This is a genomic window from Roseobacter sp. HKCCA0434, assembly GCF_032464675.1.
Classification (GTDB): domain Bacteria; phylum Pseudomonadota; class Alphaproteobacteria; order Rhodobacterales; family Rhodobacteraceae; genus Pontivivens.
In genome coordinates this window covers 1-112,992 of sequence record NZ_JAWDKL010000009.1, presented here as the reverse complement: position 1 = coordinate 112,992, position 112,992 = coordinate 1, and the positions used below count along the sequence as shown (strand labels likewise).

Here is a 112,992-nt window from a genome sequence, read left to right as displayed (position 1 = left end):
GGGGCTGGGCGGATCTGGCGGCGGTTCACGCCGCCGCCCGCCGACGGGCGGACGCGGCCCGCGCGGAAGAACTCGCCGCACGACGGCGCGAGATGCATGCGCCCGACGGGCTCGATGCACTGCGCGAGGCGCTGGCCGGATATGCCGAGGCCGGAGCCACGGAGGACGCGCCGCCCCCGCGTGAGGAGGCGGAACGGGCCCTCGCCACCGCGCGCGCGACCCTCGCCGAGGCGGAGAACGCCCTGGCGAAGGCGCAGGAGCGGGCGGAGATCGTCCTGCCCGACGAGGGCCGGGCCGAGGCGGCGCTCGCCGCCGCGCGCGGTCAGGTCCAGAAATCCGAGGCAGCCGTGGCAGGCCTGGATGCGGAAGACGAGGCCGCGACGCAGGAGAGGCTGGACGCGCTCGACAAGGCGGCCCGCGAGGCGCTGGCCGAGCTCGACCGGCTGCGCGCGCAGGTGCCGGATCTGGGCAGCCTTCAGGCCCGTCGCGACCGGCTGAAGGCGGTCGTCGACCGGGCGGCCGCGGATGCCGAGCAACTGCAGACCGAGAACGCCAAGATCGACGGCCGCATCGAGACGCGGGCCGAGGAGGGCATCGAGGAGGAGCTGGCAGCGGTTCGGGACCAGCTGCGCGAGGCGGTCGAGACCCGCGATCGCATCGCCTTCGAGGTCAAGGTGCTGCGCCGTCTTCGCGACGCGCTCGACGCGGCCAAGACCGCCGCGCGCGAGACCTATTTCGAGCCGATCCGGGCCGAGATGCAGCCGCTCTTGCGCGACCTGTGGGAGGATGTGGAGATCGAGTGGTCCGACGACACGCTGTTGCCGGTCACGCTGGTGCGCCGCGGGACGGCGGAGCCGATCGACGTGCTGTCGGGCGGCACGCAGGAGCAGATCGCCTTTTTCGTGCGGCTCGCCTTCGCGCGGTTGCTGGCCAAGGCGGGACGCCCGGCACCGCTGATCCTCGACGACGCGCTGGTCTATTCGGATGACGACCGCATCGAGCGGATGTTCGACGCGCTGCACCGCGCGGCGGGCGATCTGCAGATCATCGTCCTGTCCTGCCGCCAGCGGGCCTTTCGCGATCTGGGGGCCGTCACGCTCGGCTTCGAGCGGGTGGAGCCGGTCTGATGCAGCGCTTGGGAGACGATCTTCGACTGTCCGCCACCGATCTGATGCGGTTCGCGGTCTGCCCGCATGCGACGCGACTCGACCTCGCGCGGCTTCACGGCGAGGGGCCGGAGCCCGCCGATGACAGCGCGGATGCGCGGCTGCTGCAACGGCGCGGCGACCTGCACGAGGAGGCGCATCTCGACCATCTCAAGGCGGATGGCGGGGTCGTCGAGATCGCCCGCGACCAGGGGTTCGGCGCGGCGGTCGAGGCGACGCAGGAGGCCCTTCGCGGTGGGGCGCGGCATGTCTTCCAGGGTGCGCTCGAGGGCGGGATGTGGGGCGGCTGGTCCGACTTCCTGGAGCGGGTCGAGCGGCCATCGCAGCTCGGCGACTGGTCCTACGAGGTCGCGGATACGAAGCTGAAGCGCAAGCCCGCACCGGGCCATGTCCTGCAACTGGTGCTCTATTCCGACCTGTTGGCGCGGGTGCAGGGCACGGTGCCGGAGCGGGCGCATGTCGTGCTGGGCGACGGGGCGCGCTTCACCTTCCGGCTCGACGAGGTCTCCGACTACGCGCGCGCGATGCGGGATCGGCTGGAAAATTTCGTCGCGGCGCCGCCGGACACCCGGGCCGTACCCTGCGCGGCCTGTCCGCTATGTAGGTGGCGCGAGCATTGCGCCGCGGTGTGGGAGGCGGAGGACAGCCTGTTCCGCATCGCGGGCATCGCACGCGGCCAGGTGGCGAAGATCGAGGCCGCGGGCGTGACCTCGATGGCGGAGCTGTCACGCCACGAGGGCGAGGTCCCGAGGCTCGCCGCGCCGACGCTCGACCGGCTGAGGATGCAGGCCAGCTTGCAGACCGCGCGGCCCGAGCGGGGGCCGCATCACGCGTTGCGCCCGGCCCAGCCGGGCAAGGGCTTCGACCTGCTGCCGCCGCCGCACCCGGAGGACCTTTTCTACGACATCGAGGGCGATCCCCATTACGAGGAGGGTGGCACGGACGGTCTGGAATATCTGCACGGGATCTGGGCGAAGGCTGCGTTCACGGCGGTCTGGGCGCATGACCGGGCCGAGGAGAAGGCGGCGCTGTCGCGGCTGATGGACCTGTTTGCGCAGGTACTCGAAGCGCATCCGGGCGCGCATGTCTATCACTACGCGCCCTACGAGATCACGGCGCTGAAGCGGCTGACGATGCAGCACGGGCTGGGCGAGGCGCGGCTCGACCGCTGGCTGCGGGCGGGGCGGTTCGTCGATCTCTATGCCGTGGTGCGCAACGGCATCTTCGCGTCCGAGCCGTCCTATTCGATCAAGGACATGGAAGCGCTCTACGGGTTCGCGCGGACCGGAGAGGTCACGACCGCGGGCGGCTCCGTCGTCGCCTACGAGGCGTGGCGCGAGGAGGGGGACGGCGCGATCCTCGACGAGATCGAGCACTACAACCGGCTCGACTGCGTCTCGACGGAAGAGCTGCGCGACTGGCTCCTGTCGATCCGCCCCGAGGGAACGGGCGAGACCGTCGCGCGACCCGCGACAGATACCGACGACGAGAAGGAGCTTGCGGCGCAGGCGTTGCATGACAGCCTGATGAATGCGGACCTGCCCGAGGGGCGCGGACAGTTGCTCTACGATCTGGCGCAGTACCATCCGCGCGAGAAGAAGCCGGTGGCGTGGGCGGTCTTCGACGCCGCCGCGAAGGATGTGGGCGATCTGTGCGAGGATCTCGATTGCCTCGGCGGGCTGACGGCGACCGGCGCGGCCGAGGCCATGACGGCGAAATCGCGCGAGCGGACCTATCGCTGGCCCGCGCAGGAGACGAAATTGCGCGCGGGTGCGGACGCTGCCATCTCCGTGCCGGGGGAGCCCTTCCCTGTCGCCGTCACGGTCCGCGCGCTCGACCGCGCCGCGCGGAGCGTGACCGTGCGGACGACGCATGAAGGCGCGCTGGCAGATCGGATCGACCTGCTGCCGTCCTGGTCGCTCCGCACCCAGTCGATCGAGACGGCGATCGCGAACGTGATCGAGGACCAGCTCGGTCCGTGCACAAACGGTGCGGCGGAGGCGTTGCTGTCGCGCGCGCTGCCGACCCTGAGCGGCAACCTCGACATGGCCGATCTGGCACAGGTCGATCCGGTCGAGGCTATGATCCGCGCGACGCGGGCGCTCGACGGGGGCGTTCTGCCGGTGCAGGGGCCGCCGGGCACCGGGAAGACCTACGTGACCGCACGGGCGATCCTCGCACTGGTCCGGCAGGGCAGGCGGGTGGGGGTCTGCTCCAATTCCCATGACGCGATCCGCAACGTGCTGATGGGATGCATCGACGCGCTCGAAGATGACGACACCGACCTGACGGTCGCGGATCTGTCCGTCGGGCACAAGCAGCGGGACGGCATGGACGCGCTCGACCCGCCCTACGATGCCATCGTGAAGGTTCCGAATGCCGGTGCGGCGGAGGGGATCGACGTGGTGGGCGGCACGGCGTGGCTGTTCTCCTCGCCCGACCTCGCCGATGCGTTCGACACGATCTTCGTGGACGAGGCGGGGCAGGTGCCGCTTGCCAACGCGCTCGCTCTGACGCAGGCGACGCGCAACCTTGTCCTGGTGGGCGACCCCGCGCAGTTGCCACAGGTGGTGCAGGGGGCGCACCCGCACCCGGCGGGGCTGTCCTGCCTCGACTGGATGCTGGGCGGGGCGACCACGATCCCGGCGGAGCGCGGCCTGTTCCTGCCGGTCACGCGGCGGATGCAGCCCGAGCTTGCCACCTACATCTCGCGCCAGTTCTACGAGGGTCGGCTCAGCGCGCATCCCGACACCGCGCGGCAATCGGTCGAGGCGGATGGGCTCCCCTCCACCGGCGCGTGGCGCGTTCCGGTGGCGCATGACGGGCGGGTGCAGCATGCGCCGGAGGAGGTCGCGGCGATCGAGGCCACGATCGACCGCCTGCTGAATGGCCGGATGACCGACCGCGAGGGCAGGGCGCGCGCCTTGCGGCCTTCGGACATCATCGTCGTCGCGCCCTACAACCTACAGGTCAACGCGCTGACGGACGCGCTGCACGGCATCCGCTGCGGCACGGTGGACCGGTTCCAGGGGCAGGAGGCGCAGGTGGTGCTGGTCTCGATGACCGCCTCCTCGGCCGAGGCGACGGCGCGCGGGCTCGACTTCCTGCTGTCGCGCCAGCGGATGAACGTCGCCATCTCGCGCGGGAAGGCGCTGTCGCTGGTCTTCGCCGCGCCCCGCCTGACCGAGACGGCCTGCACGAGCGTCGAGCACATGCGGCTGGTCAATGCGCTCTGCGCGCTGCCGGCCTGGACCCTGGGGAGGGACGGGGATGGCTAATCGTCACGACTTCCGCCATGCCGAACTGAAGCGGCGCCAGCGCGCGATGCGGGAGGGCTTTCCCCCGAATTTCGGCCTGCGCATCCACCGCATGATCTCCTGGATCGGCCGGGCCGAGGCGGAGCCCTACGATCCTGCCGCGTCGTTCATCTTCCTTTGGATCGCCTTCAACGCGGCCTATTCCGATGGGAGCGACATCGATGGGCCCCCCGCGTCGGAGCGGGACCGGTTCCGCGCCTTCTTCCGCCGGGCGCTGGACTGCGATCCCGAGCATCGGCTCTACCGGACTGCATGGCGGGACGGCGGGCAGCCGATCCGGGCGTTCATCGACAACCGCTACGTCTTTTCCCCTTTCTGGACGCATCATCACGGGCTGGGCTGCGACGATTGGGAGGACCGATTTCGCAAGGCGTCCGCGCTGTTCGAGGCGGCCTTGCGCGACGGGGAGACCGATCTCGTCCTGTCGTTCATGTTCGACCGGCTCTACATGCTGCGCAACCAGTTGATACATGGCGGCGCGACATGGGATTCCTCGATCAATCGCGATCAGCTTCGCTCGGGCGTGGACCTGCTGGGCGCGCTGCTGCCGGTGGTGGCGGACCTGATGATGTCCTGCCCTTCCGAGGGCTGGGGACACCCCTTCTTTCCTGTGGTGGACCCCTCGTCGTGACGGGCCTGTTGCAGCATCGGTTAGGCACGGTGCACGGCAGACGCGAGCAAGCTTGAGGTTGAGATCCTGAGACTGGACTCCAGGCCAACTCGCGATAGAACATATGCAGAACATTTGTGCTTGGTGAAGTTCTGTGTATGGCTGGCATCGTCCCGTTTCCAATTTCGAAGGCGACCCCGAGAAGGCATTATACTATTGCATCAAAGGGATTTTCCGATGAGCAGATCCCTACGCCCGAGGGTTCGGGAGCGATTGGGATCTTCATGGCGAAGGCCCCGTTCCAGCGGGAGCCGATTCTCCGGGTGCGCGATCGGAAAACGGCGCGGGAGATGTCTCTCGCACAGCAGGTGTCGCACTGCGCGCCGAAGCGGCCCGAGGGGGTATTTCAGGCGACGGAGGATGGGCTTGCGTGCTGGGATGTCGGCTCGGTTGTGGGCGAGCTTTGGGAATCTCCGCGCGACCCTACCTTCACCGCGACCAAGCGGCTGGCGATGCGGGCGGAGGCTCAGCGGGATGCCCTGAGTGTTGATCCGGCATGGAGCGCAGGCGGACCTGAGTGCCGCGCACAACCGCTTCCGCATCGGCAAGCTGTCCTCCTCGCCCAGTTCGGAAGATCCCGGATCGCCGAGCGATCCGCGCTGGCGGCTGAAGCTGTTTCGGTCCCGGACACAGGCGCTTTGGGCCTGGGTGGTGCGCCATGAGCGGGCGGCGGATCGTCTCGATTTCCCTTCCCTGCCTGCCGATGGAGCGGTGGATGCGGATCGCGCAGGACATGGGCAGACCGGTTCCTGAGGGGCCGATGGTGCTGGCAGTGGAGGGCACGCATGGTCCGGTCGTTCATGGCGCGAACCGGTCGGCGACGATGCTCGGCATCCGCGTAGGCGAGCGGATCGTGGATATGCGCGCGCTCTGTCCGGAGTTGCGGGTGGAGTATGGCGACCTTTCCGGGGACAATGCGCTAATGGAGCGGCTGGTGCTCTGGATCCGGCGCTGGGGGCCGTGGTCGGCACGGGACGGGGCGCATGGACTGATCCTCGACTGTACGGGGGTTCCGCATCTGTTCGGCGGTGAGGCGGCGCTGTTGGAGGAGATAGAGGCGCGGCTTTCGACCCTCGGACTGAGCGCGCGGGTCGCCATGGCCACGACCTGGGGGGCGGCCTGGGCATTGGCGCGGTTCGGCGCGGTGCGCGCGATCTGCGAAGGGAACGAGGCGGAGGCACTGCGCCCCCTGCCGGTGCGGGCCTTGCGTCTGAGCAGTGAGGCGGAGCAGTTGCTGCACCGGCTGGGGCTGAAGACCATCGGCGATCTCGCCGCGATCCCGCGCCTGTCGCTGGCGCGGCGGTTCAATCGGGCGGAGTTGGTGGCGAACCCGCTCCTGCGACTGGATCAGGCGATGGGACGGATGGCGGAGCCGATCTCGGCCGAGGATGCGCCGGAGCCGACCCGCTCGATACTGCGGCTGGCCGAGCCGATCCAGGACCCGACCGCGCATCTGCCCGACCTCTGCGCCGAGCTTTGCGCTCAACTTGCAGAGCGCGGCGCAGGCTGTCGCCGCCTGCATCTCACCGTCTATCGCACGGATGGGGAGGTGGCGTGTGTCACCGTCGCGACCTCTCAGCCGAGCCGAGACCCGGCGCATCTAGCCCGTCTCTTCGACGGGCGTTTGGAGCGGATCGACCCGGGGTTTGGGTTCGATCTCGTAACCTTGGACGCGGATGGCGTAGAGCCGTTTGACGAGGTTCAATCGGACCTCGGCGGTAGGCGTGCCGCTGGAATGTCGCTGCCTCAACTGATCGACCGGCTTTCCGCCCGCTTCGGCGCGGAAGCCGTGACGCGCCCCGTCACCTGCGAAAGTCATGTGCCGGAGCGGGCTGAGCGACGGGTTCCCGCCCTGCACGATGCGCCTCAAGGGGAGGTGACGACACGCGAACGACCCTTGCGCATATTACCCAGCCCCGAAGAGGTGCGCGTGATCTACGCTGTGCCCGAAGGACCACCCGCCCAGTTCATCTGGCGCAAACAGACGCTAAGGGTGGCACGCCATGCGGGACCTGAACGGATTGCGCCCGAATGGTGGCGGGATAAGCCCGGCACTCGTCTGCGCGACTACTACAAAGTGGAGGATGAGAAGGGCCTTCGCCTCTGGCTCTATCGCGAGGGGCTGGACGGGGACGGGCGCGGCGGGCAGCCACGCTGGTTCGTGCACGGGATCTTCGCCTGATGCCGCTCAAGGACCACGAACACCCGCGCCGCACCATCGAGGAAGATGATTTCGCGCTCAATCCGCCCACGGAATTCGTGGAATTGGGAATGACGAGCTGCTTTTCCTTCCTGCATGGCGCGTCGGATGCGGTGGACCTCATCACGACGGCATGGTCGCAGGGGCATCACGCGCTCGGCATCGCGGACATAAACACGATGGCGGGCGTGGTGCGACACCACAAGGAAGCGCTGACAGTCAATATCCGCCCCGTGATCGGATGCAGGATCGTGCTGATGGGCGGGGAAGAGTTCCTCGCCTATCCACGAGACCGCGCCGCCTATGGCAGGCTCTGCGCCCTGCTGACCAAGGGCAAGACGGCGACGCTGGACGGCGCCTGGCAGGAGAAGGGGGCATGTCATCTGACCCTCGATGACCTCGCCGCCCATGCGGAGGGCGTACAGCTGATCGCACTGCCCAAGGAGGATCTTGCGGTGTTCGAGGCAGAGCTGCCACGCCTTTCCGCCGCCCTGCCGACGCTGCGCCATATCGCGGTCAGCCATCTCTATCGCGGCGACGATCGGGCGCGGATCAACCGGCTCGACCGGTTGGCGCAGGCGCATGGGCTTTCGATCCTCGCCACAAACGACGTGCATTACCACGCGCCCGCGCGGCGGCCCTTGCAGGACGTGATGACCTGTATACGACACAAGACCACCATCGCGAAGGCGGGCTTCCTGCTGCATGCCAATGCGGAGCGGCATCTCAAGCCGCCGGCCGAAATGATCCGTCTCTTCGCCGAATGGCCTCACGCGATCCGTGCGACGCGGGAGGTCGCGGACGCCTGCACCTTCGACCTGCGGGAGCTGCGATACGACTACCCTGAAGAGACCGTGCCGCAGGGTCGCACGGCGGATTCGTATCTCGCCGAACTCACCTGGCAGGGTGCTGCCGATCGCTATCCGGACGGCATCTCGCGCAAGGTGCGGGCCGTTCTGGCCAAGGAGCTCGCCCTGATCGCGAAGCTGAAGATCTCGCCCTATTTCCTGACGATCCGCGACATCGTCCACTATGCTCGCTCTCTCGGCATCCTATGCCAGGGGCGCGGTTCCGCCGCGAATTCCGCCGTCTGCTACTGCCTCGGCATCACATCCGTCGATCCCGACCAGCACGAGGTACTGTTCGAGCGCTTCATCTCGGAGGAGCGCCGCGAGCCGCCCGACATTGACGTGGATTTCGAGCATGAGCGGCGCGAGGAGGTCATCCAGCACATCTACGCCAAATACGGCCGCGACCGCGCAGGCCTCTGCGCCACCGTGATCCATTACCGCCCGCGCATGGCGATCCGCGAGGTCGGCAAGGTCATGGGGTTGAGCGAGGACATCACCTCCGCCCTTGCCAAGACCGTCTGGGGAAGCTTCGGCACCGACATGGGGGAGCGGGAGGCGAAGCAGGCCGGCCTCAACCTCTCCGATCCGCACCTGTCTCGGACCATCAGGATCGCGCAGCAGCTGATCGGGATGCCGCGTCACCTCGGCCAGCATGTCGGCGGCTTCATCCTGACACAGGACAGGCTCAGCGAAACCGTCCCCATCGGCAACGGCGCGATGCCCGAGCGCAGCTTCATCGAATGGGACAAGGACGACATCGAGGAGCTGGGTATCTTCAAGGTCGATGTGCTGGCGCTGGGAATGCTGACCTGCATCCGCAAATCGTTCGACCTGATCGAAGCGCATTACGGGGAACGCTGGACGCTGGCGACCGTCCCGCAGGAGGACGCGGCGGTCTATGACATGCTGTGCAAGGGAGACAGCCTGGGTGTGTTCCAGGTCGAGAGCCGGGCGCAAATGAACATGCTGCCGCGCCTGCGCCCCCGCACTTTCTACGATCTCGTGATCGAGGTCGCCATCGTCCGCCCCGGCCCGATCCAAGGCGACATGGTGCATCCCTATCTGCGGCGTCGCGACGGGAAGGAGGCGATCGAGTATCCCTCTCCCGCGCCGGACCACGGCCCACCGGATGAACTGAGGCGTATTCTCAGCCGGACACTGGGCGTTCCGATCTTCCAGGAGCAAGCCATGCAGCTCGCCATGGTCGCGGCGCGCTTTTCCCCGGCCGAGGCCAACAAGCTGCGCAAGGCTATGGCTACCTTTCGTAATCGGGGAGAGAAGGTCAAGAACCACAAGGCGAAGATGGTCGAGCGCATGATCGCCCGCGGCTACGATCCCGTCTTCGCCGAACGTTGCTTTTCCCAGATCGAAGGCTTCGGCGAATATGGCTTTCCCGAAAGCCATGCGGCGAGCTTCGCGCATCTCGTCTACATCTCCAGCTGGATCAAGTGCCACTATCCGGACGTGTTCTGCGCGGCATTGCTCAATTCCCAGCCGATGGGCTTCTACGCCCCAGCCCAGATCGTGCGCGATGCGCGCGAGCACGGTGTGGAGGTGCGCCCGCCGGATGCGAACCTCAGCGATTGGGATAACACGCTGGAGCCGGTGGGGCCGGGCCGCTTTGCCGTTCGGCTGGGGCTGCGACAGGTGGATGGCGCGAAGGAAAACGCGATCGCGCGGTTGCTGGCCGCACGCGACGCGCCCTATCGCGATCTCACCGAGCTCAAGGCGCGCGCCCGTCTCGATACCGGCACGATGAAGCGGCTGGCAGCAGCGGATGTGTTCGGCTCCCTCGGCCTCGACCGGCGCGCGGCGCTCTGGGACAGTGTGGCCCTCCGCAACGCCCCCGACCTGCCGTTGTTTCGCGAGGTGCAGGACGAGGGCGCGGAGGTTCGCATCCCGCTGCCCACAATGCCGAATTGCGAGCAGGTCGTCGCCGACTACCAGACGCTGCGCCTCTCGCTGAAGGCGCATCCCCTGGCATTCATGCGCCGTTCCATGGCCGCACAAGGTCTGATCTCGACCGAAACCCTTTCTCGAACGGTTAGCGGCGAGCGGGTTCGCCTGGCAGGTCTCGTACTCGTGCGCCAAAGGCCCGGCAGCGCAAAGGGGGTTTGCTTCATCACGGTGGAGGACGAACACGGCGTCGCCAACCTCGTCATCTGGCCAAAGATCATGGAGCGATACCGCGCGGCGGTAATGGCCTCCCGCCTGATCTACGTGGAGGGCCGCGTCCAGCGCGACCGCGACATCATCCACGTCGTCGCCGACCATCTAGAGAACCGCAGCGACGCCCTCGACGGGCTGACGGGCACGGTTGTGCCGACGCCGATCGCCCGCGCCGACGAGGTGCTGCGCCCTGTGCCCGATCACGGCTCCCGGCATCCAAGAAACGTGCGCGTGATCCCCAAGTCGCGCGATTTTCATTGAGCCCTGTTGGCTGCAATAGCTGGAAGCTTGTTGCAGATGATAACAGGTTCGCACAATGGACGGTCGGCTGTCCTGATACTCGTAAGTGGTCTCAGGGGTTCTCTGTCGGCGACCTCTCGATTTTGCGTAGCCGGTTCGTTTCGGTCGCCGACGCCGGGATAGACCTCGTGACCTGCCCCCTGCAAACTCTCGCCGTGAATGAGGGAGCCTCAAGGGGCCAGGTCAGGCGCCTCACCCCTCTGCCCGGAGCCGCGCCTCGTCGTCGGCCAACAGGGCTGCCGCCGTTCCGCGAGCGGACGCGATCTCAGCCGCCGCGCGCCGCGCCCGTTCGGTCGACACTCGATCCAGCCACTCTGACGCGGACCGGTCGAGCGGCTTCTCGTACCGCTCCGCTTCGAGGCGTGCGATCTCCTCGGCGACGATCGCCGACAGGAAGCGCTGAGCTTCGGTATGAGACAGGCGTCCATTCGTCACCTGCCTGAGATACGGCTCACTTCCGAAAGCGAGAAGCGTCGCGAGCGAACGAGATGTGGAAAACCTCTTCAGGCGTAGGCTGACCTGCATGAACCGTTGACGATTTTCCCCGGCTTTCCGGGGTACTCGGCGGCGCCAGACATAGCTGCCCCCGCGGCGCTGCACGTGGGTCGGAGAACGTATCTGCCGGATCCTCTGTTGGAAGCTCCGAGAGCCGCGCCACGTCCGGTAATTTAGGAAGATTGGCGTCCACGTATCGCAGATGGATGGACTGGGATCGCTTTGGTCCGCAATTCCGGGTCAGATCAATACGTTACAGGATATGGCTGGGGTGGTAGGATTCGAACCTACGGTACACGGTACCAAAAACCGCTGCCTTACCACTTGGCTACACCCCATCAGGTGGGCAGTTTCTTAGTGCCGCTCCGAAGGGGCTGCAAGAGGAAAATCGGCCGAAGCCGTGCCGAATATGCAGGAGGTCCGATGACGCCGTTCCAGTTCACCACCACGCCCACCATCCGCTGTGCCGAGGGGGCGAGCGGCGAGCTTGCCGATCTGTTCGCGGGCGCCGCGCATGTCGGGGTCGTGACCGATGCCACGATCCGACGGCTGGGGCTCGACGTGCCCGCGATGGATGCGTTGCGCGGGGCGGGCCTCGCCGTCACGGTGTTCGACGGCGTGCTGCCGGACCCGACCGAGGCGATGCTGTCGGAGGCCTGCGCCGCGCTGGCGGGCTGCGACGCGGTTCTGGGGCTGGGCGGAGGCTCCCCGCTCGACATTGCGAAGATGGTGGCGGTGCGGCTCGCCTCGGATCAGCCGTTGGGCGAGATGTACGGCGTCGGCAACGTGACGGGCGGGCGGCTGCCGCTGGTTCTGGTGCCGACCACGGCGGGGACGGGGTCGGAGGTGACGCCGATCTCGATCCTGACGACGGCGACAAACGAGAAGATGGGCGTCGTCAGCACGGTGTTGCTGCCCGATGCGGCGGTGCTCGACCCGCTGTTGACGCTGGGGCTGCCGCGCTCGGAGACGGCGGCGACCGGCATCGACGCGATGGTCCACGCGATCGAGGCGTTCACCTCGCGCCTCCGCAAGAACCCGCTTTCGGACATGCTGGCCGAGCAGGCGCTGCGGCTTCTGGGCGCGAACATCCTGACCGTGTGCGAGCGACCCGAGGACGCGGACGCGCGCGGTGCGATGCTGCTGGGGTCGTGCCTTGCCGGGCAGGCCTTCTCAAATGCGCCGGTGGCGGCGGTGCATGCGCTCGCCTATCCGCTGGGCGGGCAGTTCAAGGTGACGCATGGGCTCTCGAACTGCCTCGTCCTGCCGGAGGTGGTGGCCTTCAACATGCCCGAGGCGGAGGCGCATTACGCGCATCTGTCCGGCATACTGTTCGACGGGAAACCGCTGCCGCAAGGCTTTCGCGATCTCGCGCGTCAGACCGGCCTGCCCACGACGCTGCGCGAGGTGGGGGTGAGCGAAGGCGACCTCGACGCGCTGGCGACGGATGCGATGAAGCAGACGCGGCTGTTGGTGAACAACCCGCGCGAGATGACATACGAAGCCGCGCGCGCGATCTACGAGGCGGTGCTCTGAGCCTTCGCCGCGTCGGTATAGGGGCAGGCGACCCGGTGGCCGGGTAGCCGTTCCTCCAGCGGTGGGCGCGCCTCGGCACAGTCCGCCCGTGCGATCGGACAGCGGGTGCGGAACACGCAGCCCGAGGGTGGCGCGATGGGGGAGGGCAATTCGCCTTCCAGCACCGGGCGGTCGCGGGCGCGCTCCTTGGCCGGGTCGGGGATCGGGACGGAGGAGATGAGCGCGCGGGTATAGGGATGCAGCGGCTGCTCCACCAAGGGCGCGGCGTCCGCCACCTCGACCAGCCTGCCGAGATACATCACCGCGATCCGGGTCGAGATATGGCGCACGATGCTGAGGTCGTGCGCGATGAACAGGAGGCTCAGCCCCATGTCGCGCTGCAGCTCGCCCAAGAGATTCACCACCTGCGCCTGGACCGACACGTCGAGCGCGCTGACCGGCTCGTCGCAGACCACCAGCTCCGGCTCGGTGATGAGCGCGCGGGCGATGCCGATGCGCTGGCACTGGCCGCCGGAGAACTCGTGCGGGTAGCGGTTCTGGAGGTTCGGCAGCAGGCCCACCCGCTCCATCATCTCGCCCACGCGGCGGCGGCGCTCCTCGCGCCCGATCTCGGGGCGGTGGGTCATCAGCGGCTCGGCCACGATCTGCCCGACGGTCATGCGCGGATTGAGGGCGGCGAGCGGGTCCTGGAACACCATCTGGACCTCACGCCCGAACTTGCGCCGGGCGGAGGGGGACAGCTTCGTGAGGTCCTCGCCCTTCCACAGCACGCGCCCCGCGGTGGCGGGAACGGTCCCGACGATGGCGCGCGCGAGCGTGGACTTGCCCGAGCCGCTCTCGCCGACGAGGCCCAGGGTCTCACCCCGCTCGATAATCAGGTCGGCCTGGCTGACGGCCTGAAGCTGGTCCGGCTTGGTCCACGGCCAGGCGCCGCGCTTGGGGACCGGGAAGGTGACGTCGAGACCTTCGACGCGCAGCAGCGGTTCGGTCATTTCACCTCCTCCCGCGGGGCATGGCAGGCGCGCAGGCGGTTGTCCCCGAAGGGTTGGAGGGGCGGCATGACCTCGCGACACGGCTCGTGCGCCAGCGGGCAGCGCGGCGCGAACGGGCAGCCGGGACCGAGGCGGGTGAGGTCCGGCGGCTCCCCCGGAATGGTACTGAGGTGATCCTGCGGAATGTCGAGGCGCGGCACGGCGGCCAAGAGGCCCAGGGTGTAGGGATGCGACGGGTTGGCGAAGACGGCGTCGGTCGGCCCCGTCTCCATCACCCGGCCGCCATACATGACCATCGTGCGCTCGCACGCGCCCGCCACGATGCCGAGGTCGTGGGTGATGAGCACGATGGCGGTGCCGAACTCCGCCCGGATCTCCGACAGCAGCTCCATGATCTGCGCCTGCACGGTCACGTCGAGCGCGGTGGTCGGCTCGTCCGCGATCAGCACCTTCGGACGGCACAGCAACGACATGGCGATCATGATGCGCTGGCGCATGCCGCCCGAGAACTCGTGCGGAAACATGCGCAGCCGCGCCTTGGCGTCCGGGATGCGCACGGCGTCGAGCATCTGTGCGCTCTCGTCCAGCGCCTGCCGCTTGCCCATGCCCCGGTGCAGCGTCAGCACCTCGGCCATCTGGTCGCCGATGCGCATGTAGGGGTTCAGCGAGGTCATCGGATCCTGGAAGATCATCGACACCTGCTCGGCCCGCAGGCGGTTCAGCTTGCGCTCGGGCAGGTTGAGGATGTCCTCCCCGGCAAGGCGCACGCGTCCCTCGGCGCGGCCGTTGCGGGCGAGCAGGCCCAGCGTGGCGAAGGCGAGCTGGGTCTTGCCCGATCCGCTCTCGCCCACGATGGCAAGCGTCTCGCCCGCGTCGAGCTGGAAGGAGATGCCGTTGACGGCGCGCACGGTGCCGTCGGGCGTATCGAAGGCGACGGACAGGTTTTCGACGTCGAGAAGCATCAGCGATCCTTGGGGTCGAGCGCGTCGCGCAGACCGTCCCCGATGAAGAAGAAGGCGAAGAGACCCGCGACGAAGAAGCCGAGCGGGAAGAGAAGCTGCCACAGCGTGCCGTTCTGCATCTCGTCCGCGCCCTCGTTGATCAGCGCGCCCCAGCTCGTCAGCGGCTCCTGCACGCCGAGGCCGAGGAAGCTGATGAAGCTTTCGTAGATGATCATCGACGGCACCAGCAGCGTGGCATAGACGATCACGACGCCCAGCAGGTTCGGCACGATATGGCGCAGGATGATGCGCAGCGGGCTGACACCGGTGGCGATGGCGGCCTCCACGAACTCCTTGCCGCGCAGCGCCAGCGTCTGCCCGCGCGCGATCCGCGCCATGTCGAGCCAGGAGATGAGGCCGATCCCCACGAACAGCATCAGGACGGAGCGGCCGAACACGACTAGCAGCAGGATCAGCACGAACATGTAGGGAATGGACATCAGCACATCGACGACGCGCATCATGATGTTGTCGAGCCGCCCGCCGAAATAGCCCGCGATGGCGCCGTAGAGCGTGCCGACCACCACCGCGATCAGCGCGCCGACGATGCCGACCATCAGGCTGATCTGCGTGCCCTGCACCGTGCGCGCGAAGAGGTCGCGCCCCAGCGGATCGGTGCCGAACCAGTGGCCGCTCTCCAGCGAGGGTCGGCCCTTGGTGCTGACCGATCCCAGCACGTTCCAGTCGATATCCTCGTAGTTCCAAGGCGACACGAAGGGCCCGATGATGGCGAAGAGGGCGATGGCGGTCAGGACGACCAGCCCTGCGACGGCGGCGCGGTTGCGAAAGAAGCGCCGCCGCGCGTCGGCCCAGAGCGAACGGCCCTTGGTGGGCGGGGCGGAGGCGAGCGCGTCCGCGACGTTTTTCGTGGCGAACATGCGATCAGTACCGGATCTTGGGGTCGATCCAGGCGTAGAGCACGTCGACCAGGAGGTTGAAGAGGACCGTCAGCGTCCCCAGCAGCACCGTGATGCCCATCATCACGCCGTAATCGCGGTTCAGCGCGCTCGCCACGAAAAACTGGCCGATGCCGCCGGTGGAGAAGTAGATGTCGATGACGACCGAGCCGGTGATCATGCCCACGAAGGCCGGGCCGAGATAGGAGATCACCGGCAGCAGGGCCGGTTTCAGCGCGTGGCGCAGCACGATGCGCCGCATCGGCAGGCCCTTGGCGCGCGCGGTGCGGATGAAGTTGGAGCTCATCACCTCCAGCATCGAGGCGCGCGCGATGCGCGCGATGGAGGCCATGAAGCTGGTCGACAGCGCGATGACCGGCAGGATCACGTATTGCCACTGTCCGCCCTGCCAGCCGCCGCCGGGCAGCCAGCCGAGCCACAGCGTGAAGATCAGCACGAGGATCGGGGCCAGCACGAAGTTCGGCAGCACCTGCGCACCGATCGAGATACCGACCGCGAGGTAGTCGAGCCAGGAATTGTGCCGGATCGCGGCCACGATACCGAGCGTGCCGCCCACCAGCACGGCGACAACGAAGCTCCAGAATCCGTAGGTCAGCGTGACGGGGAAGCCCTGTTCTATGAGGTCGTTCACGTCCTGGTCGCGATAGACGAAGGACGGGCCGAAATCGAACTGGGTGACGACCTTCCACACATAGGTGCCGATCTGGGCGAGGAAGGATTTGTCGAGCCCGTATTCCCGTTCGAGATTGGCCAGCACCGCCGGCGGCACGCCGCGTTCGGACGCGAAGGGAGAGCCGGGCGCCGCGTACATCATCACGAAGGTCGCGACGATCAGGATCAGCAGGACCGGGATCGCGACGGCGAGGCGTCGCAGGACGAAGGCGAACATCGTGGAACCACCTGACGAGGGTGGGACGGGCCTCGCGCGAGGCCCGCCCCTTGGAAGATTACTCGGACGCGGTGCGGGTCAGGTCACGCACGTACCAGTTGTTTTCCACGTTCTCCATCGGCCAGCCCTGGATCTCCTCGTTCAGAACGAAGTTCTGCGTGTAGTGGTAGATCGGGATGATCGCCATGTCCTCGGCCAGGATCTGCTCCACCGCCGTGTAGTTCGGCTGCGGGTCGGCGAGGTCCACGCTCTCGGTCATCAGACGATCGACTTCCTCGTTGGAGTACTTGCCGTCATTGTTGCTGTTGCGGGTGGTCAGAAGGTCGAGGAAGGTCGACGCCTCGTTATAGTCGCCGCACCAGGCCGAGCGGGCCACGTCGAAGTTCTGGTTGCCCCGGATTTCCAGATAGGACTGCCATTCGTAGTTGTTGAGCGTCGTCGTCACGCCCAGCGGCCGCCACATCTGGCTGATCACCGTCGCCACCTGCTGGTGGGTGTCGGAGTTGTTGTAGATCAGGTTGAACTCGATGGGATTGTCGGGACCGTAGCCCGCATCCGTCATCAGCTGCATGGCTTCTTCCATGCGCTCGTCCTGGCTCATCGAGGCGTACTCGATCTCCGGCAGCTCGAACCCGGCGGTCGCCCAGTGGGTGAAGCTGTAGGCCGGGGCCTGCCCGCCCTGCAGGATCTGGTCGACGATCACGTCGCGGTTGACCGCGAGGCTGAGCGCGCGGCGCACGTTCGGGTCCTGCAGCGCTTCGTGCCCACTCTCGGACTGGTTGAGCGTGTAGTAGTAGGAGCACAGGCGCGGCGTGGAGTGCGTGGTGTCGGGCGACTCGGCCTCGAGACGCGGATAGGCACCGGGCGGCAGATCGTCCATCATGTCGAATTCGCCCGCCTGAAAGCGGCTGAGCGCCTGGTTGCCATCGTTGATGACGTAGCCGGTGACCTCGGTGATCGCGACGTCGTCGGCGCCCCAGTATTCGGGGTTCTTCTCGAGCCGGAAGAACTCGTTTACCGCGATTTCCTCCAGCGTATACGCGCCGTTCGAGACGATGTTCTCGGGCGAGGTCCAGTCCGAGCCGAACTCCTCGATCGTCGGCTGGTGCGTCGGCATGAAGGTGTAATGCACCACCATCTGCGGGAAGTAGGGCAGGGGCCGGGTCAGCGAGACCTCCAGCGTCCGGTCGTCGACGGCGCGCACGCCCAGCTCGGACGGCTCCATGTCACCGGCGATGATCTCGGCCGCGTTCTGGATCTGGCTCAGCTCGACGTACCAGGCGTATTCGGACGCGGTCGCGGGATCGGCGGCGCGCTGCCAGGCATAGACAAAATCGCCCGCCGTGACCGGGTCGCCATTGGACCAGCGCGCGTCCTCGCGCAGGGTGAAGGTCCAGGTCTGGTTGTCGTCGGAGGACCACTCGGTCGCCACACCCTCGCGCAGCTCGCCCTGTGCGTCCTGGGTCAGAAGCCCCTCGAAGAGCTGGCGCGCGACGTGGCCGCCCGCCGTTTCCTCGATCAGCTGGGGATCGAGCGTCGGGAACTGGTCGAGCAGGCGGTAGGAGAAGGTCTGGTCGCCCGCCATCTCGGCGCCGCTGTCCTGAGCGGTCGCGATGGTGGCGGCGAGCGCGGCGGTCATCACGCCGGCGCTGGTGGTCTTGAGCAATCGTGTCAGAGTCATGGAAATACCTCCTTGTCTGGGCGGGGCGGGCGTTGACCGTCATTCGGCGCGGTCCGTCGCGCGTCCCTGTTGGATCGCTCGAGTGTTCGGAGGATCGTGGGGATTTGCAAGCGCAGCCCCGGGTGACGCGAGGGAAAGCGCGCGATGCGCAGGATAGTTGCGAGCGCGGCGACCTCGGCTTTGCCTTAATTTCGCCATTAAGCGGGTGCGCGGCGGTCGCGTCGAGTGCCGAAACGGCTGCTCGCGCAGGCCCACGGGGATTTTGTAACCATCAAGTCCCCGTTTCAGCCGCATTTTTGCGATCGAAGCGCCGAATCATCCGCAGGTTGATCGGCGAAGCAGGCTTGTGCGGATGGTTGTGCCGCGACGGGAAAGTCCGGACGCTTGATCGCCACCATCCGCCGGTTCGTGCGGCGTGATCCCGGCAGCATGGAGCAAGGTCGATAGGCGGGACCCGCGCTTGACCGGCTAAATGTTATATAATAACAGTCGGCGACCCTAACGGAGAATTGCCATGAAGCCCGTATCTCTCGCGCTCGCTCTGGGTGCTGGAACCGCGACCGCGTCCCTCGCCGAAGTTCCGCGCGTGATGACCGATATTCCGCCGGTCCACTCGCTCGTCGCGCAGGTCATGGCGGGTGTCGGCACGCCGGACCTGCTGATCCCCGGCACAGCCTCGCCGCACGATTTCGCGTTGCGCCCGTCCGATGCGCGCGCGATGCAGGATGCCGGACTGATCGTCGAGATCGGCCCGGACCTGACGCCGTGGATGGCCGACATGATCGCCTCCGTCGCTGGGGATGCCGACCATCTGGTCCTGATGGACCTCGCCGAGACGCAAGTGCGAAGCTATGGTGAGCACGAGGATCACGGCGACCACGACGATCATGCGGAGCATCACGACCATGACCACGATGGGGATCACGGGTACCACGCCGACGACGATCACGACGACCATGAGCATGGCGATGAGCACGCGCATGATGCGGAGCACGAGCATGAGCATGGTCACGCGAATGAGCACGAGCACGAGGATGAACATGGGCACGACCTTGACGGCGACGACCCGCATGTCTGGCTCGATCCCGACAACGCCATCGCCTGGATGCCCATGATCGCCGAACGCCTTTCCGCACTCGACCCGGATAATTCCGGAACCTACCGCGCGAATGCCGACGACGGCGTCGCGGCGATCGAGGCCGCGGTCGCGGATGTCACGGCCACGCTCGGCGAAGTCTCCCCCCGGTTCCTCGTCTCCCATGACGCGTTCGGCTATTTCGAGGAGCGGTTCGACGTCGAGGCCGCGGGCGAGATCGCCATCGGCGATGCCAGCGATCCGGGCCCCGCGCGGCTCGCCGCACTGCGCGACATGGCGGGCGAGCAGGGCATTACCTGCGTGCTCGTCGAGCCGCAGCAATCCGACGCGCTGGCCGGGGTCGTGGTGCCCGAGGGGCTGCAACTGGGCACCATCGACGCGCTCGGAGCCGAGATCGAGCCGGGGCCCGCTCTCTACCCCACGATGCTGCGTAATCTCGCGGCCTCCATTGCCGGATGCGCGGATGGCTGAGGGGGTTCCCACCGGGCTCAGCCCGCACGACCACGCCGCCTGCCGGGCCGACGGTCTCTCGCGGGTGGAGGCGATCTGCGAGGATCGTGGCCTGCGCCTGACGAAGGCGCGGCGCCGCACGCTCGAGATCCTGCTGGAATCGCATGTGGCGCTTGGTGCTTACGAGGTCCTGGAACGACTGGCGGCGGAGGGGCTGGGCGCCCAGCCGCCCGTCGTCTACCGCGCGCTGAATTTCCTCGTCGATAACGGCTTCGCGCACAAGATCGAGGGGCGCAATGGCTTCGTGGCCTGCGTCTCTCCCGGCGCGGAGCATGACCCGGCCTTCCTGATCTGCCGCGCCTGCGGGCGGGTGGGCGAGGCGACCATCGCGACGCGGGAGCTCGACCGCTCCGCCGATCTGTCGGATTTCGCGGTCGAGCGTACCGTCGTCGAGGCGGAGGGCGTCTGCGCCCGCTGTCGCAAGGAGCCGTGATGCTGATCGAGACCGAGAACCTGAGCGCGCGGGCGGGCGGGCGCACGATCCTGTCGGGCGTCGACATGTGCATCGAGCCCGGTGAGATCGTCACCATCGTCGGCCCCAACGGTTCGGGCAAGTCGACCCTGCTGCGGCTGCTCGCGGGCGCGATGAAGCCCGCCTCGGGCCATATCCGGCGCAAGCGCGGCCTGCGCATCGGCTACGTCCCGCAGAAGCTGGCGCTCGACCCGACCCTGCCGATGACGGTGCGCCGCTTCCTCGACCTGCCGCACCGGCGCCGCGGAGCGGAGGTCGCCGAGGCGCTGGAGCAGGCGGAGGTGCCCCATGTCGCCGATCAGCAGATGGCAAGCCTGTCGGGCGGGCAGTTCCAGCGCGTGCTGCTGGCGCGCGCGCTGCTGGGTCGGCCGGACCTTCTGATGCTCGACGAGGCGACGCAGGGGCTCGACCAGCCCGGCTCGGCCGCGTTCTACCGCCGGATCGAGGCGGTGCGGGACGAGCTGGGCTGCGCGGTGCTGATGGTCAGCCACGAGCTGCACGTGGTGATGAGCGCCTCCGACCGGGTCATCTGCCTCAACGGCCATGTCTGTTGCGAGGGCACGCCCGAGGTGGTCTCCTCCGCCCCTGCCTATCGGGAACTGTTCGGAACGGGCACGGGCGGGGCGCTGGCGCTCTATCGGCACGAGCATGACCACGCGCATGACCATGCGGATCACGACCACGACCATGCGGGGCACGCGCACTGATGTTCGACGACTTCCTGATCCGCGCGACGCTGGCGGCGGTCGGCGTGGCGATCGCGGCGGCATTGCTGGGCTGCTTCGTCGTCTGGCGGCGCATGGCGTATTTCGGCGACGCGACGGCCCATGCCGCGATTCTCGGCGTGGCGCTGTCGCTCGCCCTGTCCATCTCCGTCTTCGCGGGGGCGCTTGCCGTGGCGGTGGTGATGGCGACCATCGTGGCCGGGGTCGCGGGCCGCAGTTACGGCGAGGATACCTTGTTAGGCGTGTTGTCCCATGCCTCCCTCGCGCTGGGGCTGGTGGCGGTGTCGCTGCTGCCTGGCGTGCGCGTGGACCTGTCGGCCTATCTCTTCGGAGACATCCTGGCGGTGGGCAAGCGCGACCTCGCGATCATCTGGGTCGGCGTCGTGCTGGTCGCGGCGCTGATCTTCGCCCGCTGGTCGCGGCTGTTGACCGCGACGCTGGACCGCGACCTCGCCCATGCCAGCGGCATCGACCCGCGGCGCGAGCAACTGGTGCTGATGCTGGCCCTCGCGGTCGTCGTCGCGGTGGCGATCAAGGTCGTGGGCGCGCTGCTGATCACGGCGCTGCTGATCATTCCGGCGGCTGCGGCGCGCCCGTTTGGACGCACGCCCGAGGGGATGGCGACCGGCGCGGTGCTGCTGGGCGTCGTCTCGGCGATCGGAGGCATGGGCGCGGCCTATCGCTTCGACACGCCGACGGGGCCGACCATCGTGACCGTGGCGGCGGGGCTCTTCGTCCTGTCCAACCTGGCGCGGCTGCGTTCGGGCGCCGGGGCATGACCGGCCACGTTCCCGAGCGGGAGGCGGCGCTGGCGCATCTGGCAGGTTTCGTGCCGCGAATGGGGGAGCGATACGCCCGGCGGCGCAACTATGTCGAGCACGGTGCCGACGGCCCCACCTCCGCCCTGTCGCCGTGGCTGTCGACCGGCCTTCTGACCGAGCGGGAGGTGCTGGCCACAGCGCTGGAGGCCCACGGCGCCGAGGCCGCCGCCTCCTTCGTGCGGGAGGTGTTCTGGCGCCTCTACTTCCGCGGCTGGCTGGAACACCGGCCGGAGGTCTGGACGCGGTACCGCGAGGATGTCACCCGGCTCGCGTCCCTCCATGCCGGGACGGAGGGCTGGCGACGGGCGGTGAGCGGCGAGACGGGCATCGAATGCTACGACACCTGGCTCGCCGAGCTGGTCGAGACGGGCTGGCTGCACAACCACGTCCGCCTGTGGTTCGCGAGCATCTGGATCTTCACGCTCGGCCTGCCCTGGCAGTTGGGGGCGGACCTGTTCCTGCGGCATCTGAAGGACGCGGACGCGGCGTCGAACACTCTCAGCTGGCGATGGGTCGCCGGACTGCACAGCCGGGGCAAGCACTACGTCGCGCACGCGGACAACATCGCGACCTTCACCGAAGGACGCTTCACCCCGACAGGGCTGGCCGACGATCCCGAACCGCTCGCCTGGGACGATCCGCCCGACCCCGTCTGGCCCGAGGCTGCGCCCGTGCGCGACGGCGATCTCCATGTGGCGACGCAGGAGAACCTTGCCCCCGTTCGGGACGGCACGGCTGCGCTGGTCCTCGCCCCGGTGCCGCTGTCACCCGAGGGAGGGACCGTGGGCGAGCGGTTCCGCACCGATGCCGTGGCGCGCTGCGGCGCGCGGGTCGTCGCACCCGAGGATCTGCCGCCGGGGCGCATCGTCGTTCACGCCCATCCAACCGGCCCGGTCGCCGACCGGCTGGCCCGGCTCGACCGCGAGATCGTCTTTGCCCGGCGGACGATCGACGAGGTGGTCTGGCCGCATGCCACGAAGGGCTATTTCCGGCTGGGCAAGCAGATCCCTCAGCTGCTATCGGCGCTCTCGCTGTCCTGATCGCGCTCCCGCAAGGGCAGGGGCACGGGGCTGTTTTCCTTGAAGGTGAGGGTCCGGTAGGGGTACGGGATCTCGATCCCGGCCTCGTCGAGCGCGCGCTTGACGGCAGCGACGACCTGGTCGCGGCTGGCGCGGATGTCGACGGGGCGCGAGCCGGTCCACCAGGTCACCTCGAAATCGATCGACGACGCGCCGAAGGCCTGGGCGAAGACCTGCACGTCCTTCACGTCGTCGCGGACGCTGTCGACCGTCTTGACCGCTTCGAGGATCACGGCGCGGCTCTCGTCCACGTCCTCGTCATAGGCGACGCCGCAGATGATGGTCGTGCGGCGCAGCTCGTTATCGGTGCGGACGACCACAGGGTTTTGAAAAAGCTCAGCATTCGGGACGACGGCGAGCTGGCCGTCGGTCTGGCGGATATGGGTGTCGCGGATGGTGATCTCTTCGATGAAGCCCTCGATGCCCGATTCCTCGGTCCAGATGTGGTCGCCGATCTTGAAGGGTTCGCGCAGCAGGATCAGCAGTCCGGCGAGGAAATTCTCGAACACGTCCTTGAAGGCGAAGCCGATGGCGACGGAGCCGAGGCCCAGCGTCGTCAGCGCGCTGCCGGGCGTCACGGAGGGGAATACGATGGTGCAGGCGATCAGAAGACCCGCCAGCCAGATCACGATTCCCGTAATCATCATAAGGACTTCGCGCAGCGAGCGGCGCATCCGCGCCCGCTTGGTCACGCGACTGACGATGAAGCGGGCGATCTTTACCAGACCCCAGGTCAGCAGGATCACGAGGAGGGCCGCCGCGATGCGGGGCAGGGCCTCGACGAAGCCGGTCCAGTAGCCCTGGACCTCGCCCATCAGCAGTCGCGTGAAACCTTCTTCGCCCATTCGGCCCTCCCTCGTTGGGGGAGGGAGCTAGGGCACGGGCGCACCCGAACCAGTGTTGGGGCCAGAAAGGTTAACCGCGAAAACGGGGGGCTGCGATGCGTATGGCATGCGTATGGCATGCGTATGGCACCCTGCCAGCCCCCCGTCATTCGTTAACGCGGGGCTCAGTCCTCGACCAGCGCGTCGATCAGCTCGTCCTTCGACATGTCGGAGCGGCCCTCGATCTCGCGATCCTGCGCCATGTCGTAGAGCTCGTCCTTCGTCTTGGCGTCGAGCGAGGCGCGCGATCCCTTCCCGCGGCCATTCTCGTCCGTCGCGTCCTCGATCGCGTCGAGCAACTCGTCCTTGGTCATGTCCGAGCGGCCCTCGATGTCGAGATCCTGCGCGCGCTCCATCAGCATGTCCTTGGTCGGGCCGTTCTCCTTGATATGGGCGACCTTCTCCTTCACGTCGTCGGGCTGATCGACGAACTGGTCGTCGCCCTGCTTTTTCTTCTGGGTGGAGCGGGCGTATTCGTCCTCGGTCAGCAACATGCGGACCTTCTTGGGCAGGTAGCGCTCGCCGGTCTCGTTCGACTCGCCGCCGGACTTGGTGCCCCAGTCCTCCTCGGTCCATTCGTGCAGGTCCGTGTCGTCCTGATCGGGGCCGTCATCCTCGTAGCCGCCGCCGCGCTTCTTGTATTCCTGTACGGCCATCTGCGCCTTGCGCGCGGACCACTGGCCGGGCTCGCCGCCCTTGTCGGATTCGGTGATCTCCTCCTTCACCTCTTCCCAAAGCTCGGGGTCGGTCTTCTTCGCGGATGACATGGCTTCTCCTTTCGCACTCGTTGCCGGGACAACGGGCGCGGCGGGAGGGGCGTTCCTGCGTTCAAACCGCGCAGCGGAGGCTTATACGTTCAACAGGAGGTGTTGGCGTTCCCAGGGGGAGATGACCTGCATGAACTGTTCGTATTCGGAGCGTTTGACGGCGGTGAACGTATCCACGAAGCCGTCGCCGAGGACGGAGCGGAGGGGCTCGCTCTCCCCAAGCGCGGTGGCCGCGTCGAGCAGGGAGAAGGGCAGGTCGCGGTCGCGGCTGTAGCTGTTGCCCTTAACCAGCACGCGCGGTTTCAGCCCTTCGGTCAGGCCCAGATAGCCGCAGGCGAGGGTGGCCGCGAGCGCGAGGTAGGGGTTGGCATCGGCGCCCGCCACGCGGTTCTCGACGCGGCGCGCGGCGGGGGTGGCGCGGGGCGAGCGCAGGCCGGTGGTGCGGTTGTCCTCGCCCCAGTCGAGATTGATCGGGGCGGACCAGCCGGGGATCAGGCGGCGGTAGGAGTTGACGTAAGGCGCGACCAGCGCGGTCGCGGCCCCGAAATATTCCTGCTGCCCGCCGACGAAGGCGTCATGCGCCTCGGTCGCGCGGCCCTCGGCGTCGGAGAAGATGTTGCCGCCCTGCGCGTCGGTCACGCTCATGTGGATGTGCATGGCCGAGCCGACCTGCTGGCCGTAGGGCTTGGCCATGAAGGTGGCGTAGGTGCCGCAGCGCAGCGCGGCCTCGCGGATCATGCGCTTGAAGAGGAACACCTCGTCGGCGAGCTTGACCGGGTCGCCGTGCAGCAGGTTGATCTCCAGCTGGGCCGGGCCGCTTTCCTGGATGATCGTGTCGATGGCGAGGTTCTGGGCGTCGGCGTAATCGTAGATCAGCTCGATCACCTCGTCATATTCGTCCACCGCCGAGAGGGAGAAGGCCTGGTTGCCGACGCTCTGCCGGCCGGAGCGGCCGACGGGCGGCTCCAGCGGGTAGTCGGGATCGGTGTTGGGCTTGACGAGGTAGAATTCCAGCTCGGGCGCCACGATCGGGAACCAGCCACGCTCGGCATAGAGGTCGACGACCCGCTTGAGCACCTGACGGGGCGCGATGCCGAAGGCGCTGCCGTCCTCGGTCTGCGCGTCGTGCATGACCTGCAGCGAGCGGTCGTTGGCCCAGGGCACCGCGCGGATCGCGCCGTAGTCCGGCGTCAGTACCAGATCGGGATCGGTGTAGAGCTGGGGGCCGACCTCCTCGGTGTAGTCGCCGTTGATCGTGGCGAAGAAGGTGGACATCGGCAGGCGCAGGCCCGGCTCGCGCAGGAACTTGGCCGCGGGCATGACCTTGCCGCGCGCGATGCCGGCGAGGTCGGGGATCACGCACTCGATCTCCTCCACCCCGTTCTCGGCCACCCACTGGCGCAGCTGGTCGAGCGCGTCCGGCGCCGCTCCGTCGATCTGCGGCGACTTGGTGAGGCTGAGCGGATTGCGGGCGGTCATGGGAAGCTCCGTGCGGTTGCGTCGCCCGTCGATCTAGCATGGGGGCGGGCCGCCCGACAGGGGGGCACACGATCCCCCTTCACAATCGGGCGGCGCGCTGCATATGCTCGGGGCGAACGATCTGCCCATCGAAAGGGGATTTCCCATGCGCAAGATGACCGCCATCGCCGTCCTTCTCGCCTCCACGCCGCTGGCCGCGGGCGCGCAGGACCGGGTCCTGAACATCTACAACTGGTCCGACTACATCGCCGAGGACACGATCGAGAAGTTCGAGGAGGAGTTCGACGCGACCGTCAACTACGACGTCTACGATTCCAACGAGGTGCTGGAGGCGCGGCTGTTCGCGGGCAATTCCGGCTTCGACATCGTGGTGCCGACCTCCGACTTCCTGCGCCGCCAGGTGGATGCGGGGATCTACCAGGAGCTGGACTACGACCTGCTGCCGAATGCCGAGAACATGGACGCGGACCTGATGGAGGCGGCGTCGGTCTATGATGCGGACAACGCCCATTCGGTGATCTACATGTGGGGCACCACCGGCATCGGCTACAACACCGCGATGGTCGAGGAGCGGCTGGGCGCGGACGCGCCGACCGACAGCTGGGCGCTGGTCTTCGACCCGGAGATCGCGGCGCAGCTCGCCGATTGCGGGATCACCATGCTCGACGCGCCAACCGAGATGATCCCGGCGGCGATGAACTATCTGGGCCTCGACCCGCGCTCCACCGATCAGGCGGACATGGAAGCGGGGGCCGAGCTGATCGAGAGCGTGCGCGAGCATGTCCGCTACTTCCACTCCTCGCAGTACATCTCGGACCTCGCGAACGGCGATGTCTGCGTCAGCGTCGGCTGGTCGGGCGACGTGTTCCAGGCGCTCTACCGTGCCGAGGAAGCGGAGAATGGCGTCGAGATCGCCTACGTGATCCCCGAGGAAGGCGCGCTGCAGTGGTTCGACCTGATGGCGATCCCGGCCGATGCCCCGAATCCGGAGCTGGCGCACGAGTTCATCAATTTCGTGATGCGGCCGGAGATCACCGCCGACATCACCAACTACGTCTGGTACGCCAACGCCAACGAAGCATCGCTGGAGCTGGTGGACGAGGAGATCACCTCCGATCCCGGCATCTTCCCCACCGAGGCCGCGTCCGAGCGGTTGTGGGCGGCGCAGGTCTACGACGCGCGGGTCGACCGCACGATCAACCGTCTGTGGACGCAGGTGAAGACCGGACAGTGATGGGCGCGCCTGCCCAGGACGCGGATGCGCCCTTCCTGCGCATCCGCAATGTCACCAAAGAGTTCGACGGCGTCACCGCCGTCGAGGACCTGTCGCTCGATATCGGGCGCAAGGAGCTGTTCTGCCTGCTGGGCGGATCGGGCTCGGGCAAGTCGACCCTGCTCAGGATGCTGGCGGGGTTCGAGACGCCCACCTCTGGCTCGATCGAGATCGAGGGGCGCGACATGGTCGGCGTCGATCCCGCCGACCGGCCCGTGAACATGATGTTCCAGAGCTACGCGCTGTTCCCGCACATGAACGTCGCCAACAACATTGCCTACGGCCTGCGCCGCGCGGGCATGGGCCGGTCCGAGCGCGAGGACCGGGTGCGCGAGATGCTGCGATTGGTGCGCATGGAGGACTATGCGAGCCGCAAGCCACACCAGATGTCGGGCGGCCAGCGGCAGCGGGTCGCGCTGGCCCGCAGCCTCGCGCGCGGGCCGAAGCTGCTGCTGCTCGACGAGCCGCTCTCGGCGCTCGACCGCAAGCTGCGCGAGGAGACGCAGTTCGAGCTGATGGATATCTTCGACCGGACCGGCACCACCTTCGTCGTCGTGACCCACGACCAGGAGGAGGCCATGACGCTCGCCACCCGGATCGGAGTGATGGATCGCGGGCGGCTGGTGCAGGTCGACACGCCACGGCGGATCTACGAGTACCCCAAGAACCGGCTGATCGCCGATTTCGTGGGCGACGTGAACCTGCTCGATGCCAGCGTCGCGGGCGAGGCGGGCCCTTGGGTCACGCTCGACTGCCCGGCCATCGGCGGCGAGGTCCATGCGCAATGCGAGGGCGCGGCGCCGCCCGTGGGCACGCCCGTCACGCTCGCCATCCGGCCCGAGAAGATCACGCTGGGTCAGGGCCATCCGGCGGTGGTCGAGGACTATGCCTATCGCGGCGGCGTCACCCGCTACCGGCTGAAGCTGCCGGGCGGCGGCACGCTCGACGTGACCCGCGCCAACCGCACCCGTGTCGGCGAGGCGGACCTGACCTGGGGCAGCCCGGTGCAGTACGACTTCGCCGCCGAGGGCGCGCTGATGCTGCGGGAGTGAGGCGCTTGGCTTTCGGATTGGCGGAAATACTCGTGTCGGACCCGTGGCAAAGGGCGCGCCATGAGTATTTGGGCCAATCCGAAGGAGCGCGCATATGAGCGTGCAGGAGACCACCGACGCCGCGGTGCGCGATCTGGCGGATGTGAGCCCGCGCCGGGGCCGCGCGCGAAGCTGGGGGGCGCGGGCTGTCATCGGGGTGCCGTTCGGCTGGCTCTTGTTGTTCTTCCTGATCCCGTTCGGGATCGTGTTCCTGATCTCGCTGGGGACCTACGCTTTCGGGCAGCCGCCCTATGAGCCCGCGTTCCGGTGGGAGGGCTGGCGGCCGGTCTGGCAGGGCAGTTTCGACAATTACGTCTTCCTGACCACCGACAGCCTCTACGTGAACGCCTATCTCGGCTCGGTGCTGATCGCAGGCGGGGCGACGGTGCTGTGCCTGCTGGTCGCCTGGCCGATGGCCTGGGTTATCGCGCGGGCGGAGCCGCGCTGGCGCAACATCCTGCTGATGCTGGTGATCCTGCCGTTCTGGACCTCGTCGCTGCTGCGCATCTACGCGTTGATGGGGATGCTGCGGCAGGGGGGCATCATCAACTCGGTGCTGCTCTGGTCCGGGATCATCGACAGCCCGATCCAGATGTTGCAGACCGATTTCGCGGTCTATCTGACCATCGTCTTCACCTACCTGCCGCTGATGGTGCTGCCGCTCTATTCCACGCTGGAAAAGCTCGACGGCGCGCTTCTGGAGGCGGCGGCGGATCTGGGGGCGCGGGGCTGGCAGACCTTCTGGACGGTGACGCTGCCCTTGAGCCTGCCGGGAATCGTGGCGGGGTGCCTGCTGGTCTTCATTCCGGCGGTCGGGGAGTTCGTGATCCCCAACCTCGTCGGCGCGCAGGACAGTCCGATGATCGGCGACGTACTGTGGCGGGAATATTTCAACAACCGCGACTGGCCGGTGGCGAGCGCCGTGGCCATCGTCATGCTGGTGCTGCTGGTCGTGCCGTTCATGCTCTTGCGAAACTCCTCGGCATTGAAGGGAGAGGCGTGATGCTGCGGGTGTTGGCGCTGGTGGGCTTCGCGCTGCTCTACGTGCCGCTCGCGGTGCTGGTGATCTATTCGTTCAACGCCTCCTCGCTGGTCAGCGTCTGGGGCGGCTGGTCGACGCGTTGGTATGGGGAGCTGTGGTCGAACGAGCAGGTGATCGGGGCGGCGCTGGTCTCGCTTCAGGTCGCGGTGCTGGCGGCGACGGTGGGCACCGCCTTCGGCACGGTGATCGGCTATGTGCTGAGCCGGTTCGGCGGCTTCCGGCTACGGACCATGTTCACGGCGATGGCGACCGCGCCGATCGTGATGCCGGAGGTGGTGACGGGGATCTCGCTGCTGTTCCTGTTCATCACGATGGAGCAGTGGTTCGGCTGGCCCGAGGGGCGGTCGGTGCTGACCATCGTGATCGCGCACGCGACCTTCGGCATGGCCTTCGTGGCGGTGGTGATCCAGGCGCGGCTTGCGGGGTTCGACCGCTCGATCGAGGAGGCGGCACGGGATCTGGGGGGGCGGCCGCTCGGCATCTTCTTCGGGATCACGCTGCCGGTGATCGCGCCTGCCGTGGTGTCGGGGTGGCTCTTGGCGTTCACGCTGAGCCTCGATGACCTGGTGATCGCGAGTTTCGTGAGCGGGCAGGGATCGTCCACGCTGCCGATGGTGATCTATTCCAAGGTGCGGCTGGGGGTGAGCCCGGATGTCAACGCGCTCGGCACCATCGTCATCGGCATCGTGGCGCTGTGCCTGATCGCGGTGGCGGCGCTGTCGGGGCGGAAGCGGTGACGGGCTGGACGCTGTCGTCCGATGCTCCGCCTGTGAATGAGGCGATGCGCCTGCGCGCGGTGACGGGTTGGGGTGCGCCGGATGCGGAGGTGCTGCGCCGGGCTCTCGATGGCTCGGACCTGCATGTGGTCGCGCGCGATGCCGAGGGCGCGCTGATCGGCATGGCGCGGGTCGTGGGGGACGGGGCGCTCTATTTCTACGTGCAGGACGTGATCGTCTCGGAGAGTTGGCGCGGTCGCGGTGTCGCGCGGGCGATGGTGGCCGATCTGGTCGCGCGGGTTCGCGAGGAGCCGGGGCGGTGCCTCGGCCTGCTTGCCGTGGCGGGGCTGGAGGGGTTCTACGAGAGTCTCGGCTTCCAGCGTCGGCCCGACGGGCGGTTCGGGGCCGGGATGATGCTGTTTACCTGAAGGAGACTTTTATGGATGTGTGCGTGTTCTGCGGGTCGCGGGATGGAGCCAGGCCCGAATACGGTGCGGCGGCGGATGCGGCGGGTCGGGCCATCGCCGCGCGGGGGCGGCTGGTCTATGGCGGAGGCAAGGTCGGGCTGATGGGGCGGGTCGCGGATGCGGCGCTCGATGCGGGGGGCGAGGTGCTGGGCATCATGCCGCGCGCGCTGGTCGAGGCGGAGATCGCGCATGACGGGCTGACCCGGCTGATGACGGTCGAGACCATGCATGAGCGCAAGGCGGCGATGGCCTCCGAATCCGATGCGTTCCTGACGCTGCCGGGCGGGATGGGGACCTTCGAGGAGATCTTCGAGCAGATCACCTGGGCGCAGCTCGGCATCCATGCGAAGCCCTGCGGGTTCCTGAATGTCGGGGGCTATTACGATCCGCTCAAGGCGATGATCGACCGTGTGGTCGAGGAGGGCTTCATGCGGGCGGAGTATCGCGACATGCTGGTCTTCGGTGAGGAGATCGAGGCGGTGCTGGACGCCTTCGCCGCGCATGAGCCGCCCGCGCCGAAATGGAGCGAGCGGCCGGTCAAGCCCTGATCGCTTGAACCGGTGCGGCGCGCGCGGTAAGCCTGCGCGCAGATTGCCGAAGGGATATGCGACATGGCGACGGGCGAGACGGGCGACCTGGTCAGCACGGAGTGGCTGGCGAAGCATCTGAACGCGCCGGATGTGCGCATTCTCGACGCGAGCTGGTATCTGCCCGCCGAGGGCCGCGATCCGAAGGCGGAGTATCTGGACGAGCACATCCCGGGCGCACGCTTCTTCGATATCGACGAGATCTCGGACAGCGCGTCGGACCTGCCGCACATGGCCCCGCCGGTGGAGAAATTCGTCAGCCGCATCCGCGCGATGGGCATCGGCGACGGGCACAAGGTCATCGTCTATGACAGCGCGGGGCTGTTCTCGGCGGCACGGGTCTGGTGGCTGTTCCGGCTGATGGGCAAGACGGACGTGGCCGTGCTCGACGGCGGGTTGCCGAAGTGGAAGGCGGAAGGTCACCCGGTCGAGGACGACGAGCCGGTGATGCGCGATCGCCACTTCACCGCGCGGCGCGATGCGAGCCGGGTGCGCGACGTCACGCAGGTGGCGGCGCAGGTGAAGCTGGGACAGGAACAGATCGTGGATGCGCGATCGCCCGCCCGGTTCCGGGGCGAGGAGGCGGAGGCGCGGGCCGGTCTGCGCTCGGGCCACATTCCCGGTTCGATGAACGTGCATTACGCGACGCTGTTGAACGAGGACGGCACGCTGAAGGAGGCGGATGCGCTGCGCGCGGCCTTCGAGGGGGCGGGGGTCGATCTGGACCGGCCGGTGATCACCACCTGCGGGTCGGGCATCACGGCGGCGGTGCTGGCGCTGGGCCTGTCGGTGCTGGGGCATCGGCAGGTAGCGCTCTACGATGGATCGTGGACCGAGTGGGGCATGTACCCGGACCTGAAGGTCGCGACCGGATGAGGTACGAGGCCGGGCAGGAGGCGCCCTATACCGTCACCTTCCTCGAAATGACCGAGCGCCCCGACTATCCGCGCCCGCCCGCGCCCGTCGGCGCGCCCGTCGCGCTGATGAAGGCGGAGAACCCGCCGGTGCGCTATTTCCTCGACCTCTATCGCGGTGTCGGGGAGGCCTATGAGTGGATGGACCGGGTCGAGCAGCGCCGCGAGGAGGTTGCCGAATATGTCGGCGATCCGAACGTGCATCTCTACACGTTGATGCGCGACGGGTGGCCCGCCGGGTTCTTCCAGCTCGATTTCCGCGAGGCGGGGGTCTGCGATCTGGCCTATTTCGGGTTGATGCCCGAGGTGGTGGGGCAGGGGCTGGGCGGCTGGCTGCTCAAGACCGCGATCCATGCCGGCTGGGACGGGCCGGGGGTCGCCCGCATGACCGTGAACACCTGCACGCTCGACCATCCGCGGGCCTTGCAGATGTACCAGAAGATGGGCTTCGTGCCCTATGACCAGCGCGAGGCGACCCGCATCCTGAGCGCGCCGCGCGACATTCCCTGAAGGACGAGAGAGATGTTCAACACGCTGCCCGAGCCCAAGCCCGATGCGATCATCGCGCTGATCCAGGCCCATGCGGAGGATCCCCGCGCGGACAAGATCGACCTCGGGGTCGGGGTCTACAAGGATGGCGAGGGCCGCACGCCGGTGATGCGGTCGGTCAAGGAGGCGGAGCGGCGGCTCTTGGAGCGGCAGGACACCAAGACCTACACCAAGCTGACAGGCAATCCCGACTTCGTGGAGGGCATGCAGACGCTGGTGCTGGGCGCGGATCGCGGCGGGCTGGCCGCGCGGCTGACCGGGGCGCAGGCGCCGGGCGGCACGGGGGCGCTGCGGGTGCTGTTCGATCTGACGTTGCGCGCGAATCCGCAAGCGCGGTTCTGGTATTCGGCCCCGAGCTGGCCGAACCATGCGGCCATGCTCGCCAATCTGGACGTTCCCGCCGACACCTATCCCTATTTCGACGCGGAGACGCGGGGCGTCGATTTCGACGCGATGATCGCGAAGCTCGACGGTTTGGGTGCGGGCGACGTGGTCATCCTGCATGGCTGCTGCCACAACCCGACCGGCGCGAACCTGACGCAGGAGCAGTGGGAGCGGGTTACGGAGAGTGCGGTCAGCAAGGGCTGGATGCCGCTGGTGGACTTCGCCTACCAGGGCCTCGGCGACGGGCTGGAGGAGGATGCCGAGGGCGTGCGGCACATGGCGTCCCGCATGTCGCGCATGATGATCGCGACCTCGTGTTCCAAGAATTTCGGCCTCTACCGCGACCGGGCGGGCTGCGCCATCGTGCTGTGCGAGGGCGCGGGCGAGGTGCCCAATGTCACCGCGACGCTGGCGAGCGTGAACCGGCTGCTCTATTCCTTCGCCCCCGATCATCCGGCCTCGGTGGTGGCGGAGATCCTGAACGACGCGGAGCTGCGCGCCGACTGGGAGGCGGAGCTGGGCGAGATGCGCGCGCGGATCAACGAGCTGCGCACCGGGCTGGCGGAGGCGCTGCGGCAGGAGACCAACTCTGACGAGTTCGACTTCGTGGCCGAGCATCGGGGCATGTTCTCCCGCCTCGGGGTGTCGGAGGAGGTCGTGAAGGCCATGCGCGCGGATGCGGGTATCTACATGGTCAACGACAGCCGTATGAACATCGCCGGGCTGAAGGCGGACCGGCTGCGCGATTTCGCCCGCGCGGTGGTGGCCGCGCGCGGCTGATGGGGGCGCTGCCCTATATCACGGCGGGCGATGCGGGGCCCGAGGACTGGGTCGCCATCGCCGACGCGCTGGAGGCAGGGCATCGCGGGCCGCAGCCCGAGGTCGGCGACACCTTCCTGCACCGGGGCGAGGACACGCTGCTCAGCCGGTCGGCCTGGATCGACGGGCTGGGTGTCGGCGTGAAGTCGGTCACGGTGATGCCGGGCAACGCCGCCGAGGGGCGGCCGACGGTGCAGGGGGCGATGCTGGTCTTCGACGATGCGAGCGGCGCGCCCGCCGCTTTGATCGACAACGCGCTGATCACCCGGTGGAAGACGGCGGGCGACTCGGTTCTGGGCGCGCGGTTGCTGGCGCGGGCGGATGCGCGGCATCTGCTGATCCTGGGCGCGGGCAACGTGGCAGAGAGCCTGATCGCGGCCTATCCGGCGGTGCTGCCGGGGATCGAGCGGATCACGGTGTGGAACCGCAGCCCCGAACGGGCCGAGGCGCTGGCCGCGCGGCATTCGCATATCCGCGTCGCGGACAGCCTCGACGCGGCGGTGGCGGAGGCGGATATCGTCGCGACCACCACGATGAGCCGGGAGCCGGTGCTGCCGGGGCAGGCGCTGACGCCGGGGACGCATGTGGATCTGATCGGCGCGTTCACCGACCGGATGCGCGAGGCGGACGACGCGACGCTGCGCCGGGGCCGGATCTTCGTCGACAGCTACGATACCACGATCGAGCATATCGGAGAGCTGACGATCCCGCTGGCCGAGGGCACCATCGCGCGCACGGACGTTCTGGGCGACATGCGCGCACTGGTGGCGGGCACGGCAGGCCGACGCTCGGACGACGAGATCACCGTCTTCAAGAACGGCGGCGGGGCACATCTGGACCTGATGGTCGCGCGATTGATTCTCGATCGCGTGAAACTTGCCGGGAACCTTTGATCCTCTGTCCCGTTGTTGGACTACATTGGAGGATGAAAGGAATATTCAATGCGCAGCATCATCTATCTCGTCGGCCTGGTCGTGGTCGTTCTCGCCGTTCTGGCCCTGCTCGGCATCGTCTGAGCCTGACATGACCGATTCCGGCGGTGTTGCGTAATGCCGGTTGAGAGTTACGAGGAAACTGGCGCCCGGACCCGTCCCTGAAGCGGAGGGTTCGAGCGTCAGATCGCCGCCGAGATTGCGCATGATCTCACGGCTGATCGGCAGGCCCAGCCCGGCACTGCCTGCAAGGGTCTGATGGCCCAGACGGGTGAACTTCTCGAAAATGCGATCCCGATCCGCCTCGGCCACGCCGGGGCCGGTATCCATTATGCGGACCGCGACCCGGTCGCTGTCGACCCGCGTGTCGAGCGCGAGGCGGGCGCGCTCTCCCCGTCCGTATTTCACCGCATTCGTCATCACATTGATGAAGACCTGCGCCAGCCGGTCGCGGTCGGCTGCGACGATCACGTCCTCGTCTCCGGTGCGGGTCAGCGCGAAACCCGCGCCGCGCAGTTGCGGCTCGACCGTCGCGAGGGCTGTGTCGAGCACCTCGCGCAGCGCCACGGGGCCGCGGGGCAAGGCGGCCTGGCCGGTTTCGAGGACGGAGAGGTCCAGGATCTCGTCGAGCAGGCGGGTCAGGCGCTGGCTTTCCTCGTGGATGATCGAGACGAAGCGGCGCGACTGTTCGGGCGCGAGGCCGTCATCCTCGCGCAGGATCTCGGCGAAGGAGCGCACGGAGGTCATCGGCGTGCGCAGCTCATGGCTGACCTGGCTGAGGAAGGCGTCCTTCTGCTCGGCCAGCGCATGCAGGCGCGCGTTGGCGTGGCGCAGCTGGGTGGCGGTCTCCTCCAGCTCGCGGCTCTTCTGTTCGAGCCGGTGGGAATATTCGACGATCTGCGCCGTCTCGTCGGCCATGCGCATCAGCTCGCGGATCGAGACGGTGCCGTGCCCGCCGATCTGGCTGACCATCGCGTGCGCCGATGCGGCGCCGATGGCCCCGGTCAGCGCGCGTTCGAGCCGCGCGGTCAGGTCGGGGGAGGGGTCGGGCAGGCCGCCTGGCTTGCCCTGCGCGCGGGCAGTCTCGTGGAACAGGGCCCAGGCGCGGTCGCGGCCAAGGATGCGTTGGGCGAGCTCGAACAGGTCCTCGGACTTGGCGCTGCCGCGCAGGCCGATATCGCCCCGATCACCGATCTGGAAGATGTCGGTGAAGAGCTTGGCCTGGAGCTGTTCGAGGTCGGAAGGCCGCGACAGCAGCGAGACGACGATGAGCGCGAGGCAATTGAGTCCCAGCGACCAGAATGTCGCGTGCACCAGGGGATCGGCGATGTTCGAGCCGAAGAGGTCGCGCGGGGCGAGCCAGGCCTGCCCGAACGGGCCATTCGCGATGACCGCGTCCGACAGCAGGACCGCGCCCTCGAAGCTGGGCAGGAACAGCGTGTAGGCCCAGAGCGCGAAGCCGGTGATGACGGCGGCGAGCGCCCCGGTCCGCGTGGCCCCGCGCCAGTAGAGACCGGCCAGCACGCTCGGCATGAATTGTGCCACGCCGAGGAAGGCGATCAGGCCGATGGAGGCCAGCGCCTCGGACCCGCCGGTGGCGCGGAAGTAGATGTAGCCGAGCGCCACGATCCCGACGATGGCCGCGCGGCGCGAGATCAGCAGCATCTGGCGCACGTCGCCGCTGCTGGCCGGAGCGGGCCGCGCGCGGCGCAGCCAGAGCGGCAGGACGATGTGGTTGGAGATCATCGTCGACAGCGCGATGGCCGCGACGATCACCATCGAGGTCGCCGCCGAGAAGCCGCCGAGAAAGGCGATCAGCGCAAGCGTGCCGTTGCCGGTGCTCAGTGGCACGGAGAGCACGTAGAGATCCGGGTTCGCGCCCGCGGGCAGCACCGTCATGCCCGCGATGGCGATGGGCAGCACGAAGAGCGAGATCAGCAGCAGATAGGCCGGGAACGCCCAGGAGGCGGTGGCGAGATAGCGCTCGTCCACGTTCTCCACCACCGCGACCTGGAACATGCGCGGCAGGCAGATGACGGCGGTGGCGGCGAGGAAGATCAGCGTGATCCAGCGCGGGCCGAAGATGTCGCGCTGCATCAGCTGGGCATCCGGCAGGCGGGCGAAGATATCGGCGGGGCCGTCGGCGATGCCAAAGACGACGAAGAGGCCGACCGAGGTGAGGGCCACGAGCTTGACGATCGCCTCCAGCGCGATGGCGGTCACGACGCCGTAATGCTGCTCGTTCGCGTCGACATGGCGGGTGCCGAACAGGATGGTGAAGGCGGCGAGCCCGCAGGCGATCCAGAAGGAGATGCGGGTGGGCTGCGCGGCCTCGTCCGCAAAGAGGGAAAAGCTCAGCGACAGCGATTGCAGTTGCAGCGCGATGTAAGGTGTCGAGGCGATGACGGCGATCAGGGTGACGACGACGCCGATCCCGGTGCTCTTGCCATAGCGGGCGGAGAGCATGTCGGCGATGGAGGTGGTGCGCTGTTCGCGCGCGATGCGCACCAGCTTGCGCAGCACGGTCCACCAGGCGAGGAAGGTCAGGGTGGGGCCGAGGTAGATCGCGGCGAATTCCAGCCCCGACCGCGCGGCGGAGCCGACCGCACCGTAATAGGTCCATGCCGTGCAGTAGACCGAGAGCGACAGCGTGTAGACCCACGGGTTGCGCAGCCAGCCGAAGCGGCCCGCCCGCGCCCGCCGCTCGGCCCAGAAGGCGACGAGGAACAAGAGCGCGGCGTAGGCGAAGCACGACAGGACGATGCTGTTCCAGCTGGGCATCTCAACGCTCCGGCGGCGGGGGGACGTCCAGCAGGCGCGACAGGCGCCAGATCGCGAGGATACCGACGAGCCAGCTGCCAAAGAGCCATAGTACGATCAGCGGCACGCCCGCGATGCGGATCGGCGCGGCGAAGAGACCGATGACGGGCGGCAGCATGGTGATCGCGCCCAAGAGCGGCAGCAGCACGGCCGCGTCGTAGCGGCGGCGGCGGGCGCGCTCAGCCATCCAGGCCCGCGAGGCGGCGCGCAGCGGCCACGATCTCGGCATTGGAGAAGGGCTTGGTCATGAAGAGATCGGCGCCGAGCTGCCCGGCCTCGTCCCGGTCGCGGGCCTGACCCTTGGCCGTCAGCATCAGGACGGGCGTCGCGCCGAGGCGGTCATGCGCGCGCAGGTCGCGCAGCACGTCGAAGCCGGACTGGTTGGGCAGCATCACGTCGAGGATCATCACGTCGGGGGTCGTCCGCTCGGCCTCGCGCAGGGCGCGCGCGCCGTCGGGCACGGTCGAGACGTCGAACCCGTCGCGGCGCAACAGGAAGGCGAGCGATTCGACGATATTCGTCTCATCCTCGACGATCAGGACACGTTTCGACATCTTTCCTCCCGGCCCCCCGCGGGCGCGCCTCTGCCGGGCGCTGTCCTTTGCAGGTTGCGAACGATCCTAGCGGGCGGGGTGGCGCGGGCGCAAGCGGCGCGTCAGCGCGCCAGCAATTGCGGCGCGATGCGGTCGGCGCAGTCGGTGCGTGCGCAGAGGCGACAGCCGGGACCGGCGGCAACCTCGCGGCGCTGATGGGTCAGATAGCGCGGTTCCGATCCCGGCGGGACCAGCAGCATCGTCGCCTCGACGCGCGGCGGCTCGTCCATCGCGCGGGGCGGGGCCTGCGTCGCCGTGACGATGGCCAGCGTCTCGCGCCGGCCCGGCTGCGCGATCGTGGCCGCGAAGGTGTCGCCCGGCATCCGCAGGGCGGCGAAGAGCGGCAGCCGCGCGCAGGGCGAGACCTGGCGCGGAATCGGCCAGTCGGGAAGCGGACGGCGCAGGAGAAGTTGACCCGCGCCGTTGACGCTCATCAATCCCGGAGCATCGGGCGCGGCGCGAAAGGCGAGGCGGCGCATCAGGGCCGGGACATCCACGTCCTGATCGGCGGCATGGCGGACGAGGTCGATGGGCGCGGTTTCGTCCGGCAGGGCAATGGCCGCATCGGCCTTCCAGCGATCGAGCCAGTCGCGCAGCAGCTCGGCAACCGCGCCGCGCGCACCCGATCGCGCGATGATCGCGGCGACCGCGACGCGATCCTCCGCGAGATCGGGAAAGTCGTATCGTGCCTCGTCGAGCAGACGGGCGACCTCCTCCTCGGGCGTCACGGTCGGGGTTTCGGATGTGACCGCACGATCGAAATAGTCGGTGAGCGCGCCCGCGACCTCGCTCAGGCGCTGACTTTCGTCATGGATGGCGCGGGTGAAACGGCGGCGCTGCGGCGGGTCGATATCGTCGACCGAAGCGAGAATCGACGCGGTGGAGCGGATGGCGGTGATCGAGGTCAGCATCTCGTGCAGGTCGCGTTGCAGCACGGGGTCGTGGGTCAGCCGGTCCGACAGGGCCTCGATCGCGCCGCGCTGGGCGTGGCCGGTGCGGTCGAGCGTGGCGATCACCTGCGCCCAGCCGGGATAGCGGCCGACGAATTCCTCGACGGCGTCGAGCTCGGGCGCGTGCACGGGAAGGTCGGCCGCGGCCTCACGCAGCGCAGAGACGAGGCCGAGCGCCGCGCCTTCCCCGAGATCGGCGGGCGCGAGGTCGAGCGCACGGGCGAGCGCGCTGAGCACCCGGCCCGCGACGGGGCGGCGATTGTGCTCGATGAGGTTGAGATAGGAGGGCGAGATGTCCGCAGCCTTGGCGAGTGCGGCCTGCGTCAGGCCGAGCGTGCGCCGTCTCTCGCGGATGCGGACGCCTGCAAAGGACCGGCTCATAAGGGAAATTTCCTTTCGTCTGGGGCGCCTGCTGCGCTGCAATGTAAGTTAATTTACAACTGAACCGATATAGTGTGTCAATAATTTACAAAAAAACACAGCGTCGTCAGACAGTTGTTGCTTTGTTGACATGGCGGGCCAAGAATGACGCCGGGTCATGTGATGGCGCGAAAGACGCCGCGATGCCCCGAACCGACACTTAGGGAGGAACCTCATGTCGAAGACGAACTTCAGCCGCCGTGGCGTGCTCAAGACCGGCGCGGTGGTCGGTGGCGCACTCGCCACCCCGACCATCTTCACCGGCTCCGCGCGGGCCTTCACCAACGAACCGGGCGACAGCACCGTCACCCTGGGCTTCAACGTGCCGCAGTCCGGCCCCTATGCGGACGAGGGCGCGGACGAGCTGCGCGCGTTCGAGCTCGCCGTCGAGCACCTCAACGGTGAGGGCGATGGCGGGATGATGCAGACCTTCTCCAGCCAGGCGCTGGAAGGCAACGGCATCCTGGGCCGTCGCGTCGAGTACGTGACCGGCGACACGCAGACCAAGTCCGACGCCGCGCGCGCATCCGCCCGCTCGATGATCGAGAAGGACGGCGCGATCATGGTCTCCGGCGGCTCGTCCTCCGGCGTGGCCGTGGCCGTGCAGGCGCTGTGCCAGGAGGCGGGCGTCATCTTCATGGCGGGTCTGACCCACTCCAACGACACGACCGGCAAGGACAAGAAGGCCAACGGCTTCCGCCACTTCTTCAACTCCTACATGTCGGGTGCCGCGCTGGCGCCGATCCTGGCCGAGCAGTACGGCACGGACCGCAAGGCCTATCACCTGACCGCCGACTACAACTGGGGCTACACGACCCAGGAGGCCGTCCAGTCCTCGACCGAGGCGCTGGGCTGGGAGACCGTGAACTCGGTGCTGACCCCGCTGACGCAGACGGACTTCTCGTCCTATATCGCGCCGGTCCTCAACTCGGGTGCGGACGTGCTGGTCCTGAACCACTACGGCGGCAACATGGTCAACTCGCTGACCAACGCCGTCCAGTTCGGCCTGCGCGAGGCCCAGGCCAACGGCAAGCAGTTCGAGATCGTCGTGCCGCTCTACTCGGAGCTGATGGCACGCGGTGCGGGCGCCAACATCAAGGGCATCCTCGGCTCCCAGAACTGGGACTGGAAGCTGGAGAACGAGCTGGGCGATCGCTATTCGGGCACCAATGCCTTCGTGCGGTCCTTCGGCGAGAAGTACGGCTTCCCGCCCAGCCAGGCGGCGCATACCTGCTACGTGCAGACGCTGCTCTATGCCGATGCGGTCACGCGGGCCAACAGCTTCAACCCGTGCGACGTGGTCGAGGCGCTGGAAGGGTTCGAGTTCGACGGTCTGGGCAACGGCCCGACCCTCTACCGTGCCGACGATCACCAGTGCTTCAAGGACGTGGTCGTGGTGCGGGGCAAGGAGAACCCCGAGAACGAGTACGACCTGGTTGAGATCGTCAAGGTCACGCCGACCGAAGAGGTCACCTACGAGCCGGATCACCCGCAGTTCGAGGGTGGCGAGCTGGGAACCTGCAACCCGGGCGCATAAGCGCTTCGCCGCATCCCACGGGACCGGGCGCCATGCGCGCCCGGCCCCTTTCCACGCTGGTCGCACAGTAGATTCGTCCGCAGTCCCGCCCGGCACCACACGGGCCACCGGAGAGTAGAGCCATGGACGCGATAATCCTTCAAATCCTCAACGGTCTGGACAAGGGGTCGGCCTATGCGCTGATCGCCCTGGGCCTGACCCTGATCTTCGGGACGCTGGGCGTCGTGAACTTCGCGCATGGCGCGCTGTTCATGATCGGCGCGTTCTGTGCCGTGACCTTCCAGCGGCTCTTGTCGTGGAGCACCAAGGTCGTCGACGAGACGCGGACCGACTTCCTCGGCAACCCGTTGCAGGTCGACGTCTACGTGATGCAGAGCTGGTTCGGCGACGAGGTCGGACAGGCGATCATCAACTGGTCCGTGCCGCTGGCCATCCTGTTCGCGATCCCCGTCATGGCGCTGATCGGCGTGGTGATGGAGCGCGGGCTGATAAAGCATTTCTACAAGCGCCCGCACGCGGACCAGATCCTCGTGACCTTCGGCCTGGCCATCGTGCTGCAGGAGATCGTCAAGGCATTCTACGGCGCGAACCCGATCCAGACGCCCGCGCCGCCCGCGCTGTCGGGCGTGTTCGATTTCGGCGTTCTGCTCGGCTTCGACCCGTTCACCATCACCTATCCCTACTGGCGCCTGATCTACTTCGTCTTCGCGGCCGTGCTGATCGGCGGGGTCTTCGCCTTCCTGCGCTACACCACCTTCGGGATGGTCGTGCGCGCAGGCATGGCGGACCGGGAGACGGTGGGCCTGCTCGGCATCAACATCGACAAGCGCTTCACCATCATGTTCGCGATCGCCGCCTGCGTGGCGGGTCTGGCGGGCGTGATGTACGCGCCGATCAACGCGCCGAACTACCACATGGGGATGGATTTCCTCGTGCTGAGCTTCGTCGTGGTGGTCGTCGGCGGGATGGGCAGCCTTCCGGGCGCGGTGCTGGCGGGGTTCCTGCTGGGCATCCTCGAAAGCTTCGCCTCGATCCCCGCCGTGATCGACGTCATTCCCGGCATCAACCAGATCATCATCTATCTGGTTGCCATCGCCATCCTTCTCACCCGACCGCGCGGCCTGATGGGACGTGCCGGTGTCATGGAGGACTGATCCCATGTTCGGTCTCGAAAAACGCGACGCGACGCTTCTGTTGGTCGTCATCGCCCTCACGATGCTCGCCCCGTTCCTGCTGAACCCGTTTCCGGTGGACGGAAGCCTCGCGCAGTTCAACGCGGGCTATCCCGACCTGATGCAGCGTTTCGTGATCTTCGGCATCTTCGCCATCGGCTTCAACATCCTGTTCGGGCTGACCGGATACCTGAGCTTCGGTCACGCGGCCTTCCTGGGGGTCGGCTCCTATGCGGGCATCTGGATGATGAAGCTGCTGACCATGAACGTGATCCCGGCGATCATCATGGCGACGATCGTGGGCGGGCTGTTCGCGGCACTTGTCGGCTTCATCTCGCTGCGCCGGTCGGGGATCTACTTCTCGATCCTGACGCTGGCCTTCGCGCAGATGAGCTATGCGCTCGCCTATTCGGTGCTGACGCCGATCACGGGCGGGGAGACGGGGCTGCAGCCGCAGCTGTCCGATCCGCGACTGCTCGACGGTGCGCTGGGCGCAGGCGAGCGGCCGCAGGCCAATCTCTTCGGGCTCGACATGGGATCGAGCTCGCAGCTGGTCATGGGCGACTGGGTCTTCACCTTCAACGCGGGCTACTACATCGCGGCGGTGATGATGATCCTGGCCTTCTACGTCTCGATCCGCATCTTCCGCTCGCCCTTCGGGCTGATGCTGGCCGCGATCAAGACCAACCAGAACCGGCTGAACTATACCGGCGTCAACACGCGTCCCTACACGCTCGCCGCCTTCATCGTGTCGGGCATGTATGCCGGGCTCGCCGGCGGGCTGATGGTCGCGATGGACACGCAAGTCGGGCCGGAGCGGATGTTCTGGACCGCGAGCGGCGAGGTCGTGCTGATGGCGATCCTGGGCGGTGTCGGCACGCTGATCGGGCCGGTGCTGGGCGCGGGGCTGATCAAGTACATGGAAAACATCGTTTCCAAGATCAACTCGAACATCCTGCACGAATGGTTCGCCTTCCTGCCCGACGGGCTGGAGGATGCGCTGGTGACGATCCTCTATCCCTTCATCGGGAAGGGGTGGCACCTGACGCTGGGCCTCGTCTTCATGCTGGTCGTCATCTTCCTGCCCGGCGGGCTGGTCGAGGGTGGGCGCCGCATCGGCATCCTGCTGGGACGGCGCGGCAAGAAGTCGGACATGGAAAAGCTCGGCTCGAATGTGCAGGGCGGTCAGCCCGACGCGGCCGAATAAGGGGAGGGGACGATGGGAATCCTCGAAGTCACCAACGTCAACAAGCGCTTCGGCGGGCTGCAGGCCCTCGACGACGTGAACCTCAACGTGGAGGAGAACACCGTCCACGCGATCATCGGGCCGAACGGGGCGGGCAAGTCGACGCTGCTCAACTGCTTCGTCGGGCGTCTGGTGCCGGATACGGGCACGGTAATGTTCGACGGGCAGGACCTGATCGGGCGCAAGCCGCACGAGATCAACCAGATGGGTGTCAGCCGCGTGTTCCAGACGCCGGAGATCTTCACCGATCTCACGATCCTGGAGAACGTGATGATCCCCAGCTTCGCCAAGCGGGACGGGGCGTTCAAGTTCTCCCCCTTCGCCGCCGTGCGGGCGGAGCGGGCGATCCGCGATCATGCCGAGCAGATGCTGGAGGACGTGGGCATGGCCGACAAGCGGCACATGGTCGCCTCGTCCATGTCGCGCGGCGACAAGCGGCGGCTGGAGATGGCGATGTGCCTCGCGCAGGACCCCAAGCTGCTGCTGCTCGACGAGCCGACGGCGGGCATGGCGCGCGCGGACACCAACAACACGATCGACCTTCTGAAGCAGATCGCCGAGACGCGCCCAATCACCTTCGTCGTGATCGAGCACGACATGCACGTGGTCTTCAGCCTCGCCGACCGGATCAGCGTTCTGGCGCAGGGCCACGTGATCGTCGAGGACCATCCGGGCAACATCAAGGGCAACCCGAAGGTACGCGAAGCGTATCTGGGCGATGCGCATGACTGAGGACAGCACCATGAACCAGCACTCCCCGATCCGCGCCCCCGGTCAGCGGGCGGAGCCGGCCTTCTTCTCGGTCTGGGACATGCAGGCCTATTACGGCGAGAGCTACATCGTCCAGGGCGTCAGCATGAACATCCACGAGGGCGAGATCCTCGCCTTGCTGGGCCGCAACGGGGCGGGCAAGACCTCGACCCTGCGGGCGATCGCGCGGGCGGGCTCGCCGATGGTGACGCATGGCGAGATCTGGCTCGACCATCAGCCGGTGCACCAGATGGGCGCGCACGAGGCCGCGCAGGCGGGCATCGCGCTGGTGCCCGAGGACCGGCGGATCATCCCCGGCCTGACGGTGGAGGAGAACCTGCAGCTGGCGCAGATCGCGCCGCCCAAGGGCTGGTCGATCGACCGGATCTACGACCTGTTCCCGCGGCTGGGTGAGCGGCGCAAGCAGATCGGCGTGACCCTGTCGGGCGGGGAGCAGCAGATGCTGGCCATCGGCCGGGCGCTGGCGCGTGACATCAAGCTGCTGCTGCTCGACGAGCCCTACGAGGGGCTGGCCCCCGTCATCGTGCACGAGATCGAGCGCACGCTGAAGGAGATCCGCAGCCTCGGCATCACCACGGTGATCGTCGAGCAGAACGCGGTCGCGGCGCTGAAGCTGGCGGACCGGGCGGTCATCCTCGACACCGGCACGGTGGTCTATGACGATACCGCGCAGCATCTGCTCGACAACAAGGAGATGCGCGAGGAATACCTCGCCATCTGACGACGGCGCGTATGGCCCCGGACCGTTCCGGGGCCAGATGCCACGCGGTTTCGGCGATGCGGCCGCTGCGTGCCCGGATGCGATGGCACGTAGACTGCGGATGCCGCCCCGAAATCGGGACTAAAGTGCGATTGACCGCGCGGGCGGGTCCGGACCAGTTTCGGGGCGACCGCGGGACCGGGCACCGCCGAACGGTGCCCGCTCAACAAGACGACCGGAGGATCAGATGACGACCTACCCCCCCAGCCCCGAACTCGCCGAGACCGCGCATATCGACGCGGACGGCTATGACGCGAAATACGCGGCCTCCGTCTCGGACCCCGAGGCGTTCTGGGCCGAGGAAGCCAAGCGCCTCGACTGGATCACCGCGCCCACGAAGATCAAGAACACGACATTCGCGTACCCGGATGTCTCGATCAAATGGTTCGAGGATGGCGAGCTGAACGTCGCGGCCAACTGCATCGACCGGCATCTGGAGACGCGCGGCACGCAGACCGCCATCATCTGGGAGCCGGACGACCCCGAAGCCGAGCCGCAGCACATCACCTATCAGCAGTTGCATGCGCATGTCTGCAAGATGGCGAACGTGCTGAAGGGCATGGGCGTGGGCAAGGGCGACCGGGTCGTGCTCTACATGCCGATGATCCCGCAGGCGGCCTACGCGATGCTCGCCTGCGCGCGGATCGGGGCGATTCACTCGGTCGTCTTCGCGGGCTTCTCCGCCGATGCGCTGGCCGACCGCGTGCGCGGGTCCGAGGCGAAGGTGGTCATCACCGCGGACGAGGCGCCGCGCGGCGGGCGGAACACACCGCTCAAAACCAACGTGGACAAGGCGCTCGACAAGGCGGGGACCGATACGAAGGTTCTGATGGTCAAGCGCACGGGCAACGACGTGCCGGTGAACGCGGATCGCGACACCTGGCTGCACGAGGCGGAGGCGGACGTTTCCGATCAGTGCGCGCCCGAGGCGATGAACGCGGAGGACCCGCTGTTCATCCTCTACACCTCCGGCTCCACGGGCATGCCCAAGGGCGTGGTGCACTCGACGGGGGGCTACCTGCTCTACGCCGCGATGACGCACCAATACACGTTCGACTACAAGGAGGGCGAGGTCTTCTGGTGCACCGCCGATGTCGGCTGGGTCACGGGCCACAGCTATATCGTCTACGGGCCGCTCGCCAACGGGGCGACGACGCTGATGTTCGAGGGCGTGCCGACCTATCCGGACGCGAGCCGCTTCTGGCAGGTCTGCGAGCGTCACAAGGTCAACCAGTTCTATACGGCCCCCACCGCGATCCGGGCGCTTATGGGGAAGGGAAAGCAATGGGTCGAGGGGTCGGACCTGTCCTCACTGCGCATCCTCGGCACGGTGGGCGAGCCCATCAACCCCGAGGCCTGGGACTGGTACAACGAGGTCGTGGGCAAGGGGCGCTGCCCCATCGTCGATACCTGGTGGCAGACCGAAACCGGCGGCCACCTCATCACCCCGCTGCCCGGCGCGACGCCGACCAAGCCCGGATCGGCCTGCAAGCCCTTCTTCGGCGTGCAGCCCGTCGTGCTCGACCCGCAGACGGGCGCTGTGCAGGAGGAGACGAAGGCCGAGGGCGTGCTCGCCATCGCCGACAGCTGGCCGGGGCAGATGCGTACGGTCTGGGGCGATCACGAGCGGTTCGTGAAGACCTATTTCTCGGACTACAAGGGCTATTACTTCTCGGGTGATGGCTGCCGCCGCGATGCGGACGGCTATTACTGGATCACCGGCCGGGTGGACGACGTGATCAACGTCTCGGGCCACCGGATGGGAACCGCCGAGGTCGAGAGCGCGCTGGTCGCGCACAAGGCGGTCAGCGAGGCGGCGGTTGTCGGCTTCCCCCACGAGGTGAAGGGGCAGGGCATCTATTGCTACGTCACGCTGATGGAGGGTGTCGAGCCGTCCGACGAGCTGCGCAAGGAGCTGGAGACGCATGTCCGCTCCGAGATCGGACCGATCGCCAAACCGGACGCGATCCAATGGGCGCCGGGCCTGCCCAAGACCCGTTCGGGCAAGATCATGCGCCGCATCCTGCGCAAGATCGCCGAGAACGACTTCGGCAGCCTGGGCGACACCTCGACGCTGGCCGATCCATCGGTGGTCGACGACCTGATCGAGAACCGGGCGAACCGGTGACGGGTTGATCGGGTACGCATGATGGGGATGATGGGCGCGGGCAACCGCAAACATCCGACCTTACGGGAGACCCCCATGCGCACCGCCACCCTGTCCATCCCCCTCGCCACCGCGATCCTGTCGGCGGCGAGCTTGCCTTCGTTCGCGCAAGGCACGATCTACGACGAGAACAGCCTCGACGCGATCTACGAAACCTTGCAGCGCGAGAACGAGAGCCTGCAATTGTTCCAGACCGAGGAGGGCGGCTTCTTCCTGGAGGGGACCTATCGCGACACGGCCTATTTCCTCGACTTCCTCGCCTGCTCGCAGCCGCATATCTGCTCCACGCTGCATTTCACCATGCCGATGCCGGCCGACCCGGAGGTGACGGGCGACGATCTCAACGCCTTCCACGTGGCGGATGTGTGGGGGCGGCTCGTGGTCTACGAGGACGAGACCATGTCGCTGGAGATGCCGGTGAATATCGAGGGCGGGGTGACGGAGGCGAACCTGATCGCCTCGCACGCGTTGTTCCTGCAGTTGATGGATGCGCTGCTCGACGGGTGAGACCGGCCGGGCAGACCGGAGCGAGGATTTCCCATGCACAAGTTCCTGATCGCCGCCCTGCCGCTGAGCCTGGCCCTGGCCGCCTGCACCCCGGTGGCGGAGCCCGATGGCCCCGCCGCACCCGGCCAGTGCCGCGAGGGCGGCTACGACCAGTTCATCGGGCAGAACGAGGAGATCTTCGCCCGCGCGACATTTCCCGCGCCGATGCGGATCATCCGGCCCGGCGATGCGGTAACGATGGATTTCAATCCCGACCGGCTGAACTTCCGACTCGATGCCAGCGGCACGATCGTCGAGGTGTTCTGCGGCTGACGCAGTCGTGCGGGGCGTAGGCGTTGACACCGCCGCCCCGCCGCGCACCATCGGCGGCGCACCAGAGAGGAGCGTCGCCATGCCCAATTCCGCCGACATCATCGCCGCTCGCCTCTACGAGGCGGGTGTGCGCCAGGCCTTCGGCGTGCCGGGCGGAGAGGTGCTGGAGATCATCGACGCGCTGACCCGCGCGGGGATCGAGTTCGTGCTGGCGCGCCACGAGAACGCCGCCGGGTTCATGGCGGAGGGCGCATGGCACGCGACGGGCGCGCCGGGCGTGCTGGTGGCGACGGTGGGTCCGGGCATGGCCAACACGGTCAACGTCACCGCCAATGCCGATCAGGACCGCGTGCCGCTGATCGTTCTGACCGGCAGCTATGACGATGCGACGACGCTGCGCTACACACACCAGATCTTCGACCATCGCGCGGTGCTGCGCCCGGTGGTCAAGGAGAGCTTCGAGGCGCGCATCGGTGCCTGCGACGTGATGATCGACAAGGCGGTGGCGCGCGCGTGCGATCCGCAATGCGGGCCGGTCCATGTCGATCTGCCGGTGAAGGTGGCGGTGGCCGATCATCCCGCGCCGCGCGGGGCGCGGATCGCGCCGCTATCGGCCTGCTGCCCCGCTGGTCTCGATGGTGCGCAGGCGCGCCTGGCCGAGGCCGAGCGGCCGCTGATCTTGGCCGGGCTCGACGCGTTGCCGGGGGCGCAGCGGATCGCGGACCTGGCCCGTGCGCATGCGATCCCCGTGATCACGACCTACAAGGCGAAGGGTGTGCTGCCCGAGGACGATCCGCTCAGCCTCGGCGGGCACGGGCTGAGCCCGAAATCGGACGCGATCGTGCTGCCCTTGCTGGCCGAGGCGGATTTCGTGATCTGCGTCGGCTACGACCCGATCGAGATGCGCCCCGGCTGGCAGGATCCCTGGGACCCGGCCCGCGCGGTGGAGTTCGTGGCTGCCCCCAACCGGCAGGCGATGCACGAGGTGGTAGAGAGCTGGGTCTGCGATCCGGCGGAGGGTCTGGCCGCGCTGCTGGAGGGGCAGGGCGCGGCGACGGGCTGGGGCGAGGGGGTCGCGCGGACCCGCGCGGCGCTGGCGGAGGCCTTCGCACCGGGGGCGGAGTGGGGGCCCGCTCAGGCGCTGGACGTGCTTGACCGCGACCGGCCCGACGACCTGATGGTCAGCGTCGACAGCGGGGCGCATCGCATCCTCCTGAGCCAGATGTGGCGCATGGCGCGCCCGCACCGGCTCATTCAGTCCACCGGCCTGTGCACGATGGGCTGCGCGCTGCCGCTGGCGATGGGCCACGCGCTCGCCTCGGGCGAGCGGACGATGGCGGTGATGGGGGACGGGTGCCTCGACATGATCCTGGGCGAGCTCGCCACGCTGCGCGACACCGGCGCGCCGGTGATCTGCACCGTGCTCAACGACAGCTCGCTCGCGCTGATCGAGCTGAAACAGCGGCGCGAGGGCAAGCGATCCGTCGGCGTCGATTTCGGCGCGACGGATTATGCCGCGGTGGCGGGGGCGCTGGGTCTCAGCGCCGCCCGAGTTGCCTCCGCCGGTGATCTGGCGGAGGCCTATGCCGAGGCGCTGGCGGCGGACGGGCCGTACCTTTTGGAAATCGTCATCCCGCCACGCGGCTATGACGGGCTGATCTGACCTTCGAATCGGCCCTGCATCCTCACTTGGGCGCCATGCGGATCGCGCCGTCGAGGCGGATGACCTCGCCGTTGAGCATCGGGTTCTCCGCCATGTGCCGCACCAGGGCTGCATATTCCGCCGGATCGCCCAGCCGAGCGGGAAAGGGGACCTGCGCGCCGAGGCTGTCCTGCGCCTCCTGCGGCAGGGATTGCAGCATCGGGGTGAGGAACAGGCCCGGCGCGATGGCGTTGACGCGGATGCCCGCGCGCGACAGGTCGCGGGCCATCGGCAGGGTCATGCCGACCACGCCGCCCTTGGAGGCGGAATAGGCGATCTGGCCGATCTGCCCGTCGAAGGCCGCGACGGAGGCGGTGTTGACGATCAGGCCACGCTCCCCATCCTCGCTCACCGGCTCGGCCGCGGACATGCCTGCGGCGGACTGGCTGGCGACGTTGAAGGTGCCGATCAGGTTGACGGTCACGGTCTTGGCGAAGGCGTCCGCATCGTGGGCCTTGCCCTCGCGGTCCACGGTCTTGATGGCCCAGGCGATGCCCGCGCAGTTGACGCAGATCCGCTCCTGCCCGTGGGCGTCGCGGGCCTTGGTCAGCGCGGAGGTGACGCTGGCGGGGTCGGCCACATCGACCTCGGCGAAGGTGCCGCCGATTTCGGAGGCCACGGCCGCGCCCCGTGCCGCGTCGCGGTCGAGAATGGCGACCTTGGCGCCTGTGGCGGCGAGCGCGCGGGCCGTCGCCTCGCCCAGTCCCGATGCGCCGCCGGTGACGATGGCGGCGATGTTGTCGTCGAGTTTCATGGATGATCCCTCCCCGGTCATGTTTGCCGGGGAGGGTGCGCCATGCAGTCCGCTCTGTCCAGATGTGAACGCGCGTTCAGTAAGCCTAGCTGGTGGCCGAGCGTGCCGTGCTTTCGGCCTTGTTCTTCATCCGCGTGGCGAGCGTGGTCAGATCGTCGCCCGCAAGGCGCGGCACGATGCGGTAGACCGCGTTGACGAAGCAGAACAGCGCGAAGCCCAGCAGGCCGAGGCAGACGAGGATCACCAGGATCCGGCCATAGGCCTGCTCGTGCAGCCAGGCGAAGGCCTCGCCGATGCCGCCGGCCTGGTCGGGGTTGTGGGTGATCGCGGCGTAAAGGATGAAGCCGCCGATCAGCAGCACGATCACGCCCTGCGCGGCGACGCCCGCGCGCAGCGCCGGGTCCCAGTTGCGGGTGAAGTGGTTGCCCATCAGCTTCTCACGGTATTTCCGCTTGTAGGCCTTGTGCAGGTAATAGATCCCCGCGCCGATCGTGGCGAGGCCCGCGAGACCGACGAGGACCTGCCCGCCGGGCCAGCCGAGGACCTTGCCCACCGCATCCGACACGCCCGAGCCGCCGCCCGACCCACCGCCGGAGCCTTCGCCGCCACCGCTGCCGCCCTTGAAGATCGTGACGAGGGCCACGAAGCCGATGAAGAGGTGCAGCGTGCCGGTGACGAACATGCCTGCGCGGGCGATCAGCCCTTTCGCGTCATCGCCGTACTCCTCCAGATCGTAGGTGCCGTCGACCACCCGCCAGACGGCATAGGCGAGCATCCCGAGCGCGATCAGGGCGAGGATGAACACGCCGAAGGCGCTCTGATTGAGGGTGCCGAAGGTCTCGGACGGGCCGCCCGCCTCGCCGCCGCCCATCAGGATCGACCAGAGCGAGACCCCCGCGACCACCACGTAGACTATACCCCGCCCGGCATAGCCCGCGCGCATGACGGGCAAAGCCCAGCTGAGATCCTGTTTCGACATGTTCCATCCCCTTCAAGAAACTGTGAGAAGGGAACACACTTGACGCGCCGGGGGTTCCCCCCCGGTTGGCATCAGGCCATTTGCCGCGCGATCAGCAGCTTCTGGATGTCGGAAGTGCCCTCGTAGATCTGGCACACCCGCGCGTCGCGCGCGATCTTCTCCAGCCCGTATTCGGACAGGTAGCCATAGCCGCCCAGCGTCTGGATCGCACCCGAGCAGACCCGCTCGGCCATGTCGGCGGCGAAGAGCTTGGCCATCGCGGCCTCGCGCAGGCAGGGGACGCCTGCATCCTTCATCCGCGCGGCGTTTAGGACGAGCTGGCGCGCGGCCTCCAGCTGCGTCTCCATCTCGGCGAGGCGGAACTGCACGGCCTGATGGTCGAAGATCGCCTGGCCGAAGCTCTGCCGGTCGCGGGCATAGGCGAGCGCGAGGTCGAAGGCGGCGCGGGCCATGCCCACGGCCTGCGCGGCGATGCCGATACGCCCCGTCTCCAGCGAGGAGAGGGCGATGCGGTAGCCGTCGCCCTCCGCCCCGATGCGGTTGCCTTCCGGCAGGCACATGTCTTCGAAGGCGAGCGCGCAGGTGTCGCTGGCCTTCTGACCCATCTTCTCCTCGACCTTGGCGACGTGGAAGCCGGGGGTGTCGTTGGGCGCGTAGAAGGCGCTGAGCCCGCGCTTGCCCGCCTCCGGGTCGGTCACGGCGAAGAGGATCGTGGCACCACCGATGCGGGCGGAGGAGATGAACTGCTTGGAGCCGTTGACGACATAGCCGTCGCCGTCGCGCACCGCGCGGGTGCGCAGGGCGCTGGCGTCGGAGCCTGCATGGGCTTCGGTCAGGGCGAAGCAGCCGATGAACTCGCCGCGCGCCGCCGGTTTCAGCCACGCCTCCTTCTGCGCGTCGGTGCAGAACTTGTCGAGGATGGCGAGGAAGGGCGCGTTGTGCACGCTGACGAGGGTGGAGACCGCGCCGTCGCCCGCCGCGATCTCCTCCAGCGCGAGGGCGTAGCTGACATAATCGGCGCCCGCGCCGTCCCAGTCGGGGTCGATGGTCATGCCGAGGAAGCCGAGCTGGCCCAGTTCCTTGCGAACCTCCGGCTCGATCTCTGCCGCCGCCTCCCGCGCCATCGCGCCGGGGGCAAGCCGGTCGCGCGCGAAATTGCGGGCCATGTCGCGGATCTGGATCTGGTCTTCGGTCAGCATCGGTCGCTCTTTTCGCGTATTTTCAGGAAGATGAAGGGTCGATCGGGCCGCCCGCGGCCTTCCATGCGGAAAAGCCGCCCTCGATCTGGGCCACGGGGGCGAGGCCCATATCCTGCAAGGCCTTGGTCGCCAGCGCCGAGCGCCAGGCGGAGGCGCAGAAGAACACGAAGCGGTCGCCGGACTGGAAGGCGGGCTTGGCGTAGGGGGAGGCGGGGTCGACCCAGAATTCCAGCATGCCGCGCGGTGCGTGGAGGGCACCGGGGATGGTGCCCTCCCGCTTCAGCTCGCGCACGTCGCGGATGTCGACGAAGGTCACGCCGGGCTGGCCGTGCAGCGCGATGGCCTCGGCCACCGGCAGGGTCTCGACCGCCGCGGTCGCCTCCGCCACCATGTCCGCGACGGGGCGGATCATTCGGTCGGCCCGCCCTGCTTGGCCCATTCGGGGTAGCCCGTGTCGATGGCGCGGGCGTCCTCGAAGCCCATCTCCTTCGCCCGTGCGGCGGCCATCGCGGCCCGGCCACCGGCGGCGCAGTAGAAGATGTAGGTGCGCGACTTGTCCGAAAGCGCCGGGTTCGGCTGCGGGCCGTCGACGGCGAATTCCAGCGTGCCGCGCGGGATGGCTTCGGCGCCCTCGATCTTGCCCTTCGCCGTCTCGGGCGGTTCGCGCACGTCGATGAACGTGACGTCGTCGCGCCCGTGCAGGCCGCGCGCGGCCTCGACCGTGATCGCTTCGACCGCCGCCTTGGCGTCGGAGACGTAGTCCTGAAGTTTCTTCATCGCTTGGCCTTTCGTGAGAATGTCATCACCTGCGCGGTCAGCTTGTCCTGCGGTCCCTCCCACGCGTAGCTGAGGAGCACCGGCTCCAGATCGCCCGTCGTGATCCGGTGGTGCCGGCCCGGCGGGTTGAAGATCATCGAGCCGGGGGCGAACACGCCGTCGTCGTTCTCGCTGACCCCGCCCGACAGCACATAGTAGCTTTCGGTCAATCCGTCATGCGCGTGGCTGGGATAGGTGGTGCCGGGCGCGAAGAGGACGATGCCGAGGATCAGCGCGTCCGAGCGGATCGGACCCTGCGGTCCCGCGAATTCGGCATAGGCGAACTTGCGCGACAGGCCGCGTGGCAGCTTCTCGTAGCCGTAGAGCCAGCTCAGCTCCGGCTCGATCGCGTCGATGGCGCGCACCATGCTTTCCAGCCGCTCCTGCCGCCCGCGGTCGAGCGCGCGGCGCAGGTGGCCGAGCACGGGCTTCTCCTCCCTCACGCGGGGCAGGATCGGCGGGTTCTCGGCGATCAGGGCCGACAGCTTCTCGCGCACGCGGCGCATGTGGGACCGGATCTTGACCGAGCCGCCCGCCGAGGAGCGGCGATACATCTCGCCATATTCGCGCAGCAGGTAGAGCCAGTCGGGCCGGTCCGACAGGCGCGGCGGCTCGCTTTCGGTCACGTCATGCGCTCGATGGCGAAGGCCGTGCCCTCGCCGCCGCCGATGCAGATGGCGGCGAGACCGCGGGTCGCGTCGCGCGTCTCCAGCGCGTTGAGCAGGGTGACGAGGATGCGCGCGCCCGAGGCGCCGATCGGGTGGCCGAGCGCGCAGGCCCCGCCATTGACGTTGACCTTCTCGTGCGGGGCTCCGGTCTCGGCCATGAAGGCCATCGGCACGACGGCGAAGGCCTCGTTCACCTCGAAGAGGTCTACATCCTCGACCGACCAGCCGATGCGCTGCATCAGCCGCTGCGCCGCCGGGACCGGGGCCGTGGTGAACCAGCCGGGGGCCTGCGCGTGGCTCTCATGCCCGAGGATGCGGGCGCGGGGCGTCAGGCCGCGCGCCTCCGCCTCGCTCTGCCGCATCAGGACCAGCGCCGCCGCCCCGTCCGAGATCGAGGAGGCGTTGGCCGCCGTCACCGTGCCGCCCTCGCGGAAGGCGGGCTTGAGCTGCGGGATCTTGTCGGGCCGCGCGCTTTGCGGCTGCTCGTCGGCGGCGACGACGCTCTCGCCCTTGCGGGTACGGACGGTGTAGGGCGCGATCTCGCCCTGGAAATCGGCGGCGAGCGCGCGTTCCAGCGAGGCGAGTGCGTAGGCGTCCTGCGCCTCGCGCGTGAACTGGTATTTCTCGGCGCAGTCCTCGGCGAAGGTGCCCATCAGGCGGCCCTTGTCATAGGCGTCCTCCAGCCCGTCGAGGAACATGTGGTCGACGACCTGCCCGTGGCCCAGCCGTGCGCCGCCGCGCATCTTGGGCAGGAGGTAGGGGGCGTTCGTCATGCTCTCCATCCCGCCGGCGACGACGATGCGACCGTTGCCGAGCGCGAGCTGGTCATGCGCCATCATCGCGGCCTTCATGCCCGAACCGCACATCTTGTTGAGCGTGGTGGCGGGCACGTCCTCGCCCAGACCGGCGGCGAAACCGGCCTGTCGCGCCGGGGCCTGGCCCTGGCCCGCGGGCAGGACGCAGCCCATCAGCAGCTCGTCCACATCCGAGGGCGCGACGCCCGCGCCGTCGAGTGCGGCGGCGATCGCGGCCCCGCCGAGATCGGATGCAGTGGCGCCCGAAAGCGCCCCCTGGAAGCCGCCCATGGGCGTGCGCGCGGCACCGACGATGACGATGGGGTCTTGCATGGATCCTCCCGGCGTGATTTGTGAACGCTCGTTCACATCGAGCCTGCCACGCGCGGGCGCGCCGATCAAGCCGGGTGCGAAACCTTGGCATTCGCGATCGCGATACCAGATGTGACGGGGGCGGATCGTTCCGCCCGGATCGAAACATGCGACGACCGGAGCCCGACGTCGAGGCTGACCGCCTGCCGCAGTGCAAGGAGGCGACGCATGGCCCATGTCACTCAATCCCACCCCGTCGAAGCGCCGGGCGGCGGGCGCCGCTGGCTCGACCGCACGACGCCGCCGCATATCGTCACGCTGGTGCTGATCGCGGGGATCGGCGCGCTGAACATGAATATCTTCCTGCCCTCGCTGCCGGGCATGGCCGAGTGGTTCCAGGCCGACTACGCGGTCGTGCAGCTCGCCATCTCGGCCTATCTGGGGGTGACGGCGCTGTTGCAGCTGGTGATCGGGCCGCTGTCGGATCGCTATGGCCGCCGGGTGGTGATGCTGTGGGCGATGGGGGTGTTCACGCTCGCGACGCTTGGGTGCCTGCTTTCTCCGACGATCGGCTGGTTCCTCGCCTTCCGCTTTGTGCAGGCGGTGGTGGCGAGCGGTATGGTGCTGAGCCGCGCCGTGGTGCGCGACATGGTGGGTCCGGACCGGGCCGCGAGCATGATCGGCTATGTCACCATGGGCATGGCGCTGGTCCCGATGATCGGCCCGCTGATCGGCGGCCAGCTGGAGGCGATGTTCGGCTGGCACGGCTCGGTCGCGTTGCTGGTGGTGGCGGGGCTTGCCGTCTGGTGGCTGGTCTGGGCCGATATGGGGGAGACCAATGCCGCGCAATCCTCCGGTTTCGCGGAGCAGTTCCGGGCCTATCCCGAGCTTCTGACCGCGCCGCGCTTCTGGGGCTACGCGCTGACGGCGGCCTTCGCGTCGGGGGCGTTCTTCGCGTTCCTCGGCGGAGGTCCGAACGTGGCGAGCGTGACGCTGGACCTCAGCCCGCGGGCGCTGGGGGCCTATTTCGGCTTCATCGCCGGGGGCTACATGCTGGGCAACTTCCTGTCGGGGCGGTTCTCGGCCCAGATGGGTCTGAACCGGATGATGCTGGCGGGGGCAGCGACGGCGAGCAGCGGGTTGATCGTGGCCGTGGCGCTGTTCGGCAGCGGGCTCGACCATCCGATGTCGCTGTTCGGTCCACTGTTTTTCGTGGGCGTCGGCAATGGGTTGACCCTGCCGTCGGCCAATGCGGGCATGGTCAGCGTGCGGCCGCATCTGGCGGGGTCGGCGTCCGGTTTGGGTGGGGCCTTGATGATCGGGGGCGGGGCGGCGCTCGCCGCGATCACGGGGGCCATGCCGGTGGAGCGGTTCGGGGTCTGGCCGCTCCTGATCGCGATGCTGAGCGCCGCGGTGCTGTCGGGGCTGTGCACGTTGTTCGTGATGTACCGCGTGCGCAAGACGCGGGTCGAGGCTTGAAAGAAGGCCGCTCCGGGTTCGGGGCGGCCTTCCAGTATCGTCAGGCTTTCTTCAGCTCGCTGCCGGACTTGAAGGCCTCGCCTCCATCTTCCTGTTCGATGCGGAAGGACGGCTCGTCTTCGCTGGCGTCGCGCGTGACTTCGCTGCCGTCGATCTTGAGCGTTCTTTTCTGGGTGTAGCGCTTCACCACCTTGCCGGTGGCGGTGCCGTTGCCCCATTCCCATTTCACCTTGTCGCCGACCTGAATGCCCATCTGGAAACTCCTTTTACCGGGTCAATGGGAGGTCAACGAGGTGCGGGGAGGGGGCGTTCCTGCGGCAAAAACGCAGTCTGCGATGCGTATGGAAAGCGTATGGCATGCGTATGGCAGTTTGTCGGGTGTGTTGATGGAAGGTTAACGGTGGGCCGTCCCCACCCCGGCCCTCCCCCGCTCGGCGGGGGAAGGGGCGATGGTTGGCGGGGACGGCGATCCGTTCGGCGAGGCCCCGGCTCGGGGGCCGGGGCGGGTGTCGCTTCGGAATTCGGTCAGTCGCCCAGTGCGACGCCCTCGCGGCGGGGATCGGCAGCGCCGGTCAGGGTGCCGTCGGGGGCGATCTCGATGACGTGCAGGCCGGAGTTGAGATTGCGGATGCCGGTCTCGTGGCCCAGCGCCTCCAGCGGCTCGGCGAGGGCAGGGGCCTCGGTCTCCTCCTCCAGATCGACGGTGCCGCCGCGGCTGACGACGTGACCGGCGGAGATCGCCTCGGCGGGCGACTGGTCGAGGTCGATCATCCGCACCAGGCTGGCCGCGACGTAGTTGATGATGCGGCTGCCACCCGGCGAGCCGATCAGGATCGAGGGCCGCCCGTCGGTCAGCACGATGGTCGGCGCCATCGAGGAGCGGGGGCGCTTGCCGCCCTCCACCCGGTTCGCGACGGGACCGTCCTCGCCTTCGGGTGCGAAGGAGAAATCGGTCAGCTCGTTGTTGAGCAGGAAGCCGTTCGTCATCACCCGGCTGCCGAAGCCGGTCTCGATGGTCGTGGTCATCGAGACCATGTCGCCGTGCCGGTCCACGATCACGAAATGCGAGGTGCCCGCGCGGTCGGGGGTGAGGTCGGGCGAGAGCCGCGTCTCCTGCCAGTCGGGGGTGCCGGGCTCCGCCTCCTCCATCGCCATGTCGGGCGAGATGAGCCCCGCGCGGTCGGCGAGGTAGTCGGAGGCGACGAGGCCTTCGGTCGGCATGTCCACGAAATCGCTGTCGGCCATGTAGAGACCGCGATCCGCATAGGCGAGGCGCGCGGCCTCGATATAGTGGTGCCAGATGTCGGCCTCGGCCATGCCGTCGAGATCGAAACTGTCGAGCATCCCCAGCATCTGCCCCACCGTCAGTGCGCCGGAGGAGGGCGGGCCCATGCCGCAGACCTCGTGCGCGCGGTAGAGCACGCAGACCGGGTCGCGCTCGATCACCTCGTATTCGGCGAGGTCCTGCATGGTCAGGATGCCGGGATTGGTGGGCGTGCGGACCGCCGCCACGATGTCACCCGCGATGGCGCCTTCGTAGAAGGGGGCGATGCCCTCGGCGGCGATCAGGCGCAGGGTGCGTGCATAGGCGGGGTTGGTGAGGGTCTCGCCCTCGGCGCGCGGATTGCCGTCCGCGTCGAAGAAATAGGCGGCGGTTTCGGGAAACAGGGCGAGGTCGCGGTCGGCGGCGCCTTCGATCGACGCGGCGAGACGCGGCGAAACCTCGAAGCCCGCCTCGGCCGTCTTGATGGCGGGGGCCAGAAGATCGGCCCAGGGGGTGCGGCCATGCAGGTGGTGCAGCCGGTCCAGGAGGGCGAGCGTGCCGGGCACCCCGACGGAGCGGCCGCCGGTCACGGCGTCCCAGTAACCCATCGTCTCGCCTGTCTCGTCCAGCCAGTAATCCGGCGTCGCGGCCATCGGGGCCGTCTCGCGCCCGTCGAGCGTGGTGAGTTCACGCGCGGACGCGTCCCAGTGGACGAGGAAGGCACCGCCGCCGAGGCCGGAGCTTTGCGGCTCGACCAGTCCCAGCATCATCTGCACCGCGACCGCGGCATCGGCGGCGGAACCCCCGGCAGCGAGCACGTCGTAGCCCGCCTGCGCCGCGAGCGGGTGGGCGGCGGCGACCATGAACTCCTGCGCCGTCGCGGTCTCGGCGGTGGCGCGGGCCGTCGTCTCCTCCGGCTGGTCGGGGGCCTGCTGCGCGAGGGCGGGAAGGGCGAGGGCGAGGGCGGCGAGCGATGTGGCGAGGTGGCGGGTCATGGGGGTGTCTCCTCCTGTCGGTTCGCCTTCAGGTAGTGCATTCGGGCGCGGCGGCGATGTCGCGGGACGCGCGCGCCCGGTCGCGCGGCGCGCTTGACCGGGGCGCGCCGCGCGGTACTTCTGGCCCCGGACCCAACCGGAGGGATATGCATGAAACCGATCGTCGCGGGCCTGATGGCCGCGCTTCTTGCCACACCGCTCGCCGCGCAGGAGGTGACGCTGCGCTTCCAGCATTTCGTGTCGCCCGAAAGCGCCGTGCCCAAGTATTTCATGGACGACTGGGCGGAGCGGATCGAGGAGCAGTCGGACGGACGCATCGAGGTGGAGATCTATCCCTCGATGCAGCTGGGCGGCGCGCCGCCCGCGCTGTTCCAGCAGATCTCGGACGGGGTGATCGACGGCGGATGGTTCCTGCCGGGCTACACTCCGGGACGGTTCCCCAGTGCCGAGGTGCTGCAACTGCCCTTCATGACCACGATGAGCGCCGAGGAGTCGAGCCGCGCGGCCTGGCGCTATTACGAGGAGTTTCTGGCGGAGGAATTCGCCGATGTGCGCGTGCTGGCGGTGCACGTGCACGGGCAGGGCGTGGTGCACACCCGCAACGCGCCGGTCGCGGCGCTGGAGGACATGGACGGCCTGAAGCTGCGCGGCCCCTCGCGCGAGGCGAACGCCATACTGGAGGCGATGGGCGCGGTGCCGGTGGGCATGCCCGTCCCCGCCTTCCCCGAGCAGCTGTCGCGCGGCGTGGTCGATGGCGGGGTGATCCCGTGGGAGATCGTGCCCTCGCTGCGCGTGCACGAGCTGGCGGACACGCATGTTGAGATGGGCGGGGACCGCTCGCTCTACAACACGGTCTTCGTCTGGGCGATGAACCACGAAAGCTACGACAGCCTGCCCGACGATCTGAAGGCGGTGATCGACGCGAATTCGGGGCTGGAGGCCTCGGGCATGGCGGGGGCCGCGATGGACACGGGCGACGCGCCGGGGCGCGAGGCGGCTGTGGCGGCAGGCAACGAGGTGCTGACGCTCGACGCGGAGGAGACCGCCCGCTGGCAGGCGCTGGCCGGGCCGGTGATCGAGGCGTGGATCGAGGGCGCGGAGGGGCGCGGCCTGCCGGGGACGCAGATGGTCGAGCGCGCGCGCGCGCTGATCGCGGAGGAAGAGACGGCGGAGGACTGACACGTCCGCAGGTTGAAGGGATATGCCGTCCGCGGGATCGCGGGCGGCATTTTTCTTGTGGCGGCGGGGGATGGAGGCTTACAAAACGGGAAAACGAAAGACCGGGGCGGGATAATGGATCGACTGTTGCTGCGCACGCGCGCCGCGGCCTGGCTGGCGTTCTTCGTGCTGTGCCTCGGCTCCTGGGCGATGCTCTACGTGATGGCGCGCGACATGGGGGTCGGGCCGCTCGGCTTTCCGCGGATGAGCATGGACGGCGACATGGCGATGGGTGGCACGGACATGACGCGCCTGCTGCCGCTGTTCGGCATGTGGGCGATCATGATGGCGGCGATGATGCTGCCGACCTTCGTGCCCACGGCGCGCGTCTTCATGGACCTGATCGAGGCGGAGATCGCGCGACCCGTCGGGTTGTGGGGACTGGCGACCGGCTATGTCTGGGTGTGGCTCGGCGTCGCCTGGATCCTCGCGGGCGCGCAGGTGCTGTTCGTACGGCTGGGGCTGACCGGTGTGATGGGGCAGAGCCTGTCGCTGTGGTTCTCGGCCGCGCTGCTGCTGGCGGCGGGCGCGTACCAGTTCACCGCGCTCAAGGAGTTCTGCGCCGAGCGGTGCCGCAGCCCGATGGGCATGTTCCTGCAACGCTTCGCCCCCGGACTGCGTGGCGGCATCCGGCTGGGCCTGCGGCAGGGGATCTATTGCGCGGGGTGCTGCTGGGGCCTGATGGCGATCGGATTCGCGGGCGGGACGATGAGCCTGTTGTGGATGGGGCTCGCCACGTTGTTGATGGTGCTGGAGAAACTGCCGGAGATCGGACGGTGGTTGACCGTCCCGATCGGCTTAGGTCTGCTGGGGCTGGGAACCTGGGTCGGCTGGCTGGCCCTGACCGCCTGAGGGAGGGCACGCAAGATGTTCGACGAGCTGCCGCACTGGCATCTGAAGGGGGAGCTGATCCTCAACTGCAATTGCACGGTGTTCTGCCCGTGCGTGGTGAGCCTCGGCGCCCACCCGCCGACGGAAGGCGCGTGCCATGCCTGGATCGGCGTCAGCATCGACGAGGGGGCCTATGACGGGACCGATCTGTCGGGGCTGAACATGGGTCTGATGCTCGACATTCCCGGCCGCATGGGCGAGGGCAACTGGAAGGTCGCGGCCTACGTGGACGAGCGGGCGGACGATGCGGCCTATGAGGCGCTGCTCGCCATCTTCTCGGGTGCCGCGAAGGGGACGACGGGTCTGTTCACCATGCTGGTGAGCGAGATGATCGGCCACGAGCGCGCGCCGGTGGTGATCGAGAAGGACGGGCGCAAGCGCCGCCTGATGATCGGCCGCAAGATTCAGGGCGAGATCGAGGAGATCGAGGGCGCCGATGGCGGGCCGGTCGTGATCGGCAACACGCAATACTGGATGGGGCCGGACGTCGTCGTGGCGCGCGGCACCAAGTCGCGCGTGCGCGATCACGGGCGGGTCTGGGATTTCGGCGGCCGCTCGGCGGAGATCGTCAAGATCGACTGGTCGGGCCCGTCCTGAGAGACGCGCCTTCGAGTATTTGAACCAATCCGAAAGACGGAAGAACAGACGGGGAGAGACGTCATGGCATTCGACGCATTGGTGGTCCGCAAGGATGACGAGGGCAAGACCCACGCCGAGGTCGAGCAGGTCGAGCTGGACCAGCTGCCCGAAGGCGAGGTCGTGGTCGCGGTCGAGCATTCGACGGTGAACTACAAGGACGGTCTGTGCATCGGGCCGGGTGGCGGGCTGGTGCGCGACTATCCGCACGTGCCGGGGATCGACCTCGCGGGCACGGTCGAAAGCTCGGAGGACGATCGCTACAAGCCGGGCGACAAGGTGGTGTTGACAGGCTGGCGCGTGGGCGAGAACCGCTGGGGCGGCTATGCGCAGAAGGCGCGGGTCAAGGCCGACCATCTGGTGCCGCTGCCCGATGGCTTGACCACGCGGCAGGCGATGGCGGTCGGCACCGCGGGCTTCACCGCGATGCTGGCCGTGATGGCGCTGGAGGATCACGGGCTGGTGCCGGGCGGCAAGCCGGTGCTGGTGACGGGGGCGGCGGGCGGCGTCGGCTCGGTCGCGACCGCGATCCTCGCCGCACTGGGCCACGAGGTCGCGGGCGTGACCGGGCGGCCCGAGACGGCGGACTACCTCAAGGGCCTCGGCGCCACGCAGATCGTCGCGCGCGAGGAGATCAACGAGACCACCAAGCGCCCGCTGGAGGCGGAGGCCTGGGCTGCTTGCGTCGATGCGGTGGGCGGGCCGATGCTGGCGCGCGTGCTGGGGCAGATCGCCTATGGCGGCTCGGTCGCGGCGGTGGGGCTTGCGGGTGGGGCGGACCTGCCCGCGAAGGTGATCCCGTTCCTCTTGCGCGGGGTGAACCTGCTGGGCATCGACAGCGTGATGCAGCCTTACGACAACCGCCTGCGCGCCTGGCAGCGGATCGCGGCGGACCTGCCGATGGAAAAGCTCGACGCGATGGTGCAGGAGGCGACGCTGGCCGACCTGCCGAAGCTCGGGGCCGACATCCTGAAGGGTCAGGTGCAGGGGCGTGTGGTCGTCACGCTCTGACTTCCCAACAGGCGGAAAATCGCGGGGCCGGGGCGGAAAAATGTCCGTTTCGGCCCCTATACGTTCGTATTCGGGCTTCGGGTGTGACAGTTTGTCCGTAGGCTTTTGCAACCGGAGCCAGCCGTGGCGGCCCCTCGGGAGCGGCAGCGGCACGAACCACAACAAGAAAGGAGCCTTTGCATGACGGACACGTCGCAAGGAATTCCCTCGCCCGACGGGGACCACCATCCGATCGATACGGAATACGAGATCGGGCAGGACAACATCACGACGAATGTGGGGCCGTTCGGACTCGACATCCACAACCCGGTCTTCCTGATCTCGGGGATCGTGATCGTCGCCTTCACCTTCTTCACGCTCGCCCTGCCCGAGGCGTCGGGTTCTCTGTTTTCCTGGCTGTTCGGGGCGGTGACGAAGGGCTTCGACTGGTTCTTCCTCGGCGCGGCGAACATCTTCGTGGTGTTCTGCCTGGCGCTGATCGTGCTGCCGGTGGGCAAGGTGCGGCTGGGCGGCGCGGACGCGACACCCGATTACGGCTATCCCGGCTGGTTCGCGATGCTGTTCGCGGCGGGCATGGGCATCGGCCTGATGTTCTACGGCGTGTCCGAGCCGCTGACGCATTTCTCGACCGCGAACGGGGGCGTCAGCTATGGCGTGACCTATGGCGGCGACGGCGATCCGACCGAGTTCGGCGAGCCGTTGGGCGTGACCGCCCCGTCGCCCGACGCGGTCGAGGCGGCGCTGGACGGGTTGAACCTGGGCGATGCGCGCGGCGATTTCGCCGCGGCGACTGCGCGGTCCGACTGGTCCCCGCTGGGGGCGGCGACCGGCGACGAGGTCGAGGCGGTGCGTCTGGGCATGGCGGCCACGATCTTCCACTGGGGTCTGCACCCCTGGGCGATCTACGCGGTCGTCGCACTGGCGCTGGCGCTGTTCAGCTACAACAAGGGGCTGCCGCTGACGATCCGGTCGGCCTTCTACCCGATCTTCGGGGAGCGTGTCTGGGGCTGGACGGGGCATGTCATCGACATCCTCGCCGTGTTCGCGACGCTGTTCGGGCTGGCCACCTCGCTGGGTTTCGGCGCAACGCAGGCCGCGAACGGCCTGACATATCTGTTCGGGTCGGGTGATGCGGCGGAGGGGACGCGTGCCTTCCTCGGCATGTCCTTCGGCAATACCGAGGAGAGCGGAGCCGAGAATTCCGGTGCGCTGCTGGTTCTGCTGATCACGGTCATCACCGGCATCGCCCTGATCTCGGTCATGCGCGGGCTGGACGGCGGGGTGAAGATCCTGTCGGAGATCAATATGGGCCTCGCCGGCCTGCTGTTGCTGTTCGTCCTGCTGGTCGGCCCGACGCTGGCGATCCTGACCGGCTTCGCCGACAGCCTGATGGCCTATTTCGCCTATCTGCCGTCGCTGTCCAACCCGTTCGGCCGCGAGGACGTGAACTTCAGCCAGGGCTGGACCTCGTTCTACTGGGCCTGGTGGATCTCCTGGTCGCCCTTCGTGGGCATGTTCATCGCGCGCGTCAGCCGCGGTCGGACCGTGCGCGAGTTCGTCATCTGCGTGCTGCTGATCCCCAGCCTGGTCTGCGTGCTGTGGATGAGCGTCTTCGGCGGGACCGCCATCCAGCAGGTGCTGGTCGACGGGTACACGGGCGCGCAGGACGCGGCGCTGGAGCTGCAGCTGTTCAAGATGCTGGAAGAACTGCCACTGGCCACGATCACCTCGCTGATCGGGATCGTGCTGGTGATCGTGTTCTTCGTGACCTCGTCGGACAGCGGCTCGCTGGTGATCGACACGATCACCGCGGGCGGCAAGGTCGACGCGCCGGTTCCGCAGCGGGTGTTCTGGTGCATCTTCGAGGGCGCGGTTGCCATCGTGCTGCTGCTGTCCGCGGGGGGGCTCGGCTCGCTGCAATCGATGGTGATCTCGACCGGGCTGCCCTTCACGATCGTCCTGCTGATCATGTGCTGGGCGATCTGGAAGGGCCTGCGGACCGAACGGGCCGCGATGAAATAGGCACGATGACGTGCCGATGAAGCCGAGGGGCGCCTTCAGGGGCGCCCCTTCGACGTTCAGGGAGGGTGCGCAGTCTCGTTCAGGTTGAAAATCGCCTGCGCGCGTTGTGATCCGATCGCGTCGCCTTACCGTAAGGACCCTGACGAGGGGGAAATTCCGGTTTGAGCAAAGACGTTTCCATTCTGTGGCTGCGCCGCGACCTGCGGCTGTCCGATCATCCGGCGCTGTGCGCCGCGGCGGAGGCGGGGGCGGTGGTTCCGGTCTTCATCCGCTCGGCCTGGGTGGACGATCTGGGGTCGGCGGCGCGCTGGCGGCTGGGCCTGTCGCTCGACGCGCTGGCGGGCGAGCTGGAGGATCGCGGCAGCCGCCTGATCCTGCGGGCCGGACCGCCGCGCGAGGTGCTGGAGGCGCTGATCGAGGAGACGGGGGCGACCTCGGTGCATTGGACGCGGCTCTACGATGGGGAGAGCCAGGAGCGGGACGCGGAGATCAAGTCGGCGCTGAAGGATCAGGACATCGCGGTCGAGAGCCATCCGGGCCACGTGCTGTTCGAGCCGTGGACGGTCGAGACCGGGTCTGGCAGCTATTACAAGGTCTACACGCCCTACCGGAAGGCGGTAGAGGATCGCGACATTCCCGAGCCGCTGGACATTCCCGACCTGGCCGCGCCGGGCAAATGGCCCGAGAGCGACAGCCTGTCCGATTGGAACCTGAGCGCGGACATGAACCGCGGGGCGGAGGTGGTGGCCGGGCATGTCAGCGCGGGGCCGCGCGCCGCGGTGGGGCGGATGGGTGCCTTCATGCGGAACGGCATCGTCGACTATGACGACGAGCGCGACCGGCCCGATCATGACGGCACCTCGAAGCTGAGCGAGTATTTCGCCTGGGGCGAGCTTGGCATCCGGCAGGCCTGGCACGCGTCGAAGCCGCATACCGGGCAGGGGGCGCAGACCTTCCGGCAGGAGCTGATCTGGCGCGATTTTGCCTGGCATCTGATCTACCACACGCCGCAGATCGAGGAGCGCAACTGGCGCGAGAAATGGGACGACTTTCCCTGGCGCGACGACAACGAGGATGCCGAGCGCTGGCGGCGCGGCATGACGGGCGAGCCGATCGTCGATGCGGGGATGCGGCAGCTCTACGTCACCGGCTGGATGCACAACCGGGTGCGGATGATCGTCGCCTCCTACCTGACCAAACATCTGATGACGCATTGGAAGGTGGGGCTCGACTGGTTCGCGGAGTGCCTCGTGGATCACGATCCGGCGTCCAACGCGATGGGCTGGCAGTGGTCGGCGGGATCGGGACCTGACGCGACGCCGTTCTTCCGCGTCTTCAACCCCGCGACGCAGGCCGAGAAGTTTGACCCCGACGGCAGCTACCGCGACAATTGGCTGCGACCCGAAACCTACAAGGACGCGGCCTCGTTCTTTCAGGCGATCCCCCGATCCTGGGGGATGAGCGCGGACGACCCCTACCCGGACCCGCTGGTGGATCTGAAGGAGGGGCGCGAGAGGGCGCTCGACGCCTATGGCGAATTCAAGGATTGAACATATGAAGATTGCGATCGTCGGCTCGGGCATTTCGGGCATGGGTGCCGCTTTGGCGCTGTCCGAGGAGCACGAGGTGGTGCTGCTGGAGGCGGATGACCGCTTCGGTGGTCATGCCAACACGGTCGAGGTGGCGGGCACGCCGGTCGATACCGGGTTCATCGTCTACAACCACGACAACTATCCGCACCTGACCGGGCTGTTCGACCATCTGGGCGTGCCCACGAAGGCGAGCGACATGAGCTTCGGCATGTCGATCGACGGGGGCCGGACCGAATATGCCTGCGATGACGTGTGGCGCATCTTCGCGCAGCCGGTGAACCTGCTGCGCCCGCGCTTCGTCGGCGGGGTGCGGGAGATCCTGCGCTTTCACCGCGACGCGCCGAAGGACCTGGAGGCCGGGCGGCTGGCGGGGGTGACGCTGGGGCGGTATCTGAAACGCGAGGGCTATGGCGACTGGCTGCGCGACAGCTTCCTGCTGCCGATGGGCGGGGCGATCTGGTCGACGCCGGTGGGCGACATGCTCGACTTCCCGGCGGAGAACTTCGTGGCCTTCTTCCGCAATCACGAGCTGATGAACGGGAACGGGCCGGGCAAGCGCTGGCGCACGGTGGACGGGGGCAGCCGGGAATATGTGCGGCGGCTGCTGGCGGCGTTCGAGGCGAATGGCGGCGAGGCGCGCACCGGCGCGCGCGTGACGGCCGTGACGCGGACGGGCGGGCGGCCGGTGCTGCGGATGCAGGACGGGTCGGAGATGGCGGTCGACAACGTGGTGCTGGCCACGCACGGCCCGCAGGGGCGCGCGCTGCTGTCGGACGCGGACGGGCAGGAGGACGCGATCCTCGGGGCCTTCGAGACCAGCGCCAACGAGGCGGTGCTGCATTCCGATCCGCGCCTGATGCCGAAGCGCAAGCGCGTGTGGTCAAGCTGGAACTTCCTGAGCGACGGCGCGGATGGCGGGCGGCCCGCGCCGATCACCTACTGGATGAACCGGTTGCAGGGCATCGACCGGGCGCAGCCGCTCTTCGTCAGCCTCAATCCGGGTGTCGAGCCGGACCCGGCGCTCGTCCACGGGCGTTTTGCCTATGCACACCCGCTGTTTACCCAAGAATCGTTTGACGCGCAGTCGCGGATCGATACGGTTCAGGGGCGCGGCGGGGTCTGGTATGCCGGCGCCTGGTTGGGGTACGGATTCCATGAGGACGGCCTGCGCAGTGGATTGCGTGTGGCCGCCGCGATGGGCGCGCTTCCAAGCTGGCGGGGCGAGGAGGTGTCGCCCATCGCGGGCACTTTCGCGCAGGCGGCGGAATGAGCCGACCGGCCATCACCCTCTATACCGGTCACGTCATGCACATGCGGCTGAGCCCGAAGCGGCATCGCTTTCGCTATCGCGTCTTCTCCTGCCTGTTCGACCTCGACCGAATGGAGGCCGCGATGGCGGGCAGTCGCATCTGGGGCCGGGTGCTGCGCTTCGAGACGAAGGACCACGGGCCGCGCGACGGCTCGGCGCTGAGACCCTGGGTCGAGGAGCAGCTGGCCGGGATCGGCCTGCCCGCGCCCGCACGGATCGAGCTGCACTGTTTCCCCCGGCTGTGGGGCTATGTCTTCAACCCGCTGTCGGTCTATTTCTGCCGCGACGCGGACGAGCGGGTCTATGCCACGCTCTACGAGGTGAAGAACACCTATGGCGGGCAGCAGGTCTATGTCCTGCCCGCCGAGCATGGCGAGATGATCCGGCAGCGGCAGGACAAGACGTTCTGGGTGTCGCCCTTCATCCCGATGGAGCAGACCTACCGCTTCGACGTCGCGCCGCCCGGCGAGGCCTTCCGGCTGCGCATCCGCCAGCATGGCGATGGCGGCGAAGAGGTGCTGATCGCCACCCATACCGCGACGGGCCGCCCCGCCACCGATGCGGCGCTGGCGCGTGCGGTCGCCACGCATCCGCTGATGACCTTCAAGGTGATCGCCGCGATCCACTGGGAGGCTCTGCGCCTCGCGCTGAAGGGGGTGCGGTTCCTCGGCACCTCCGACCCTGCGACGCGATAGCCGGTCGCGCTGCCCCCTTCGCTTGAATAGGCTGACCCGAATGACCTTCGACGGACCCGACATGACGCATCTTACCACCACGCGCGGCGCGCGCGACCTGCCGCGCTGGTTCGCGCGCGCCTTCGACATCCTGTCGCGCATCCGGGCGGGGACCATCGACCTCGCGCTCGCCGATGGCCGCGTGTTCCGGGCCGAGGGGGCGGAGCCGGGCCCTTACGGGCGCATCGATGTGGTGGACCCGGCCATGTTCTCGCGCGTGGTGCGGGACGGGGAGCTGGGTTTCGCCGAGGCGTTCATGGACGGGCAGTGGGACACGCCGGACCTGCAGGCGCTGCTCGATGTGCTGCTGCTCAACAACGACGAGATCGGGCGCAACGCGCCGGGCCTCGCGCTGGTGCGCGCGTGGGAGCGGATGAACCATTGGCTGCGCCGCAACTCCAAGGAGCAGGCGCGGCGCAACATCAGCTATCACTACGATCTGGGCAATGCGTTCTACGGGCTGTGGCTCGACGACACGATGAGTTATTCAAGTGCATTGTTCACCGATCCGCAGATGGGACTGGAAGCCGCGCAGATCGCGAAATACGCCTCGATGTGCGACCAGATCGGAGTGCAGCCGGGCGACCACATCCTGGAGATCGGCTGCGGCTGGGGGGGCTTCGCCGAGTACGCCGCGAAGGAACGCGGCGCGCGCGTCACCGGCCTGACCATCAGCCAGGAGCAGCACGACTATGCCGTCGAGCGGATCGCGCGCGCGGGTCTGGCGGACCAGGTCGAGATCGTGATGCGCGACTATCGCGACGAGACGGGCACCTATGACGGCATCGCCTCCATCGAGATGTTCGAGGCGGTGGGCGAGCAATACTGGCCCACCTATTTCGACACGGTTCGCGACCGGCTGAAGCCCGGCGGGCGCGGCACGTTCCAGATCATCACCATCGCCGACCGGCTTTTCCCGGAATACCGCAAGGGCGTCGATTTCATCCAGAAATACGTGTTTCCGGGCGGGATGCTGCCCTCGGCCACCGCGCTGCGCGAGCAGTTCGCCAAGGCGGGGCTGGAGGAGGTCGGCAGCGTGGCCTTCGGGCAGAGCTATTCCGAGACGCTGCGCCGCTGGCACGAGACGTTCAACGCGAAATGGGACGAGATCGCGGCGCTCGGCTTCGACGACCGCTTCCGCCGGATGTGGAATTTCTACCTGACGAGCTGTGCCGCCACGTTCCGCTACGAGACGACGGACGTGGTGCAGGTGACGGTGCGGCGGTAGGCGGATGGTGGTCGCCCCCTCACCCAACCCTCTCCCCGAGGGGAGAGGGCTTTGGCGCGAGGGTGATCGGACGGTGCTCTCCCTCTCCCCCGTGGGGCAGCGGGGCGGGGTGAGGGGGGTGGTATGACATCCCTTCCCCGCGCTCAGCTTCTCGCCTATGCCGCCCCCGCCTTGCCGATGGCGGCGCTCTACCTGCCGGTCTACGTCTTTCTGGCGCCGTTCTGGACCGGGGCGATGGAGCTGTCGGTGGGGACGGTGGGGGCGATCTTCCTGGCCGTGCGGCTGCTCGACGCGCTGACCGATCCGGCGATGGGCTGGCTGTCGGACCGGGTGCCGATCGCGGGGTTGCGGCGCAAGCCGTGGATGGCGCTGGCCGTGCCCGGCCTCATGCTGGCCGCCTGGGGGCTGATGATGCCGCCCGAGGGCGCCGGCGCGGGCTGGTTCGCGGGCTTTCTCGTGCTGTTAACGGTGATGTGGACGGCGTTCCTGACGCCCTGGTTCGCCTGGGGGGCCGAGTTGACGCCCGATTATGGCGAGCGGGCGCGGGTGACGGTCTGGCGGGAGACGGTGGGGCTGATCGGCACGGTCTGTGCCATGCTGCTCTACGGCACGGCCGATCCGGGGACGGGGCTCGCGCGGGTGGCGCTGCTCGTCATGGTCGGCCTGCCGCTGCTGACGCTGTACGCCCTGCGCGCGCCCGAGCCGGGGGTGGCGCGCGCCGTGTCGGGGGGCGAGACGCTGCTGGCGGTGTTCCGGGGCGAGCCGGTCTTCGCCCGGTTGCTGGTGGCCTATCTGCTGAACGGGGCGGCGAACGCGCTGCCCGCGACGCTGTTCGTGTTCTTCGTCGAGTTCCGGCTGGGGGCGCCCGACTGGGCCGGGCCGCTCCTGATCCTCTATTTCGGGGCGGCGGTGCTGGGGGCGCCGCTGTGGATCTGGGCCGGGGGGCGGTTCGACAAGCACCGGGTGTGGTGCGTGGCGATGATCTATGCCGCGTGCATCTTCGCGCTGGCCTTCGGGCTGGGGGAGGGGGACGTGGCGGCGTTCGCGGTGATCTCGGGGTTGAGCGGACTGGCGCTGGGCGCGGACCTGTCGCTGCCGCCCGCGATGCAGGCGGATGTGGTGGATCTCGACACGGCGAAACGGGGGCAGGCGCGCACGGGGGCGTTCTTCGCGCTGTGGTCGGTGGCGACGAAGGCGTCCGTGGGCGTGGCGAGCGGTGTGGCGCTGCTGTTGCTGGGGCGGGCCGGGTTTTCGGGGCAGGACGGCAACGGGGTGGAGGCGCTGGTCTGGCTCGCGGCGCTCTACGCGCTGGCGCCGGTGGGGCTGAAGCTGGCGGCGGTGGCGCTGATGTGGCGGTTCCCGCTGGGGCGCGCGCGGGTGGAGGCGGTGCGGGCGGGGATGGAATAGGCGCGCATCGGCGGGCCGCGGTGCGGCGATCCGACATCGGAACATGGCACTTTATGCCAGCCAAGTGCGTGTGATTTAGCCGCAGTGCACTCCATCAACCAAATCGCCGTGCCGGGGGGCGGGTCACGCTGGAAGCGTGCCTACGGCACGACCGATGCGCGGCGGCCTTCGGCTTGAGTCCGCGCATTTGCCGCACCGCGGCCCGGCGATGCGCGGCTACCCGTCCCGTCGGTCCTTGCCGTTCCAGCCGGTCGCCTTGCGCACCGCGGCGATATAGGCGCGGTTGGGCAGCAGGCCGAACGTCTTGAGGATCAGCTCGAACCGGGTGGGGAAGGCGATCTCGAACCCAGGTTTGCCGAGGCCCTTCACGATCCGCTCCGCCGCGTCCTCGGGCTGCATGAGGAAGGGCATGTCGAACTCGTTGACCGAGGTGGCCTCGGTCTCGACGAAGCCGGGATTGACCACGCTGATGCGCACGCCGAGATCGGGCAGGTCCATCGCCAGCGCCTCGCAATAGGCGATCAGCGCGGCCTTGGTGCCGGAATAGACGGCGGCGTCGGGCAGGCCGCGATAGCCCGCGACGGAGGCGGTGATGGCCAGATGCCCGGTACCGCGCGCGATCATCGCCTTCAGCACGGGATCGGTGCAGTTCGACACGCCTTCGAGGTTCACGCGCCACATCTTCGCCGCCGTGTCCGCGTCGAAATCGTTGGCGCGCATCGGGGTGTAGACCCCGGCATTGAGGAGAGCGAGCGCGAGGGGGCGGTCGGTCTCGATTTCCGCCACGATCTCGCGCATCCGGTCGAGATCGGTGACGTCGCCGGGCGCGGGAATGACGCGGCCCTCGGGCGCCTCGGCGGCGAGCTCCTTGAGGTCGTCCTCGCCGCGGGCGGTGGCGTGGACCGTCCAGCCGTCGCGGGCGAGGCGCAGCACGGTGGCGCGGCCGATGCCGCCAGACGCGCCGGTGACCCAGGCGACGCCGTCCTCAGCCGTCATGATCTTCTTGAACACGTCCATCAGGACCTCCAGAGCGGCGCGAGCGGTGGGGTGAGGCTGGCGGCGAGGTAGCGGACCTGCGCCCCGCGCGCGTCGAAGGTGGACCCGGCCCATTCGCCCGCATCGGTGTAGAACAGGGTCGCGGCCAGCTCCGGCCCCAGTGTCCAGGCGGTCGCGGGCACGCTGCCGCCTTGCGTCGGGTAGTCGCTGCGCCCGGCGCGCGTCGGCGTGATGGCGAGCGGCTTGCCGCCCTGCGTCGCGATCCACGTGGGCCGCTCCAGCATCGCGGGGGTCCAGTAGGTCGTGGTGCCGCTGTCGAGCGGGGCGGTCCCGGAATAGGTCGACCCCTCGATCTCGATCACGCCGCCTGCGCGGTGCGCGGTCACGAAGGCATCCTCGCCATTGTTGTCGGTGCGCGAGCGGATCGAGGCGAGCGTGCCGCCCTGCCAGCGCTCCTCGTTCACCATCGTGTAGCGATAGGCCACGATCCCGAGCAGGCGCACGGTGATGTCGATGTCGATCGCGACGACGAGTTCCTCGCCCGCGCGGGTCACGGTCAGGTCGTGGTGGCCGATGTCGCTGCCGCCGCGTTCCAGTCGGTAGGAGCGTGCGGCGGTTTGCGCGCGGGCGATGGCGGGCGCGAGGAGCCCCGCCGCCGTGGCGCCGAGCAGGAGGGTGCGGCGGTTCATGCGCGAAAACCTCATGTGAAGATGTTGAGCGCGCGGCCCAGCGGCCCGGTGAAGCGCATCGCGCCGCGGGTGACGATCAGACAATAGCACGTCTCGTCCCCGGTGATCCGCGGGCGGTGGTCGTGATCGCCATCCGCCTCGGCCACGTCGCCGGGGCGCAGGACCGTGTCGCCATCGGTCATCTCGCCCGCGAGGATCAGCGTCGCCTCCTCGCCATTGTGGGTGTGCTGGAGCATGCCGGCGCCGGGCCTGGCGCGCAGCAGCGACACCTCCTCGTCCGGGTCGAAGCCGTCGAGCACGCATTCGTGCAGGCCGGGCAGGCGGAAGCGCCATTTCAACTCGTCGAACCCGCTGGGGAGCGCGGCGGCGAGCGGACCGGGAAGCGGGCCGTCTGCCGCCGTTTCCGACGGTGCGTCGTCCATCTCGAGCCGGTCCAGCGTCGCGGCCAGCGCGCCTTCGGCCATCGCGACGTCGTGGCCGCTGCGCAGCAGCGCACCGCCGAGCGCATCGAGCCGCGACAGCCGGTCGTGGCTGGCCGCGCTCATGGCGAGATGGGTCTGGACGAGCAGGCTCATCCCCGCGCTGGCCGTGCCGGACGCATAGGCTGCAAGCAGGGCATCCGAGGGCAGGTTCGGGGCGCCCGTGCCTGCGTTGATCTGGTCTCGATCGCTCATTCTCTCCCCGCTCCGGCTCTCGACAGTGTGGGAACTACGCGTGAGGGGGCGGTTCGGATCACTCGACGCATTGATTTCGGCGGCGAAAGCGGTCAGGCGGGGCGCGGGATTCTGATGGACGGCGGAGGCGGCGATGGCCCGACAGCTCTTCTTCTACGGTACGCTGCGCGACCGGGCGACGCTCGACGTGGTGATGGGACCGCAGGCGGACGCGATCGAGGCGGTGCCCGCGCGGCTGCGCGATCACGCGGTGATGAGCGTGGTGGGGGAGGACTACCCCACCATCCTCGCGGCACCGGGGCAGGTGGCCGAAGGGGTGCTGGTGCGCGGGCTCGCGCCCGAGGCGATCGCGCGGCTGAGCTATTTCGAGGATGATTTCGACTACGGGCTGGTGGAGCACGTGGTAGAGACGGAGGCGGGGGAGGAGCCCGCGGAGGTCTTCTTCGTCCATGCCGATCACCTCCGGCCCGGCCCACCGTGGGATTTCGAGGCGTGGAGCCGTGAGAAACAGCCGGCCTTCCACCAGACGGCGGGGGAGCTGATGTCGCTCTACGGACAGGTGCCCGACGAGAAGGTCGACGATGTCTGGCCCGGCATCCGGTTTCGCGCCTATGCCCGCGCGCGGGCGACGGGGGAGGAGGACACGGTGCGCTTGCGATCGGGGCTGGGGCGGGACGACGTGGAGTTGCACGGGCGGACGCGGCCTTACGTGGACTATTTCGCGGTCGAGGATCTGGAGGTCAGCCATGCGACCTTCGCCGGGGGGCGGCAGGGACCGATGCGACGTGCGATCTTCGCCACGGGCGATGCGGTGGCGGTGCTGCCCTTCGACCCGCGCACGGGGCAGGTCCTTCTGATCGAGCAGTTCCGGCCCGCGCCCCTGGCCCGCGGGGCCGGGGTGCCGTGGTTGCTGGAGCCGGTGGCGGGCCGGATCGACAGTGCCGAAGATCCCGAGGCGACCGCCCGGCGCGAGGCGCGGGAGGAGGCGGGGGTGGAGCTGGGACGGCTCGACCCGCTGCCGCCCTTCTATTCCAGCCCCGGCACCGTGACCGAGAAGATGTTCTGCTACGTCGCCGAATGCGACCTGTCCGATGCGGGTGGCATCCACGGGCTCGACGACGAGCACGAGGACATCCGGTCGATCCTGGTGGATACCGATGCGCTGGGCGAGGTGCTGGGATCGGGCGAGGTGGAGAACGGGCCGCTCCTGGCGCTGATCCAGCACTTGCTGCTGCACCGTGCGCGGCTGCTGCAGGAGTGGGGCTGAGACAGGTCCCTCTGATCGCGGCATTTCAAGGCGCATGATCCATGCGACTTGCGGCCGCCGGGACGGGACCGCGGCGGCCTGCGCCTTTCGTGGAACGTGGATGCGTATTTGGGGGAAGATGAAAGCGGCGCGGTTGATGGTCCCCGTGCCAGCCTCTAGGTTTTGCGGCAGACAGCCTCAGCGGAGCACGACATGTCCGATATCCAAGCCAACCTCGCCGACTCGGTCGGGAACACGCCGCTTATCCGGCTCAACCAGGTGAGCGAGGCGACGGGTTGCGAGATCCTCGGCAAGGCCGAGTTCCTCAACCCCGGCCAGTCGGTGAAGGATCGCGCGGCACTCTACATGATCCGCGACGCGGTGGCGCGCGGCGAGCTGAAGCCTGGCGGCACCATCGTGGAAGGCACCGCGGGCAATACCGGGATCGGGCTGACGCTGGTGGGGGCCTCGATGGGGTTCCGCTCGGTCATCGTCATTCCGGAGACGCAGAGCCAGGAGAAGAAGGACGTCCTGCGCCTGATCGGGGCGGAGCTGATCGAGGTGCCCGCGGTGCCTTACAAGAACCCCAACAACTACGTGAAATACTCGCAGCGCCTGGCCGCGAAGCTGGCCGAGACCGAGCCCAACGGCGCGATCTGGGCCAACCAGTTCGACAACACCGCCAACCGCCAGGCCCATGTCGAGACGACGGGGCCGGAGGTCTGGGCGCAGACCGGCGGCAAGGTGGACGGCTTCATTTGTTCCTGCGGCTCGGGCGGGACGCTGGCGGGCATGGCGATCGCGCTGCAGGACCGGGGCGTGAAGATCGGGCTTGCCGATCCCGAGGGCTCCGCGCTCTACGACCTGTTCGTGAACGGGGAGCAGAAGGCCGACGGCTCTTCGATTTCCGAGGGGATCGGGCAGGGGCGGATCACCGCCAATCTCGAAGGGCTGAAGCCCGATTACGCCTACAAGATCTCCGATGAAGAGGCGCTGCCGCTGATCTACGACCTGCTGGAGCATGAGGGGCTGTGCATGGGCGGCTCGACCGCGATCAACATCGCGGGTGCGGTGCGGATGGCCAGGGAGATGGGGCCGGGGCATACGATCGTGACGATCCTGTGCGACTACGGCAACCGCTACCAGTCGAAAGTCTACAACCCGGAATTCCTGCGCGAGAAGGGCCTGCCGGTGCCCGGATGGCTGGCCGGTGAGAAGCGCGACATCCCGACCGTCTACGAGGACGCATGAGCGCGCCGCTGTTTCGCGAGGACGCCTATCTGCGCGAGGCGCGGGGGCTGGTGGTCGCATCCTCGGCGGAGGGCGTGGTGCTCGACGCAAGCCTGTTCTACCCGCGCGGCGGCGGACAGCCGGGCGATGCGGGCCGGATCGTCTGGGACGGCGGTGAGATGGCGGTCGCCGACTGCGTGAAGGGCGAGGGCGATGCGATCGTGCTGGTGCCTGCCGAGGGTGCGGTGCCGCCGCCTGTGGGGACGCAGGTTCTGCAGCACCTCGACTGGGACCGCCGCTTCGGCCACATGCGGGTGCACACGGCGCTGCACCTGCTGTCGGTGGTGATCCCGCTGCCGGTGAGCGGCGGCGCCATCGGGGCCGAGAAGGGGCGGCTCGATTTCGACATGCCCGAGGCCCCCGAGGACAAGCAGGCGTTGGAGGATCGGTTGAACGAGCTGATCGCCGCGGATCACGCGGTGAGCGTGGAGTGGATCGAGGAGGCGGAACTCGACGCCAATCCCGGCCTCGTCAAGACGATGTCGGTGCAGCCGCCGCGCGGGTCGGGGCGCATCCGTCTGGTGCGCATCGGGGACGTGGACCTGCAGCCCTGCGGCGGCACGCATGTGGCACGCACGGGCGAGATCGGGCGGGTACGTCTCGGCAAGATCGAGAAGAAGGGTCGCCAGAACCGCCGCGTGACGGTGCATCTGGACGGCTGACATCGGCGGGCTGGCGATCGGGGAATAATGGCGGAGAGACAGGGGTTTGACTGTAGCCTCGCTCTGCTGGATAATCTCGCCAAATCAGCATCTTGAAGATTTCATGCGGGCGCCACTCTTTCGCATCTTTGTAGCAGAATGTGGAGCTCGATTTGGCCCTTTCAGGAACCTGACATAGCTCGGCCTGAAAGGAGATTTCCATGGCCGGACTTGTATTGCGGAATGACAAATGCTGGCATCTCAGGATGCGCGTTCCCCGTCGGTATCGGCGCGTCGAGGAGCGGGGCGAGATGGCGCGCACGTTGAAGACGGGCTGTCGCAAGTAAGCTCTCGTGCGCATGCCCGCAGCCGAGGCGGTCGTTCTCGCGGATCTGGACGCGCGCCTTGCGGCCGGGACTGCCCGCGAAGACAGCGAAACCGAGCTGTTCTCTCCCGCTGTCGCCTTGGCAGCCTCTCGGGGCGTTCGGTACAAACCGGCCGCCGACATTGCTCAAGATCCTCTCGAGCAAATCCTGATGCGCCTGCACCAGATCGGCGCGAAAGATGGCGAAGCGGTCGCAAGGTCTGAGGTGGCCCTAGTTGCCTAGACACCTGCCTGTTTCATTTTCTGCTGCCTGATCTGGAAGTGAACGGGCGACAGCATGCCGTTGTTCGTGTGCTTGCGCTTCGGATTGTAGAACAGCTCGATGTATTCGAACACGTCTCGCCGCGCGTCGTCGCGGGGCGGGTAGGTGCAAGGCCTGGTCCGCTCTCGCTTCAGCAGTTGCAAGACGCTTACGGCGATCGCGTTGTCGTGACATTTCCCGCGTCTGCTCATGCTAGGTTCCAGACTGTGCTGGCAAAGAAACGTCTGCCACTCCCGGCTGGTGAACTGGGAACCCTGGTCTGAATGGACCATGACCTTGCCTGCGGGTTTGCGCCGCCATACGGCCATCAGCAGGACCCGCAAGGCCAGGTCCGTTGTCATTCGGGATAGCGCCGACCAGCCAACAACCCGGCGCGAGAACAGGTCGACGGCAACGCACAAGTATAGCCATCCTTCGTGCGTTCTCAGGTAGGTGATGTCGGTCACCCGGACCTGATCCGGCGCGGACACATCGAAGCGCTGCTCCAGCCTGTTCTCGGCCACCACCGCGGGTTTACCGCCATATCGGCCCGAACGAAGTTTGTAGCCGACCTGAGCCTCGATCCCGGCCAGAGACGCCAGGCGGGCAACCCGGTTCTCTGAGATGCGCTCGCCCTGATTGCGCAGATCGTCCGTCAGCTTGGGGAATCCATAGACCTTGCCGCTGTCTGCCCAGGCCTGCCGGAGCAGTTCGGTTTGACGCGCGTCCTCTTGCGTACGGTGGCTTAACGGTTCCTCAAGCCATACATAGAAGCCGGAGAAATGGACCCGCAGCACCCAGCACATGGCCCGGACGCCGAACTTCTCGCGATGCGCCCGTATGAACGCGTACTCCTATGGGACTCGCGCGCGAGGTACGGCGTTGCCTTTTTGTGACATGTCGCGCTCCTCGGTCACCGAGCGAGTTCGCGCTTCAGACGCCGGTTCTCAGCCTCGTGGTCCACGCCGGGCTTCGGCACCGGCTCCCCGAAAAGCTTCACCCACTTGTAGAGCGAATACGTAGTGACGCCCAATCGCGCGACACCTCCCGCACCGGGTACCAGCTTACCGTGATCTGATGCACCGCGTCCCGCTTTAACTTGTCGCTCTGGTTGCTTGTCCCCATCTCGGCCTCCTCGCCTCAAAGTTAGGCGGCGAAGCGTCTACAAATCCAGGGGTGCCTCAGTCTGATCGATCCAGTTGCCTCGCAGAACGAAGACGACCCCCTGCAACTTGATCAGTCCCTCCATGCCAGCGAAGCGGATCCATCAGGACGTGTTCGCGGCCGGAAACCCGTGGTTCCTCAAGGGTATGATCCTCGTTTTGCTTGTCGGTTGCCTTCCCACTCGAAGACCGCAGTCTGGCTGCCATCATCATTCTGCCGCAACCCGACATTCCGGAAGCCGCTTTTGCCGAGCACGTTCTGCGACGCGATGTTGTCGGGCGCGACGGTCGCCATGATGTCGGCGATCGCGTGATTGCGCGAGGTGTAGTCCAGCAGGCCCCGCACGAATTCGGTCGCGAAGCCCTGGCCCCAAAATTCGGGCCATAGTGCGTACTTCACCTCCGCACGCGTCTGGCCGCCAGGATGGACGAGCCCGCCGAAGCCGACGTTTCGCGATTGCGCGCGATCGTCGATCGCGAACATGCCGTAGCCATATGTCTCGTAGTTCCTCTGCGTGACGGTCATCCAGCGCTCCGCCTCGGCTGCGCTCAGCGGCTCACCATCATCGACCCAGCGGATAACGTCGCGGATGCCGTAGAGCGCGAGGATCCCCGCTGTGTCCGTGTCGCGCCATCTGCGGATGGAAAGCCGGTCGGTGACGAAGAGCCGGTCCTGTGCGGGGGCGGCTGCCGGATCGGATGGGTTATGGGCCATGTTTCCTCCTTGGGCCCGATGCCGACGCGACCGTCATCGGCGTAAGGGCAGGACCGGTGGCAATGCAAACCCCGCAATCGCAGCGAGGCCACGAACGGTCTGACACCGTTTCACATATTCACGACGTGAAGTGGATACGCGCCGGCGTCACGGTTTCCGCGTCCAATCCAGACGACCCGAACCGGGCGGCATTTCCCCGGTCCTCGGGCGTCGAAAGATGCAATCCGTGCCGTGCTCCCGTTGCCATGCAACCCCTGAAGCGAGACGAGCGACATGACCTTTCCAGACCGAACGAACGCCCGACATGCGTCGGGCGCCGTGGCTCTGGCCCTGACGCTGTCGCCCCTCGGGCCGTTCGATGCCACGCGGTCGCAGGCCGAGACCTTTACCATCGACGGTTTCGAGACCGAGACGAATGGCGGCGAGGTGCTCGACGGCGGGGATACTCTGTTTGTGACGCCGACTGGCGAAATCCAGATCATGGATGCAAACAGCGCCGCCGTGCGGGCCACGGGGCGGAGAACGCGCTGAGCAACGAGGGGCTGCTGCAGAACTCGGGATCGGGCAGCGGGGCCGTGTCGATGAGCGGTGACGCGGCCTCAGTCACGAATGCGGCCGGTGGCCGGATCGAGACGTCCGGCGCGAATGCAGGTGCGGTGGTTATCGGCGGCGATGATGCGTCGGTGCGCAATGGGGGCGCTATCATCACCTCAGGCAGTGCCGCGCATGCGATCGAGCTGGACGGCAGTTCGGGGCTGGTCGTGGACCAGGGCGATTTGATCGTCTCGAGGGCCAACGCCTACGGCGTGATCGCGCAGGGGGCGGAAAATATGATCCGCACGACGACGGGATCGCCCATCGAGGTGACGGACGGGCTTGCCGGGATCCTCGTGTCGGGCGACCGGGCCGAAGTGGAGCTGGCGGGCACGATCGAGACGACCGGTTCAGTGCATTCGGCATCGTGTCGGTCGGCAGCGACACGACGATCCGCCTGGATGAGGGGGCCGAGGTGATGACGGCGGGTGACGGCGCGACGGCGCTGAGCCTGGATGAACGGTGACCACAACGTCACCATCAACACCGGCCTGATCGCGGGGAGCGGATCGGGGCAGGTCGGCATCGACGCCTTCGGCCCCATGGCCGTCGGCAATGTCATCCGCAATTCCGGCGAGATCGTGATTGAGGGGGCAGGCTCCTACGCCATGGCGATCGACACGCTGGACATGGAGGTCGTCAACGAGGGCGTGATCAGGGCGAATGGCGCGGGCGCGGTGCTGAGCGTTTCCACCGGCACGAACCCGCGCTCCTCGACGGGCACGTTCCTGCGCAATTCCGGCGCGATCCTCGCCGTGAGCGACGCGGCCTCTTTCCAGGCGCGGGATGCGACATTGCGGCTCGATGCCGGGTCGGCGATCGCGGGTGGGCTGACCTTTGCCGATCCGGGGACGGCGACGATCCGAACCGACGGCAATCCGGTCCTGGTCGATGGTGCCACGGTGTTCGTCATCGACCCCGAGGGGTCGGCGGCCAGCGCGCGGGCGGTCGGAGCCGCGGCGCTGGGGTTCGACATGACGACCGCACGGATGCGGGGACGCAGCCTCGGCCCGGCGGCCAGTCCGAGCGGGCGGAGCGTCTGGGCCTCGGCGGGGCAGGGTTGTCCGGTGATCGCGACCGGCTCGACGCCGCGGTCGAAACGGCGTTCTCCGCCCCCGGGGGCGGTCGCGTCGATCTCTTCGCAGGGCTTGGCCGCGTGGACGATCCGACGGCAAGCGATGCCTCCGGTTTCGAGGGCGATGCCACGATGGCAGTTCTGTCCTGGGCGGGCGGTACCGATGCTCTGTTCTTCGACGCCGCGCTCATGGCTGGGCAGGTGTCCGGCGATGCGACGCGCCGGGCCGCCTACAACCTCGTCGCCACAGGTTTCGAGACCGCGAGGGGCAGCACCGATGCGACAGTGGCGAGCGTGTCGGGTACGGCGGCACGACCGTTGCCGCCGCGGGATGGACGATCGTGCCGAACGTGCGGGTGCGCTACACCACGGCGCAGCTCGACGGCTTCACCGAAAGCGGCGTCGCCGATCCGCTACGCTTCGATGCCCGGCGGACCGAGCGACTGGACACGTGTCCTCAGCTGGCCACCACATTCACGCCGGTGGAACTGGCCGCCGGTCGGCTCGACGTCAGCCTACTGGGCGAGCTGGATGCGGCGTGGACGCAAGGGAACGATATCGGGGTCAGCGCGGGCGCGCAGAGCGTGACCTTCGCCAACGAGAACGCCGGTCAGCGATATGGCGGGTTCGCGGCGGTGCGTGCGCATCTGTCAACGGGCCCGGGGGCGGCTCCATGTCGCGGGCGAGGTCGGAAAGCTGGGGGATGATGGTGGTGTCCCGCTGTCGGCGGGGGTCTCTCCTGGCCTCTGAGCTCGGCAGGGGCGTGATTACGACATCGGGCCGGGGCGGGCTGCCTGCCGCCTATGATCGGGTGGCGCCGCGCTGGGCGACCGTATGCGGGCTCTGGGCTGTGCGGCAGGCTATGCAGAGTATCTCACAGAGCATCCCTTTGCCGCTCCCGCGTCGGCGCAGGTCGTCGATATCGGGGCAGGCACAGGCGCCATTCGCCGAAGCCTGGATCCGCACGCAAGGGTACCCGCAGGACCTATTGCTGATCGCTCCAGGCGTCGAGATGCTGCGCCATGCCGCGGCAGCGCTCGCTCTGCGCGGCGCGCGTGCGCAGATCAGAGCGGGAGGGCTGGAGGAGGCGGGACCGGCGCGCTTCGACTGCGTCCTGGCCGCGCATGTGATCGAGCATTTCGCCGATCCGCTCGGCGCGCTCACGCGGATGCGGGACCTGCTAAGGGCGGGCGGGAGGCTCTACCTCGTCGTGTCGCGGCCGCACTGGTGCAACGTGCTGATCTGGCTTCGCTGGCGGCACCGGACCTTCGGCGAAGGCGAGATCACAGGGTTGGTCGCGCGCGCGGGTCTGGACGTCACTGCGCTGCACCGCTTCACCTCTGGCCCGCCGTCGCGAACGAGCATCGGAATCGTGGCAGATCGCCCCCATCGGACAGGTCGCGGGGGACGATGAGGTAGCGATAGAGGCAGGGTCCATCCGGGGTTGGGGGCAGTTCGCTGCCGATGGGGCGAAGCGGTACAGGTCGGGGGGCCGACACCGGCACCGCATGGGAGGGAGGATCCTGATTTCGCGGGCAACAATGACTTGCCGACGCCGGTATATGTCCCGAATGTGTCTGCGAGACATCGGAATGCCCGTATTCGGAAACACGGCGGACGTATTTGTCGGGCATTCACAGCACTGCGCAAATCTGAGGCTTCGGATGGTGATGCAGGACGGAACGGGTACACTGTTGAACAGGGCGGGCACGCAGGCGGGGGTGGACCTCGCCGATGCGCTTGAGGGATTCGATGCCGCAGTGCTGCTCTTGGACGCGGCGGGACGCCTTCTGGCCGCGAACGGGCAGTTTTTGCGGATGGTGGCCACAAAGGGCAGTATCCCGGCCACCGGGACACCGATCGGGCAGGTCGTAAGCTGGATGTGCGACGCCGGGTGCGTGGTCGTCGACGCGCCGGACCGCACCGCCGCTCTGCTGTCAGAGTGTCTGCAAGGTGCGCGGCAGAGCCTGCAACTGATCGTCGCCGACGGGCGCGTGGTGGATATGTGCTGTAAGCCGACGCCCAGGGGCGGGCGGCTGGCGACCTTCTGCTCCGCCATGAGCAACCCTGTCGGCGAGGCGCAGGCGCACGATCTGCTGGGCGGTGCGTTTCACAGCACGGAAATGGGCATGATCCTGTGGGATCGCGAACTGACGGTGCAGATGGCGAACCCGGCCTGGGGCCGTCTTCTGGCGCCGGTCGAGATCGGCATGTCCGGTCGCGAATACGCTGCCGGACTGATTGCCAACGGCCTGTTCGATTTGCCGTCGGGGCTGGATGCGGAGGGATTGACGGAGCTCCTGATCGAACAGGCGCGCGAGGGCTCGATGCGCATGGAAGGTCGCAACCGGCGGGGGCAGCATCTGATGATGTGCTGTTTCTCCTTGCCGTCGGGCGGCATCCTGGGGACGGCGGTGGACCTCTCCGGCCTGCGCGAGGCGGAGGACCGCGTGAACGACGCGCTCGGCGAGATCGTGTCGTCGCTGGGGGAGGGCGTGGCGCTCTACGATTCCGATCTGCGTCTGCGCATGTCGAACGACGCGCTGCACAGGCTCGCCCATCCGGGCCATCCGCGCATGGAAATCGGCACCCACATTCGCGAGCACGCGGCTTATTGCGCCACGGTCGGGGCGGTCAAGCTGCCCGACGGTATGGAGATCGCGCAGTTCGAAGACATGATCGAGGCCGCCGCCCGCGCGCAGGCCCGCGATGTTCCTGTGGAGATGACGGACGGGCGCACGCTTCACCTCTCGGTCTTTCCCACGACGCTCGACGGCACGTTGCTGACCCTGCGCGACGTGACGCAGAAGCTCCGGACCGAGGCGGCACAGGCAGAGGCGGATGCGCGCGTGCGCAAGATCGTCGATGCTCTGGGCGAGGGCGTGGCGCTCTACGATGCGGACGGAATGCTCCTGTTCAACAACCCGGCCTTCCGGCGGCTGGTTCATGGCGATCCCGATGCCCCGCGCGAGGGGGTGGAACTCGCCTCCGAGATCGCGCAGGTCATCGGGAAGGGCACGATCGACATCGGTGAGGCGGATCCCGACGCGGTGCTGGCGGGCATCCTGGCATCGATCCGCAATGCGGAGGTGAACGTGCCCCTGCCGATGGGGGATGGCCGCACGCTCGAAGCGTCGAATTTCGTGGTCGAGGGCGGCGGGCGGCTCGTCGCCATGCGCGACATCACCTCGCGGCTGCGCGCGGAGGAGGCGACGCGGGAGGCCGACGCGCTGATCCGAACGATGGTGGCGGCGAGCCCGACGGAATTCGTCGTGACCCGGCTGCGCGACGGCGAAATCCTCTATGCGCCGTGGTTCCATGGCACACCGCTCTGGACCGACCCCGCGATCGAGACACGCTACCTCGCCGCCTTGCAGGCGCAGGGCGCACTGGACGACTGGCCGGTGACCTTCGAGGCAGCTGATGGAACTCGGCGCGAGGGCCGTATCTCGGCCCGGATCACCGAGTTTCGCGGGGAACCGATCGCCGTGCGCACCTTCCGCGACATCACCGAAGACGTGGCGATGCGCGAGGAGCTGGACGCGCAGAAGGCCGCGGCCCATCAGCACGAGAAGCTGTCGGCGCTTGGCGAACTGCTGGCGGGGGTGTCGCACGAACTCAACAATCCGCTGTCGGTCGTGCTCGGCCACGCGATGATGCTGGCCGACGAGGTCGACGACCCGGCCCTGTCGGAGCGGATCGCGAAGATCTCGGCCGCCGCGGGGCGCAGCGCGCGCATCGTCAAGATGTTCCTGGCCATGGCGCGGCAGCGGCCAGCGACGATCGCGCCCTGTGATCTCAACGAGATCGTGACGGCGACGCTGGAGATGTCGGGCAATGCCTTCGCCTCCATCGGGGCCGAACTGGTGCTCGACCTCGCGCCCGATCTGCCGCCGGTGCCTGCCGATGCGGACCAGATCGCGCAGGTCGTCTCGAACCTCGCGACCAATGCGGAGCATGCGCTGCGGGGGCGGGTGGGCGCGCGGCTGATCGTCTCGACGCGCGTCGCGGGCGACAGCGTCGAGATCGCGATGGCCGATAACGGGCCGGGCGTTCCCTCCGGGCTGCAGACGCGCATCTTCGAGCCGTTCTTCACCACCAAGGACGTGGGGCTGGGCACCGGCGTGGGACTCGCCTTCTGCCACCGGATCGTGACCGGTCATGGCGGGCGGCTCGACCTGCGGCGCAATGGGCCGGACGGTGCGACATTCGTGTTGTCGTTGCCGGTCGAGCGGTCGGAGGCGAGGACGTCGGAGGCGGCCGTTGCCGCAGGGGCCGCGGCATCGCGCGTGCTGATCGTCGACGACGAACGCGATGTGGGGGAAATGATCGCCGATGTGCTGACCCGCGCGGGCCATGATGTGACGCTTCACCACGATGCGAAGGCCGCGCTGGAGGCGTGTGCGAGAACGCCCTTCGATGCGATCCTGAGCGATGTGCGGATGCCGGATATGGACGGTCCCGCATTCCTCGCCGCCCTGCGCCAGCGTGCCCCGGACCAGGTGGCGCGGCTTGCCTTCGTCACCGGCGACGCGATGGGGCAGGGGATCGATGCCTTCCTCGCCCATTGCGGGCGACCCCATGCCGAGAAGCCATTGTCGCCTGCGGAACTGCGCGGCATCGTCGCTGACCTTTTGAAAGGATCGACGTCATGACCGACCATATCCTGATCTGCGACGACGAGCCCGATCTGCGCGAGATGGTCGGCGAGTATTTCCGCACGCGCGGCTACGAGGCGGAGCTTGCCGGGGATGGGGCGGCCCTGTTCGAGGCGATCGCGCGGCGGGTGCCCGATCTCGTCATCCTCGACGTGCGGATGCCCGGCGAGGACGGGCTGAGCGTCCTGCGACGCCTTCGTGCGCAGGGGGAATTGCCGGTGGTCATGCTGACCGCCGCAGACGATGTGGTGGATCGGATCGTCGGCCTGGAAATCGGGGCCGACGATTATCTGGGCAAACCCGTCGACCTGCGGGAGCTGGAGGCGCGGGTCCGCACCATCCTGCGACGTCAGCGGCGCGCCGCACCGGTCGCGGACGGGCCGGAGACGGTGCATCGGTTCGGCCCCTTCGCGTTCGACGTGTCCGCCGCGCGGCTGAGCGGACCCGAGGGCGATATCGAGCTGACCGCGATGGAGATCGCGTTGCTCAATGCCTTCCTTGAGAACCGTGGGCGTGTGCTGTCGCGCGACCGGCTGCTCGACCTCGCCCATCATGGCGGGTGGGAGCCGCTGGACCGGTCCATCGACCTGAGGATCTCCCGCCTCAGGCGCAAGATCGAGAGCGATCCCGCCCGGCCCCGCTGGATCCGCACGGTCAGGGGTCTGGGATATCAATTCGTGGCGAACTGACGGCTGCGTCCACGGCGACCTCGCTGTTCCAGACCGCGACCGGGCGCGTCATTGCGTCGATCGCGCGGCCCGACGGGTCGAGCAGGGTGATCCGCGGCTTCGTCCCGAGCGGGGCGCCGGCATGGTGGATGCGCCCGATCCGGCGCAGGGCTGCGGGCTCTCCTGACTCGCTGACCTCCCCTTGCATCTCATCGGAATAGCAGATGACGAGGCTGTAGCCGCCGCTCGGGGCAGGTGCCGCGGGGTCGCGATCCGCCATGTGACTGTCTCCTGAAAACTGGCCGCGCTCGGGTGATGACAGCCTGCTGCGTCCGTTTCGTGTCGCGCCGGTCTCCGTTCGCCGTCGGGACGTGTCGCGCCGTGCCCGCACATGCCCGCGACACAAAGCGGAACGCAGCCGACACAGGCCGGACCTAGGCACGACATGCGCGGTGGGTAGGTCACGCGAACCAAGACCGAGACCCCGATTGCCTTTCGACAGGCTGTGCAGAGCGACCCCCCGCGCTTTGCGGTTCGCATCGGGACCATTTTGACCCTTCAGCGCCATCACCGGGGAGCGCGCGCCACCGCAGGACACAAGAAGATGACACGAGATATCGCAAACAGACCCCACCGCCGCGGCGCCCTGGCGCTGCTGCTCGCCTCGACCGCGGCCATGCCCGCCTTCGCGGAGGATTTCGTCGTCGATTTCCCGACCGCTCAGACGAATGGCGGTTTCGTCGTGGACGGAGACGACACGATTTCGCTGGTCGCGCCGGGCGCGATCGAGACGGTCGGTGACTCCCAGCATGGCATTGCCACGACCGGCGACGGCAATGCCATCCTGGCCGACAGCACACTCAACACCTCGGGCCTCACGGCCAATGCGATCGATGTGGATGGCGATTCGACCTCGATAGAAGTACTCAGCGCCCTTACGACGCAGGGCAGCGGCAGCGACGGGATCTTCGTGCGGGGTTCGGACGCCGAGATCATCGTCAATGCACTCGTGCAAACCACGGGCACAGGCGGAGAGGGCATCTCCGTTCTCGGAGCGACCGCGTATGTGGAGATCCAGTCTGGCGGTGAGGTCATCACCGTCGATAACGACGCGGCGGCGATCCGGATGTTCGGTGTGGACAACACACTCGTCATGGAAGGTACGGCCCTGACCCAAGGCGCCTTTGCCGACGCGATCCAGACTTCCGGGTCGAACGCCGCGATCTCCGTTGGCGGATCGGTGGAGACTGCGGGGCAGGGAGCGATCGGTATCGACGCCGGCAGCGACAATGCCGAGATTTCGCTGTCTGGGACCATTCTGACGAATGGCACGGATGCGCGAGGGATACGGGTGAGAGGGGACAATGGCCTCGTCACGCTGTCAGGCGGCGCGTCGATTACGGCCAATGGCGCCGATGCGAACGGCCTCGAAATCGACGGCCAGGCAGCGGTTGTCGACATGCAGGCAGCCAGCGCCATCCTGATCGGCGGCACCAACGCGTATGCCGTTCGGCTGGATGGCGATGATGGCTTGCTCACCATCGGCGGCGAGATCGGCAATACGGCCGGATCTGGCGGCACCGCGACCTTCGGAGATGGCAACCGGACCGTGGTGCTCGACAGTGCGCAGATCCTCCTCGATTCCGGGCTCGGTGTGCGGGCGACCGGCAATGGCAGCGAGATCGAGAACAACGGCACCATCGCAACCAGCGATGTGGGCGGCCATGGCATCCTGACCTCGGGCAGCGACATGATCGTCCGCAATGACGGCTCCGTCTCGACCTCGGGCCTCTTCGGCGAAGCGGTGCGCATGCTCAACGGCACCGACGTTCGGTTCGAGAACAGCGGCCAACTGTCCACATCGGGCGAAAGTGCCAATGCGGTGCGGACCTCGGTCAGCGGCAGCGAGCTCTTGCTGGGCGGCGTCACCTGGACCACCGGCACGGAATCGCACGGCGTCTACGTGGCGACCGGCGATGTCGCGGTCGAGGTCACGGGCAGCATCGCGACGGCGGGGATCGAGGCCGGAGGCGTGGTCCTCGATGGCGCGGGCAACAGCGTGACGACCGCTGAAGGTTCCGAGATCACGGCGATGGGCGACGCATCGGACGGCATCGACGCGACGGGTGCGGATACGCGGCTGTCGATCAACGGCGATGTATCTGCCATGGGGATCGGCGGCGACGCGGTCAGCCTGACCGGGGACGATGCCGACATGACGCTGGGCGCAACCGGGGTGCTGGCCGCATCCGGGATCGGCGGATCCGGCATCACCGTCACCGGTGCCGATGCCACCATCCGGCTGGAGTCGGGCGCCCAGATCCTCGGTTTCGCCGATGCGGTCGCGGGCATCTTCACCGATTTCAGCGGCGGGACAGTTGTCGAGATCGCGGAGGGCGCGATGATCGAGACCAATGGCAACTCCGGCGGCGCCGTACTGGTCAATGGTGCGGACAGCCTCGTGTCCAATGCCGGGCTGGTCACCACGGTCGGCGACGGGGCCTCCGGGATCGCGGTCGAGAATGACAGCGAGATCCGCAATTCGGGCGCAATCGCGACCAGCGGGGCCGGTTCCAGCGCCGTGATCCTGGGCTTCATGGGCGGCGAGCGGTCGGTGCTGGACAACTCGGGATCAATCGGAAGCGTCGGCGACAATACCGTCGTGGTCAACGGACTCGGAAGCGGATCGACGCTTCGCAATTCCGGCGCGATCATCGCCGCCGGCGCAGTCAATCAGGTCGCGGTTCGGATGGGGCTGGCGGGCACGCAGGATGTGCTGGTCGAGAATACCGGCACGATCATTGCAGGCCCCGGAAACGACTTCGCCGTAGTGCTGCTGGGCGATACCGGTCGCGTTGTCAACGAAGGCAATATCACCGGCAGCTTCGCCGATGCGGTTTTCACCAACGGCGTCGGGCATGACGTGCGCAATGCGGGCCGGATCTATTCGGATCAGGTCGCCGTGCGCATGACGGGCGCGGATGCGCGGTTGCGGCTCGATGCCGGATCGACGCTGGTGGGCGAGGTCATCTTCGACGATCCGGCGACCGCGATCCTCGATATCGGGCTGGGCAATGCCGCGTATGAGGTGACGGGAATCCCCGACACCGTCCTGACGGATGGTCGTCCCAGCCTCATCGACGGCAACACGGTCGTCGTGGTCGATCCCGCCGGCTTCGCCGCGGCGTCGGATGCGACCTTCGACAGCTTCGCCGATCTCGGTGATCTGGTGATGGGGATGCGCACCGACTTCCCAGAGCGGGAGGCGCAGCCTGCCGTGGCGAGCTTCGCCCCTCTCTCCTTCGGCGCACAGGGCATCCGCTCCGCGCTTCTGGGGCATGGCGGGCGCGATAGCGGGCGGCAGGTCTGGGGCACGTTCGGCTTCGAGCGGGGTGAGGACACCGATAGCGATGACTTCACCCTGGGCGTGGCGCTGCCCGTGGGCGGTGGCCGGCTCGACCTCTTCGCCGCGCGCGCGACATCCGATTTCGACGGCGGCGCGACCGGCTCCGCGCTGGAGGCCGACGCGACGTTGGTCGGCGCGGCCTGGGGCGGCTCGTGGAGCGCTTTTGACTGGGATGCGGCCCTGATCGTCGGCCAGACGGATGGGGAGTCAACACGGATCGTCGCGGACAACACTCTGCCCTCCGGCTTCTCCACCGCGACAGGGGAGGTGTCGGGTCAGTTCGCGGGTCTGTCGCTTCGGCTCGGGACCGAGTTCGAGCGGGTGGGGCGCGTGTTCGAGCCGAGCCTGCAAGTCTCCTACGTCGCTGCCCGCACGGACGGATATATCGAAACCGGCGCGTCGGCACCGCTCGTCGTCTCGGACCGGCAGTCGGGTCGCCTGAGCGCGCGCGCCGAACTGGCCACGCGGCTTGCGCCGATCGACACGGTGGCGGGTCGGCTCGACCTGCGGCTGCATGGCGGTCTGGGCGCGGAATTGACCCATGGTGACGATGTGCGAATCGCGAGCGGTGCGGCGGCGACCGCCTTCGATGATGGCACGAACGGGACCGATTTCGGTGCTTTCGTCGGTGCCGGGGCGCGGCTGCGCACCGCGATCGGCGATCTCCACCTCGCCGGAGAGCTGGACACGACCGGAGGCGACGCCGATCTCCGCATCACAACTGGCTTCTCCGTCCGGTTCTGAAGACGGACCGGGCGGATCGCCCCGACTTGGAATGCGGGCCCCACGCTGCGGCGAGGGGCCCGCATCATCACGCGCGGGTTACTGGTTCGAATTGGGGACAGGCTGCTCCGCCGACAGAATACGGTAAAGTTCGAGACCGCATTCCGGCAGCGCCTCAAGCTGCCGCGCGCCAAAGGTCTGGACAACCCTGTCGGAGAAATCGAGCGCCTATTCGATCCCGTATTCGGCGAGAAAGGCACGGTGCAGGGCGGGATCGACCGTGGCTCGCAGGAAGTTTGCGAGGATGAAGGCTGTTCGAACGCCACAAAGCGCGGTGAGCCGCGCGGCCTTGGGTCGAGTTCCCGGCGAGGATGGGTGGATGACTGTCCCCAAGTCCAAACAGTCGGAGAGTTCGCTTTCGTATGCCAAATTGATCCTGACCTGCTCCCCTTTGAGTCCGCGCTTACTGGTTCGTTCTGTTCAGGGTTTGGTCCTCTTGCGACCTTTGGTGATACTCCCACGGGGGTGAGCCCGCCGAGGCTCGTGTGCGGGCGGTGGTGGTTGTAATTAGTGCGCCATGCCGCAAGCAGCTCCCTGGCCTGGCGCAGGTTGGAGATCAGATGCTCGTTGAAGGACGCGTCCCGAAGGCGGCTGTTGAAGCTCTCGACAAGGCCGTTGTGCATCGGTTTTCTCCGCTCTCGCGGTTTGCAGGCAAACCGCTGACGGGCAGCGGGACGCGATGTGATGCCATTCGACCCGGCGATCCTCCTGCAATTTGAGGATGGTGTTAGATGTCAGTTCCGTGCCGTTGTCGCGGACCACCATGCAGGGATGTCCCCTGACCTCGGCGATACGATCCAGTTCTCGGGCGACGCGGTGACCGCAGAGCGATGTGTCGGCGACGGTCGCCAGGCATTCCCGGCTGAAGTCGTCGATGACGCACGGGATCCGGAAGCGGCGGCCATCGCTCAGGTTGTCCGAGACGAAGTCCAGAGACCCGCGCTGGTTCGGCCCCTGCGGCATCGCCATCGGTGTCCTGGTCCCCAGCGCCCGCTTGCGGCCGCCACGCTTGCGCACGGTGAGGTCCTCCTCGCGGTAGATCCGGGAGAGATTCTTCCAGTTCAGCGCCCAGCCTTCCCGCCGCAGCAGGATGTGCAGACACCGATAGCCGAACCTTTGCCTCTCGCCCGACAGCACCCACAGCCGCCATATCTCGAGCGCCACTTGTAGAAGGTCGCGTCGCTCGCGGTCTCGACCGGCGCCATCTCGTCCGGCGTCAAGCTGGTCGTCCCGGACGCACACGATGGGATCACGGCGGCCATGGCCCGCGTCCTGTCGGCCACCTGGCGGCGTTGCCGGGTTCATTTCCGACGCAATGCTCTGACCCATGCCGGCAAGAGCGGTCGTCGGGTCGTGTCGGCCGTCATCGCCGCTGCCTTCGCCCAGCCGGATCACGCCGCGATGGTGCCAGGTTGCAGACCGGATGCGCCCGAAGCTGCTTAAGCTGGCCACCTTGATGGATGGCGACGGGGAAGACGTGCTGGCCTACAAAACCTTTCCATGCGCAGCAGCGGACGAAGCTCCACAGCACCAACCCGATCGAGCGCTTCAACGGCGCGATCCTGATGGAGCAAACCGAGGACTGGACGGTTCAGCGCCGCCGATACATGACGCTGGAAACGCTGGCCCCCGTTTGCAATCATGTCATGGTCAGCCTGCCTGCGGCGCAGCGCGACCGACCAGCTCGGCCTGCCGATAAGCGCGAGGCCCGTCGCGAGCTACACCATCAGCCGGGACATCATCCCCGCCAGGCTAGAGCAGTGCTCGGATGGGTGGCTCGGTCGCCCTGATGAAGCGTACGACTTGCGAGGGCCGTTGTCAAAAAATCGAGCCGATAACGGGCGCCCGTACCTCAATAAGCAGTGCAAAATGGGCACCATCCCACATCGCGACATGGCAAAAGCGCAGTCGCAAAGGCGCTCGACTTATCAGGAATCCTCCGGGCCAATCGGTTTGTTCTTTGGAATATCTTTCCGAAAGCTGTTAATACATGTGGATAATCCCGCGCATCCGAAAATTTGGCGCATAGGTCAGCTTCACGGCGGCGAAGGAGCCGCAGATGGAGCCCACACTGCGCATGACCTCACGCGAGCAAATGAGGATCGATACTGACACCCTGGACAGGTTGGAGGCCGGTCTGCGCAAGGTCGCCATCCTCGTGGAAGCTGACCAGCGCTACATTCCGATCTTCGAGCGACTTCTCCAAGAAAGGGACGCCCTGCTGAAGCGCCGTGATCTGATTGCTGCCGCAAAGGTCTGGGCCAATAACTCGATCAGGCTCCGCGACACGCCTCGCACGGACCACGCAAGTCGTCATTCATACGTCACATGGCTTCTGCTCGATCCAGTGTGTTCCCACGCTATCGCCGCAATGCACCGCGAAATCGTCAAAGCGACATGTGTAGCGGAATACCCAAATCCGCAGATACCTTAATCGCAGGTCCTGTGAAGATGTAGTATTTACAGTAGCCTAGGTCAAGCCAGTCACTGGATTTATGGCGGAGGGGGTGGGTCTGACATCCAACCTTCTCCAGGTTTCATCCGGGTGGCGATGACAGCTAAAACGGCGCTGCGGGATATTGCTTCCGCGCGAAGCTGTATTGCGGAGAGTTCAAGAATTGTCGCCTTCACAGATACTTAGCCGTCGGGACCTCTACGACTTGGTCTGGAGCAAACCGATGACAGCGCTTGCACAGGAATTCGGGATATCGGACCGGGGGCTCGCGAAGGTCTGCAGTCGTCATCGTATTCCCGTACCGCCGCGGGGGTACGGGGCCAAGGTAGCAGCCGGAGAACAACCGAAAGTGCCGCCGTTCCTCGAACTGAGGGATCGAAGCCTCGATCGGGTAAGCATCCGCGGGGCCACCTCAGCTCTTCCCGACAGCGTCACCGAACTCGCCCGCAAGCGAAAGGCTGAGCGGGAAGTCCGGGCTGCTACCATCAAGGCGACGCCAGAATCCCCAATGCCTCTGATGGAAAACCCACACGCCTCGGTGGCGACAACGGTGAAGTTCCTTCGGACCAAGAAGCCGGACAAGGCGGGCGTCCTCAGCGCCACGGCGCCAGGCCAGTGTGGCGTGATCGTCGGCGCTGCGTCCGCCGAACGGGCTTGCTTTTTCCTCGACGCGTTGGCGCGGACACTCGACGAGGTCGGGCTGAGCCTGACAGCGGACGGGGAGAAGATGTCCGTTCAGAAGGGCGCGGACAAGATCAGCTTCACCCTGCTCGAACGAACGAGAAGGCTGAAATACATACCGACCCCAGAAGAAGTCGCTCGTGAGGAGAAGCGGAAAGAGAAACAGGCACGGTCCCTTCGGCGCAATGATTGGAACAGTATTTCGTTCGGCAGCAGTCCACCCTGGCCGGAATATGTGACCGAGTGGACCGGCGAACTCGTGTTCTCGATCGATGCGTGGGCAGACGGCCTGCGGAAGACGTGGGGTGACGGCAAGACGCAACGCGTGGAACGGATGGTCCCCGAAATAGTCGCAGGCATAGAACTCATTCTCGAGACCATTCGCGTGCGCCGCGAAGAGCGTGAGGAGCGCGAGAGACAGTGGAAGATTCTGCAGCACCGGCGACAGCTGGCGCAGGCCCGCCTCAAGCGCGAGGAGACGCGACTTTCTCGCTTGCGGCAGATAATTGAGCTGCGTCGGGAGGCCCGAGAAATCCGCGAGTGGATCTCCAGCCTGCCGCAAGAAGACAGCCTATCCGTCGACTCGGATCTGGGCCGAATGCTGCAGTGGGTACATTCACGGTTGGCCGAGATTGATCGTCGAACAGGACTGGATGCCGCGAAATCCTTTGCGGGCGAAGGTGATCTGTTCCCGGCAGTCGACGAGCTTGAAGATCCGCTTGGCGATCCCCCTGTCAGCTCTGGCTGGGGCTACTGACTACTTCGCTTCGGCCTCAGTTGACCTTGCAAGCAATCTTGTTGCCGCGAAGGTCATAACGCCGCCTCGTCGAAAAATCCCTGCAGTCGGCTGACAAGCTCTGGCTCACCCAACGAGGCTAGGCACGTAATCTCGTTGTCGATCCTGATTCTTCGCACCGCTCGGCGAGTCACATCCTCCATTCGGCGCGCACCAATCCGGTTCGCGGTCGCGAGCCAAGCTTCTGCAATTGCGCGAGCGAGCATGGGGTCGCCCCCGATGGATGGCCTTTCCACAATCTGAACCACCGCATCCTCCGACAGCGCCTCGACGAGTTGCCACCGTTGCGGCGCTCCTGCGCCCCGATCCAGCGAACGTGCTCGGAGCCAGAGCCGCTGGAAGGTGTTGCGCAGACCACCATGGAAGCGGTCAGCGTGGCCGTCCTCGAAGCGCCAGAGCACCACCTCCGGGGCGATACAACATGCAACGAATGCCCAGACATCATCCCGCAACGCCTCACCGCCGCTGATGATGGGAGCCTCCACCAGCCACTGCGCACATTCTGCATCGAACGAGGCCCTGCCGGCGGCTCGACCCTCGTTCGGAAATCCGAAGCGTTTGGCAAGGGCACCGATTTGCTCTTGGAGTTCTGTCAGATCGGCCGCGTCGGCTCGCGATCCGCCACTGGACGCATATGAGACCGAAGTGCCGGCCGCCTCCATTCGCTCGCTGATGGAGCCTGTTCGCAGCAAGTTTGGCATGCCAATCAGTCGCCGAACGCCGTGGTTGTCGAGGCGGGGCATGAGGAGGAACTCACTCATTGCCGAACTCTCCTGCAAAGAGGCTTCCGATCGCGAGCTCGAAGCGTGAAGGGTCATGCTGTGCCAGCGTCCGCACAGCCTCCGCCGACTGTCCGGGGAATGCCTGTTCCACCCATGCCTCGATCACCGCTGATACCGACGAAGGGCTGGTCTCCGCTTGGTCCAGCGGAAAATGATCGAGATCGATGGCCGACCTGACCATCTGGGTGGTTACCGAGCACATTAGCATCCTCAGTGTGACCTCGTCCGCTTGCTGCACGGCTTCCACAAAGGCCGGCCTGTCCAGGTTGATCAGCAGTCGGACCGACGTCGCGAAGTCATGGTGGAGGGTCTGCGGTGACCAGTCGAGGTACCAGAGTGCATCACCATGGCCGGTGGGGAAAACAGTCGCAAAGCTCACGGCTTCCATCGGGAAGCGCGCACCGAGCGGTTCCACCGCGGCGCGGAATTCGTCTCGCCAAAGTCTTGCACCTGTCGTGACTGGCGAAACCCGGCGACGAACCGTACCCGACGAAAGAAGGATGATTTCGGTCGTGAGCACGAAGAGCTCTGAGACCTCGCGACCATCGATTGCTAGCGCCAGTACAGTAGCCTCGCGGCCGGCTTGGATCACTTCCCGGGTAACAATTCTTCTCGCGCGCTGGAGGCGGCGGCCACCGGTGCCGAAAGTGACGACGCAGAGGAGCCTGATCTCGTCGGCCTTTAGCCCGGTGTCAGCGGCTACCCCTTCCACATCGACTTTGAAATGACGAACTGCCTCGAGGTTGGTCGAGTAGTCAAAGTGATCGAGGTGGCCGTCCGCGAAGACGCAGGGTTCGCCGTCACGCGTGACGAGCCAGGGCCCGGCACTGATCCGGTCGGGGCCGGGACGAAGGAAGGGATAGGCAATGGCCGTCATGATGGTGCCTGCTCAGCTGCCGCCACTCGCACTCCGGCCGCTGCAACATCAGGCACGATGATCCGCGCACGATAGCTGCCGCTCTCGTCCGGCGTTGCGAGCAGCTCAGGCGATGTGGTCAGCTGATTGCCGTCCTGATCTTCCCAGCAGACGAACGTGACGACGACGTCACCCTCGTCCGGACCTGCCAAGACACCATCGATCACAGGAGCAGGTATGGCGGTGAGGCGGATTGCCCGCTCCGTATTGTTGTCCACGTCGATCTCGAAGAGCGCTTCGGCCCCGGTAGCGCCTTCCTGCAACGCTACGAAACGTGGCTCGCTGACCCGCCAGCTGCGGCCTCCGCCGCGACCACCGCCGCCTCGGCCATTTCCGCGGCCGCGCGACCCGCCGCCACCGCCGCCCGTACCTCCGATTGCGGGCATGCAGCTGCCGAGAAGGTCGGCCGCCTTGGCAAGCGGTGGCTGCTCGGATGCTCCGGACGTGGAGGACGAAGCCGGATATGCGTATGATGCCGCGAGGTACTTCAGTCTTGCCAGCGCAACCCGCACGAAGGTCTTTGCCCAGCTCTTCGGCATCTTGTCCGGGATCCAGTCGTCGTGGGCAGGTGGCTCAGCGTCGGCGAAAGCTTGCTCAACTACGGGATCGTCGTCACAGATGAAGACCCCGGCCCATTCGACGGTGTCCCCTGGCAGGTGGGTGCCCTCTATGTACTTCACGACCAGTTCAACCGGACGCATGAGCGCTATGTGCGCACTGGTGGCCGGGATGATGCTTTCAGCGGGGTCGCCTAGAAACTGTCGAGGCCTCCTGAAGCCGCGTCTGATGGAGCAGAGGCCAAGGTGCTGGATGGGCCGCTCGGAAGCGATCCTGTTCAGGTTTGGCCCTCCAGCCTTCACAGCGCGATAGGCCTCAACGAACAGGTCGAGTGGCGGGAAATCTTCGGGGTCCGGAAGCGGCAACAGCTCTCCGTTGAGTTCGACCTCGATGGCCATGGCCCTTTGGCCGTCGGCGCCGAGGAGCATCTTTGGCCAGAGGTACCAGAGAAGCGCCTCCTGGATTTCGGCCGCAACCGCCTCGAGCGGGCGGTCCTCGAGATCGGGGTCGAGCACGACCAGCGTTGTTCCCGTGGCGTCGGCTCCCCGATCAGGAAGCCCGAGCGCCTTCCGCAGCCGAACGGCGTTGCGACCAGTAACCGGATCGACGACGTCCGCGTCGTCGGCATCGGCCACGCCCCACCAGTGGCGGCCGGTCAGCCGGCCATGGCGCTTGCTGTCGTGGGCATCGCCCAAGTGGCATCCAATGAAGCGGTGAACGATCCGCGCGGAAGGAGTCAGCGAGACCGAGTCAACGAGGACCGTGGCACATCGACTGAGCTGATAGAGCGAACTCTTCCCGTAACCATAAGTGCCGCCACCGCCCGCCATGTCACGACGGGCACCCATGTTGCGCACGAAATTCACGAAGTCGTTGTGCTCTCCTGGCTTCGGCAGCACGTTCGCCCGAGATGGACCGCCGAGGCCACGGGTCCTCCAGTCGGAAATCTCCATGACGACCGGATGCTTCGAGGAAAGGTAGGCAAGCAGTGGGTCTGCGGACTCCTTGGATGGAGGGAGCTTGGCGAGAATCTCATCGCGGAGAATGGCAGCCTCCTCGGGCCGCAGCTCTCGCAAGCCAATCCTGTAGCCGACGCCGGACTCGACGAGCCGTGCATCCCAGCTGTTCTGGACCGTCTCCCTCACCACCGTCTCCAGCAGGGACAGCGCAGGTGTGCCCAGAAGCTTCTTCATGCCGTCGGCAGCCATGCCACCTGCAGCCGCGAAGCATTCCGCATGGAGACTCAGGGGCTTAGACATGACACTATCTCCTGAAGCGCATTGTCGGCCTCGGCGGGCCTGACTCGAAACTCCGACGCAAAATCGAGATTCACCCGGTAGCGGAAGTGGCTGACCCCGACCGGCAGTTCTCCCTCCGCAAACGAGGCGGGAGTGAGCCGCGGAAAGCCGTCGGTCACCGAATAGAGCTCCTGCGAGAACAGGGAGAACCTGAACGAGGACCACTCATCGGCCTGGGCCTGATCGTATCCGAGCAGGGCGAGACGATCGGCCACGGCGGCAGGATCGCTTGCGATCGTGCACGCATGCGTCGCCTCACCCACAACCGAAAGAGGCCCAGCCCCGTCATACTCGAGCACGCAGTGCGCGAGCAGCAGATGTCCGCCGGGGGGCGCTGCCAGCTGGTCAATTGCAGATACCTCCACGATCCGGGAATGGGCACGAAGCGAAGTCTTGACCTCGATTGCCCGGTCACCGCCACGGAAGTCGTGACGGCCGCCAGCCGGCCCGGTCCAGAGTTGCCAGGCGTCAGGATCAACAAGAAGTAGCCGGTTCAGGATGATGAGCTCGCCAATCAGCCCGAGTGCGGTTTCGATCGTAGGACGCTCGCGGTTAGCGCCCGAGAGGAGATTGCGAAAGTCGGTGATTGCATCCTCGAGCGCGTTCGCCGGCGCGGCGCCCCCCCTCAGGCGCCGAACGATTTCATCGACCAGCTTCTCGAAGACGGCCTCGAGACGCTCGCCGCGGCAGGCGACATCGATGAACCGGACCGGCTGTCCCTGCAGCAGAAGCACGCTGTCCCTGAGTTCAAGACCGTGCGTATCGTGGACCATCGGGAACCGCTCACCGGCTGCGAGCGGGACAAGAAGCCGCGCTTCGCGCTCAGCTCCTATCGCGAGGCGGGCGGGGCCAGCGCCAGCCGAGGCGTCAAGCACCAGGGAGGGCACGCCCAGATCACTCGCCTGCGCACCTGACTCCTGCCGCAGGCGTTCCCAGCCGATGCCCGCACGGGTTCCGTCCGTCATTTCGCAGCCTGTCCGGCATCGCCGTCGATGTCTGCCTGAACGTCCTCCTCGTCGCCGTCGTCCTGGTTGATCGGGACGCGGACATAGCTTGTCTTTGCGCCCCGCTCTGGCAGAACGAGGCCAAATCCCAGCATGTCGCGCACCGCGCCGAGCGGTTCGCGCAGCTTCTCAGACCTCGGTACCGACGCCTCATCGATTGCGTAAAGGAGCAGCAGTGGAATGCGGTCACCGACCAGCGCCTGACGGAATTCCTTAACGCTGTCCCAAGACCTGTCATCGGGCGAGCCGGTGACGTCCATAAGCACGTCGTCCCGCGACATCAGAGCCTTGATGTCGGCGAGACCGTCGCGTGTCAGTCCCTTGAGGCGTGCCCGGTTGACGAGGCCGACATTGCCGAAGGCACCAAGCGGCTCAACGGAGCGGCGGGTTCCGCCTGTTTCGACGATCGCGATGTTCCAGGTTTCGTACGGCTGATCGGCCCGACTCGCCTCGAGCCGGATGTATTCCAACAGCTTTCCCGAGATCAGATCGCGCTGGTCACTTCTGTAAGTCTCCAGAAACTTCATGGCGAGATCGAAGGATACGCCTTCGATCAGGCGGCCGCGCCGCGCAGGCTTGATACCTTGGCTCGCTGCCGCATCGACCAGCTCGGCCGCAGCCTCCCAGTTGTGCCGAAGAAAGTCCTCGTCACGGTGCGGGAAGCGTATGGTCTGGATGTGCTCTCCCGAGAAGCTCACGTCGCATGCCTTGGCCGCATACATCTTCTTGGCAGCGGTGATGGCCAATCCAGGAATGCGTCGCACCCGGATCGAGAAATCCGCCGGTGTCACCTCGCGTTTGCGGTACTGCTGAATGTCGGCCCGGATCTCGGCCTCGACCGTCGCCAGATCGCGGAACGATGTCCGCAGGTCGTCGGTCATCCAGATCCGCGGGAGGTCCTCGTAACCGGGCCGATATCCGAACCATCGGCCCATCTGAAGGAGGGTGTCGTACTGGTTCGATGAGCGCACGAAGTAGCTGACGACCAGCCCCTCAATTGTGAGACCACGCGCGAGCACCGAGCCGCCGACCACGATGTACTTCTTCGGCCCCGACGCGTAGTCGAGCCGCGTCTCGCTGTCGCTGTTCTCGACCACGATCGCGATGTCATCGAGGACCTTCTCGAGCTCAGGCTTCAGCGCGCTGAACGATGTCGGCGCAAGGCCGAAGCGACCCGCATCGACCTTGGCCGCCTCTTCGAGCCAGAGCTTCTCAAGTCGATCGAACGTCTTCTCGTCGCCCTTCGAGATCTTCTTGGCGAGCCCTTTCTGCCAGGCCGCGATCTTGTCGGCAAGCGCGTGATGCGGGTGCGTGTAGACCGTCGTGTGCACCAGCATCGAACTGTGCTGGCGCGACTGCCCACGTACATAGCGGGCGGCGGTTGCAAGCACGAAGTAGGAAAGCGCCTTGTCGAGCGATTTCGGGATGCCGGGCTCAAAGGTGAACCGGTCCTTCGCTGACGGTGGACGGACGAGGGCTACCTCGGCGTCATCGACCCCACGGATCATGTCGAGTCCGGACTCCTCCGGTTTCTCGTCATCGGCATCGATCGGGTCGCGCCCGAACAGGCTCTCCGGACCGAAATAGCCTTCGGGCTTTGGCAGGCTCGTGATGAAGTCCTCGGGATATAGGTCGTCCAGGCCGCCGGTCGGCTTCTCCGGGTTGATCAGCACGTTTGCAAAGGGCGTCGCCGTGTATCCGACGTATTGGACCTTCGGCAGTGCCGCGAGAATCTTGCGGATGAGCGCGTTGATCGCCGTCATGTTGTACTGACTGCCGGTCGCATTGACGCCGGCCTGATCGCATTCGTCATCTACAATAAGCACAGGCATGCGCGCGCGGTGCGTTGGCGGCGTCTTCTCGATCGTGCCGAGAAGCGCTTCAAGTGGCGCCACATTCTTCTTCACGGCAGCGATCTGCACCGGGTCCATAATCGAAAACCACTTACTCGCCGGCTTCCGGAAGTCGGAGTCGCTTGTGGTGTGGCTGTGCCACCCGTACTTGTTGCGATCGACCAGATCGGATTCGATGCGATCCTGAGTCTGCGTTCGAAGCGAATTTGTCATGCCAGTCAGGATGATCACGAAGCGGTACCCGGCATCGACCGCCTTGGCGATGACCGCCTCCATGTTGGCAGTCTTCCCACTCTGAACATAGCCGACCACCAGTCCTCGACCCCGGAACTCGCTCTGGGCAGGATTTTCGAGAAGCGAGACTACCTCGGTCGATGTTGCGTCGATGCTCGCAACGGTCTCTTTCGACCAGCCCTTGCGAGACAGCAGGAAGGCCTCGAGCTTCGGCCAGTGCAGATCGCCCGCGCGCGGACCGTCATACCAGTGCGGCCGTCGCGGCTTGCGGAGCGAATAGTTGCCAAGATACTCGATCTTCCGCTCGAACGCGGCTTCAAGCTCGCTGACAGCCGCCTTCCAGTTCGCCTCGTGCTGCGGGTCGAGCGGGCCAAGAAGTCGCTCGAATGACGCGCGAGCCTCGTTTGCCGCGGTTTCGAGATCCAGCCCGGCAGCCTGCTCCTTCCGGATGTTGCTGACCCATGCCTCGACCTGACCGGCCACGGGCGGGGGCAGCGGCGCCGCGTCAGCTTCGCCAATCAGCGTCGCAACGGAAACGCCGTAGTTGTGGGCGAGCGCCTTCAGCACGTCGATGCCCGGGTTCTTCGCCACGCCGCGTTCGAGCTCGGACAGGTAGGCCTTGGACGACCCGACCTTTTCGGCCACCTGCTGGAGAGATTGGCCCGATTGGACGCGCAGGTCCTTAAGAAGGGATGAGAGCGACATGGGTTCTCCGCGATGATCTGGAAGGGAATGCGGTCGCAGTCGAAGAGACATTTCCACAGACCCGCCGTGGACTGGGCCCAACGACGCTTCTGCTCGGGATTTGCCTCGCCCCTACGCTCCATCCAGATGAGTTACGCACAGCGCCGTATGCTGGCGCGAACCATATATCTCACCTGAGCGAACGATTGTCAATCGTTCGCTGAAACGAACGTATGCGTTCGCTGGATGCTGGTTTTTTGAAGTGTGACGTGCACAACCGCTGCGATCTGACGTGCCAAGAGCGGCGGCACAGCGTTTCCGACCTGGACATACTGCTGCGTGCGGTTGCCGAGGAACAGGTAATCGTCGGGAAAGGTCTGCAGACGAGCAGCTTCGCGAACCGTCAGGCTCCGGCACTGGATGGGATCGGGGTGAATGAAGTAGTGGCCATCCTTTGAGATGTGGCTCGTAACCGTGGTCGATGCCTCGTCCGCCAGCTGAACCCGGAAGCGGTCATTGAACACACCGCTGTGCCAGTTCCGGTGATCGGGGCTGAGCACCAGAGGAAAATCGGCGGCCTTCGGGCTGTAGCCATGGACGGTACCGAACACGGCAGCAAACAGATAGCGGCCCAGATCCGACGCCATGTGCCGGCGCGTCTCGTGCTGGGCGATCGCGCGAAGTTCCGGTCGCTCGATCCACTGCAGCAACTCATCGTTTGAAGTGCCGTAGCCGTCTGGCAGCCGTGACGCAGCCCGAACGATAGGCGGGTTTTCCCTCACTTGCTCTGAAACGGTCAGGAACGCTTCGCGGAGCGCCCGGTCATCCTTCCCCCCGAATATGCCAGCCAGCATGTTCGCGGCGCCGAGGACTTCTTCTCGCCAGGCGGCCGTGTTGTCGAGCCCGCGGCTGATGCCGCTCCGCAAGGCGGGCATCTTTCCGATGACGTCGCGGACGGTCCGTACGCTGCCCGACACAGCGATCTGGGCATCGCTAGCCCGTTCAGCGAGGTCCGAGCGTATGCCGACGACAATCACCCTGTGGCGACGCTGCGGAACTCCGAACGCTTCGGAGCGCACGATGAAATCCGAGGGCTGTGACGCCTCCTGCAGGCTGGCCTTGCCATCCTCGACCCGGACGGCATGAAGTTCGTAGTGATGGGCGTGACCTGTACCGAGCGAGGACAGATCCTCCATCAGCATCTCGAAGACAAGCCGGCTCTCGACTGTCGACGAGAGCATGCCCTTGACGTTTTCCATAACGAAGGCGGCCGGGCGAAGCTTGTCGAGGACCCGGATGTACTCGCGAAAGAGGTAGTGCCGCGCATCCTCCTCCGGGACGTATCCGACCTTGCCTCTGGAACGGACGCGCCCCACCAAGGAATAGGCCTGACATGGCGGGCCGCCGATCAGGATCGTGTCGTCGTACTTTGCTTTCAGCGTCGCGATGGCGCCATCTATGGCGGTCGCCGCAGCCCCGGTGCCGAGCTCAAGCGCGCGAGCTTCGTCGATGGCATGCTGCCACGATTCGGCATCGACGGCTGACCAGTCCGGTTCGGATGCCAGCCCGGCATGGAAATCGATGAACTCTTTCGGCAAGACGCCATGACGTGCACGATACTCGCGCAGAAAGGCACGCAGTGTCAGGGTCCGATGGGCCGACGCCTCCTTCTCGACCGAAATGCCGATCCGGAACGGCGCATGGCCGTCCTCGACGAGGGAAGCGAACCCCTCGCCAAGTCCGCCCGGGCCGGCGAACAGATCGACAATGCCGAAAGTGGAAGGCAAATCAGGCTCCTGACGAATTTCATTCAGCCGGTGTATACCAGGTTCAGGGACGAAGACCAGGACGGATGTGACCGATATCGTGGACCAGCAGACCCGATCCCGGATGATGTCGGGGATCAGTGGAAAGAACACCAGGCCCGAGCTGGCTGTCAGGCGGGCATTGCACGCGCGCGGGTTCCGCTTCCGGCTTCATTCCGGCAAGGTTCACGGTCGACCGGACCTCATCCTTCCGAAGCACCGAGCCGTGGTCTTTGTGCATGGCTGCTTCTGGCACCGACACGAGGGGTGCCGCTACGCGACCGTACCGGCAACCCGGCCGGAGTTCTGGCGGGCGAAATTCGATGCGAACGCCGCTCGAGACAGCGCCGTTCGCACAAGACTCCTCGAAGACGGGTGGCGCGTGGCGACGGTATGGGAGTGCGCCCTGCGGAAGCCGGAACAGGTGGAGGCCTCGACGGAAACCCTGTCAATCTGGCTGCGAACAGAAGAACTTCAGATCGAGATCGGCGACCACAACGCACGTCAACCCTGAGCGGACCGCGCTACGCTATTTACAGGCCCGCGCCTGGTCGCGCATGACAGAGTAATCGCTCAGCATTTCAACGATCATCGATCCCTCCGGCAGTCCGGCCAATTCCTCGGCCGCCCGCGCCTGGAGCTCCCGGCCATACTCGACCACGGGCGGACACGTCACGAGCCTGCCATCGTCAGAACTCACCGTCGCGCAGCCGGTCAGCGAGATCGCTGCGATCGCGAGGGCGGCGAGCCGCCGCATCCAGCATCCGGCGTCTGACGTCATTGGCATTCTCCGTTGTTTCGAGGCGTTCGGCGAGGCGTCCCGCGCGCTCGCCGGACCGCCGAAGCGAAAGCAGGAACAGGAGCACGGCGACCGCGATGGCTCCGTAGCGCAGCGCCGCCCGCATCCACGGGCTGACAGCTATTGCGCCGAGCAAGGTGGCAATCATCGCTGCCCCCGTTTCCAATCATCGAGCCGGGCGTAGATCGTGACCGCGATGCCACCCAGTGCCACGGCGATAAACACCCAGCGGAGCGCATCGAGATACGGCACGAGCGGCAGGATCGCGGTCTGGGTCTCGGCGAGGACGCTCTGCGCCACCTCGACACCCGCGGCACCCAGCGTCGCCACTCCGGCCGCGCCTCCACCCTTCATGGTGCGGCTGTCAGCCAGCACCTCGCGCGCGGGCGGCGTCTCCGCTGCAAATGCCGTCGTCCGGACCGGGAACCGCTCGCCCCACTGACGCGCGGGGCCAAGATCGACATGAATGAACCCTGATCGTGGGTAGAACCCGAAGCCGAGGAACCCGACCTCGCGCGTCGCGGCCTCGAACGCCACCGGGTCGTGGTTCGCCATGGCGATGTCGAAGGCGGCGCCGTCGAGATGCTTCGACCGGGTGGCGCCACCCACGGCGCGATTGTGCTCGGGGCTGCGATAGGCCGAGCGGACGATCAGCGGCTTGCCCAGCCGGTCGCGCAACGCCTGCAGCCTGTCGAGGGCGGGTTCATTGACCAGCAGCTTGCCGGTGCCCCGGCAGGCGATCTCGGCTGGGCTGAAATTCCGCCAGCGCCATGCGCTCTCCGCAACGTCGCGCCAATAGCGATGGAATGTCGTGGTCATGGGGGTCCTCCGAAACGAAAGAACCCGCCTCGAAGGGCGGGTCATTGCGGGCTGATGAATGGGGATGGGGCGCGGCTACGGGCCGCCGCCGAAGATCTTCAGCTTGATGGCGATGCCCGCGAGCAGCGCCAGCATGACGCCGGTGGTGATCATGCGGACGGCAGTCTGCATCGCGGTGCGGCGCACGAGCCGGATGCAGTCGACGAGCGAACGGAGATCGCGGATGTCGAGCGCGGCCTCGTCGCCGTCGAGCCCGACATCCGCGAGCGCGCGCTTCGCGCCTTCCTCCGCCGCCCGGGTCAGGATCGCCTCGAACTCTGCGTCGGGGATGCGGACGAAGCCGTCGGATCGGGGTGGTGTCATCGGATCCTCCTTCCGCCGCTCAGCCGACCTTGCAACCCCAGAAGGACGTGTGATCGGCGGCGAAGTAGCCATCCGCGACCCGGAAATACCCATGCAGCTCGACGGTATCGCCCGCGGTGAGCGGCACCATGGTCTGCAGCCAGATCGCGGTGGCGAGCGAGACGTGGGTGGCGGAGATTTCGCCGAGGGAGCCGCGGATTTCGGTCGTGCCGTTCAGCACCAGCCGCCCGCGCATGCGCGCGGTGGTACTGGCGTTGACCTTGTACATGAGCGTCGCGCCGAAGAGGTAAGTGCCGTCAACCGGGGCGACGAAGTGATTGTTCGCGGCGTCAAACGCGCCCTGGTCGTTGTAGTCGGTGTTATTGAGGCCGATCTTCGTCCAGGTTCCGACGCCGACATAGTTGTCGTAGTTCGTGTACGCCTTGAAGCGTGGCAGTCGCGGCTGATCAACGATGCCGGTGGCGTTGTTGACGCTGAGCCCGTCGAAGAAGGTGCTGCCGTCGGCGGAGACCGCGAGCCGGAAGCGGTCTGAGCCGAAGAGGCCCACCAGCGCCTTGGTCACGAAGCCGGTCTGCAGGGTCAGGCCGAGATCGTCGCCTGCCGCCTCCTTGTTCATGGTGTAGAACAGGTCGCCGGTGCCGCCCTCGGCCACGGTCTTCGCCGCCCAGAGCGCGGCGTTGAGCTTGGCCGAGAACGGGTTCGACGCGTCCGCTCTGGTGCCAAGCCCCAGCAGCGCGAGGTTCTGCAACGCAGCCGGTGTCGTCCCAACCCAGCCCGCGCCGTCGTAGACCAGGAGCAGTCCCTGGTCCTCGACCCACGCGCGCCAGCCGGTGCGTGGCGGCAGGCGAAGCCAGGCACCATCGGTCCAGAGCGCGACGTTCAGGTCCCACCCCGCCCAGTCGCCCGTCGCGCCGGAGGCGACGATGTAGCGGTCGCCATCGGCTGGCGAACCAGGCGGCGCAGTCAGGTCCCGGTCGAGAACGGAGAGCTGGACAAGCCCGTCGAGGATCCGCAGCGCCTCGTTGTGGGTGACGTGCTTCTGGGCCTGCGCCGCCAGAATGTAGGGCAGCAGGAGATGGGTGGTGGCGTCGGACATGGGATGGCCTTCAGAGTGTCAGCGTGACGGTCTTGGGCGCGCCCCGCCCCACGAGGGCGGAGAGCTGGAAGATGCGGACGGTGAGGTTGTCGCCGGGGCCGAGCGGAGCGCCCCAGTCGGCGGTCTGCTGGGCTGCGGTGTAGACAGCGCTGGTGGTGGCCGTGCTCAGCACCCGCTTCACCGTCTCGCCGTCGAGGATCTCGACCTCATAGGCCTCCAGCTCCTCGGCCATAGGCACCTCGAGCCCGCCCCAGCTGTCGGCGGCGAGCGCGCGGGATCGGCGGGTCCAGCGGATCGTCAGATCACCGGACGTGCGCGGAGTGCGCCATGGCTGCTCGACATGCGCGACCGAAAACGGCCGCAGCCCGACGCCCTCAGGCGTGAAGGCCTGCGCGACATAGGTCTCGTCGCTGACCGTGCGGCTCGCCGGGCCGATGCGCCAGTTCCATGGGATGCCGAGATCGGCCTCCGCGATCGGCAGCGAGGCGAGGCTGTCGTCGAGCACAACGACCCGGGCGCCCGCGGACGCGGGGTTGCCCATTGTACCCTCGGTGCCGCGCTGACCCCGCAGCAAGCGGGTCAGCCGATACCGACCCGGCGCCAGCAGTTCCGCCGCGCCCGCCTGCACGATCTCCCAGGTGCCGGGCGCGCTCTCGATGGCGAGCGCGTTCGCCCCGCCAAAGAGAGTTAGGTCGGTGACGCTTTCCAGCGTGCCGGTCAGCAGATCGACCAACAGCGCGTTTCCAAGATCGAAGCGCGAAGTGGGCCCCGCATAGAGGTCCGAAACAAGCGCCCCCATCCGCCCACGGCTGCCAAACGTGGTCAGCAGCTCGAAGCCATCGGTCGAGGGGCTGCGGAACGCCGCCATCTCGCCGGGCCAGGGAACCGCGTGCGCAGCGACCAGTGGCCGGTGTGCGGGCTGGTCCTCTGTCAGCGGCGGCAGGTCCATCAGCACCGCATCCGGTGCGCCGAACACGACGGCCCGCGTCAGCGACGCCGCGCGGGGATCGCCGGGCGGCAGATCGTAGGTCGCCCGGTCCTGGCGGACCGCCTCGATGCCGCGGGCCTCGGCGTCGGCGATGGAGACGAGCCGCAGATCGACCAACCGCCCGTCATGCTCCAGCCGAATTACGTCGGCCGGATCCAGCGCGAGCCGCGAGGGCGGCAGACGGAACGCCGCCGTCTCGCGCCCCACCCACGCCTCCATCAGCGCACGGCGGCAGCGGCGCTCGGCCTCCTCGGGCGGCACCGCCACCGGGAAGGACTCCGAGGCGATCCGCGTCGTGTCCACCGCGATGCGCCGCGCCTCGACGAGGGCCGCGTCGTAATCCTCGTCCGCCCGCGCGACCTGCCACTTCAGGGCCTGCGGCAGTTCGGTCTCCTGGCCGCGCGTCAGTTCCAGCACGTCGCCTTCACGACCGGCCACCAGATCGTCGGGCATCAGGGTGGCGACAGAGGCCCGGCCGCGCATGACGAACCGGATCACGCCCTCGATTTCCACCGCGTCGAAGCCGAAATGGCGCGACAGCGTCGTGATCGAGGCGCGTGGGCTTTCCAGCGCCGTGATGGCATAGCCCTCGACCGCGCCCCAAAGCCCGGTGACGTCGATCCGGGACTCGGGCAGCCCGGCGCGCAGGCAGAGGTGCCGCACGAGCGCGGCCAGCGACACCGCTCCCAGCCGACCGGTCAACCAGTGCCCGAGCCGCCAGTTCGCGCCGTCCGTCCAGACGTCGGTCAGCGCCGGGAAGAACGGATAGGGCCGCGCATCCCAGGTCCAAGCGGCGCATTCGGGGACGTGAACCATCCGGCCGCCGAAGACGGCGGAGATCGGGTTGTTCGCGGCATCGCCCCACCAGAGATATGTCGCCTCGAGATAGGCCCGCTGGATCGCGTCATCGCGCCAGCCCCGCGAGAAATACGGCGTGAAGCTCTCGGAGGACTTGGGGTCGAAGAAGACGTTGGGCTGGTTGCTGCCCCGGTCGATTGCCGGACAGCCGAGCTCGGTGAACCAGATAGGCTTCGATTGCGGCGCCCACGCCGTTGGCGTCGCGCCTTCGACCCCACCGGGGCGGTCGAAATGCGCGTTCGACCACCAGGCGCGCAGATCCTTGTAGCGGAAGACCCACGGCTTGGCCGCGGCACCGTCGGTGATCGGGGTGCGCACCTGCGCGGAGCGGTCGGCGGCGCTGGCATAGAACCAGTCGAAGCCTTCGCCGCCCGCGATGTTTGCCTGCAGGTACGCCCGGTCGTAGATCGCGGGCCAGCCCTCGGCCGCGTCTTCGTGCTCGAACCCGTCCCGCCAGTCGGAGAGCGGCATGTAGTTGTCGATGCCGACGAAATCGATCTCGGGATCGGCCCAGAGCGGGTCGAGGTGGAAGAACACGTCGCCGCTGCTGTCACCCGGCTGGTGGCCGAAGTATTCCGACCAGTCCGCAGCATAGCCGATCCTGGTGCCGGACCCGAGGATCGAGCGGACATCCGCGAGCAGATCCCGATACGCCTGCACCGCCGGATAGGTGCTGACGCCCGAGCGGATCGTGGTCAGCCCCGGCATCTCGGTCCCGATCAGGAACGCATCGACCCCGCCCGCTGCCGCGCAGAGATGGGCGTAGTGCAGCACCATGCGGCGCAGGCCCCAGTCCCCGGTTGGCCCGGTCCACGAAACCGATTGACCCGAGACGCTGAAGCTCGCGGGCGTCGCCGCGCCGAACAGCGCCGCTACCTGGCTTGCGGCTGTGGCGGTCTTGTCGGCGCTGCCGGCGTAGCCAGCCGCCGGAGAACAGGTGATCCGACCGCGCCACGGGAATACAGGCTGCCCCGTCTCGGCGGCGTTGTCGGAATACGGGTTCGGCAGCGTGTTGTCGGGCGGCACATCCATCAGGATGAACGGGTAGAAGGTGACGCGCAGCCCGCGCGCCTTCATCTCTTGGATCGCCTGTACCACGGCGAAGTCGGACGGCGTGCCGCCATAGACAGGGCGGTCCTGCTCGTCGCGGCTGACGAGGAAGGCATTGGCGCGGCTGACGCCGTTCACCGACCAGCTGGCGGGCGTGGTGGATTTGGCCGAGACCTCGACGCCCGGCCGCACCTTGCAGGAGCCTGCGCGCAGGTCGTCGCCGAACCACGCCACCACGAGGCTGACGCTCTCGACCGCAGGCGCCATCGCCTGCAGCCGGTCCAGCGCCTCCACCATGTCGGTGGAGTCGGCCAGCGCATTCAGGTTCTCGGGCACCGTCGCGCCGCCATCGGTCTTTCGGATCGCCTGCGTCGCGTAGGTGAATTCGCCCGAGGCCGGGATCATGGTAACGGTACGGGTCAGTCCCTCGGCGGTGTCGGGATCGGCGAGCGGCCGGAACACCTCGAAGGACAGCTGCGGCAGGCGGTTGCCGTAGGTCGAGAGCGCCAGTTCCTCGAAGACCACATAGGCCGTACCGCGATAGGCGGGCGTGCTGGCGGCACCCATCTTCGCCGCAATGAATGGGTCCGCCGTTTGCGCCTCGTCGCCCGGATACCAGCGCCAGGTGACGCCGGAGAGGTCCATCGGCTTGCCGTCGGCCCAGATGCGGCCGACGCCGGTGATCGGGCCCTCGCACAAGGCCACCGCGAAGCTGGCATAGTACAAATACTCGGTGGTCTTGACCTTGCCACCCCCGCCGCCCTTGACGCCGCCCTGCGTGGTGGTCTTCGTCTCCTCGCGGAAATCCGTCGCCCAGATGATGTTGCCGCCCATCCGCATCCGGCCATAGAGCCTCGGGATGACCGCGCCCTCGGTTGAGGACGTGATCCGGAGACTGTCGAGCCGCGCGCCCTCGATGCGCTGGGTGGGCGCCAACGACGAGATGATCCAGCTGTCGACGACCGAGCCGATGGTGGAGCCGATGAAGCCGCCGATGGTGGCGGCGCTGACGCCGAGGATCGCGCCGCCGATCGAACCTCCAATGGCGGCGCCGGCCGCGCCGAGAACGAGCGTTGCCATGTCGGGGTCTCAGTGTTGCGGAAACAGGAAAGCGAAGGCGATGCGCCGCCGCCAGGATGGGGTGAGCGGCTCCTCGACCACGCCGAGCCGCTCGTAGGCATGCAGAAAAGTGCCGGGCCCGGTGAGGATCCCGACATGTTTGGCGATGGCCCGGGGCTTCATCCGGAAGAGGAGCAGTGCTCCGGGACCGATTTCGGCGGGCAGCACCTCGATCATCATCCGGCGCGCGCCCTCGGCCAGCACCTCGCGCGGCCCCGTCTCGCCCCAGTCGCGGCTGTAGGGCGGTATCGGGAAAGGCTCGGGGCCGACGACCTCGCGCCAGACGCCCCGTGCCAGCCCGAGGCAATCGCAGCCGACGCTGCGCAGGCTGGCCTGGTCGTGGTACGGCGTGCCGAGCCAAGACCGCGCAATGGCGATGACGCGCGCGGGGTCAGCCAATGCGCGGGGTTGCGTCATAGGACGCCTCCCTCGTGGCCACCATCCTTGGTGGCGTAGCGCAGCACGGCGTCTTGGCCGGGGATGTGCGGGAAACCCCGAAAGTTGGCGGTGTTGGCGAACTTCGCCCCGCAGGTCTCCATCCGCTTGTCGCAGCCCGCACGGATGGTGAACGCGTCGTCCTCCGCAATCGCGCGCACCGGCGCCTCGAGCAGGGTCAGGATTGCCACGCCGTCCGCGACGTCATGGCCCAGCACCTCGGTGCGCCGCCCTGTGTTTGCGCCGCTCGTCCAGTCCAGCGTGCCGAAAGTGAACCAGCCGGAGGTGATGCTCCCGAGGCCCGAGGCGGTGAAGGCCCGGTCGCGCAGGAGATCGATGACGGCGCCTGTCCCCTTGTAGGCCGGATCCTCCAGATCGACGCCGCAGCGCGCATCGCCGAGCGCGGCATCGCAGGTCGCCTGGAACGTCCGCCCGACCGTCTGGCCCAGCACATGCGCGAGAGAGCGGACCTCGGCGACGAAAGCGAGCCGCCCGCGCCGGATCTGGCCGATGGCGCCCCGGCGCATCAGCACGCGCTGACTCGTGTCGGCCCAGTTCACCCGCCAGACCTCGACCTCAGCATTGTCCGAGCGGCCGTCGAGGATGTCGGTCTCGGTGATCCGGTCCGAGGTCAGCACTCCCTCGGCGTCCTGCGCATCGACCGAGAGGTCAGAGCCCGAGCATACCTCGGAGGCCGTCAGCCCGCTTTCCGGCTCAAAGTCGGTCCCGTCGAAGCTCAGCGTCCGGTCGTGATCGGTGAAGCCGAAGGTGACGCCATCGGCTCGCGTGATGCGCCAGCACCAGGCAAGCGTCGTCGTGCCCTCGTCGAGATGGGCCTGCAGGGCGGTATCGAGGGTCTTCATCGGCGCAGTTCCAGCAGCGGAATGGAAGTGATCGAGCCGAGACGCTCGAGATCGAGAGTGACGTCGAGCACGTCGGTGTCGAAACGGACGGGCACGTCGAATTCGTAGCCCGCGGTGATGGCGACGCCGGAACCTGGCGCAGTACCGAAGGTGACGACGCCAGTGGCGGTGTCGACCGACCAGCCGGAGGGTTGCTCGACCCCGCCGAGCGCGACGCGCACGGTGCCCGCCACCGGCTTGGCGATGGCACGCGTCCAGGATTGCGCGCCGGAGGCGTAGCGCTTGACCAGCTGGAAGGCGGTCGTCGCGCCGTCGCCGGTGCCGATCGCCTGGTCGGTGGGCGCCGGCGTGCCCGACGGCAGGCATGACTTGTGGTCGCCCCAATCCTTGAACCGGAAGCCATGGAGGCGACCATTCCGCGCCTCGAAGAAGGCGACCACCGCCGCCAGATCGTCCGCGCGGCGGATGCCATAGGCCACATCGTAACGGCGGCGCGAGTTGGCCCAACTGGCGTTGCGTTCCTCGTCGCCCGAGGCGAGCTCGACGATCTGCGTGCGCCTTTCCGGCCCACCCCGCGCGCCCCGGCTGATATTTTCGGGAAACCGGACCTCATGGAACGCCATCACATGCCCCTCCGCCCGAGCGACACGGCGCGGGCAATGTCGGCCGCGACCTGCGTGCGGGACTGCCGGAAGCTCTCGGCGTCGCGGGCCATAATGGTGACGTTGACGCCGCCTCCGCCGTAGGCCTGCGCTTCGCGCCGGGACAGCACCCGCTCGCCCCGCTGCAGGATCGCGGGCACCTCGTCAGGGCGGAGGCCGGCCATCCCGCCGGAATGCATCCGGGGCGCGGCGGCGAAGGCCATGGCCGGGAGCATCCTCGTGGGCCCAGCCGATCCGACCATCCTGCCCGCATGCAGGACGTTGGCGAAGATGCCGCCCGCCCCTGAGAATACGCCCGAGAGCGCATTGGCGATCGGCCCAAGGATGAACCGCCGCGCCGCGAGCTGGGCAAGGTCGGCGATCATCGACGTGACCATGTCGCGGAAGTCGAGCTTGCCGGTCTTCACGAAGTTGCCTACGGCCGTCTCGGCCGACTGGAAGGCGCCGACGAGGCTCTGGCCGATATCGCCGCCGATCTCACGCGCCTTGCTGGCGTAATCCGACAGCGCCGCCGTGACGGCCTGCCAGCCGGTGACGGCGGCCTCGGTCGCGGGCTCCGCCGCAGCGGCGGCAGCTCCGGCCGCCGCGCCTGCA

98 protein-coding genes, 1 tRNA gene and 3 pseudogenes are annotated in these 112,992 nt (G+C 67.4%); 56 read left to right on the top strand and 46 right to left on the bottom strand.

Going from position 1 to position 112,992, the window contains the following annotated elements; all coding sequences use genetic code 11:
* The 5 genes from RX333_RS07830 to RX333_RS07810 all read left to right on the top strand — a co-directional run.
* The coding region (locus RX333_RS07830; protein ID WP_410056059.1) for an ATP-binding protein at positions 1 to 1,127 on the top strand (1,127 nt) is incomplete at its 5' end.
* Entirely contained in the window at positions 1,127 to 4,444 is a 3,318-nt protein-coding gene (locus RX333_RS07825) for a TM0106 family RecB-like putative nuclease (RefSeq protein ID WP_316014369.1), read from the top strand. The genes RX333_RS07830 and RX333_RS07825, both read left to right, overlap by 1 nt.
* Entirely contained in the window at positions 4,437 to 5,114 is a 678-nt protein-coding gene (locus tag RX333_RS07820) for a HEPN domain-containing protein (protein ID WP_316014368.1), read from the top strand. Before RX333_RS07825 ends, RX333_RS07820 begins: the two co-directional genes overlap by 8 nt.
* Before the next feature lie 697 nt (positions 5,115 to 5,811).
* Entirely contained in the window at positions 5,812 to 7,335 is a 1,524-nt protein-coding gene (locus tag RX333_RS07815; protein ID WP_316014367.1) for a DNA polymerase Y family protein, read from the top strand.
* Entirely contained in the window at positions 7,335 to 10,634 is a 3,300-nt protein-coding gene (locus tag RX333_RS07810) for an error-prone DNA polymerase (protein WP_316014366.1), read from the top strand. Before RX333_RS07815 ends, RX333_RS07810 begins: the two co-directional genes overlap by 1 nt.
* A gap of 231 nt (positions 10,635 to 10,865) precedes the next feature.
* Here RX333_RS07810 and RX333_RS07805 read toward each other — a convergent pair whose 3' ends face one another.
* Positions 10,866 to 11,198 (bottom strand): hypothetical protein, encoded by a 333-nt coding sequence (locus RX333_RS07805; RefSeq protein WP_316014365.1) that lies wholly within the window; start codon positions 11,196 to 11,198, stop codon positions 10,866 to 10,868.
* A gap of 233 nt (positions 11,199 to 11,431) precedes the next feature.
* A tRNA-Gln gene (locus RX333_RS07800) sits at positions 11,432 to 11,506 on the bottom strand.
* A gap of 85 nt (positions 11,507 to 11,591) precedes the next feature.
* On the opposite strand from RX333_RS07800, the gene RX333_RS07795 reads away from it, so the two are divergent.
* Positions 11,592 to 12,704, top strand: coding sequence for an iron-containing alcohol dehydrogenase (locus RX333_RS07795; RefSeq protein ID WP_316014364.1), 1,113 nt, complete (start codon positions 11,592 to 11,594; stop codon positions 12,702 to 12,704).
* On the opposite strand, the gene RX333_RS07790 is transcribed toward RX333_RS07795, so the two are convergent.
* Genes RX333_RS07790 through RX333_RS07770 form a run of 5 tightly spaced genes read right to left on the bottom strand, consistent with a single transcriptional unit; the run spans position 12,686 to position 18,184 of the window.
* Complete coding sequence (locus RX333_RS07790) at positions 12,686 to 13,696, bottom strand: oligopeptide/dipeptide ABC transporter ATP-binding protein (RefSeq protein ID WP_316014363.1); 1,011 nt, start codon at positions 13,694 to 13,696, stop codon at positions 12,686 to 12,688. The two genes, RX333_RS07795 and RX333_RS07790, sit on opposite strands and share 19 nt — an antisense overlap.
* The gene (locus RX333_RS07785; RefSeq protein ID WP_316014372.1) at positions 13,693 to 14,661 is read right to left on the bottom strand and encodes an oligopeptide/dipeptide ABC transporter ATP-binding protein; all 969 of its coding nucleotides are present in this window, start codon (positions 14,659 to 14,661) and stop codon (positions 13,693 to 13,695) included. The genes RX333_RS07790 and RX333_RS07785 overlap by 4 nt, the downstream gene beginning before the upstream one ends.
* Positions 14,658 to 15,575: an ABC transporter permease subunit gene (locus tag RX333_RS07780; protein ID WP_316014362.1), complete on the bottom strand. Its 918-nt coding sequence runs from the start codon at positions 15,573 to 15,575 to the stop codon at positions 14,658 to 14,660. The genes RX333_RS07785 and RX333_RS07780 overlap by 4 nt, the downstream gene beginning before the upstream one ends.
* Positions 15,576 to 15,579: 4 nt before the next feature.
* Positions 15,580 to 16,503, bottom strand: coding sequence for an oligopeptide ABC transporter permease OppB (oppB, locus tag RX333_RS07775; protein ID WP_316014361.1), 924 nt, complete (start codon positions 16,501 to 16,503; stop codon positions 15,580 to 15,582).
* A 58-nt stretch (positions 16,504 to 16,561) separates the two neighbouring features.
* Positions 16,562 to 18,184, bottom strand: a complete 1,623-nt coding sequence (locus tag RX333_RS07770; RefSeq protein WP_316014360.1) for a peptide ABC transporter substrate-binding protein — start codon at positions 18,182 to 18,184, stop codon at positions 16,562 to 16,564.
* Positions 18,185 to 18,698: 514 nt separating this feature from the next.
* Between RX333_RS07770 and RX333_RS07765 the strand changes: the two genes are divergently transcribed.
* The 5 genes from RX333_RS07765 to RX333_RS07745 are packed head-to-tail and all read left to right on the top strand — an operon-like array spanning position 18,699 to position 22,848.
* A complete protein-coding gene (locus tag RX333_RS07765) occupies positions 18,699 to 19,751 on the top strand; it encodes a zinc ABC transporter substrate-binding protein (protein WP_316014359.1) in 1,053 nt (350 codons plus the stop codon).
* Positions 19,744 to 20,223 carry a Fur family transcriptional regulator gene (locus tag RX333_RS07760; RefSeq protein WP_316014358.1) on the top strand — a complete coding sequence of 160 codons (480 nt, stop codon included), beginning with the start codon at positions 19,744 to 19,746 and terminating at the stop codon, positions 20,221 to 20,223. Before RX333_RS07765 ends, RX333_RS07760 begins: the two co-directional genes overlap by 8 nt.
* Complete coding sequence (locus RX333_RS07755) at positions 20,223 to 20,969, top strand: metal ABC transporter ATP-binding protein (RefSeq protein WP_316014357.1); 747 nt, start codon at positions 20,223 to 20,225, stop codon at positions 20,967 to 20,969. The genes RX333_RS07760 and RX333_RS07755 overlap by 1 nt, the downstream gene beginning before the upstream one ends.
* The gene (locus RX333_RS07750) at positions 20,969 to 21,766 is read left to right on the top strand and encodes an iron chelate uptake ABC transporter family permease subunit (RefSeq protein ID WP_316014356.1); all 798 of its coding nucleotides are present in this window, start codon (positions 20,969 to 20,971) and stop codon (positions 21,764 to 21,766) included. The genes RX333_RS07755 and RX333_RS07750 overlap by 1 nt, the downstream gene beginning before the upstream one ends.
* Positions 21,763 to 22,848, top strand: a complete 1,086-nt coding sequence (locus tag RX333_RS07745; RefSeq protein ID WP_316014355.1) for an FAD-binding domain-containing protein — start codon at positions 21,763 to 21,765, stop codon at positions 22,846 to 22,848. Before RX333_RS07750 ends, RX333_RS07745 begins: the two co-directional genes overlap by 4 nt.
* On the opposite strand, the gene RX333_RS07740 is transcribed toward RX333_RS07745, so the two are convergent.
* From RX333_RS07740 to RX333_RS07730, 3 genes are all read right to left on the bottom strand, one after another.
* Positions 22,818 to 23,732, bottom strand: coding sequence for a mechanosensitive ion channel family protein (locus RX333_RS07740; RefSeq protein WP_316014354.1), 915 nt, complete (start codon positions 23,730 to 23,732; stop codon positions 22,818 to 22,820). The genes RX333_RS07745 and RX333_RS07740 overlap by 31 nt on opposite strands.
* Before the next feature lie 164 nt (positions 23,733 to 23,896).
* A complete protein-coding gene (locus RX333_RS07735) occupies positions 23,897 to 24,538 on the bottom strand; it encodes a Rho termination factor N-terminal domain-containing protein (protein ID WP_316014353.1) in 642 nt (213 codons plus the stop codon).
* Positions 24,539 to 24,619: 81 nt separating this feature from the next.
* Complete coding sequence (locus RX333_RS07730; RefSeq protein ID WP_316014352.1) at positions 24,620 to 26,017, bottom strand: glutamine synthetase family protein; 1,398 nt, start codon at positions 26,015 to 26,017, stop codon at positions 24,620 to 24,622.
* A 145-nt stretch (positions 26,018 to 26,162) separates the two neighbouring features.
* Here RX333_RS07730 and RX333_RS07725 point away from each other — a divergent pair, with 145 nt between their 5' ends.
* The 10 genes from RX333_RS07725 (at position 26,163) to RX333_RS07680 (ending at position 34,752) form a co-directional block, all read left to right on the top strand.
* A complete protein-coding gene (locus RX333_RS07725) occupies positions 26,163 to 27,251 on the top strand; it encodes a polyamine ABC transporter substrate-binding protein (protein WP_316014351.1) in 1,089 nt (362 codons plus the stop codon).
* Complete coding sequence (locus RX333_RS07720) at positions 27,251 to 28,342, top strand: ABC transporter ATP-binding protein (RefSeq protein ID WP_316014350.1); 1,092 nt, start codon at positions 27,251 to 27,253, stop codon at positions 28,340 to 28,342. Before RX333_RS07725 ends, RX333_RS07720 begins: the two co-directional genes overlap by 1 nt.
* Positions 28,343 to 28,436: 94 nt before the next feature.
* Positions 28,437 to 29,384, top strand: coding sequence for an ABC transporter permease subunit (locus RX333_RS07715; RefSeq protein ID WP_316014349.1), 948 nt, complete (start codon positions 28,437 to 28,439; stop codon positions 29,382 to 29,384).
* On the top strand, positions 29,384 to 30,160 hold the full coding sequence (locus tag RX333_RS07710) for an ABC transporter permease subunit (RefSeq protein ID WP_316014348.1): 777 nt from the start codon (positions 29,384 to 29,386) through the stop codon (positions 30,158 to 30,160). The genes RX333_RS07715 and RX333_RS07710 overlap by 1 nt, the downstream gene beginning before the upstream one ends.
* Positions 30,157 to 30,567 (top strand): GNAT family N-acetyltransferase, encoded by a 411-nt coding sequence (locus tag RX333_RS07705; RefSeq protein WP_316014347.1) that lies wholly within the window; start codon positions 30,157 to 30,159, stop codon positions 30,565 to 30,567. Before RX333_RS07710 ends, RX333_RS07705 begins: the two co-directional genes overlap by 4 nt.
* Before the next feature lie 11 nt (positions 30,568 to 30,578).
* Complete coding sequence (locus RX333_RS07700; protein ID WP_316014346.1) at positions 30,579 to 31,154, top strand: TIGR00730 family Rossman fold protein; 576 nt, start codon at positions 30,579 to 30,581, stop codon at positions 31,152 to 31,154.
* A gap of 63 nt (positions 31,155 to 31,217) precedes the next feature.
* Positions 31,218 to 32,069: a 3-mercaptopyruvate sulfurtransferase gene (gene sseA / locus RX333_RS07695; RefSeq protein WP_316014345.1), complete on the top strand. Its 852-nt coding sequence runs from the start codon at positions 31,218 to 31,220 to the stop codon at positions 32,067 to 32,069.
* Positions 32,066 to 32,617, top strand: a complete 552-nt coding sequence (locus RX333_RS07690) for a GNAT family N-acetyltransferase (protein WP_316014344.1) — start codon at positions 32,066 to 32,068, stop codon at positions 32,615 to 32,617. Before sseA ends, RX333_RS07690 begins: the two co-directional genes overlap by 4 nt.
* 12 nt (positions 32,618 to 32,629) lie before the next feature.
* On the top strand, positions 32,630 to 33,820 hold the full coding sequence (locus RX333_RS07685) for an amino acid aminotransferase (RefSeq protein ID WP_316014343.1): 1,191 nt from the start codon (positions 32,630 to 32,632) through the stop codon (positions 33,818 to 33,820).
* Positions 33,820 to 34,752: an ornithine cyclodeaminase gene (locus RX333_RS07680; protein WP_316014342.1), complete on the top strand. Its 933-nt coding sequence runs from the start codon at positions 33,820 to 33,822 to the stop codon at positions 34,750 to 34,752. Before RX333_RS07685 ends, RX333_RS07680 begins: the two co-directional genes overlap by 1 nt.
* A gap of 45 nt (positions 34,753 to 34,797) precedes the next feature.
* Here the strand turns inward: RX333_RS07680 and RX333_RS07675 are convergent, their stop codons facing one another.
* From RX333_RS07675 to RX333_RS07660, 4 genes are all read right to left on the bottom strand, one after another.
* The gene (locus tag RX333_RS07675; protein ID WP_316014341.1) at positions 34,798 to 37,572 is read right to left on the bottom strand and encodes an ATP-binding protein; all 2,775 of its coding nucleotides are present in this window, start codon (positions 37,570 to 37,572) and stop codon (positions 34,798 to 34,800) included.
* Position 37,573: 1 nt separating this feature from the next.
* Positions 37,574 to 37,798 carry a hypothetical protein gene (locus RX333_RS07670; RefSeq protein ID WP_316014340.1) on the bottom strand — a complete coding sequence of 75 codons (225 nt, stop codon included), beginning with the start codon at positions 37,796 to 37,798 and terminating at the stop codon, positions 37,574 to 37,576.
* Entirely contained in the window at positions 37,791 to 38,165 is a 375-nt protein-coding gene (locus tag RX333_RS07665; RefSeq protein WP_316014339.1) for a response regulator, read from the bottom strand. Before RX333_RS07665 ends, RX333_RS07670 begins: the two co-directional genes overlap by 8 nt.
* A gap of 101 nt (positions 38,166 to 38,266) precedes the next feature.
* Positions 38,267 to 39,535, bottom strand: a complete 1,269-nt coding sequence (locus RX333_RS07660; RefSeq protein ID WP_316014338.1) for a helix-turn-helix domain-containing protein — start codon at positions 39,533 to 39,535, stop codon at positions 38,267 to 38,269.
* Between the two features lie 214 nt (positions 39,536 to 39,749).
* On the opposite strand from RX333_RS07660, the gene RX333_RS07655 reads away from it, so the two are divergent.
* The 9 genes from RX333_RS07655 (at position 39,750) to RX333_RS07615 (ending at position 49,709) form a co-directional block, all read left to right on the top strand.
* Positions 39,750 to 41,111: a substrate-binding protein gene (locus RX333_RS07655; protein WP_316014337.1), complete on the top strand. Its 1,362-nt coding sequence runs from the start codon at positions 39,750 to 39,752 to the stop codon at positions 41,109 to 41,111.
* A gap of 122 nt (positions 41,112 to 41,233) precedes the next feature.
* Entirely contained in the window at positions 41,234 to 42,265 is a 1,032-nt protein-coding gene (locus RX333_RS07650) for a branched-chain amino acid ABC transporter permease (protein WP_316014336.1), read from the top strand.
* 4 nt (positions 42,266 to 42,269) lie between these two features.
* Complete coding sequence (locus RX333_RS07645; protein ID WP_316014335.1) at positions 42,270 to 43,490, top strand: branched-chain amino acid ABC transporter permease; 1,221 nt, start codon at positions 42,270 to 42,272, stop codon at positions 43,488 to 43,490.
* A 12-nt stretch (positions 43,491 to 43,502) separates the two neighbouring features.
* Positions 43,503 to 44,261: an ABC transporter ATP-binding protein gene (locus RX333_RS07640; protein WP_316014334.1), complete on the top strand. Its 759-nt coding sequence runs from the start codon at positions 43,503 to 43,505 to the stop codon at positions 44,259 to 44,261.
* Between the two features lie 10 nt (positions 44,262 to 44,271).
* Positions 44,272 to 45,021, top strand: a complete 750-nt coding sequence (locus tag RX333_RS07635; protein WP_316014371.1) for an ABC transporter ATP-binding protein — start codon at positions 44,272 to 44,274, stop codon at positions 45,019 to 45,021.
* 226 nt (positions 45,022 to 45,247) lie between these two features.
* Positions 45,248 to 47,188 (top strand): acetate--CoA ligase, encoded by a 1,941-nt coding sequence (gene acs, locus RX333_RS07630; RefSeq protein WP_316014333.1) that lies wholly within the window; start codon positions 45,248 to 45,250, stop codon positions 47,186 to 47,188.
* Positions 47,189 to 47,263: 75 nt separating this feature from the next.
* Positions 47,264 to 47,734: a YbjN domain-containing protein gene (locus tag RX333_RS07625; RefSeq protein WP_316014332.1), complete on the top strand. Its 471-nt coding sequence runs from the start codon at positions 47,264 to 47,266 to the stop codon at positions 47,732 to 47,734.
* Positions 47,735 to 47,767: 33 nt separating this feature from the next.
* Positions 47,768 to 48,046, top strand: a complete 279-nt coding sequence (locus RX333_RS07620) for an I78 family peptidase inhibitor (RefSeq protein ID WP_316014331.1) — start codon at positions 47,768 to 47,770, stop codon at positions 48,044 to 48,046.
* Between the two features lie 79 nt (positions 48,047 to 48,125).
* On the top strand, positions 48,126 to 49,709 hold the full coding sequence (locus tag RX333_RS07615; protein ID WP_316014330.1) for a thiamine pyrophosphate-binding protein: 1,584 nt from the start codon (positions 48,126 to 48,128) through the stop codon (positions 49,707 to 49,709).
* A gap of 22 nt (positions 49,710 to 49,731) precedes the next feature.
* On the opposite strand, the gene RX333_RS07610 is transcribed toward RX333_RS07615, so the two are convergent.
* The 7 genes from RX333_RS07610 to RX333_RS07580 form a co-directional block, all read right to left on the bottom strand.
* Positions 49,732 to 50,502: an SDR family NAD(P)-dependent oxidoreductase gene (locus tag RX333_RS07610; RefSeq protein ID WP_316014329.1), complete on the bottom strand. Its 771-nt coding sequence runs from the start codon at positions 50,500 to 50,502 to the stop codon at positions 49,732 to 49,734.
* An 85-nt stretch (positions 50,503 to 50,587) separates the two neighbouring features.
* The gene (locus RX333_RS07605; protein WP_316014328.1) at positions 50,588 to 51,481 is read right to left on the bottom strand and encodes a DUF1206 domain-containing protein; all 894 of its coding nucleotides are present in this window, start codon (positions 51,479 to 51,481) and stop codon (positions 50,588 to 50,590) included.
* A gap of 71 nt (positions 51,482 to 51,552) precedes the next feature.
* Complete coding sequence (locus tag RX333_RS07600; RefSeq protein WP_316014327.1) at positions 51,553 to 52,680, bottom strand: acyl-CoA dehydrogenase family protein; 1,128 nt, start codon at positions 52,678 to 52,680, stop codon at positions 51,553 to 51,555.
* Positions 52,681 to 52,702: 22 nt separating this feature from the next.
* Positions 52,703 to 53,092, bottom strand: coding sequence for a rhodanese-like domain-containing protein (locus RX333_RS07595; RefSeq protein ID WP_316014326.1), 390 nt, complete (start codon positions 53,090 to 53,092; stop codon positions 52,703 to 52,705).
* Positions 53,089 to 53,457, bottom strand: coding sequence for a rhodanese-like domain-containing protein (locus tag RX333_RS07590; protein WP_316014325.1), 369 nt, complete (start codon positions 53,455 to 53,457; stop codon positions 53,089 to 53,091). Before RX333_RS07590 ends, RX333_RS07595 begins: the two co-directional genes overlap by 4 nt.
* A complete protein-coding gene (locus tag RX333_RS07585; protein ID WP_316014324.1) occupies positions 53,454 to 54,122 on the bottom strand; it encodes a dimethylsulfonioproprionate lyase family protein in 669 nt (222 codons plus the stop codon). Before RX333_RS07585 ends, RX333_RS07590 begins: the two co-directional genes overlap by 4 nt.
* Positions 54,119 to 55,291 (bottom strand): acetyl-CoA C-acyltransferase, encoded by a 1,173-nt coding sequence (locus RX333_RS07580; RefSeq protein WP_316014323.1) that lies wholly within the window; start codon positions 55,289 to 55,291, stop codon positions 54,119 to 54,121. The genes RX333_RS07585 and RX333_RS07580 overlap by 4 nt, the downstream gene beginning before the upstream one ends.
* Before the next feature lie 207 nt (positions 55,292 to 55,498).
* Here RX333_RS07580 and RX333_RS07575 point away from each other — a divergent pair, with 207 nt between their 5' ends.
* Positions 55,499 to 56,749: a multidrug effflux MFS transporter gene (locus RX333_RS07575; protein ID WP_316014322.1), complete on the top strand. Its 1,251-nt coding sequence runs from the start codon at positions 55,499 to 55,501 to the stop codon at positions 56,747 to 56,749.
* A gap of 40 nt (positions 56,750 to 56,789) precedes the next feature.
* Here RX333_RS07575 and RX333_RS07570 read toward each other — a convergent pair whose 3' ends face one another.
* Positions 56,790 to 57,002: a DUF2945 domain-containing protein gene (locus RX333_RS07570; RefSeq protein ID WP_316014321.1), complete on the bottom strand. Its 213-nt coding sequence runs from the start codon at positions 57,000 to 57,002 to the stop codon at positions 56,790 to 56,792.
* A 272-nt stretch (positions 57,003 to 57,274) separates the two neighbouring features.
* Positions 57,275 to 59,008 carry a gamma-glutamyltransferase gene (gene ggt / locus RX333_RS07565; protein ID WP_316014320.1) on the bottom strand — a complete coding sequence of 578 codons (1,734 nt, stop codon included), beginning with the start codon at positions 59,006 to 59,008 and terminating at the stop codon, positions 57,275 to 57,277.
* 150 nt (positions 59,009 to 59,158) lie between these two features.
* On the opposite strand from ggt, the gene RX333_RS07560 reads away from it, so the two are divergent.
* The 10 genes from RX333_RS07560 (at position 59,159) to RX333_RS07515 (ending at position 71,056) form a co-directional block, all read left to right on the top strand.
* On the top strand, positions 59,159 to 60,187 hold the full coding sequence (locus RX333_RS07560) for a TRAP transporter substrate-binding protein (protein ID WP_316014319.1): 1,029 nt from the start codon (positions 59,159 to 59,161) through the stop codon (positions 60,185 to 60,187).
* A 114-nt stretch (positions 60,188 to 60,301) separates the two neighbouring features.
* Positions 60,302 to 61,078 carry a DUF2182 domain-containing protein gene (locus RX333_RS07555; protein ID WP_316014318.1) on the top strand — a complete coding sequence of 259 codons (777 nt, stop codon included), beginning with the start codon at positions 60,302 to 60,304 and terminating at the stop codon, positions 61,076 to 61,078.
* A 15-nt stretch (positions 61,079 to 61,093) separates the two neighbouring features.
* A complete protein-coding gene (locus RX333_RS07550; RefSeq protein WP_316014317.1) occupies positions 61,094 to 61,714 on the top strand; it encodes a DUF1326 domain-containing protein in 621 nt (206 codons plus the stop codon).
* Between the two features lie 63 nt (positions 61,715 to 61,777).
* The gene (acuI, locus tag RX333_RS07545) at positions 61,778 to 62,764 is read left to right on the top strand and encodes an acryloyl-CoA reductase (RefSeq protein ID WP_316014316.1); all 987 of its coding nucleotides are present in this window, start codon (positions 61,778 to 61,780) and stop codon (positions 62,762 to 62,764) included.
* A gap of 180 nt (positions 62,765 to 62,944) precedes the next feature.
* Positions 62,945 to 64,786 (top strand): BCCT family transporter, encoded by a 1,842-nt coding sequence (locus RX333_RS07540; protein WP_316014315.1) that lies wholly within the window; start codon positions 62,945 to 62,947, stop codon positions 64,784 to 64,786.
* 161 nt (positions 64,787 to 64,947) lie between these two features.
* Positions 64,948 to 66,336 carry a deoxyribodipyrimidine photo-lyase gene (locus RX333_RS07535; RefSeq protein WP_316014314.1) on the top strand — a complete coding sequence of 463 codons (1,389 nt, stop codon included), beginning with the start codon at positions 64,948 to 64,950 and terminating at the stop codon, positions 66,334 to 66,336.
* 4 nt (positions 66,337 to 66,340) lie between these two features.
* Positions 66,341 to 67,648, top strand: coding sequence for an NAD(P)/FAD-dependent oxidoreductase (locus RX333_RS07530; protein WP_316014313.1), 1,308 nt, complete (start codon positions 66,341 to 66,343; stop codon positions 67,646 to 67,648).
* Complete coding sequence (locus RX333_RS07525; RefSeq protein ID WP_316014312.1) at positions 67,645 to 68,382, top strand: DUF1365 domain-containing protein; 738 nt, start codon at positions 67,645 to 67,647, stop codon at positions 68,380 to 68,382. The genes RX333_RS07530 and RX333_RS07525 overlap by 4 nt, the downstream gene beginning before the upstream one ends.
* Positions 68,383 to 68,443: 61 nt before the next feature.
* Positions 68,444 to 69,649, top strand: coding sequence for a cyclopropane-fatty-acyl-phospholipid synthase family protein (locus tag RX333_RS07520; protein ID WP_316014370.1), 1,206 nt, complete (start codon positions 68,444 to 68,446; stop codon positions 69,647 to 69,649).
* Between the two features lie 123 nt (positions 69,650 to 69,772).
* Positions 69,773 to 71,056 (top strand): MFS transporter, encoded by a 1,284-nt coding sequence (locus RX333_RS07515; RefSeq protein WP_316014311.1) that lies wholly within the window; start codon positions 69,773 to 69,775, stop codon positions 71,054 to 71,056.
* 216 nt (positions 71,057 to 71,272) lie between these two features.
* Here RX333_RS07515 and RX333_RS07510 read toward each other — a convergent pair whose 3' ends face one another.
* The 3 genes from RX333_RS07510 to RX333_RS07500 are packed head-to-tail and all read right to left on the bottom strand — an operon-like array spanning position 71,273 to position 73,415.
* Positions 71,273 to 72,073 (bottom strand): SDR family NAD(P)-dependent oxidoreductase, encoded by an 801-nt coding sequence (locus RX333_RS07510; RefSeq protein WP_316014310.1) that lies wholly within the window; start codon positions 72,071 to 72,073, stop codon positions 71,273 to 71,275.
* Entirely contained in the window at positions 72,073 to 72,741 is a 669-nt protein-coding gene (locus RX333_RS07505) for a DUF6134 family protein (protein WP_316014309.1), read from the bottom strand. The genes RX333_RS07510 and RX333_RS07505 overlap by 1 nt, the downstream gene beginning before the upstream one ends.
* Positions 72,742 to 72,752: 11 nt before the next feature.
* A complete protein-coding gene (locus tag RX333_RS07500) occupies positions 72,753 to 73,415 on the bottom strand; it encodes a ChrR family anti-sigma-E factor (RefSeq protein ID WP_316014308.1) in 663 nt (220 codons plus the stop codon).
* 133 nt (positions 73,416 to 73,548) lie between these two features.
* Here RX333_RS07500 and RX333_RS07495 point away from each other — a divergent pair, with 133 nt between their 5' ends.
* The 4 genes from RX333_RS07495 to RX333_RS07480 all read left to right on the top strand — a co-directional run bounded on the left by RX333_RS07495 (position 73,549) and on the right by RX333_RS07480 (position 77,200).
* A complete protein-coding gene (locus RX333_RS07495; protein ID WP_316014307.1) occupies positions 73,549 to 74,682 on the top strand; it encodes an NUDIX domain-containing protein in 1,134 nt (377 codons plus the stop codon).
* Positions 74,683 to 74,874: 192 nt separating this feature from the next.
* Positions 74,875 to 75,912, top strand: coding sequence for a cysteine synthase A (locus RX333_RS07490; protein WP_316014306.1), 1,038 nt, complete (start codon positions 74,875 to 74,877; stop codon positions 75,910 to 75,912).
* Positions 75,909 to 76,613 carry an alanyl-tRNA editing protein gene (locus RX333_RS07485; protein WP_316014305.1) on the top strand — a complete coding sequence of 235 codons (705 nt, stop codon included), beginning with the start codon at positions 75,909 to 75,911 and terminating at the stop codon, positions 76,611 to 76,613. The genes RX333_RS07490 and RX333_RS07485 overlap by 4 nt, the downstream gene beginning before the upstream one ends.
* A 338-nt stretch (positions 76,614 to 76,951) precedes the next feature.
* Positions 76,952 to 77,200, top strand: a complete 249-nt coding sequence (locus RX333_RS07480) for a hypothetical protein (RefSeq protein WP_316014304.1) — start codon at positions 76,952 to 76,954, stop codon at positions 77,198 to 77,200.
* Here RX333_RS07480 and RX333_RS07475 read toward each other — a convergent pair.
* Positions 77,197 to 78,343: pseudogene (locus tag RX333_RS07475) on the bottom strand (IS3 family transposase). The gene RX333_RS07480 and the pseudogene RX333_RS07475 sit on opposite strands and share 4 nt — an antisense overlap.
* A 177-nt stretch (positions 78,344 to 78,520) precedes the next feature.
* The gene (locus RX333_RS07470) at positions 78,521 to 79,096 is read right to left on the bottom strand and encodes a GNAT family N-acetyltransferase (protein ID WP_316014303.1); all 576 of its coding nucleotides are present in this window, start codon (positions 79,094 to 79,096) and stop codon (positions 78,521 to 78,523) included.
* 273 nt (positions 79,097 to 79,369) lie between these two features.
* Here RX333_RS07470 and RX333_RS07465 point away from each other — a divergent pair, with 273 nt between their 5' ends.
* Together RX333_RS07465 and RX333_RS07460 are read left to right on the top strand one after the other, a co-directional pair.
* Positions 79,370 to 79,627, top strand: a complete 258-nt coding sequence (locus tag RX333_RS07465; RefSeq protein WP_316014302.1) for a hypothetical protein — start codon at positions 79,370 to 79,372, stop codon at positions 79,625 to 79,627.
* A 50-nt stretch (positions 79,628 to 79,677) separates the two neighbouring features.
* Positions 79,678 to 80,109 carry a hypothetical protein gene (locus RX333_RS07460; protein WP_316014301.1) on the top strand — a complete coding sequence of 144 codons (432 nt, stop codon included), beginning with the start codon at positions 79,678 to 79,680 and terminating at the stop codon, positions 80,107 to 80,109.
* A 182-nt stretch (positions 80,110 to 80,291) separates the two neighbouring features.
* Here the strand turns inward: RX333_RS07460 and RX333_RS07455 are convergent, their stop codons facing one another.
* Positions 80,292 to 80,666 (bottom strand): hypothetical protein, encoded by a 375-nt coding sequence (locus RX333_RS07455; protein ID WP_316014300.1) that lies wholly within the window; start codon positions 80,664 to 80,666, stop codon positions 80,292 to 80,294.
* Between the two features lie 440 nt (positions 80,667 to 81,106).
* Here RX333_RS07455 and RX333_RS07450 point away from each other — a divergent pair, with 440 nt between their 5' ends.
* The 4 genes from RX333_RS07450 to RX333_RS07435 all read left to right on the top strand — a co-directional run bounded on the left by RX333_RS07450 (position 81,107) and on the right by RX333_RS07435 (position 86,112).
* Complete coding sequence (locus RX333_RS07450) at positions 81,107 to 81,472, top strand: hypothetical protein (protein WP_316014299.1); 366 nt, start codon at positions 81,107 to 81,109, stop codon at positions 81,470 to 81,472.
* Positions 81,473 to 81,777: 305 nt separating this feature from the next.
* Positions 81,778 to 82,179: a class I SAM-dependent methyltransferase gene (locus RX333_RS17235; RefSeq protein WP_410056058.1), complete on the top strand. Its 402-nt coding sequence runs from the start codon at positions 81,778 to 81,780 to the stop codon at positions 82,177 to 82,179.
* A gap of 256 nt (positions 82,180 to 82,435) precedes the next feature.
* On the top strand, positions 82,436 to 85,420 hold the full coding sequence (locus tag RX333_RS07440; protein WP_316014297.1) for a PAS-domain containing protein: 2,985 nt from the start codon (positions 82,436 to 82,438) through the stop codon (positions 85,418 to 85,420).
* On the top strand, positions 85,417 to 86,112 hold the full coding sequence (locus RX333_RS07435; RefSeq protein ID WP_316014296.1) for a response regulator: 696 nt from the start codon (positions 85,417 to 85,419) through the stop codon (positions 86,110 to 86,112). The genes RX333_RS07440 and RX333_RS07435 overlap by 4 nt, the downstream gene beginning before the upstream one ends.
* On the opposite strand, the gene RX333_RS07430 is transcribed toward RX333_RS07435, so the two are convergent.
* The gene (locus RX333_RS07430) at positions 86,078 to 86,371 is read right to left on the bottom strand and encodes a hypothetical protein (RefSeq protein WP_316014295.1); all 294 of its coding nucleotides are present in this window, start codon (positions 86,369 to 86,371) and stop codon (positions 86,078 to 86,080) included. The genes RX333_RS07435 and RX333_RS07430 overlap by 35 nt on opposite strands.
* A gap of 324 nt (positions 86,372 to 86,695) precedes the next feature.
* Between RX333_RS07430 and RX333_RS07425 the strand changes: the two genes are divergently transcribed.
* Entirely contained in the window at positions 86,696 to 90,241 is a 3,546-nt protein-coding gene (locus tag RX333_RS07425; protein WP_316014294.1) for an autotransporter domain-containing protein, read from the top strand.
* A 442-nt stretch (positions 90,242 to 90,683) separates the two neighbouring features.
* On the opposite strand, the pseudogene RX333_RS07420 reads toward RX333_RS07425, so the two are convergent.
* Positions 90,684 to 91,426, bottom strand: a pseudogene (locus RX333_RS07420) (integrase core domain-containing protein); the annotation flags it as partial.
* 63 nt (positions 91,427 to 91,489) lie between these two features.
* On the opposite strand from RX333_RS07420, the pseudogene RX333_RS07415 reads away from it, so the two are divergent.
* The 3 genes and pseudogenes from RX333_RS07415 to RX333_RS07405 form a co-directional block, all read left to right on the top strand.
* Positions 91,490 to 91,956, top strand: a pseudogene (locus RX333_RS07415) (transposase); the annotation flags it as partial.
* A gap of 383 nt (positions 91,957 to 92,339) precedes the next feature.
* The gene (locus RX333_RS07410; RefSeq protein WP_316014293.1) at positions 92,340 to 92,714 is read left to right on the top strand and encodes a hypothetical protein; all 375 of its coding nucleotides are present in this window, start codon (positions 92,340 to 92,342) and stop codon (positions 92,712 to 92,714) included.
* Positions 92,715 to 92,958: 244 nt separating this feature from the next.
* Positions 92,959 to 94,173 carry a hypothetical protein gene (locus RX333_RS07405; RefSeq protein WP_316014292.1) on the top strand — a complete coding sequence of 405 codons (1,215 nt, stop codon included), beginning with the start codon at positions 92,959 to 92,961 and terminating at the stop codon, positions 94,171 to 94,173.
* Positions 94,174 to 94,226: 53 nt separating this feature from the next.
* Here the strand turns inward: RX333_RS07405 and RX333_RS07400 are convergent, their stop codons facing one another.
* The 6 genes from RX333_RS07400 to RX333_RS07375 all read right to left on the bottom strand — a co-directional run bounded on the left by RX333_RS07400 (position 94,227) and on the right by RX333_RS07375 (position 103,328).
* Positions 94,227 to 94,973 (bottom strand): hypothetical protein, encoded by a 747-nt coding sequence (locus RX333_RS07400; protein WP_316014291.1) that lies wholly within the window; start codon positions 94,971 to 94,973, stop codon positions 94,227 to 94,229.
* Positions 94,966 to 95,871, bottom strand: a complete 906-nt coding sequence (locus tag RX333_RS07395; protein ID WP_316014290.1) for a hypothetical protein — start codon at positions 95,869 to 95,871, stop codon at positions 94,966 to 94,968. The genes RX333_RS07400 and RX333_RS07395 overlap by 8 nt, the downstream gene beginning before the upstream one ends.
* A complete protein-coding gene (locus RX333_RS07390; protein ID WP_316014289.1) occupies positions 95,868 to 97,727 on the bottom strand; it encodes a hypothetical protein in 1,860 nt (619 codons plus the stop codon). Before RX333_RS07390 ends, RX333_RS07395 begins: the two co-directional genes overlap by 4 nt.
* Positions 97,712 to 98,731: a PD-(D/E)XK motif protein gene (locus RX333_RS07385; protein WP_316014288.1), complete on the bottom strand. Its 1,020-nt coding sequence runs from the start codon at positions 98,729 to 98,731 to the stop codon at positions 97,712 to 97,714. Before RX333_RS07385 ends, RX333_RS07390 begins: the two co-directional genes overlap by 16 nt.
* Positions 98,728 to 101,562: a Z1 domain-containing protein gene (locus RX333_RS07380; protein WP_316014287.1), complete on the bottom strand. Its 2,835-nt coding sequence runs from the start codon at positions 101,560 to 101,562 to the stop codon at positions 98,728 to 98,730. Before RX333_RS07380 ends, RX333_RS07385 begins: the two co-directional genes overlap by 4 nt.
* Before the next feature lie 188 nt (positions 101,563 to 101,750).
* Positions 101,751 to 103,328 (bottom strand): DNA cytosine methyltransferase, encoded by a 1,578-nt coding sequence (locus tag RX333_RS07375; RefSeq protein ID WP_316014286.1) that lies wholly within the window; start codon positions 103,326 to 103,328, stop codon positions 101,751 to 101,753.
* A gap of 67 nt (positions 103,329 to 103,395) precedes the next feature.
* On the opposite strand from RX333_RS07375, the gene RX333_RS07370 reads away from it, so the two are divergent.
* Entirely contained in the window at positions 103,396 to 103,860 is a 465-nt protein-coding gene (locus RX333_RS07370) for a very short patch repair endonuclease (protein WP_316014285.1), read from the top strand.
* Positions 103,861 to 104,035: 175 nt separating this feature from the next.
* Here RX333_RS07370 and RX333_RS07365 read toward each other — a convergent pair whose 3' ends face one another.
* From RX333_RS07365 to RX333_RS07325, 9 genes are all read right to left on the bottom strand, one after another.
* A complete protein-coding gene (locus tag RX333_RS07365) occupies positions 104,036 to 104,293 on the bottom strand; it encodes a hypothetical protein (RefSeq protein WP_316014284.1) in 258 nt (85 codons plus the stop codon).
* A complete protein-coding gene (locus RX333_RS07360) occupies positions 104,290 to 104,964 on the bottom strand; it encodes a YcbK family protein (RefSeq protein ID WP_316014283.1) in 675 nt (224 codons plus the stop codon). The genes RX333_RS07365 and RX333_RS07360 overlap by 4 nt, the downstream gene beginning before the upstream one ends.
* A gap of 75 nt (positions 104,965 to 105,039) precedes the next feature.
* Positions 105,040 to 105,327 (bottom strand): DUF6127 family protein, encoded by a 288-nt coding sequence (locus RX333_RS07355; protein ID WP_316014282.1) that lies wholly within the window; start codon positions 105,325 to 105,327, stop codon positions 105,040 to 105,042.
* Positions 105,328 to 105,346: 19 nt separating this feature from the next.
* On the bottom strand, positions 105,347 to 106,423 hold the full coding sequence (locus RX333_RS07350) for a DUF2793 domain-containing protein (RefSeq protein WP_316014281.1): 1,077 nt from the start codon (positions 106,421 to 106,423) through the stop codon (positions 105,347 to 105,349).
* A 10-nt stretch (positions 106,424 to 106,433) separates the two neighbouring features.
* On the bottom strand, positions 106,434 to 110,399 hold the full coding sequence (locus tag RX333_RS07345) for a glycoside hydrolase TIM-barrel-like domain-containing protein (protein ID WP_316014280.1): 3,966 nt from the start codon (positions 110,397 to 110,399) through the stop codon (positions 106,434 to 106,436).
* A 9-nt stretch (positions 110,400 to 110,408) separates the two neighbouring features.
* Positions 110,409 to 110,855, bottom strand: coding sequence for an NlpC/P60 family protein (locus RX333_RS07340; protein ID WP_316014279.1), 447 nt, complete (start codon positions 110,853 to 110,855; stop codon positions 110,409 to 110,411).
* Positions 110,852 to 111,736, bottom strand: a complete 885-nt coding sequence (locus RX333_RS07335) for a DUF2163 domain-containing protein (RefSeq protein WP_316014278.1) — start codon at positions 111,734 to 111,736, stop codon at positions 110,852 to 110,854. The genes RX333_RS07340 and RX333_RS07335 overlap by 4 nt, the downstream gene beginning before the upstream one ends.
* The gene (locus RX333_RS07330; RefSeq protein WP_316014277.1) at positions 111,733 to 112,359 is read right to left on the bottom strand and encodes a DUF2460 domain-containing protein; all 627 of its coding nucleotides are present in this window, start codon (positions 112,357 to 112,359) and stop codon (positions 111,733 to 111,735) included. Before RX333_RS07330 ends, RX333_RS07335 begins: the two co-directional genes overlap by 4 nt.
* Positions 112,359 to 112,992, bottom strand: a 634-nt coding sequence (locus RX333_RS07325; protein WP_316014276.1) for a phage tail tape measure C-terminal domain-containing protein, incomplete at its 5' end; no start/stop codon positions are given. The genes RX333_RS07330 and RX333_RS07325, both read right to left, overlap by 1 nt.

Coding starts and splice junctions, on each gene's coding strand:
- RX333_RS07825 (WP_316014369.1), top strand. CDS start 1,127: ATGCAGCGCTTGGGAGACGATCTTCGACTGTCCGCCACCGATCTGATG.
- RX333_RS07820 (WP_316014368.1), top strand. CDS start 4,437: ATGGCTAATCGTCACGACTTCCGCCATGCCGAACTGAAGCGGCGCCAG.
- RX333_RS07815 (WP_316014367.1), top strand. CDS start 5,812: ATGAGCGGGCGGCGGATCGTCTCGATTTCCCTTCCCTGCCTGCCGATG.
- RX333_RS07810 (WP_316014366.1), top strand. CDS start 7,335: ATGCCGCTCAAGGACCACGAACACCCGCGCCGCACCATCGAGGAAGAT.
- RX333_RS07805 (WP_316014365.1), bottom strand. CDS start 11,198: ATGCAGGTCAGCCTACGCCTGAAGAGGTTTTCCACATCTCGTTCGCTC.
- RX333_RS07795 (WP_316014364.1), top strand. CDS start 11,592: ATGACGCCGTTCCAGTTCACCACCACGCCCACCATCCGCTGTGCCGAG.
- RX333_RS07790 (WP_316014363.1), bottom strand. CDS start 13,696: ATGACCGAACCGCTGCTGCGCGTCGAAGGTCTCGACGTCACCTTCCCG.
- RX333_RS07780 (WP_316014362.1), bottom strand. CDS start 15,575: ATGTTCGCCACGAAAAACGTCGCGGACGCGCTCGCCTCCGCCCCGCCC.
- oppB (WP_316014361.1), bottom strand. CDS start 16,503: ATGTTCGCCTTCGTCCTGCGACGCCTCGCCGTCGCGATCCCGGTCCTG.
- RX333_RS07770 (WP_316014360.1), bottom strand. CDS start 18,184: ATGACTCTGACACGATTGCTCAAGACCACCAGCGCCGGCGTGATGACC.
- RX333_RS07765 (WP_316014359.1), top strand. CDS start 18,699: ATGAAGCCCGTATCTCTCGCGCTCGCTCTGGGTGCTGGAACCGCGACC.
- RX333_RS07760 (WP_316014358.1), top strand. CDS start 19,744: ATGGCTGAGGGGGTTCCCACCGGGCTCAGCCCGCACGACCACGCCGCC.
- RX333_RS07755 (WP_316014357.1), top strand. CDS start 20,223: ATGCTGATCGAGACCGAGAACCTGAGCGCGCGGGCGGGCGGGCGCACG.
- RX333_RS07750 (WP_316014356.1), top strand. CDS start 20,969: ATGTTCGACGACTTCCTGATCCGCGCGACGCTGGCGGCGGTCGGCGTG.
- RX333_RS07745 (WP_316014355.1), top strand. CDS start 21,763: ATGACCGGCCACGTTCCCGAGCGGGAGGCGGCGCTGGCGCATCTGGCA.
- RX333_RS07740 (WP_316014354.1), bottom strand. CDS start 23,732: ATGGGCGAAGAAGGTTTCACGCGACTGCTGATGGGCGAGGTCCAGGGC.
- RX333_RS07735 (WP_316014353.1), bottom strand. CDS start 24,538: ATGTCATCCGCGAAGAAGACCGACCCCGAGCTTTGGGAAGAGGTGAAG.
- RX333_RS07730 (WP_316014352.1), bottom strand. CDS start 26,017: ATGACCGCCCGCAATCCGCTCAGCCTCACCAAGTCGCCGCAGATCGAC.
- RX333_RS07725 (WP_316014351.1), top strand. CDS start 26,163: ATGCGCAAGATGACCGCCATCGCCGTCCTTCTCGCCTCCACGCCGCTG.
- RX333_RS07720 (WP_316014350.1), top strand. CDS start 27,251: ATGGGCGCGCCTGCCCAGGACGCGGATGCGCCCTTCCTGCGCATCCGC.
- RX333_RS07715 (WP_316014349.1), top strand. CDS start 28,437: ATGAGCGTGCAGGAGACCACCGACGCCGCGGTGCGCGATCTGGCGGAT.
- RX333_RS07710 (WP_316014348.1), top strand. CDS start 29,384: ATGCTGCGGGTGTTGGCGCTGGTGGGCTTCGCGCTGCTCTACGTGCCG.
- RX333_RS07700 (WP_316014346.1), top strand. CDS start 30,579: ATGGATGTGTGCGTGTTCTGCGGGTCGCGGGATGGAGCCAGGCCCGAA.
- sseA (WP_316014345.1), top strand. CDS start 31,218: ATGGCGACGGGCGAGACGGGCGACCTGGTCAGCACGGAGTGGCTGGCG.
- RX333_RS07690 (WP_316014344.1), top strand. CDS start 32,066: ATGAGGTACGAGGCCGGGCAGGAGGCGCCCTATACCGTCACCTTCCTC.
- RX333_RS07685 (WP_316014343.1), top strand. CDS start 32,630: ATGTTCAACACGCTGCCCGAGCCCAAGCCCGATGCGATCATCGCGCTG.
- RX333_RS07680 (WP_316014342.1), top strand. CDS start 33,820: ATGGGGGCGCTGCCCTATATCACGGCGGGCGATGCGGGGCCCGAGGAC.
- RX333_RS07675 (WP_316014341.1), bottom strand. CDS start 37,572: ATGCCCAGCTGGAACAGCATCGTCCTGTCGTGCTTCGCCTACGCCGCG.
- RX333_RS07670 (WP_316014340.1), bottom strand. CDS start 37,798: ATGGCTGAGCGCGCCCGCCGCCGCCGCTACGACGCGGCCGTGCTGCTG.
- RX333_RS07665 (WP_316014339.1), bottom strand. CDS start 38,165: ATGTCGAAACGTGTCCTGATCGTCGAGGATGAGACGAATATCGTCGAA.
- RX333_RS07660 (WP_316014338.1), bottom strand. CDS start 39,535: ATGAGCCGGTCCTTTGCAGGCGTCCGCATCCGCGAGAGACGGCGCACG.
- RX333_RS07655 (WP_316014337.1), top strand. CDS start 39,750: ATGTCGAAGACGAACTTCAGCCGCCGTGGCGTGCTCAAGACCGGCGCG.
- RX333_RS07650 (WP_316014336.1), top strand. CDS start 41,234: ATGGACGCGATAATCCTTCAAATCCTCAACGGTCTGGACAAGGGGTCG.
- RX333_RS07645 (WP_316014335.1), top strand. CDS start 42,270: ATGTTCGGTCTCGAAAAACGCGACGCGACGCTTCTGTTGGTCGTCATC.
- RX333_RS07640 (WP_316014334.1), top strand. CDS start 43,503: ATGGGAATCCTCGAAGTCACCAACGTCAACAAGCGCTTCGGCGGGCTG.
- RX333_RS07635 (WP_316014371.1), top strand. CDS start 44,272: ATGAACCAGCACTCCCCGATCCGCGCCCCCGGTCAGCGGGCGGAGCCG.
- acs (WP_316014333.1), top strand. CDS start 45,248: ATGACGACCTACCCCCCCAGCCCCGAACTCGCCGAGACCGCGCATATC.
- RX333_RS07625 (WP_316014332.1), top strand. CDS start 47,264: ATGCGCACCGCCACCCTGTCCATCCCCCTCGCCACCGCGATCCTGTCG.
- RX333_RS07620 (WP_316014331.1), top strand. CDS start 47,768: ATGCACAAGTTCCTGATCGCCGCCCTGCCGCTGAGCCTGGCCCTGGCC.
- RX333_RS07615 (WP_316014330.1), top strand. CDS start 48,126: ATGCCCAATTCCGCCGACATCATCGCCGCTCGCCTCTACGAGGCGGGT.
- RX333_RS07610 (WP_316014329.1), bottom strand. CDS start 50,502: ATGAAACTCGACGACAACATCGCCGCCATCGTCACCGGCGGCGCATCG.
- RX333_RS07605 (WP_316014328.1), bottom strand. CDS start 51,481: ATGTCGAAACAGGATCTCAGCTGGGCTTTGCCCGTCATGCGCGCGGGC.
- RX333_RS07600 (WP_316014327.1), bottom strand. CDS start 52,680: ATGCTGACCGAAGACCAGATCCAGATCCGCGACATGGCCCGCAATTTC.
- RX333_RS07595 (WP_316014326.1), bottom strand. CDS start 53,092: ATGATCCGCCCCGTCGCGGACATGGTGGCGGAGGCGACCGCGGCGGTC.
- RX333_RS07590 (WP_316014325.1), bottom strand. CDS start 53,457: ATGAAGAAACTTCAGGACTACGTCTCCGACGCCAAGGCGGCGGTCGAA.
- RX333_RS07580 (WP_316014323.1), bottom strand. CDS start 55,291: ATGCAAGACCCCATCGTCATCGTCGGTGCCGCGCGCACGCCCATGGGC.
- RX333_RS07575 (WP_316014322.1), top strand. CDS start 55,499: ATGGCCCATGTCACTCAATCCCACCCCGTCGAAGCGCCGGGCGGCGGG.
- RX333_RS07570 (WP_316014321.1), bottom strand. CDS start 57,002: ATGGGCATTCAGGTCGGCGACAAGGTGAAATGGGAATGGGGCAACGGC.
- ggt (WP_316014320.1), bottom strand. CDS start 59,008: ATGACCCGCCACCTCGCCACATCGCTCGCCGCCCTCGCCCTCGCCCTT.
- RX333_RS07560 (WP_316014319.1), top strand. CDS start 59,159: ATGAAACCGATCGTCGCGGGCCTGATGGCCGCGCTTCTTGCCACACCG.
- RX333_RS07555 (WP_316014318.1), top strand. CDS start 60,302: ATGGATCGACTGTTGCTGCGCACGCGCGCCGCGGCCTGGCTGGCGTTC.
- RX333_RS07550 (WP_316014317.1), top strand. CDS start 61,094: ATGTTCGACGAGCTGCCGCACTGGCATCTGAAGGGGGAGCTGATCCTC.
- acuI (WP_316014316.1), top strand. CDS start 61,778: ATGGCATTCGACGCATTGGTGGTCCGCAAGGATGACGAGGGCAAGACC.
- RX333_RS07540 (WP_316014315.1), top strand. CDS start 62,945: ATGACGGACACGTCGCAAGGAATTCCCTCGCCCGACGGGGACCACCAT.
- RX333_RS07530 (WP_316014313.1), top strand. CDS start 66,341: ATGAAGATTGCGATCGTCGGCTCGGGCATTTCGGGCATGGGTGCCGCT.
- RX333_RS07525 (WP_316014312.1), top strand. CDS start 67,645: ATGAGCCGACCGGCCATCACCCTCTATACCGGTCACGTCATGCACATG.
- RX333_RS07520 (WP_316014370.1), top strand. CDS start 68,444: ATGACGCATCTTACCACCACGCGCGGCGCGCGCGACCTGCCGCGCTGG.
- RX333_RS07515 (WP_316014311.1), top strand. CDS start 69,773: ATGACATCCCTTCCCCGCGCTCAGCTTCTCGCCTATGCCGCCCCCGCC.
- RX333_RS07510 (WP_316014310.1), bottom strand. CDS start 72,073: ATGGACGTGTTCAAGAAGATCATGACGGCTGAGGACGGCGTCGCCTGG.
- RX333_RS07505 (WP_316014309.1), bottom strand. CDS start 72,741: ATGAACCGCCGCACCCTCCTGCTCGGCGCCACGGCGGCGGGGCTCCTC.
- RX333_RS07500 (WP_316014308.1), bottom strand. CDS start 73,415: ATGAGCGATCGAGACCAGATCAACGCAGGCACGGGCGCCCCGAACCTG.
- RX333_RS07495 (WP_316014307.1), top strand. CDS start 73,549: ATGGCCCGACAGCTCTTCTTCTACGGTACGCTGCGCGACCGGGCGACG.
- RX333_RS07490 (WP_316014306.1), top strand. CDS start 74,875: ATGTCCGATATCCAAGCCAACCTCGCCGACTCGGTCGGGAACACGCCG.
- RX333_RS07485 (WP_316014305.1), top strand. CDS start 75,909: ATGAGCGCGCCGCTGTTTCGCGAGGACGCCTATCTGCGCGAGGCGCGG.
- RX333_RS07480 (WP_316014304.1), top strand. CDS start 76,952: ATGCCCGCAGCCGAGGCGGTCGTTCTCGCGGATCTGGACGCGCGCCTT.
- RX333_RS07470 (WP_316014303.1), bottom strand. CDS start 79,096: ATGGCCCATAACCCATCCGATCCGGCAGCCGCCCCCGCACAGGACCGG.
- RX333_RS07465 (WP_316014302.1), top strand. CDS start 79,370: ATGACCTTTCCAGACCGAACGAACGCCCGACATGCGTCGGGCGCCGTG.
- RX333_RS07460 (WP_316014301.1), top strand. CDS start 79,678: ATGAGCGGTGACGCGGCCTCAGTCACGAATGCGGCCGGTGGCCGGATC.
- RX333_RS07455 (WP_316014300.1), bottom strand. CDS start 80,666: ATGTCGAACCCCAGCGCCGCGGCTCCGACCGCCCGCGCGCTGGCCGCC.
- RX333_RS17235 (WP_410056058.1), top strand. CDS start 81,778: ATGCTGCGCCATGCCGCGGCAGCGCTCGCTCTGCGCGGCGCGCGTGCG.
- RX333_RS07440 (WP_316014297.1), top strand. CDS start 82,436: ATGCAGGACGGAACGGGTACACTGTTGAACAGGGCGGGCACGCAGGCG.
- RX333_RS07435 (WP_316014296.1), top strand. CDS start 85,417: ATGACCGACCATATCCTGATCTGCGACGACGAGCCCGATCTGCGCGAG.
- RX333_RS07430 (WP_316014295.1), bottom strand. CDS start 86,371: ATGGCGGATCGCGACCCCGCGGCACCTGCCCCGAGCGGCGGCTACAGC.
- RX333_RS07425 (WP_316014294.1), top strand. CDS start 86,696: ATGACACGAGATATCGCAAACAGACCCCACCGCCGCGGCGCCCTGGCG.
- RX333_RS07410 (WP_316014293.1), top strand. CDS start 92,340: ATGGAGCCCACACTGCGCATGACCTCACGCGAGCAAATGAGGATCGAT.
- RX333_RS07405 (WP_316014292.1), top strand. CDS start 92,959: ATGACAGCGCTTGCACAGGAATTCGGGATATCGGACCGGGGGCTCGCG.
- RX333_RS07400 (WP_316014291.1), bottom strand. CDS start 94,973: ATGAGTGAGTTCCTCCTCATGCCCCGCCTCGACAACCACGGCGTTCGG.
- RX333_RS07395 (WP_316014290.1), bottom strand. CDS start 95,871: ATGACGGCCATTGCCTATCCCTTCCTTCGTCCCGGCCCCGACCGGATC.
- RX333_RS07390 (WP_316014289.1), bottom strand. CDS start 97,727: ATGTCTAAGCCCCTGAGTCTCCATGCGGAATGCTTCGCGGCTGCAGGT.
- RX333_RS07385 (WP_316014288.1), bottom strand. CDS start 98,731: ATGACGGACGGAACCCGTGCGGGCATCGGCTGGGAACGCCTGCGGCAG.
- RX333_RS07380 (WP_316014287.1), bottom strand. CDS start 101,562: ATGTCGCTCTCATCCCTTCTTAAGGACCTGCGCGTCCAATCGGGCCAA.
- RX333_RS07365 (WP_316014284.1), bottom strand. CDS start 104,293: ATGATTGCCACCTTGCTCGGCGCAATAGCTGTCAGCCCGTGGATGCGG.
- RX333_RS07360 (WP_316014283.1), bottom strand. CDS start 104,964: ATGACCACGACATTCCATCGCTATTGGCGCGACGTTGCGGAGAGCGCA.
- RX333_RS07355 (WP_316014282.1), bottom strand. CDS start 105,327: ATGACACCACCCCGATCCGACGGCTTCGTCCGCATCCCCGACGCAGAG.
- RX333_RS07350 (WP_316014281.1), bottom strand. CDS start 106,423: ATGTCCGACGCCACCACCCATCTCCTGCTGCCCTACATTCTGGCGGCG.
- RX333_RS07345 (WP_316014280.1), bottom strand. CDS start 110,399: ATGGCAACGCTCGTTCTCGGCGCGGCCGGCGCCGCCATTGGAGGTTCG.
- RX333_RS07340 (WP_316014279.1), bottom strand. CDS start 110,855: ATGACGCAACCCCGCGCATTGGCTGACCCCGCGCGCGTCATCGCCATT.
- RX333_RS07335 (WP_316014278.1), bottom strand. CDS start 111,736: ATGAAGACCCTCGATACCGCCCTGCAGGCCCATCTCGACGAGGGCACG.
- RX333_RS07330 (WP_316014277.1), bottom strand. CDS start 112,359: ATGGCGTTCCATGAGGTCCGGTTTCCCGAAAATATCAGCCGGGGCGCG.